The sequence below is a fragment of the Pseudomonas sp. ACM7 genome, from assembly GCF_004136015.1.
Taxonomy (GTDB): Bacteria; Pseudomonadota; Gammaproteobacteria; order Pseudomonadales; family Pseudomonadaceae; genus Aquipseudomonas; species Aquipseudomonas frigoris.
On record NZ_CP024866.1, the window covers coordinates 4438001 to 4522074 of the forward strand.

79 protein-coding genes are annotated in these 84074 nt (G+C 59.2%); 51 read left to right on the top strand and 28 right to left on the bottom strand.

Translation table 11 applies throughout. From position 1 onward, the window contains the following. The 7 genes from CUN63_RS31715 to CUN63_RS21025 all read right to left on the bottom strand — a co-directional run. A partial coding sequence (locus tag CUN63_RS31715; RefSeq protein WP_165353264.1) for a hypothetical protein occupies positions 1-390 on the bottom strand: 390 nt, incomplete at its 3' end. Positions 391-631: 241 nt separating this feature from the next. Then, positions 632-2644, bottom strand: a complete 2013-nt coding sequence (locus CUN63_RS32290) for an Ig-like domain-containing protein (protein ID WP_256657558.1) — start codon at positions 2642-2644, stop codon at positions 632-634. Between the two features lie 12 nt (positions 2645-2656). Next, positions 2657-4585, bottom strand: a complete 1929-nt coding sequence (locus CUN63_RS32295) for a hypothetical protein (protein ID WP_256657559.1) — start codon at positions 4583-4585, stop codon at positions 2657-2659. 131 nt (positions 4586-4716) lie between these two features. Then, a complete protein-coding gene (gene lapD, locus CUN63_RS21010; RefSeq protein ID WP_129442094.1) occupies positions 4717-6657 on the bottom strand; it encodes a cyclic di-GMP receptor LapD in 1941 nt (646 codons plus the stop codon). Positions 6658-6679: 22 nt separating this feature from the next. Beyond that, positions 6680-7396, bottom strand: a complete 717-nt coding sequence (gene lapG, locus CUN63_RS21015) for a cysteine protease LapG (protein WP_129442096.1) — start codon at positions 7394-7396, stop codon at positions 6680-6682. Positions 7397-7627: 231 nt separating this feature from the next. Then, positions 7628-8023: a YbaN family protein gene (locus tag CUN63_RS21020; RefSeq protein WP_129442098.1), complete on the bottom strand. Its 396-nt coding sequence runs from the start codon at positions 8021-8023 to the stop codon at positions 7628-7630. A gap of 10 nt (positions 8024-8033) precedes the next feature. Next, positions 8034-8621, bottom strand: a complete 588-nt coding sequence (locus tag CUN63_RS21025; protein WP_008156162.1) for a YecA family protein — start codon at positions 8619-8621, stop codon at positions 8034-8036. Positions 8622-9034: 413 nt separating this feature from the next. Between CUN63_RS21025 and recQ the strand changes: the two genes are divergently transcribed. From recQ to CUN63_RS21050, 4 genes are all read left to right on the top strand, one after another. Continuing rightward, positions 9035-11161: a DNA helicase RecQ gene (gene recQ, locus CUN63_RS21035; protein WP_129442100.1), complete on the top strand. Its 2127-nt coding sequence runs from the start codon at positions 9035-9037 to the stop codon at positions 11159-11161. 119 nt (positions 11162-11280) lie between these two features. After that, the gene (locus CUN63_RS21040; protein ID WP_129442102.1) at positions 11281-11715 is read left to right on the top strand and encodes a MarR family transcriptional regulator; all 435 of its coding nucleotides are present in this window, start codon (positions 11281-11283) and stop codon (positions 11713-11715) included. Positions 11716-11843: 128 nt separating this feature from the next. Continuing rightward, positions 11844-13634: a FimV/HubP family polar landmark protein gene (locus tag CUN63_RS21045; RefSeq protein WP_129442104.1), complete on the top strand. Its 1791-nt coding sequence runs from the start codon at positions 11844-11846 to the stop codon at positions 13632-13634. Positions 13635-13666: 32 nt separating this feature from the next. Further along, on the top strand, positions 13667-13954 hold the full coding sequence (locus tag CUN63_RS21050) for a SelT/SelW/SelH family protein (protein WP_033055915.1): 288 nt from the start codon (positions 13667-13669) through the stop codon (positions 13952-13954). On the opposite strand, the gene CUN63_RS21055 is transcribed toward CUN63_RS21050, so the two are convergent. Further along, positions 13948-14841: a DMT family transporter gene (locus CUN63_RS21055; RefSeq protein ID WP_129442106.1), complete on the bottom strand. Its 894-nt coding sequence runs from the start codon at positions 14839-14841 to the stop codon at positions 13948-13950. The two genes, CUN63_RS21050 and CUN63_RS21055, sit on opposite strands and share 7 nt — an antisense overlap. 186 nt (positions 14842-15027) lie before the next feature. After that, positions 15028-15792, bottom strand: coding sequence for an AraC family transcriptional regulator (locus tag CUN63_RS21060; protein ID WP_129442108.1), 765 nt, complete (start codon positions 15790-15792; stop codon positions 15028-15030). Positions 15793-15927: 135 nt separating this feature from the next. On the opposite strand from CUN63_RS21060, the gene CUN63_RS21065 reads away from it, so the two are divergent. Further along, positions 15928-16743: a UDP-2,3-diacylglucosamine diphosphatase gene (locus CUN63_RS21065; RefSeq protein ID WP_008156147.1), complete on the top strand. Its 816-nt coding sequence runs from the start codon at positions 15928-15930 to the stop codon at positions 16741-16743. Between the two features lie 105 nt (positions 16744-16848). Here CUN63_RS21065 and CUN63_RS21070 read toward each other — a convergent pair whose 3' ends face one another. Then, entirely contained in the window at positions 16849-17439 is a 591-nt protein-coding gene (locus CUN63_RS21070; RefSeq protein WP_129442110.1) for an HD domain-containing protein, read from the bottom strand. A 27-nt stretch (positions 17440-17466) separates the two neighbouring features. Further along, entirely contained in the window at positions 17467-17778 is a 312-nt protein-coding gene (locus tag CUN63_RS21075; protein WP_129442112.1) for a DUF962 domain-containing protein, read from the bottom strand. 160 nt (positions 17779-17938) lie between these two features. On the opposite strand from CUN63_RS21075, the gene CUN63_RS21080 reads away from it, so the two are divergent. Next, complete coding sequence (locus CUN63_RS21080; RefSeq protein WP_218570135.1) at positions 17939-19000, top strand: AraC family transcriptional regulator; 1062 nt, start codon at positions 17939-17941, stop codon at positions 18998-19000. Here CUN63_RS21080 and CUN63_RS21085 read toward each other — a convergent pair. Further along, positions 18957-20411, bottom strand: coding sequence for a TrkH family potassium uptake protein (locus tag CUN63_RS21085; RefSeq protein WP_129442114.1), 1455 nt, complete (start codon positions 20409-20411; stop codon positions 18957-18959). The genes CUN63_RS21080 and CUN63_RS21085 overlap by 44 nt on opposite strands. A gap of 122 nt (positions 20412-20533) precedes the next feature. Between CUN63_RS21085 and CUN63_RS21090 the strand changes: the two genes are divergently transcribed. Beyond that, a complete protein-coding gene (locus CUN63_RS21090) occupies positions 20534-21100 on the top strand; it encodes an NAD(P)H nitroreductase (RefSeq protein ID WP_129442116.1) in 567 nt (188 codons plus the stop codon). Positions 21101-21213: 113 nt separating this feature from the next. On the opposite strand, the gene CUN63_RS21095 is transcribed toward CUN63_RS21090, so the two are convergent. From CUN63_RS21095 to CUN63_RS21120, 6 genes are all read right to left on the bottom strand, one after another. Beyond that, positions 21214-22554: a cell wall metabolism sensor histidine kinase WalK gene (locus tag CUN63_RS21095; protein WP_129442118.1), complete on the bottom strand. Its 1341-nt coding sequence runs from the start codon at positions 22552-22554 to the stop codon at positions 21214-21216. Between the two features lie 175 nt (positions 22555-22729). Then, complete coding sequence (locus CUN63_RS21100; RefSeq protein WP_129442120.1) at positions 22730-23179, bottom strand: Spy/CpxP family protein refolding chaperone; 450 nt, start codon at positions 23177-23179, stop codon at positions 22730-22732. A 329-nt stretch (positions 23180-23508) separates the two neighbouring features. After that, the gene (locus CUN63_RS21105) at positions 23509-24186 is read right to left on the bottom strand and encodes a response regulator transcription factor (protein ID WP_129442122.1); all 678 of its coding nucleotides are present in this window, start codon (positions 24184-24186) and stop codon (positions 23509-23511) included. A 7-nt stretch (positions 24187-24193) separates the two neighbouring features. Then, positions 24194-24607, bottom strand: coding sequence for a translation initiation factor 2 (locus tag CUN63_RS21110; RefSeq protein ID WP_129442124.1), 414 nt, complete (start codon positions 24605-24607; stop codon positions 24194-24196). A gap of 110 nt (positions 24608-24717) precedes the next feature. Beyond that, positions 24718-25017: a YciI family protein gene (locus CUN63_RS21115; protein ID WP_008156126.1), complete on the bottom strand. Its 300-nt coding sequence runs from the start codon at positions 25015-25017 to the stop codon at positions 24718-24720. A 1-nt stretch (position 25018) separates the two neighbouring features. Next, the gene (locus tag CUN63_RS21120) at positions 25019-25615 is read right to left on the bottom strand and encodes a septation protein A (RefSeq protein ID WP_033053479.1); all 597 of its coding nucleotides are present in this window, start codon (positions 25613-25615) and stop codon (positions 25019-25021) included. Between the two features lie 87 nt (positions 25616-25702). Between CUN63_RS21120 and CUN63_RS21125 the strand changes: the two genes are divergently transcribed. From CUN63_RS21125 to rluB, 6 genes are all read left to right on the top strand, one after another. After that, positions 25703-26566 (top strand): PHP domain-containing protein, encoded by an 864-nt coding sequence (locus CUN63_RS21125; RefSeq protein WP_129442126.1) that lies wholly within the window; start codon positions 25703-25705, stop codon positions 26564-26566. A 13-nt stretch (positions 26567-26579) separates the two neighbouring features. After that, entirely contained in the window at positions 26580-27209 is a 630-nt protein-coding gene (locus CUN63_RS21130) for an L-threonylcarbamoyladenylate synthase (protein ID WP_033056081.1), read from the top strand. After that, positions 27210-28031 carry a ScpA family protein gene (locus CUN63_RS21135; protein WP_129442128.1) on the top strand — a complete coding sequence of 274 codons (822 nt, stop codon included), beginning with the start codon at positions 27210-27212 and terminating at the stop codon, positions 28029-28031. 11 nt (positions 28032-28042) lie between these two features. Then, on the top strand, positions 28043-29029 hold the full coding sequence (scpB, locus tag CUN63_RS21140) for an SMC-Scp complex subunit ScpB (protein WP_129442130.1): 987 nt from the start codon (positions 28043-28045) through the stop codon (positions 29027-29029). 159 nt (positions 29030-29188) lie between these two features. After that, positions 29189-29380 carry a DUF1289 domain-containing protein gene (locus CUN63_RS21150; protein ID WP_129442132.1) on the top strand — a complete coding sequence of 64 codons (192 nt, stop codon included), beginning with the start codon at positions 29189-29191 and terminating at the stop codon, positions 29378-29380. A 155-nt stretch (positions 29381-29535) separates the two neighbouring features. Then, positions 29536-30834 (top strand): 23S rRNA pseudouridine(2605) synthase RluB, encoded by a 1299-nt coding sequence (gene rluB, locus CUN63_RS21155; protein WP_010461925.1) that lies wholly within the window; start codon positions 29536-29538, stop codon positions 30832-30834. 204 nt (positions 30835-31038) lie between these two features. Here rluB and CUN63_RS21160 read toward each other — a convergent pair whose 3' ends face one another. Both CUN63_RS21160 and CUN63_RS31720 read right to left on the bottom strand, forming a co-directional pair. Then, positions 31039-32004, bottom strand: coding sequence for a leucyl aminopeptidase (locus tag CUN63_RS21160; protein ID WP_129442134.1), 966 nt, complete (start codon positions 32002-32004; stop codon positions 31039-31041). Between the two features lie 69 nt (positions 32005-32073). After that, positions 32074-32211, bottom strand: coding sequence for a hypothetical protein (locus tag CUN63_RS31720; protein ID WP_165353265.1), 138 nt, complete (start codon positions 32209-32211; stop codon positions 32074-32076). 895 nt (positions 32212-33106) lie between these two features. Here CUN63_RS31720 and CUN63_RS21165 point away from each other — a divergent pair. Beyond that, positions 33107-34522: an amino acid permease gene (locus CUN63_RS21165; RefSeq protein WP_129442136.1), complete on the top strand. Its 1416-nt coding sequence runs from the start codon at positions 33107-33109 to the stop codon at positions 34520-34522. A gap of 236 nt (positions 34523-34758) precedes the next feature. Next, a complete protein-coding gene (gene arfB, locus CUN63_RS21170; RefSeq protein WP_008010994.1) occupies positions 34759-35172 on the top strand; it encodes an alternative ribosome rescue aminoacyl-tRNA hydrolase ArfB in 414 nt (137 codons plus the stop codon). Here the strand turns inward: arfB and CUN63_RS21175 are convergent. From CUN63_RS21175 to phhA, 6 genes are all read right to left on the bottom strand, one after another. Continuing rightward, positions 35169-36368 (bottom strand): MFS transporter, encoded by a 1200-nt coding sequence (locus tag CUN63_RS21175; protein WP_129442138.1) that lies wholly within the window; start codon positions 36366-36368, stop codon positions 35169-35171. The two genes, arfB and CUN63_RS21175, sit on opposite strands and share 4 nt — an antisense overlap. A gap of 105 nt (positions 36369-36473) precedes the next feature. Further along, positions 36474-36656, bottom strand: coding sequence for a hypothetical protein (locus CUN63_RS21180; protein WP_008030471.1), 183 nt, complete (start codon positions 36654-36656; stop codon positions 36474-36476). 75 nt (positions 36657-36731) lie between these two features. Continuing rightward, positions 36732-36863 carry a hypothetical protein gene (locus tag CUN63_RS32300; RefSeq protein ID WP_008156098.1) on the bottom strand — a complete coding sequence of 44 codons (132 nt, stop codon included), beginning with the start codon at positions 36861-36863 and terminating at the stop codon, positions 36732-36734. A gap of 308 nt (positions 36864-37171) precedes the next feature. Next, positions 37172-38365: an amino acid aminotransferase gene (locus tag CUN63_RS21185; RefSeq protein ID WP_129442140.1), complete on the bottom strand. Its 1194-nt coding sequence runs from the start codon at positions 38363-38365 to the stop codon at positions 37172-37174. Further along, a complete protein-coding gene (locus CUN63_RS21190; protein ID WP_129442142.1) occupies positions 38365-38721 on the bottom strand; it encodes a 4a-hydroxytetrahydrobiopterin dehydratase in 357 nt (118 codons plus the stop codon). Before CUN63_RS21190 ends, CUN63_RS21185 begins: the two co-directional genes overlap by 1 nt. Before the next feature lie 104 nt (positions 38722-38825). Beyond that, positions 38826-39611 carry a phenylalanine 4-monooxygenase gene (gene phhA / locus CUN63_RS21195; RefSeq protein ID WP_129442144.1) on the bottom strand — a complete coding sequence of 262 codons (786 nt, stop codon included), beginning with the start codon at positions 39609-39611 and terminating at the stop codon, positions 38826-38828. A 403-nt stretch (positions 39612-40014) separates the two neighbouring features. Here phhA and CUN63_RS21200 point away from each other — a divergent pair, with 403 nt between their 5' ends. The 36 genes from CUN63_RS21200 to CUN63_RS21380 all read left to right on the top strand — a co-directional run bounded on the left by CUN63_RS21200 (position 40015) and on the right by CUN63_RS21380 (position 76887). Further along, complete coding sequence (locus tag CUN63_RS21200) at positions 40015-41574, top strand: sigma-54-dependent transcriptional regulator (RefSeq protein WP_111451850.1); 1560 nt, start codon at positions 40015-40017, stop codon at positions 41572-41574. Positions 41575-41894: 320 nt separating this feature from the next. Then, a complete protein-coding gene (locus tag CUN63_RS21205; RefSeq protein ID WP_129442146.1) occupies positions 41895-42635 on the top strand; it encodes a flagellar basal body rod protein FlgF in 741 nt (246 codons plus the stop codon). Positions 42636-42680: 45 nt separating this feature from the next. After that, the gene (flgG, locus tag CUN63_RS21210; protein ID WP_033055957.1) at positions 42681-43466 is read left to right on the top strand and encodes a flagellar basal-body rod protein FlgG; all 786 of its coding nucleotides are present in this window, start codon (positions 42681-42683) and stop codon (positions 43464-43466) included. A gap of 52 nt (positions 43467-43518) precedes the next feature. Further along, complete coding sequence (gene flgH, locus CUN63_RS21215) at positions 43519-44214, top strand: flagellar basal body L-ring protein FlgH (protein WP_129442148.1); 696 nt, start codon at positions 43519-43521, stop codon at positions 44212-44214. Between the two features lie 27 nt (positions 44215-44241). Further along, a complete protein-coding gene (locus CUN63_RS21220) occupies positions 44242-45330 on the top strand; it encodes a flagellar basal body P-ring protein FlgI (protein WP_129445128.1) in 1089 nt (362 codons plus the stop codon). A gap of 11 nt (positions 45331-45341) precedes the next feature. Then, positions 45342-46634: a flagellar assembly peptidoglycan hydrolase FlgJ gene (gene flgJ, locus CUN63_RS21225; protein ID WP_129442150.1), complete on the top strand. Its 1293-nt coding sequence runs from the start codon at positions 45342-45344 to the stop codon at positions 46632-46634. Positions 46635-46657: 23 nt separating this feature from the next. Beyond that, positions 46658-48667: a flagellar hook-associated protein FlgK gene (gene flgK / locus CUN63_RS21230; RefSeq protein WP_129442152.1), complete on the top strand. Its 2010-nt coding sequence runs from the start codon at positions 46658-46660 to the stop codon at positions 48665-48667. A gap of 13 nt (positions 48668-48680) precedes the next feature. Further along, on the top strand, positions 48681-50258 hold the full coding sequence (locus tag CUN63_RS21235) for a flagellar hook-associated protein 3 (RefSeq protein ID WP_129442154.1): 1578 nt from the start codon (positions 48681-48683) through the stop codon (positions 50256-50258). Positions 50259-50571: 313 nt separating this feature from the next. Continuing rightward, positions 50572-51501, top strand: coding sequence for a ketoacyl-ACP synthase III (locus tag CUN63_RS21240; RefSeq protein ID WP_129442156.1), 930 nt, complete (start codon positions 50572-50574; stop codon positions 51499-51501). A 254-nt stretch (positions 51502-51755) separates the two neighbouring features. Then, positions 51756-53201: a flagellin gene (locus CUN63_RS21245; protein ID WP_129442158.1), complete on the top strand. Its 1446-nt coding sequence runs from the start codon at positions 51756-51758 to the stop codon at positions 53199-53201. A gap of 74 nt (positions 53202-53275) precedes the next feature. Further along, entirely contained in the window at positions 53276-53626 is a 351-nt protein-coding gene (locus tag CUN63_RS21250; protein ID WP_129442160.1) for a flagellar protein FlaG, read from the top strand. A gap of 81 nt (positions 53627-53707) precedes the next feature. Continuing rightward, positions 53708-55093 (top strand): flagellar filament capping protein FliD, encoded by a 1386-nt coding sequence (gene fliD, locus CUN63_RS21255; RefSeq protein WP_129442162.1) that lies wholly within the window; start codon positions 53708-53710, stop codon positions 55091-55093. A gap of 154 nt (positions 55094-55247) precedes the next feature. Next, positions 55248-55637, top strand: coding sequence for a flagellar export chaperone FliS (gene fliS / locus CUN63_RS21260; RefSeq protein WP_033055968.1), 390 nt, complete (start codon positions 55248-55250; stop codon positions 55635-55637). Between the two features lie 24 nt (positions 55638-55661). Then, complete coding sequence (gene fliT, locus CUN63_RS21265) at positions 55662-55958, top strand: flagellar protein FliT (RefSeq protein ID WP_129442164.1); 297 nt, start codon at positions 55662-55664, stop codon at positions 55956-55958. Between the two features lie 174 nt (positions 55959-56132). Further along, positions 56133-57608 (top strand): sigma-54 dependent transcriptional regulator, encoded by a 1476-nt coding sequence (locus CUN63_RS21270; RefSeq protein WP_129442165.1) that lies wholly within the window; start codon positions 56133-56135, stop codon positions 57606-57608. Between the two features lie 128 nt (positions 57609-57736). Next, positions 57737-58942: a PAS domain-containing sensor histidine kinase gene (locus tag CUN63_RS21275; RefSeq protein ID WP_165353266.1), complete on the top strand. Its 1206-nt coding sequence runs from the start codon at positions 57737-57739 to the stop codon at positions 58940-58942. 5 nt (positions 58943-58947) lie between these two features. After that, the gene (gene fleR / locus CUN63_RS21280; RefSeq protein ID WP_129442169.1) at positions 58948-60333 is read left to right on the top strand and encodes a sigma-54-dependent response regulator transcription factor FleR; all 1386 of its coding nucleotides are present in this window, start codon (positions 58948-58950) and stop codon (positions 60331-60333) included. A 308-nt stretch (positions 60334-60641) separates the two neighbouring features. After that, the gene (gene fliE / locus CUN63_RS21290; protein WP_129442173.1) at positions 60642-60971 is read left to right on the top strand and encodes a flagellar hook-basal body complex protein FliE; all 330 of its coding nucleotides are present in this window, start codon (positions 60642-60644) and stop codon (positions 60969-60971) included. A 14-nt stretch (positions 60972-60985) separates the two neighbouring features. Further along, on the top strand, positions 60986-62773 hold the full coding sequence (gene fliF, locus CUN63_RS21295; RefSeq protein ID WP_129442175.1) for a flagellar basal-body MS-ring/collar protein FliF: 1788 nt from the start codon (positions 60986-60988) through the stop codon (positions 62771-62773). Continuing rightward, positions 62766-63785, top strand: coding sequence for a flagellar motor switch protein FliG (fliG, locus tag CUN63_RS21300; RefSeq protein WP_007894195.1), 1020 nt, complete (start codon positions 62766-62768; stop codon positions 63783-63785). The genes fliF and fliG overlap by 8 nt, the downstream gene beginning before the upstream one ends. A 7-nt stretch (positions 63786-63792) precedes the next feature. After that, positions 63793-64602 carry a flagellar assembly protein FliH gene (gene fliH / locus CUN63_RS21305; RefSeq protein WP_129442177.1) on the top strand — a complete coding sequence of 270 codons (810 nt, stop codon included), beginning with the start codon at positions 63793-63795 and terminating at the stop codon, positions 64600-64602. Continuing rightward, positions 64592-65950: a flagellar protein export ATPase FliI gene (fliI, locus tag CUN63_RS21310; RefSeq protein WP_046046383.1), complete on the top strand. Its 1359-nt coding sequence runs from the start codon at positions 64592-64594 to the stop codon at positions 65948-65950. Before fliH ends, fliI begins: the two co-directional genes overlap by 11 nt. Before the next feature lie 6 nt (positions 65951-65956). Next, entirely contained in the window at positions 65957-66406 is a 450-nt protein-coding gene (gene fliJ, locus CUN63_RS21315; protein WP_033055981.1) for a flagellar export protein FliJ, read from the top strand. 164 nt (positions 66407-66570) lie between these two features. Further along, entirely contained in the window at positions 66571-66876 is a 306-nt protein-coding gene (locus CUN63_RS21320) for an STAS domain-containing protein (protein WP_008151067.1), read from the top strand. 5 nt (positions 66877-66881) lie between these two features. Next, positions 66882-68588 (top strand): fused response regulator/phosphatase, encoded by a 1707-nt coding sequence (locus CUN63_RS21325; protein WP_129442179.1) that lies wholly within the window; start codon positions 66882-66884, stop codon positions 68586-68588. Between the two features lie 30 nt (positions 68589-68618). Continuing rightward, positions 68619-68987 carry an Hpt domain-containing protein gene (locus CUN63_RS21330; protein ID WP_129442181.1) on the top strand — a complete coding sequence of 123 codons (369 nt, stop codon included), beginning with the start codon at positions 68619-68621 and terminating at the stop codon, positions 68985-68987. 83 nt (positions 68988-69070) lie between these two features. After that, positions 69071-70432, top strand: coding sequence for a flagellar hook-length control protein FliK (locus CUN63_RS21335; RefSeq protein ID WP_129442183.1), 1362 nt, complete (start codon positions 69071-69073; stop codon positions 70430-70432). A gap of 208 nt (positions 70433-70640) precedes the next feature. Then, entirely contained in the window at positions 70641-71141 is a 501-nt protein-coding gene (gene fliL, locus CUN63_RS21340; RefSeq protein WP_129442185.1) for a flagellar basal body-associated protein FliL, read from the top strand. Positions 71142-71150: 9 nt separating this feature from the next. Next, a complete protein-coding gene (gene fliM / locus CUN63_RS21345) occupies positions 71151-72119 on the top strand; it encodes a flagellar motor switch protein FliM (RefSeq protein ID WP_008024584.1) in 969 nt (322 codons plus the stop codon). A gap of 72 nt (positions 72120-72191) precedes the next feature. Beyond that, on the top strand, positions 72192-72650 hold the full coding sequence (gene fliN / locus CUN63_RS21350; RefSeq protein WP_129442187.1) for a flagellar motor switch protein FliN: 459 nt from the start codon (positions 72192-72194) through the stop codon (positions 72648-72650). Beyond that, complete coding sequence (fliO, locus tag CUN63_RS21355) at positions 72651-73097, top strand: flagellar biosynthetic protein FliO (protein ID WP_129442189.1); 447 nt, start codon at positions 72651-72653, stop codon at positions 73095-73097. It abuts the gene before it with no gap. Beyond that, a complete protein-coding gene (fliP, locus tag CUN63_RS21360; protein ID WP_129442191.1) occupies positions 73097-73855 on the top strand; it encodes a flagellar type III secretion system pore protein FliP in 759 nt (252 codons plus the stop codon). Before fliO ends, fliP begins: the two co-directional genes overlap by 1 nt. Continuing rightward, on the top strand, positions 73852-74121 hold the full coding sequence (gene fliQ / locus CUN63_RS21365) for a flagellar biosynthesis protein FliQ (RefSeq protein WP_007948918.1): 270 nt from the start codon (positions 73852-73854) through the stop codon (positions 74119-74121). Before fliP ends, fliQ begins: the two co-directional genes overlap by 4 nt. 3 nt (positions 74122-74124) lie before the next feature. Further along, a complete protein-coding gene (gene fliR, locus CUN63_RS21370; protein WP_129442193.1) occupies positions 74125-74907 on the top strand; it encodes a flagellar biosynthetic protein FliR in 783 nt (260 codons plus the stop codon). A 3-nt stretch (positions 74908-74910) separates the two neighbouring features. Continuing rightward, entirely contained in the window at positions 74911-76050 is a 1140-nt protein-coding gene (gene flhB / locus CUN63_RS21375; protein WP_129442195.1) for a flagellar biosynthesis protein FlhB, read from the top strand. A gap of 177 nt (positions 76051-76227) precedes the next feature. Then, on the top strand, positions 76228-76887 hold the full coding sequence (locus tag CUN63_RS21380; RefSeq protein ID WP_129442197.1) for a hypothetical protein: 660 nt from the start codon (positions 76228-76230) through the stop codon (positions 76885-76887). Between the two features lie 226 nt (positions 76888-77113). On the opposite strand, the gene CUN63_RS21385 is transcribed toward CUN63_RS21380, so the two are convergent. Together CUN63_RS21385 and CUN63_RS21390 are read right to left on the bottom strand one after the other, a co-directional pair. After that, positions 77114-77827 carry a transposase gene (locus CUN63_RS21385; RefSeq protein WP_129442199.1) on the bottom strand — a complete coding sequence of 238 codons (714 nt, stop codon included), beginning with the start codon at positions 77825-77827 and terminating at the stop codon, positions 77114-77116. 409 nt (positions 77828-78236) lie between these two features. After that, positions 78237-81173, bottom strand: a complete 2937-nt coding sequence (locus tag CUN63_RS21390; protein WP_129442201.1) for a hypothetical protein — start codon at positions 81171-81173, stop codon at positions 78237-78239. Between the last annotated feature and the right edge of the window lie 2901 nt (positions 81174-84074).

Consider the following 84074-nt stretch of genomic DNA (forward strand, 5'->3'; position numbering starts at 1 on the left):
GTCGTCGAGTTTGACGTAGAGCTTGAGCGGCGGGGTGAAGGGTTCGGGTTGCTGATGCAGCCGCGTCACCCGGTAGGACAGTTCCCATGGCCCTGTCTGCAGGCGGCCCGGGGCGACGAACAGGGTGGCGCGCTCGGTCAGTTCGACGGGGGCGCTGATGGTGTGTTGATCGACCACGTTGTTGTTGAGCAGCAGCTCGACCTTGTCGCCCAGGTTCTTGTTCGACCAGATCGGGATCTGGACCTTCAGGCCCTGGTCCGGAAAGTTGAGCTGGGCGGCGGCGAGGTTGATGCCCCATTCTTCCGCCGGTGGCCGGGGCTCGAGGGCTCCGGGGATTTCCGGGGCGAGCAGGGCTAGCGGGCTGAGGTTTTTCAGGGCTTGGACGAGCATGGCGGCACTCCGGTCGGTGAGAGGCGATGGAGTGATTTAAGGCTGGAGGCGGGAGGGTTGGCTACTGTCAAAAATAACAGGCCAGGAGTAGTTTCCGATGAACGGTAATTCACGACGGGCTGACCCGCGACAAGGAATGCCCGTCCGATCTGTAGCTGATCGGACGGGATTACAGCTAATGAAAAACTGCAAGTCGGCAGCAGTAACCACACGTTTTGCGTCCGTGCTGAAGGTCTTCCTTCTATCGGATAGCTAGCACGTTCGAATAATGGCCAGTTAACTTCCCGGAGCCTTCACCTCCCCAGACCAGATATTTGGTTTTCCTGGCTTGCCACGGCCACCAATAGTTGCTTGGGTCGGTTGACCAGTAATGGTGATTACCCATAGGCCAACGCGCGCCGTAGGCCGCGTGTATTTCGTTGAGCTCGCCCATGCTCGGAATACGCGCCCCGTTGGCGGACGCGGATGCATTCGCAGTTCCCCACGTTGCATTACCCAGGCCTATGCAGTGGATTACCCCCGTCACTGTCACGGTGTAACTCTTGGACTGGCCAGCCGCATCTCTGGCGGTGATAGTGGTTGCCCCCCGGCCACGGACAGTGACAAGACCTGCCCCGTTGACTGCAGCGACACCCGGGTTGCTGGAGGTGTAGATGTAACCCGGCCGCCCACCGGAGGCTTGGTGCTGCACCGAGTTGCCCGCACCGAACGCCGGCAAGAGCTCAGGATAGTCCCGCAGGATGTACGTCCTGCCACTCAATGTGACCGGGTTGGTATTGAAGTTCAGCGGCGGCAGCGGAACGTCCCTCGTGAAGCTCCGTGTAGCGGAGTTCTGCCCAGTGGCCAGTGCTTTGACGTATATCGAGTGCCCGCCAAGGGCTATTGCCAGCGAGGTTGTCCAGATGCCGGTGGTGCCTCCCCGCGCGGTATGTTTGGCACCATTGTTGTCATAGATCTGCACGTCATACAAAGGCGTTACCTTGCCCGTCAGGCTGACAGATGCATCGGTGGTTCGGCCTCCGTTGCTCAGCTCTCCTCCTGAATGCCTGACTGAGTCTAGCGTCACAGTAAGGTGGAGCTTGGCCGTAAAGACGTGTGCTGGAGACTCCAACTGATCACCGTAAAGCGCCTTGGCTTTAATGGAGTAAACCTTCTGGCTCAGACTGGAGAGCTTGGTGGTTCCATTGCCATTGCCGTCAAGGGGGATGGGGGCACCAATGGCCGCAGCGCCATCATAGAGCTGGATACGCTGATTGGGATCCGCCTTGACGGTCACCGTGACTTCGGTGTCGTAGGCCGTTCCGTTATAAGCGACAGGGCCTTTGGAGTCGTTGAGCGCGGTAATTTTGGGTTCGGTGGCGATACCGATTGTGAACGTCCTCGGTTCACTGTTCTTCTCATCGGCGTCGTACTGGGCAATGGCTATGACACGATGCAAGCCCGCGATAAGCTCCACCGGCTGCGTCCATATTCCGCTCTCATTGACGGTAGGCTGGTCTTTAGAGACTTCGTTTATCTGGACGTCGACTGTTTCACCCCGTGTTGCCGTGCCTTGTATTGTCAGACGTTTGTCGTAGGTCAACGCGCCTTCGGGAATGTCGATATTTTGCGCATTTTTCACGGAGGTGATAATGGGTTTCAGATAGTCGTAGCGTGTGTGGATATTCAGTTGCAGGCTCGGGAAGTCGATCGCGGTGGCTTCATCCGTGCTGCCATCGAAGATCACCTTGCACTTCACGGTGATGTCCGAACGATGAACCAGTTTCAATAACTCCGTTCTGAGCAGTGTTTCGTTCAACCCCTGGGTTGCTTGCGGGTCGCTGAGCGAATGGCCCTTGAGCAAATCGATTATGTAAACGCCGGTGCTGGTGCGCCCCTCGACACTCAGCCAGACACGTTGCCTGGCCGCGCTGAATGGCCAAGACTTCACTAGAACCCTGGCGTCGCCGGTAAACTCCATCAGATCCAGCACCCCTGCCAACGCCAGCGGAACCTCTGGCGTTGGCAGGTCTTTCTCAGGGTCCTGGAAGCCCAGTATGTTCAGTGATAGCTCTTCGGAAGGAGTCCACAGGTTATAACGCTGCACTGCGTAACTGACCGACACCTCGCGACGGATGTTGGCACCGACCACTTTCGCAGGCAGGTGAAACGTGACCGTACCGGAGGCTTCGGCGGGTTTTTCGAGATCTTCCGAAGTGCCATCCCCAGGCGTTCCCCGCCATTTCAATCCAAGTGAGTCCAGCGTTTCATCCATGGATGCGTAGCTTCACTCGATATCAACACCGTTGAGCGCATCCATCGGATTGAGTGTTCCGCTGGGAGCCTGGACAACCTTGGGCGGCGGTAACAGCCCCAACGGTATGCCAACCATTACTTCCAGGGGCGCCGAGTAGCTGTACTTCCGAGTGGCGGCATGCAGGAGGGTATACCTGACGGTGACGTTGTAGCCGATATTGGCCGAGACGAACCTGGCGTCTACCCGGAAGCGTACCGGCTGGCCGATAGTCGTCATCGTGATGGGCACGCTGCCTTGGGTAGTCCCGAAGGGATTGATGCCAATCCAGTGATAAGTCAGTGTGTCGCCCTTGACCCAGTTGACAGGTTTGATCAGCACATGGGCCTGGGTGTAAACCTGAGAGGGATCGATCACCCCGTCCTTGGCTTCCTCGACTTCCGGCGCCGGCAGCGTCGCCCGCAGCGATCCGACCTCGACTCTCAGGAAATCGGATTTGCTGACGCCATATTGGTGGGTGGTGTCGTTGGACACCCGGTAATACAGCTTGAGGCTGCCATTGTTCAACGCCTGGATATGCTCACCCCAAACATAAACAATGACGCCGCCTTCTTTTTGCTCGTCGTCGCTGACGGCGTGTTGCTCTTCATGCACATACGGAGTGGCGTCTGAAGTCGTGCCCTCCCAAATCAGGTTGATCCAGTCCCCGTTGGCAATGCTCGGGTAACGGATTACCACCGTTGCCATCATGGCATCGGCCGGTAGCACGGCTCCGATCACCTCATTGATCGTTGGGGCCGGCAGTTGTGCGGGATCGCCGATCACATCGACAAAGGCGCGTTTGGAAGAGAGGATCTCCCCGCCGACCTTTTTGTGTAACTCATAAGAGGCATCGAGCGTTCCCAGGGCAAAGAGACTTACGAATTCAAAGGGTATGAACCTCTCAAGAATGTGGGGAATATTCGAAACAGTGGCCTCGGCTGTAAATGTTCGTGGCGGGCTCCCCGGCAGCGGGGTGCCAATGACCCTGATTTTAATGATGTCGCCCGGATCGAACTCATCGCCACTCTTCATAAGGATTTGCAGCGTGACGGGTTGATGGTCCAGATCCTTGAGATGAATTTGCCCGTTATCCGCTTCCTTGAAAATGGCCGCATCCAGGCGAGCAGCGCCGGCTTCAACTAAAACAGTGGTGTCTTTTGACCATTTTTCACTGTAATTCCACAGCTCATCATGTACCTCGTAATGGACGCGTACTTTATCGGCGTCACCGGCGGTCAGAATGTCGGCTGGTTGGGCTGTAATTACAATTTCGGCAGTGCCGTCCACTTCTGCCTGCGATAACTCGTGCGACAGGAGAAACACACTGCCCCACTGCACCTGGATGACGTCGCGCAGGGTGATCCCCGGATAAGCCTTGATGGTCATCGGTACACCCTTGGCAGCCCACTCTTTAGTGACGCCATTGTCGATGACATCCTGAGGCAACCGAATCATCTCAAGTGCCGAATGCCAGGGCTTATGAGGTTCCTTATCATCACCGGCGGGTTTGTCCAGTTTGACCAAAAGCTTCAATTGGGCCGACGGGTCGTCGGGTACGGTTTCTCCGGCACGGGTCAATTGGTAATAACACTCTGCCAAGCCCGGTACGACATCGTTTGTTGGCAGGAAAAAGAACAGTCGTTTGTTAAGCTCTTCAGGCTTTACTTTCAGCTCATGGATCAGCTTTTTGTTCCAGAAAATTTTCAGGTGATCATCGACTGCCATTTTGTCGTCGTAGCGGTCAATCACGCATAACATCCCGCCGGCATGCTCTTTGACGACCGCAATATTGATACCGCCATCAGCATCCACGACAGGGCGGATCATCCCCGCGATGAACAACGGCCACAATTGTAGTGGTGTTATGACCGTGGAGAGTTCTTCTCGAGGTATAAACAGGAACCGGCTTAATGAGGACATGATCAACTCCGTCTGAAGATGAGGGGCGCAGCGCTTCTGCGGGCTTCTCTTCTTTTAGGTCAATTGATCGTCTGCCGGCTACTGTCAGATCTGACAGGTACACACAGGTTTAAGACGAACGGTCGTTCCCCTCACATCGGCTCCGGCGGCCCAATCAACCGCCCCATCACTCCAAACAATCCCAACTCCCGGATCACCTCCAGCTCTCCTTTGGTTTCCACCATCTCCGCAATCAACGGCAAATCAATACTGTTGGTTGCCCGAAATATCGCTTCGATAAATAGCCGTTTATCACTCTGCTCATCAATGTGACGGATGTAAGCACCATCGATTTTCAAGTAAGCCAGCCCCAGTTGAGTCAGGTTGCCGATCTGGCCGAAGCTGCCGCCAAAATGCTGCAGACCGATGCGGTAACCAGTGTTGAGCAGGCTGTGGCTCAGGCGTTGCAGTTCTTCCTGAGGTGGCAGTTGGCGTTCGTCGATTTCCAGAATCAGCAGGGGCGCGAGTTCAGGCAGCGATTCGAGCATGTCGAGGATGTGTTGCAGTTGCGCTGGATCGCGCAGGGTGCTGCCGGACAGGCTTAACGCCAGGGGCCAACGATTGACGATGAGGTAGTCGAGGGTCGCTTCGAGCATCGCCAGGTCGAACCGCGCCGACCAGCCGAGACGCTCGATCCACGGCAGGAAATGCCCGGCGGCTATCGCCTCGCCCTGAGGGTCGATCAGGCGCGCGAGGACTTTGTGATGCAGCACCTGGCTGGTGTCGGCGCATTGCACCACCGGCTGGAAATACAGTTGCATCTTGCCGTGGGTCAGGGCGTCGTCGATCCAGGTTTGCCAGTCGTTTGGGGACGGGTTCGGCTCGGTGATGGAATCGGCCAAGTGAACCCACGGGCGCTCGGGATGTTGCCGGGCTTCGATCAACGCCTGATCCAGTCGCAGCAGCACGTCACTGGCCGGCTCACCGGGGTGGTAAGGGGCGATCCCCAAATGCGCCACCGGCATGGCGTCGCTGGCGCCGGTCAGGCGCAGGTTTTCCAGGGTGGCGCTGATTTCGCAGGCCAGGCGTGCGGCGTCGGTGCTGTCCAGCCCTGGCGTCAGCAGGCTGAATTCACCGCCACGATTGCGCGCGGCTAGCCAGGTGCGACGTTCCGGTGGCTGGGTCAAGCGCTTGAGTAATTCACCGACGGCGCTGATCAGCGCATCGGTGCGCTGGCCACCCAAGCGTTGGTTGAGACCGACCAGATCGTTGATCCGCAGCATCAGCAAATGGCCGTCGCTGCTCTGCTCGGAGACCAGCAACTCGTCGGCCAACTCTTCATCCAGCAAGCGTCGATTGGCCAGGCCTGTAAGGTTGTCCTGATAGGACTCGACCCGCAGTTTTTCACTGCGTGCGACCTCTTCGGCGAACAGCGTTTTGAGCTTCTCGACCATCTGGTTCATGGCCAATACCACGCGTTTCAACTCCGGTGTGCGCGGCAGTTTCGGCAGGCTGAGGAACTCGCGTTTGCTGATGGCTTCGGCTTGTTTGACCATGGTGTCGAGTGGACGAAATTGCCGGCGCAGCAACCAGCCACCAAACACGGCACTGAGCAGACCACACACCAGTAACCAGATCAGGCTGCCGAGGGTGCTGTCCCATAGTTTGGCCAGGGCGAACTGCGGATTGCTCAACACTTCGACCCGTGCCGCCTGGACCCAGCCGCGCATGATCAGCGCTTCGCCACCGGCTGGGTGCAGGTTGACCAGGCTCACAAACCAGGCGGGAACGCCCTCGATTTGCCCCGGCGCACTGCGCTCCACCAGCACCTGCGCATCCTCGATGTTGATGATTCGAATGCTGTTGAAATAACCGCTGTCGAAAATCGAGCTGACCATTAGTTCGATCATGGCCGGGTCATCGATTTGCGCCGTCAACGACAAACCCAACGCGGTGGCGGCGTCCTGGGCGTGGGAGCGCAACTGGCCGAGCATCTGGTCGCGAGAGCTTTCCAGACTGACAAAAAAACTGCCGCTGAACGCCACCAGCAAGAACAGGCAGATGGCGAGAAACAACTGTTTACGCAGTGACATAAATCGCTCCTTGCTCAGGTGGCTAGCCGTCGCCCACGGCGAACCCTTCGGCCTGCATCTTTTTTAGTACGTCCTGCCAGCGCGACAGTTTTTTCGAGTCGCTGCTGCGTTTGCCGCCATTGGCTCCCGGCAAGTACAGGCCTTCTGCGTTGAAGGCGTACACCGGCAACAAGTCTTTGCGTTGGGAGGCGGGGCGGACCTCGCCGATCAAGTTGTCCAGCACCAGCGGATCGGCCGTGGGGCTGTTGTAGAAAGTCAGCACCATGTGCGCCTGGTTCTGGGTCAGGGCTTTGACGTAGGTGATGCGTAGTTTTTCGCTGGGAATTCCCAGGTAGCGCAGACTGAAATATTTCGCCAGTGCGTAGTCCTCGCAATCAGCGGAACCCTTGATCAGGGATTCGACGGGCGTGGCCCAGTAATCGGTCTGATGCCAGATGCGGGTATCGTCCAGAAAGCTCAGTTGCTGATTGAAGAAGCGATTGACCGCGTTCAGTTGCTCGCGCTCGGGCGCGTTGACTTCGCTTTGCAGCATCTGACTCCAGGCCTCGATCCTTCCCCGTCCCGGGCCGAGGGTGCCGTAGCGATCTTCGGCGGTATGCAGAATCTGCGTAAAACTCCAGTTGGCCCAGACACTGCCCAGCCCGGCCAACAGAAAAGTGATCAGCAACAGCCATCCGCCGAGCCGAAGTCGGAGCGTTGACCATCCGGGACTACGCGGACTACGCGGACTGCGGGACATGTCTGGCCGCTCGGGTGCAGATGCCTGAAGTCTAGGCGGTGTTTTTGGGGAGGCAGGACAAATCGTCGGTTGGTACGCGGACTTGTAGCAGCTGGCGGAGCCTGCGTTCGGCTGCGAAGCAGTCGTAAATCCTGAATCCCGGGTTTAACTGGAAGACCGCGTTGCCTGATTTCACGACTGCTTCGCAGCCGAACGCAGCCTTCGGCAGCTGCTACAGGGAGCGTGGTGAATTCAGGATTTGTGCAGGGTTTTCTGTTTGAGGATGTAGACGGTCACCAGAACGGCGCTGGTCAGCATGAACCCCCGCGCCCACGGCAGGGGCACCAGATAGCAGGAGAGCAGGATGCTCGCCCACATCAGGCCGATGGCGTAGACCTTGCCTTTGAGCGGGATGCCGTTGCCGCTCAGGTAATCGCGAACCCACGGCCCAAGCCGCGGATGTTCAACCAGCCAATGATAGAAACGCGGCGAACTGCGGGCGAAGCAGGCGGCCGCCAGCAGCAGGAAGGGCGTGGTGGGTAACACTGGCAGGAAAATCCCGATTACCCCCAGCGCTACGCTCAGCCAGCCAATGGCCAGCAGCACGTAACGCAACATCAGGGAGCGGTTGCCTATGGGGTTGTCCATAGGCAAAACCTTAGTGGTGACGAGGCTTGAGGATCGCCGGTTTTTCGTCTGGCGCCTGGCATAGCAGGTACAGCGCGGTCAGGGCTTCCGGGATCTGCACGATCATGTCGTCCATCAGGTTGGCGTCTTTGGCGATGTCTTCGAACTCAGGCTGTTCGTCGAACAGACCCGAACCGACCATGATCGGCAGCAGCATTTCGCTGACTTCGTCTTCGGCGGTTTCGAACCAGGCCGCTTCGCGCAGGAACACGCCTTCCATGAAACCGATACACCAGCCGCGCAGGTCGGAGTCATCCGGCTCTTCGCCCAGGTCCAGGTCGCAGGGCAACTCGAACTCTTCATCGGATGCCAGTTGGCGAGCGATGTGAGCCTTGAGGGCCAACAGGGTGGATTCGATCGCTTCACGCTCGGTGTCGTCGGCGTAATGCGGCTCTTCGGCGAAGAGGGCGTCGATCCATTCACGGTCGGGAACGGTTTCGGAACAGATCGACAGCGCAGTGAGGTAGCCGTGGGCGGCCACGTAGTCCAGCGCCTCGTCATGCAGTTCGTCGGCGTCGAGGAAGACTTGCAGGCGGGTTAGTTGCTCAGCGAAGGACATTAAAGGGCTACCTTGGGAATTAAACAGATGCGGGAATTCTAGGCCTTCTTGAGCGCTTGGGCCAGCCGCGCGGCATATTTGCCCCATCGCGGCCCCGCGAAACACCGCAATCCCTGTGGGAGCGGGCTTGCTCGCGAAAGCGGTGTTTCAGTCAACGCAAATGTTGAACGTTAAGCCGCCTTCGCGAGCAAGCCCGCTCCCACAGGGATTGCGCCAGATTGACTTTCGTATGTCTTCTCAGTGGCACCCTTTGCCGGACATCGCTCGGGTATACTCGCGCGTTTTGTGATGCCCTGCCGGCGTCGCGGCTGGAATGTGAAGCGTCATGCAATGCGCACTTACGATTTGTCGGTGCAGCCTTCGTGGTTCTGAACCAGCCTTGCAGGGATGTTTTTGTGATTTTTGGAGTTTCTATGCTCGAACAGGCTCAACGCGTCCTCAAGGACATCTTCGGCTACGACAGTTTCCGTGGCCGTCAGGGTGCAATCATTGAGCGCGTGGCCAGTGGCGGCGACGCCCTGGTGCTGATGCCTACCGGTGGCGGCAAGTCCTTGTGCTTCCAGGTGCCGGCGCTGTTGCGCGAAGGCCTGGCGGTGGTGGTGTCGCCGCTGATCGCACTGATGGATGACCAGGTCGCCACCCTCGAAGAGCTGGGCGTCGCGGCGGCGGCATTGAATTCCACGCTAAGCGCCGAGCAGCAGCGCGATCTGGCGGCACGGATCAAGCGCGGTGAAGTGAAAATGCTTTATCTCGCGCCCGAGCGTCTGGTTCAGCCACGGATGCTGGCTTTCCTGCAAAGTCTTGAAATTGCCCTGTTCGCCATCGATGAAGCCCACTGCGTGTCCCAATGGGGCCACGACTTCCGCCGCGAATACCTGCAATTGGGCCAGTTGGCGGAACTGTTCCCCAACGTCCCGCGTATCGCCCTGACCGCCACCGCCGACAAGCGTACCCGGGAAGAAATCGTCGACCGCCTTCATCTTCAGGATGCCGAGCGCTTTCTGTCGAGTTTCGACCGTCCCAACATTTTCTATCGCATCGTGCCCAAAGAGCAGCCGCGCAAGCAGTTGCTGGCGTTCCTCGCCGAACGGCGCAGCGATGCCGGCATTGTCTATTGCCTGTCGCGCAAGAAAGTCGACGAAGTGGCGGTGTTCCTCAGCGAGCAAGGCTTCCCGGCACTGCCGTACCACGCCGGCCTGCCCAACGATACCCGGGCTCACCACCAGAAGCGCTTCCTTAATGAGGAAGGCCTGATCATGGTCGCCACCGTGGCGTTCGGCATGGGCATCGACAAGCCCAACGTGCGCTTTGTCGCTCACCTCGATTTGCCAAAATCCCTTGAGGCTTACTACCAGGAAACCGGTCGCGGCGGCCGTGACGGTCTGCCGGCAGACGCCTGGATGGCTTACGGCCTGCAAGACGTGGTGATGCTCAAGCAGATGTTGCAGAACTCCGAGGGCGACGAGCGCCACAAACGTCTGGAGCAGCACAAGCTCGACGCCATGCTCTCGCTCTGCGAAGAAACCCGCTGCCGTCGCCAGACGCTGCTGGCCTATTTCGACGAAGACATGCCTGAGCCGTGCGGCCATTGCGACAACTGCGTCGATGGCGTGCAGACCTGGGACGCCACCGAGCCGGCCCGTCAGGCGCTTTCGGCGATCTACCGCACCGGCCAGCGCTACGGTGTCGGGCATTTGGTCGATGTATTGCTGGGCAAGGACAACGAAAAGGTTCGCAGCTTCGGCCATCAACATCTGTCGGTGTATGGCGTTGGCAAAGCAATGGGCGAGAGCGAATGGCGCTCCTTGTTCCGTCAGCTGGTTGCCCGCGGTCTGGCGGACATCGACCTGGAAGGCTACGGCGGCCTGCGTCTGAGTGACACCTGTCGTCCGCTGCTCAAGGGCGAAGTGACCCTGGAGCTGCGTCGCGACCTCAAGCCGCAAACCACGGCCAAAAGCAGCAAGAGCCAGGCGAGCCAGCTGGTTCGCGGCGAAGAGCGCGAACAGTGGGAAGCCTTGCGTGCCCTGCGTCGCAAGCTCGCCGAAGAGCATGGTGTGCCGCCGTACGTCATCTTCCCCGATTCAACGCTGCTGGAAATGCTCCGCAGCCAGCCGACCTCGCTGTCGGAAATGGCCACGGTCAGCGGCGTTGGCGCGCGCAAGCTGGAGCGTTACGGCGAGGCCTTCCTCGAAGTCCTCGGCGGGCAAGTCGAGGCGCCGAAAGTGGTGGCCGACCTGCGCCACGAACTGATCACCCTGGCCCGCGCCGGCATGACACCGTTGCAGATCGCCGGTCAGCTGCAATGCTCGGAAAAGAACGTCTACACCCTGCTCGCCGAAGCGATTGGCAAGCAGCAGTTGTCGCTGGAGCAAGCGCTGGATCTGCCCGAAGAGTTGATGGGCGAAATCCAGGACGCGTTCCTCGACGGCGAGGGCGAATTGCCGCCCGTGTCGGAGATTGCCGCACTGTTCGCCGGGAGAGTGCCGGAAGGGGTTTTGTACTGTGTTCGGGCGGCGCTGCAATCCGAATTCGAGATTTAGGTGACCTGCCACATAGATGTAACGATTCAGTACAGAGCAAGCCTTGCCTCCAGCCAAGGGTCATGCTTAGCTGACTAATAATTAGTTTTTCTTTATTTCAGTCTAATCATGAGTGTTTTATGCCGTTAACCGACCAACACCGTTTTGGCATGCAACTGGCCCAGATGTCGCGCGGCTGGCGTGCCGAACTGGACCGCCGTCTGGCTGGCCTGGGACTGTCCCAGGCGCGCTGGCTGGTGCTGCTGCACCTGGCGCGTTTTGACGATGCCCCGACCCAGCGTGAACTGGCGCAAAGCGTCGGCGTTGAAGGGCCGACCCTGGCTCGTCTGCTCGACAGCCTCGAAAACCAGGGACTGGTGCAACGTCAATCGGTGCTGGAAGACCGCCGGGCGAAGAAAATCGTCCTCTGTGCCCCGGCCCTTCCCTTGATCGAACAAATTGAAACCATTGCCACCCAACTGCGCCACGAATTGTTCGACGGCGTCGATGAGGCGGACTTGAAGGTCTGCATGCGTGTCCACGGGCACATTCTGGCGAACCTGGAAAAGTCTTGAGGCATAAACGCACCCAGGACTTTTGAGATACCCCGTTGGGCAGACTATAAAGAACTACTTGGCAATATCGTGTTCGTACCGGATGTGCGAACGCGTACAAGATGGTTCTGGTTATCTAAGGGATGCTCATGCTCGAGAGTTGGCACATGGTTTTGCGGTGTTGCGCCAGGCTGCTTCTGGTCGGTGGTGCTGTCACTTACTCTGCATTGGCGCCCGCGTTGGGCTTGGGTGATATAACCCTGCATTCGGCGCTGAATCAGCCGTTTCGCGCCGACATCGCACTGGAAGATGCCGCAGGTCTGGAGGAGGGTGAACTCTCGGTCAGCCTCGCGACAGCGGACGAGTTCAGCCGCGCCGGCATCGATCGGGTGTTCTTCCTCAATAATCTGAAATTCACGCCGATCCTGCGCGGCAACCGCAGCCTGATCCGGGTGAGCTCCAGCAAACCGGTCACTGAACCTTTCCTGAATTTCCTGGTGCAGCTCAATCAGCCCAACGGGCGTGTGCTGCGCGAGTACACGGTCCTGATCGATCCGCCGGGTTCGCCGGGGATTGTTCCCGTCACTGACGAACCGTTGACCGACGTTCAGTCCTCTGGATTCCCGACGGTTGAGCCGGCCGTTGCGCAGCCACCTGCGGCGAAGGGCAAAAAGCCCCCGGCTCCTCGCGTCGATCAACCTGCCGCAGCGCCTGTGAGTGATCCCGTTGCCGAACAACTGGCCGCCAGCGTGCTGCAAAACCAGCAGCTGCAAGCAACCATCGATGAATTGACTGCGAAGCTTCAGGCCCAGGAGGAGCAGGTCGCCGGTCAGAAAAAGCAGGTGACTGAACTGCAAACCCAATTGGCGGAAATCAAGACCGCAGCGGCAGAGCCGGTTGCACCCGTCGTTGTGGCTCCCGCGCCGGCCATTGTTGAAGAGCCTGAGGCTACCAACTGGGGGCTGATTGTCGGGTTACTGGCGGTGGTGGCTCTGGTGTTGCTGGGGTTGTTCGTTCGGCGTCAACGACAACAGGTTCAGGCATTGCCCGACGCTTTACCTGTTTTGCCATCACCGCATGAACCGGTGCTCAATCGCACGGCAGAACCGGTTGCCCAATCTTCAGAGTTGCAACCGGCAACTGAATCGGGTGAAGAGACGCCCGCAGGCGATGTACTCGAAGGGGTCGGAATCTATCTGGCCTATGGCCGTTTTTCCGAAGCGGCCGGTTTGTTGCGAGAGGCGCTGATCAAGGCGCCGCAGCGAACGGATCTAGCCGTTCAGCTGTTGGAAGTCTTGGGTAAACAGGGTGACGTACCCGCCTATGAAGCACAGGAAAACAACCTGCGTGACGCCGGATACGACCTGCAAGAACTTAAGAATATTCGCGCCCGACACCCGAAATTGAGCAGTGCGGTAGCGTTGACCGTCGCAGCTTCAATCATTCCCCCCAAGATTTCGATTGCCGAAGCAGCACCCAACGATGAGTTCCAGTTGAACCTGGATGACCTGTCGATGGATTCGAGTTGGGACTTGATCAGCCCTTTTGAGGACTCGCCTTCCGCCGCGAAGCCATCGAGCGAATCCGCGTCGGTCGAGCCGCCGTTTGTCTCGAACCTGCACGTCTTGCCCGAGGTGTTTGAAATGCCCGACGACTCGACGCTGGACGAGCCCCAACTTGAATGGGTCGCCGAGCCTGATTCGCAGTCTCTGGATGACACCTTTCTCAACGAGTTCGGCGACCCCGGCCAGTCGCTGGAACTGGAACCGCTGAACCTGGAACCGGCCGAGCCGAGCAGCGCCGATAAACTGGAACAAGCCCAGACCTGCATTGATGACGGCGATCTGGACTGCGCCATCGAACTGCTTAACGAGTTGCTCAAGGAAGGTAACGAGCCGCTTAAGCAGACCGCCCGGAACCTGCTCGCCGGGCTATCATAGCGGCGCCCTCTGGCTCAGGAGTTTCGCCGATCATGACTGCACGCAAACCGGAAATCATCATCACGTATTGCACGCAATGCCAGTGGCTGTTGCGTGCTGCCTGGCTGGCCCAGGAGCTGCTCAGCACCTTCGGTGACGATCTGGGCAAAGTGTCGCTGGTGCCCGGCACCGGTGGGGTGTTTCACATTTTCTGTGACGATGTGCAGATCTGGGAGCGCAAGGCCGATGGCGGTTTCCCAGAGGCCAAAGTGCTGAAGCAGCGGGTCCGCGATCAAATTGATCCGGACCGCGACCTGGGGCACAACGACCGCACTCAGTGAGAGGCGGCTTCTGCCGCAACGGTCTTCTTGCTTGAACCGCCCGAGAGTCGGCTGGAGACCACGATCGCCACGATGATCAGCGCGCCACCGACCAGCATGCGCAGTGTCGGGTTTTCATCAAACAGCAGCCAGGCCACAGTGATGCCGTAAACCGGCTCCAGGGCGAACACCACAGCCGCGGTCCGCGCCTTGATCACTGCCAGGCTGGCGACAAACAGACTATGAGCGACGCCGGTGCAGAACACCCCGAGCAGACCGATCCACAACCAGTCGATGGCGAGCACTTCGCTCAACTGCGGTGCCGCCACCGGCAACAGGCACAACGCGACCACCACGTTCTGACACAGCGCAGCCTGCACCGCCGGGATTCGCCCGGAGCTGGCGCGGTTGGTCAGCGATAGCAGAGAGAACAGCAAGCCTGAACCCACCGCCCACAGCAGACCAATTGTGGCGCCGCTGGCCAGATCGAAATCAGGGGTGACGAGCACCAGCCCGACACTGACCAGCACCACCAGCAGGATTTCGTTGGCGCGAATTCGCTCGCGGAAAATCAACCCTTCAAGGATCACGGTAAACGCCGGGAAGCTGGCGAAACCCAGGGTCGCGATTGCCACGCCTGCGACCTTCACTGCAATGAAAAAACTCACCCAGTGTCCGGCCAGCAGTAAGCCGCTGAGCAACAGTCGGCGCCAGTCCACAGCCTCGAGTTTCTGCCAGCGAGTAGTACTGGCGAACCGCGCAAAAACGGCTAACGCCAGCACGGCGAACGCGGCACGACCAAAAACGATAATGGCGGGGGAGGCCGCAGCAAGTTTGCCGAACACACCGGTCAAGCCGAACATCAGTGCGCCGATATGCAGGGCGCCAAGGGCGGTACGGGGAGTCATTGCAATCCTTGATATTGAACCGGGCCAACAGACACCGCCGGCCACTGTAGGAGCTGGCGAAGCCTGCGATCTTTTGATCTTGATCTTAAGCGATCCCGAAAAAGATCCAGAATCAAGATCAAAAGATCGCAGCCTTCGGCAGCTCCTACATTGAACCGTGTGAAGCCAGTTGTGTCTGTCGGCAAACTATTGCCTTTTGTCGCAAACCTCGCGCCGCAATTTGCCAGGTGAGGCACCGAACTCCCGCAACACCACCGCCGCGAAGGCGCTCTGCGAACTGTAACCGACCCGACTGGCAATCTCGCCGATCGGCAGTGCCGAATCCCGCAACAAGCCCACGGCCATGTGCAAACGTCGACTGCGGATGTAATCCATCGGCGTCTGCCCGCATTCAGCAACGAACCGTGCATGCAGCCGAGCGCTGGACAGACCGGCGACGCGCGCCAGATCGGCGACTTGAAGTGGATAGGCAGCGTACTGATCGATGTGCGCATTCAGCGCGGCATAAGGCAGGCGCCGACCGCCGACGATCTCGGGTTTGGCGTTGTTGAGGCTGGCCAGCAACAGCACCGCGCCTTGTTGCGCGATCAGTGGATCGCTGACCTGACTGCCTGCCAACCAGCTGACTAATTGGCTTTGCCCGGCATCCAGCGACAGGCGACCGGCGTTGTCGAGTAAACGACGACTGGCTTCGGCGTGATCACCCAGGGACTGAGAAACCCATTGGTCGCTGGGCACATCCAGCACCAGGCAACGGCTACCATTGGCGCTACCGCAGGCGTGATGGAAACCGGATGGCACCACCACGAAACTCTGCTGGACCACCTGGCTGCCACGCCCGTCGACCTCGAAATCCAGCGCACCCGACAGCCCGAACACCAGCTGCGCGTGGTCGTGGCTATGGACGATCAGGTCATGAGCGTATTGGCGTAGCGTGAGGATCGGTCTCATCGCAGGTCTCCAGGGCTTGGCGGCCAGTCTACACCGAGGGCAATCGTGGGCGCTGTCACAGGACTGACTCGCCACTGTCATGGGCAATTAACCCGACCGGCGCAAAGTTGCAAAAACTTTTGCAGAGGGTTGCCCATGACCAGCGCCGAGCTCGCCAAACCCAGTCGTAAACAACGTGTGCGGACCTTGTGGATTTCCGACGTGCATCTGGGTACCCGGGATTGCCAGGCCGAACACCTGTCTCAGTTTCTCAAGGGCTACCACGCGGACAAGATCTACCTGGTCGGCGACATCATCGATGGCTGGAAGCTGCGCGGCGGCATGTACTGGCCTCAGGCGCACACGAATGTGATCCGTCGCCTGCTGACCATGAGCAAGCGCGGCACCGAGGTGATCTACGTCACCGGCAACCACGACGAATTCCTGCGCCGTTATTCGAAGCTGATTCTGGGCAATATCCAGCTAGTGGACGAGGCGGTGCACGTGACCGCCGATGGTCGCCATCTTCTGGTCATTCATGGCGACCAGTTTGACGTGATCACCAGGTATCACCGCTGGCTGGCCTTTCTCGGCGACTCGGCCTACGAATTCACCCTGACCCTCAACCGCTGGCTCAACCATTGGCGCGCCCGTTATGGCTACGGTTACTGGTCGCTGTCGGCGTATCTCAAACACAAGGTCAAAACCGCGGTCAGCTTCATCAGCGATTTCGAAGAAGCCATCGCTCACGAATGCGTCAAGCGCGAGTTGCACGGGGTGGTGTGCGGGCACATTCACCATGCCGAGATTCGCAAGGTCGGCGGGGTGGATTACCTCAATTGCGGGGATTGGGTGGAGTCGTGCACCGCGCTGATCGAGCATTGGGATGGCTCGATCGAGTTGTACCGATTGGCGGATGCCCAGGCGCGGGAGGCAGAGTTGAAGGCCATCAAAATCGCAGAGCCGGCATAGGCCGCAAAAGCAAAGATCGTCCGAACGCGGCCCGAACCTTCGGCAGCTCCTACATGGAAACGCGACCCCTTGTAGGAGCTGCCGAAGGCTGCGATCTTTTGATTTTCAGGCTGGCGAATGTTCTTCCATCGCCGCCTTGTAAATTGAATGCCTGGGCTGCGCAAACAACCGTTCCATCATCGGTTCAAAGAAGCTCAGCGGCAGTGTGTCATACGCCGGATCAAACGCCGCTGCATCATATTTGGCGCAAAACTCAATGGTCGCCTGATACTGCGGATGCCCGCTGAATTGCTCGCGTAGATGCCGGTCCATCCCTAGATGATGGAAGAAGTAATACCCCTGGAAAATCCCGTGCTTCTCGACCATCCACAGGTTCTCGGCGCTGACGAACGGCTTGAGGATTGCCGCAGCGATGTCCGGGTGGTTGTAGGAACCCAAGGTGTCGCCAATGTCGTGAAGCAGCGCGCAGACCACGTATTCTTCATCCCGGCCATCGCGCCAGGCACGGCTGGCGGTTTGCAGGGAATGGGTCAGACGATCCACCGGGAAGCCGCCAAAGTCACCCTCCAGTAATTTCAGATGCGCCACAATCCGTGTCGGCAATTGCCTAGCATAGGCACTGAAATCTGCGGCGATGATCGCCCAGTCTTCCTGCGTGCCGTCCTGCATGTGGGTGAAACGGGCGTTGGCATTCATCGGCTGTCCTCCTGTGGTTCATTGGGCCTAGAACGGCACGCGACCCAGAATCATGTCTCGGTACATAACGAAATCGCCGAGCAGGCTGTAAAACGGATGTTGAAAGGTCGCAGGACGATTCCTCTCGAAGAAGAAATGCCCGGCCCAGGCGAAGCTGTAACCCGCCAGCGGTAGAGCCAACAACAGCATCCAGGCGCCTTTGCCGATGGTCAGGGCCAGGATGAAAATAACCAGCGTCGTGCCGATAAAGTGCAGTCGTCGGCACGTACTGTTGCTGTGTTCGCTGAGGTAATACGGGTAGAACTCAGCGAAGCTGTTGAAACGTTTGATGTTTTCCACGACTGCGATCTCTGTGGTTATTGTTCTGACTGCAAGTTGTTCTGCGGGTAGCTTATTTGAGTCTAGAGTGATCATAGGCATCAGCCAGTGACAATAGGCGCCACTTTAGTATCCTTCGGAAATTGGCCGTAGCATGCGGCTCATCATGTAAGTGGACGACATGAGCGAACGAACGACTTCTGCAAGCTGGGCGATGGGGATTGTCAAAGCACTGGAGATGGACGGCCTGGATTGCCGGGTTCTGTTCAAGCAGTTGGGGCTCGACTACGCGGCACTGGATGATCCGGACGCGCGCTTCCCGCAAGATTCCATGACACGACTGTGGCAGCGCGCGGTTGAGCTGTCCGGCAACCCGGCGATTGGCCTGAACATGGGCAAGGTGGTGCGACCGGCCTCCTTCCATGTGGCGGGCTACGCCTTGATGTCAAGTCAGACCCTGGCTGAAGGCTTTCGACGGCTGGTGCGTTATCAGCGGATCATTGCGGAAAGTGCCGACCTGAGTTTCCGATTGTTGGAAGAAGGCTACGCGCTGATTCTGACGGTCCACGGCGACCACCTGCCACCGACCCGGCAGAGCGCCGAAGCTTCACTGGCTTGTGCCCTGGCGCTGTGCGGCTGGTTGACCGGGCGCACCCTGCAACCGCGCAAGGTGCTGGTGCAGGGCGATCAGCCCGTCGATCTCGAACCCTATAAACAAGCCTTCCATGCACCTTTGGTGTTCAACGCGCCGTATGACGCCTTGATCTTCGAGCGCGCTGACATGGAGGCACCGCTGCCTACCGCCAATGAGGCGATGGCGCTGTTGCATGATCGGTTTGCCGGTGAATACCTGGCGCGGTTTTCCGAGAGTCGCGTGACCCACAAGGCGCGGCAGGTGCTGTGCCGTTTGCTGCCCCAGGGCGAACCCAAGCGCGATACCGTGGCGCAGACGTTGCACCTGTCGCAACGCACCTTGCAGCGACGCTTGCAGGAAGAGGGCACGAGTTTTCAGACGTTGCTGGACGACACGCGACGTGAGCTGGCCGAGCAATACCTGGCGCAGCCGACCATGACCCTGCTGGAAATTGCCTACCTGCTGGGGTTCGCCGATCCGAGCAACTTCTTCCGCGCTTTCCGCCGCTGGTTTGACGCCACCCCCGGCGAGTACCGGACGCGCCTGATGGGCGCACCTGCTCCTGTCAGTGACGCCAGAACGCCGGAATACACAGAACAAACACCGTAATGATCTCGAGTCGGCCCAGTAGCATGCCGAACGAGAGAATCCACTTGGCAGCGTCCGGCAGGGTGGCGAAGTTGCCCGCCGGGCCAATGGTCTCGCCCAGTCCTGGGCCAACGCCGGACACCGTGCTGGCTGCGCCGGTAAGGGCGGTCATCCAGTCCACGCCGAGCAGCGACAACAGCAGCGCGATCACGCAGATGGTGATGGCGAAGAAGAACGAAAAGGTCAGAATCGAACGCACGATCTCTTCGTCGAGGCGGTGACCGTTGTACTTCTGCTTGATTACAGCGCGCGGGTGAATCAACTGGTTAAGGTTGGCCTTGAGCAGGATGTAAGCAACCTGGAAGCGGAAAATCTTGATCCCGCCAGCGGTCGAGCCCGAGCACCCGCCGACAAAACCCAGATAGAAGAACAGCATCAGCGAGAAGTTACCCCACAGGCTGTAGTCCCCGAGTGCGAAACCGGTGGTCGTCACCACCGAGGTCACGTTCAGCGCCACATGCCGCAGCGCCTCCAGCCAATGCAGCTGGGTGGTCCACCAGTACCAGGTGCCAAGTACCAGCCAGGTCACCAGTAACATGCCGAGCAAGCCTTGAACCTGCTGATCCTTGATCAGTGCTTTGCGGTTACCGCGCAAGGTCGCTACATACAGGGTGAACGGCAGGCTGCCGAGGATCATGATGACGATCGCCACCCAGTGCACCGCGGGTTGCGTCCACTTGGCCAGAGACTGGTCGGACGTTGAGAAACCGCCGGTGGAAATCGCCGACATCGCGTGGTTGATCGCATCGAACGGGCTCATACCGGCCCACCAGAACGCCAGGCTGCCGACAATGGTGATGCCGACGTAGGCCGCAACGATCAAACGCGCCACCATGTGCGAACGGGGCATGACTTTTTCGGAACGGTCCGACGACTCGGTCTGAAACAGCCGCATGCCACCGATGCGCAGTAGTGGAAGAATCGCTACCGCCATGCCGATAAAGCCAATGCCGCCGAGCCAGTGCAGCAACGAGCGCCACATCAGGATGCCGGGGGACATGGTGTCCAGGCCGCTGAGCACCGTCGAGCCGGTGGCGGTGATGCCGGACATGCTTTCGAAGAACGAATCGGTGTAGCTGATGCGCTGGGTCAGCAGGAACGGCAGCGCGGCGAAGATGCACACCACCACCCAGCTGCTGACTGTCAGCAGGTACATGTCTCGCGGACGCAGGTGTACGTGTTCGGGGCGACCGGGGATGATCAGCGCGAGGCCGGCGACAAAGGTAATCATGCTGGCCCAGAGGAACGACGGCAGGTCGCTGGTGCGGTCGAAAATCACCAGCGTGGCCATGGGCACGACCATGGAGATGGCCAGTGTGATCAGGAAGATGCCGATGATGAAACCAATAGTCCGTAAGGTCGGCAACGCCATGAAGTCCGCTCGGGCTGGAATAGGGAAGGGCGCCATTCTACCTGCGGGGCAGGGCATGTAAACCGGCGCCGCCTGCGCAGTTGCAGCTAGAATAGCCAAACATTTTTTTCAGGAGGTGGCCGATGCAGGCTCTCGACGCTTTGCTCAACCGTGTTTCCGTTCCACGACTGCTCGAACCGGCACCGACCGCAGAACAACGCGAAGTGCTGTTTGGCGCCGCGATGCGAGCGCCAGACCACGGCCACTTACAGCCTTGGCGCTTTCTGACAGTCGAAGGCGCGGCGCGCGAGCAAATGGGCGAGTTGCTGGCCGAAGCAGCGAAGCTGCAGGACAGTGAAGTGTCCGAGGCGGCGCTGGACAAGGCGCGTAACGGTCCACTGCGCGCGCCACTGGTGGTTGTGGTGATCGCGCGGTTGCAGGATCACGTCAAATATCCGAAGTCCGAACAACTGCTGGCGGCGGGCTGTGCGGCTCACGGGATTTTGCTGGCGGCTTATGCGCAAGGGATTGGCGCGGTGTGGCGCACGGGTGAACTGGCGTATTCGGCGCATGTGGCCAAGGGATTGGGTTTGGCGGAAGGGGAAGAGGTGATTGCGTTTCTTTATCTGGGGACGCCGCAGAAAGAGCCGCGCGTGGCGGAGAAAGTCGATCTGGCTGAATTCGTCAGCGCCTGGCCTGGCGAGATCTGAACATCAAGAGATCGCAGCCTCGTTTCACTCGACAGCTCCTACAGGTGTACGCATAACCCTTGTAGGAGCTGTCGAGTGAAACGAGGCTGCGATCTTTTCGCATCACCACTGCGCTACGGCTGAACAACAGCCCCCGGCACCAGAGGCAATTCCAGGCTGGCGATAAACCCGCCATCGGGATGATTGGCCAGCACCAGACTCCCGCCATGCCGCTCCGCCGCACGGCGCGCAATGGCCAATCCCAAACCATGTCCAGCCGCCGTCTGCCCCGGCGCCCGATAGAACGGCTCACCCAACTGGCTCAAATGCGTGGCCTCTACGCCTGGCCCGTGGTCACGCACACTGACCACAATCCGCTCACCCTGGCGCACCGCCTGCATTTCAATCGCTTGCCCCACCGGGTTGAACCGCTGAGCGTTGCGCAGCAGGTTGTCGACGGCGCGCTCGATCATCGTCGGCCAACCTTTAAGGTTCAGCTGTGGCTCGGCCTCAAGGTGGACGTTCTGCTCCGGCGAACCCAATTGAGCATCCTTTTGCAGGGTGTTGAGCAGCGCATTGAGATCAACCTCTTCAGCGCTGGCGTTGTCGGCATCGACCCGGGCCAGTACCAGGATTTCGCTGATCAGCGCTTCCAGCCGGTCGCACTCCCGAGTGAGGCGCGGCCAGAGTTTTTCCCGTTCTTCAGGGTTGGCTCGCTCGGCCAGTGCCAGCGCAATGCGCAGCCGGGCAAGCGGTGAACGCAGCTCATGGGACACATCCCGCAGCAACTGCCGTTGGCTGCCGATCAAACTTTGCAGGCGCGCGCCCATGCGGTTGAAGTCGTTGGCCAGCACGCCAAACTCGTCGCGGCGGTTAGCCAGTTTAACCAGGCTGTTCTGCTGATAAGTGGTTTGCCCCAGATCATGCACCGCGCCGCGTAAACGGCTGAGCGGGCGGGTGATCGACAGCGTGACGAACAGACTGAACAAGGTCAGCACCACCAGCGCAATGCCCAGCGCACTCAACGGCCAGAGCAGGCTTTCGCGGTGCCAGGCGTCCAGTTCCGGGTGCGGAATGCGATAAATCAGCAGGTAGGTGTCTCCGGTTTTTTCGCTGGTGTACTCCGCCGTCAAACGACGCCATGGCAGGCGGCGATCATCGTTGTTCTGCCGCGCTTCGAAGGCAGCCGCCCTGCGTGGGAAGGTGCCGCGCACCACCGGATCGCCGCTCTCGTTGAGCACTTGAACGTCAATGTGATATTGGCGTTTGCGCTGTTCCAGAATGTCCTGGGCCGCGTCTTCACCCTGTGACTCGTAGGTTTGCGTCCACTGTTCGGCCAAGGTATTGAGGCCCGGATGGCGGCTGAGAATCCACGCGTCCTGGTTGAGCATGTGCCCCAGCAGAATGGAGAGCCCTGCAACCAGAGCGATGGCCAACCAGAAGCTGGCCAGAATACGCCAGAACAATGAGCGCACAGAAAATCCTCAAACAAACACAAATCCAATGTGGGAGCGGGCTTGCTCGCGAAGGCGGTGTATCAGTAAACATCTCTGTATCTGACACACCGCCTTCGCGAGCAAGCCCGCTCCCACATTAAACTGAGTGGCAACAGACCCAACGGTGTTAGCCGTTGGGTCCGGGGTTAACGCATTATTGCGCCTTTTGCTGCTGTTGCGCTTTCCAGGCCTTGAACTCGGCCCATTCGGCGCGACGCTCAGCCTGTTTTTTCTGGATCTCGTCGAATTGCTTCTGTTGATCTGGTTTCAGCAAGGCACGCACATCGGCTTCAGCTTTCTTGTGGTTGGCCGCCATTTCATCTTTCATGGCCTTCTGGTCGGCTGGCGAAAGTTTTTCCAGGTACTTGTCGACCACTTGCTGACGCTCATGCATCTGCTCGCCCATGATTTTGCGGATCTGTTCGCGCTGTTCGCGGCTCAGGTCCAGCTGGCTGTACGGGCCTTTGCCGTGCATGCCGTGCATCTGACCGTCATGGCGTGAGCCGTCCATCGGGCCACCCATCGGGCCGGCACCTTCAGGCATGGCCATGGCAACGGTTGGCAGGGCGGCAGCGAACATCAGAGCGATAAGAGTCTTGCGCATGGTGAATCTCCTTGTCTCGTTCCCGGTACGTTCCGGATGAGTACAGATTACGGAGATCAAGGTCAGCGGCGGTCAGCGGAGCGTAAAGCTTGAGTAAAGACGATTTCAGATTGACCTGACAAATCCAACACTTTGCCTACTTCTCTCTGAAAGAACTGACCTATGTAGCAGCTGCCGAGCCTGCGAGGCTGCGTTCGGCTGCGCAGCAGTCGTAAATCCTGCGCGCTCGGTTCACCTGAAAGTCCGCGGCGTCTGAATTCACGACTGCTTCGCAGCCGAACGCAGCCTCGCGGGCTCGGCAGCTGCTACAAAAAACGGATCGCATGGTTTCAGAGGCTGTAGTAATAGCCGCGGCTGCGCAGGGCCACGATGCGTGGGCGGCCGTCGGGGTGCGGGCCGATCTTTTTGCGCAGGTTGCTGACGTGCATGTCCAGGCTACGGTCGTACAGCGTCAGCTTGCGGCCGAGGGCGATTTGCGCCAGTTCCTGTTTATCCAGCGGCTCGCCGGGTTGCTTGAGCAGGGCTTCGAGCAAACGGCTTTCGGAGACGGTGAGGGTGAATTCCTGTTCATCGATGCTGACCACGCCGCGCACCGGACTGAAACACAGATCGCCCAGTTCCAGCTGGCTGGACACCGCCGCCGGATGACTGCGGCGCAACACGGCGCGCAGGCGGGCTGTCAGTTCCCGTGGGTCGCACGGTTTGGCCAGGTAGTCGTCGGCGCCGAGTTCCAGGCCGAGGATGCGGTCCAGCGGCTCGCCGCGGGCCGAGAGCATCAGCACCGGCAAGTCCGGGTGATCGTTGCGCAATTGCTTGAGCAGCTCCAGGCCACTGCCGTCCGGCAGCATCACGTCCAGTACCACGGCTGCCGGCGACGTTTCGGCCAGTGCGCGACGGGCGCTCTGACCATCGTGGCAGGCGCGGACTTGAAAGCCTTCCTGGCTCAACCAACTGCTCAGGAGCTCACACAGCTCCTGGTCATCATCAATTAATAACAGCTCGCTCATGACTCACTCAATTTAGCCATTGCCTACGTTTTCTGGTGGCACCACTGGCGAAGATACCGCAGAGCAGCGCCAATAGCGCTACTGCGGCGCCGATGACGAACCACTGTTGCTGATCGGTCAATAGACGCGGCAGCGGGCTGCTGGCCTGGACTTCCTTGAGTTGCAGCTTGAGGCGCTGATTCTCTTGGCGCAACCGGCTCAGCTGGGCGCTTTCGCGTTCGGCATCGGTATTTTGCAGTTGTTTGCTCAGTACTTCTCGTTGCTGTTCGCTTACCTTCAAGCGCTGTTGCAACTCGGTGATCTGGCTGCCGGCGCTCAGGGACAGCGGTGTGGAATTACCGCCCTCGGCGCTTTCTTCACCGTGGGCGGGGGCCACAATCGACAACGTCACCAACATCAGACACAACGGACCTTTGCGCATCGCCACTCCTGATTCCAATACGAGTATTGGGCAGGTTGTCGGCCGGTAAACGAGAATAATGAGCGTTGAGCGCGCGATGAACCGATAAGGTTCATCGCGCTGGAGGGATATTACGGCAGGACTTGCTTGAACGGCTTGACCGAAACGTTGGCGTAGACGCCTGCGGCGATATACGGATCAGCGTCGGCCCAAGCCTGGGCGGCGCTCAGGGAATCGAATTCGGCGACGATCAGGCTGCCGGTGAAACCCGCAGCGCCCGGATCATTGCTGTCGACCGCCGGGTGTGGACCGGCCAAAACGATGCGACCTTCACCTTTGAGCACTTGCAGGCGCTCAAGGTGTGCAGGCCGTGCGGCCAGGCGGGCTTCCAGGGAGTTGGCGACGTCTGTGGCAATGATTGCGTAAAGCATGTCAGTCCTCGGTTTTTGGCGTTGTGGTATCGGCGTCGTGCAGGTGGCGGGACAGGTAAATGCCCTGGCCGACCAGGAACAGCAGCGTCATGCCCAGGCTGCCGAAGACTTTGAAGTCAACCCAGTAGTCCTGAAAGGTGAACGCGACGAACAGGTTGGCGGCACCGCAAAACAGGAAAAACCCGATCCAGGCGATGTTCAGACGGGTCCAGACCGGCTCCGGCAGGGTCAGCGCGTGGCCCATGATGCGTTTGATCAGCAGTTGCTCACCGACGAAGTGGCTGCCAATGAACGCCAGGGCGAACAGCCAGTTCACCACCGGGGCTTTCCATTTCAGGAAGGTTTCGCTGTGGAACGCCAGGGTCAGGCTGCCGAAGACCAGGCAGGCGATGAGGGTCAGCCACTGGCTCTTCTCGAGCTTGCGCTGCTTGATGAACAGCGTGCCGTAAACCACCAGGGAGCTGATGATCAGCATGGCGGTGGCGCTGTAAATACCGCCTACAGTCAACTCATGACCGGCGATGTCGACGACCCGTGGATCGAGTTTGAAGACGATGAAAAACAGCAGAAGCGGGATGAAATCGATGAATTGTTTCACAGTGGCAGCCAGAAGCAGGATGTGGCGGCATAATAACAAACATATGGGCGCGCGATAGCGCCAGCTGATTTGAGGTAAAAAAGCCCCGTGAACGTTGATTTGCACTGCCATAGCACGGCCTCCGATGGCGCTCTCGCGCCTGCAGTACTGGTTGCGCGTGCGTTCGAGAAAGGCGTGCGAGTCCTGGCCTTGACCGATCACGACACTCTCGAGGGCCTCGACGAGGCCCGCAGCACGGCGATTGCGCTGGGGATGCAACTGGTCAATGGCGTCGAATTGTCCTGCACCTGGGGCGGCGCGACCATTCACGTGCTGGGCTATGGTTTCGACGTCAACGCCGCACCCTTGGTCGAGGCCATCGCAAAATTGCACGATGGCCGCTGGTTACGGTCCGAAGAAATAAGCCGAAAACTGGCATTGAAAGGCATGCCGGGCGCGCTGGAAGGAGCCCGGGCCATCCAGCAGGAACTGGGCGACAGCGGCAATGCGCCGGCCCGCCCGCATTTCGCCGACTGGATGGTGCGTGAAGGTTTCGTCAAGGACCGCGCCGAAGCGTTCCGTAAATGGCTGGGCGCCGGCAAGCTGGGGGACGTCAAGCAACACTGGCCGACCCTGGAAGACACGGTCGAAACCCTCCGCGCCGCCAAGGCCTGGGTCAGCCTGGCGCATCCGTGGCACTACGATTTCACTCGCAGCAAACGTCGCCGGCTGATTGCCGACTATATTCAAGCAGGGGGCCACGCAATCGAAGTGGTCAATGGCCATCAGCCCGCCGAGCAAGTGGGCAGCCTGGCGATTCTCGCCCGTGAGTTCGGTCTGCTGGTCAGCGCCGGCAGTGATTTTCATGGCCCTGGAGGCTGGTCCGAGATCGGTGAGTACCGCCCGCTCCCGGAGGATCTGCCACCACTGTGGTGTCGATTCAAACATGACCCAATTATTGCCGCCGTCTGAACAGGTAGAGAATGTGAGTCAATTTTTCCAGATTCATCCGGAAAACCCGCAAGCGCGCCTGATCAAACAGGCTGTCGAGATCATCCGCAGCGGCGGGGTGGTGATTTATCCCACAGACTCGTCCTACGCCATTGGTTGCCAGATCGGCGACAAGAATGCCGTGGAGCGCGTGCGCCGGTTGAGACAGCTGGACGAAAAGCATAACTTCGCGCTGATTTGCAGCGACCTGTCGCAACTGGGGCTGTTTGCCAAGATCGATACCGGCACCTTCCGCCTGCTTAAAGCTCATCTTCCGGGACCTTACACCTTCATTCTCAACGCCACCCGCGAAGTCCCGCGGCTGTTGTTGCATCCGAAAAAACGCACCATCGGCCTGCGCGTACCGAGCCATCCGATTGCCCTGGCACTGCTGGAAGAACTCGGCGAACCGCTGATGAGCGTGACGCTGATCATGCCCGGCGACACCGACCCGATGACCGATCCTTACGAAATGCGCCAGTTGCTCGAGCATCAGGTCGACCTGATCATCGACGGCGGTTTTGGCGGGATCAAGGCGTCCACCGTGATCAACCTCGCCGACGGCGAGCCGGAAGTGATCCGCGTTGGTTGCGGCGACCCGACGCCGTTCATGGCCGAGGCGTAGATGTCTGCAGTAGAACCCGTTGTCGACAGTCAGGCCGGAGCCCAGCAAGAGCTGCCCTTCGCGATGGTCTATGGCCAGGCGGTCATGGAAATACCGCTGGACCTGTACATTCCACCGGATGCACTTGAAGTCTTTCTCGAAGCCTTCGAAGGCCCCCTTGACCTGCTGCTGTACCTGATCCGCAAACAGAACATCAACATCCTCGACATCCCGGTGGCGGAAATCACCCGTCAGTACATGGGCTATGTCGAGTTGATGCAGTCGGTGCGCCTGGAGTTGGCCGCCGAGTACCTGGTCATGGCCGCGATGCTGGCCGAGATCAAGTCGCGGATGCTGCTACCGCGTGCCGAAACGATCGAGGCCGAAGAAGACGATCCTCGCGCTGAACTGATCCGCCGCTTGCAAGAGTACGAACGCTTCAAGGCTGCAGCTGAAGGCATCGATGGCCTGAGCCGTGTGGGGCGTGACGTGGTAGTCCCCAAGCTCGACGCCCCGGAAGCCCGGGCACGCAAGCTGTTGCCGGATGTGCGCTTGTCAGAGCTGCTGTTGTCCATGGCCGAGGTCCTGCGCCGTGGCGACATGTTCGAAAGTCACCAGGTCAGCCGCGAGGCACTGTCCACCCGCGAACGCATGAGCGATGTGCTGGAGCGCCTCAAGGGCGGCGGTTTCGTGCCCTTTGCCGAGCTGTTCACCGCTGAGGAAGGACGTCTGGGGGTGGTGGTAACCTTTATGGCGATTCTCGAACTGGTCAAGGAATCCTTGGTCGAGCTGGTGCAGAATGAGCCGTTCGCAGCGATCCACGTGCGGGCCCGAGCCGAATAACGAGTTGAATCATGAACCTGACTGAACCCCGCGAGCTGGCGCCACTGCTTGAAGCCTTTCTGTTGGCCTCGGGAAAACCGCAATCGCTTGAACGCCTGTTCGAACTCTTCGAAGAGGGCGAGCGGCCGGAGCCGCCGGTCTTCAAGAAAGCCCTGACGATTCTCGCCAAGTCCTGCGACGGCCGGGCCTTCGAGCTGAAGGAAGTGGCCTCCGGGTATCGCTTGCAGATCCGCGAAAAGTTCTCGCCGTGGGTAGGACGTTTGTGGGAAGAGCGGCCGCAGCGCTATTCCCGCGCCATGCTCGAAACCATAGCGCTGATCGCCTATCGTCAGCCGATCACCCGGGGCGAGATCGAAGACGTGCGGGGCGTGGCGGTCAACAGTCACATCGTCAAAACCTTGCTGGAGCGCGAGTGGATCCGCATCGTCGGCTACCGCGACGTGCCGGGTAAGCCGGCGATGTTTGCGACCACCAAGGCGTTTCTCGATCACTTCAATTTGAAAAACCTCGACGATTTGCCACCGCTGGCCGAATTGCGCGAGCTTGAGCCTGATCCGGTGCTCGATTTCGACGACGCGCCGGTGCCTGCCGGGTTGCAGGAACTGGCCGACGCCAGCGCCGAGCCGGAAGAGCCGAAGGAAGAAACCAGTTTCCACACGTTGTTGCTGGAGCTGGACACCATGGAGGAAGGGCTCAAGACCGACTTCGACGATCTGTTGCGTGATGGCGAGGTGACCGAGACCGAAGAGATCCTGGATCAGCCCGAGCCCGAGCCCGAGCCTGAGACCGAAGTTGAACTTCAGGTCGAGTCCGAAGCCACAGTCGAAGAAGAGCAGGAAGATGATGTGCTTGGCGTTGCCGAGGCTCGCGAGAAACTCCTGGCCGCTGTCGCCGCTCTTGAACAACACAAGCCCGAGCCCGAGTTGAGCGACGAAGAAGCCGAAGCCCGAGCCCTGGCCGAAGCGATCGAAGCCGAACGCCGCGAGTTCGATGACTGACCCAAATCCTGTGGGCAATGAAGATCCCTGTGGGAGCGGCGGTGCGACGATTCGATTTGCTCGCGAAGGCGTCGTGTCAATCAATGATGATGTCGACTGACACTCCCTCTTCGCGAGCAAGCCCGCTCCCACATTGAAATGTGTTCGCAGGAGTAACTGATGAGTTCAACAAAAGACCCCTGCATCAGCGTCTGCAAGTTCACCGACGACATCTGCCTCGGCTGCGGCCGCAGCAAACGCGAGATCAAGGCCTGGAAGAAACTCGACAAGGTCGATAAACGCACCGTCCTCGCCGAAGCCTCGCTGCGATTGATCAAACTCGGCGCCACCGGTCGGCGGAAATCCAGGTAAGTCGCCATTGATCAGCTAGTCTCTGATGCGCGAACGCTCCCATGAGCGTATGATTCGCGACCCTTCGGCGATCCCTTCGCCCTAGACCCAGCTTTCAACTCTTCAGGTCCCTCACTTCAGAGCTGCCTGAACAGACCACACCGGGAGGTGCCCAGATGAGTATCAACGACCAGAAAGACGACCAGGAAATCGGCCCAGCAGGCGAAAAACTGCAGAAAGTCCTCGCCCGTATCGGCGTCGGCTCGCGCCGTGACGTAGAAGCCTGGATCAGCCACGGCCGCATCAAGGTCAATGGCAAAGACGCCACCCTCGGGCAGCGCGTCGACATGCACGACGCCATCACCATTGATGGCAAGGTGATCAAGCGCGAAGAAGCCGCCGAGTCGGTACGCCGCGTGATCATGTACAACAAGCCGGACGGCGAAATCTGCACCCGCCTTGATCCGGAAGGCCGTCCGACCGTTTTCGACAAGATGCCGCGCCCGAAAGAAGGTCGCTGGATCAACATCGGTCGTCTGGACATCAACACCACCGGCCTGCTGATGTTCACCACCGACGGTGAGCTGGCCAACCGCCTGATGCACCCTTCCTACGAAATGGACCGTGAATACGCGGTACGTGTGCGTGGCGAAGTCGATGACGAGATGATCGAGCGTCTGAAAGCAGGCGTCGTCCTCGAAGACGGCCCGGCCAAGTTCACCGACATCAAGCAGGCGCCAGGCGGAGAAGGTTTCAACCATTGGTATCACTGCGTGGTGATGGAAGGTCGCAACCGCGAAGTCCGTCGTCTGTGGGAATCCCAAGGCCTGGTGGTCAGCCGTCTGAAGCGCGTGCGTTTCGGCCCGGTGTTCCTCAACTCCGACCTGCCGATGGGCCGCTGGCGCGAAATGAGCCAGTACGAAGTCGACATTCTGAGTGCCGAAGTTGGCCTGACGCCTGTGGCCATGCCGCAGATGAACGCCAAGAGCAAAGACAAGCTCGACCGCATGCAGCGTAAATCGTCGCGTCCAATGGGCAAGACCGAGCGCGTGCGTTCGTTGCGTCCAGCCATCGGTAACCAGACCGCTGCTACACCGCGTGACTCCCGTGAACCGCAAATCGAAGGCGAGCGCCCCGCCCGCAAGCCAGCAGCACCTCGTGCTGACGGCGAGCGCGGTCCACGCACTCCGCGTCCGGCCAACGGTCGCACTGAGCGTGGCGAAGGTCGTGGTGCGCCAAGCGGCGGTCGTAGCGATCGCGGTGCTCCAGCCGGTCGTGGCGAGTCTCGTGGTGAGTCGGGTCGCGGTACGCCGGTGGCAGACCGTCCTTCCGACACCAAGCGCCCGGCCAAGGCACCGGCGAAGAAGCGTCCAGGCATCGTTCTCGTCGACAAGGACGCTCCATCGGGCAAACGCCGTGGTGCGCCAGCCGGTTCGGGTCAGCGCCCGGGCTTCGGTCGTCGCAAGCCTGAGTAATCGGTAAGCGCAACATGAAAAACGCCAACCTTCGGGTTGGCGTTTTTTTTTTGGGGTGCAGTGTTTGTGAGTCAGCCATCGCGAGCAAGCTCGCTCCCACAGGTGACCGAGTTGGTCCAGAGAAATGCGGTTAAATGTGGGAGCGAGCTTGCTCCGGGCGGCGTTCCGACGATGGCGTCAGCCTGATCACCGCAGAGTTTTGAGTTAAAAGACAAACCGCCCATCAAACACCGGCTCATCATCCAGCGCCAACACGCCGCTGGAGAAGATCAGGTCCAGATGATGGCTACCCTTCGCGCCACCGCCCAACCCGAGATGCAGCCCGCAATGGCGCTCCTCGAACCCGGCATTGCGCGCATACAACGCTTTAACGCCTTCATTGGTGCCAATCCCCAGCTCCTCGATGCGCCGGTTGGATGGATTGGCCTCCAGGTACTTGTTGAAGTCATGTTCCAGCCCCGGCACCTCGGTGGCGATTTTGCTGATGGTCGAGTTTTCGATCCACAACTCTAGCGGCGACTCCAGCACCCCGTATTTGCGGGCAAATGGAATGGTGCTGAGAAAAGTCCCCATGAACTTGACCCGGCCGTTAATGGCTTCGCTGTGCGTGGCAATTTCACCGGGCGCCAGATCGAAGTTGCCGACACCGTTGATGTCGGTCCACTTCTTGATACTGCTCAACGGTGTTTCGAACCACGAGCCGTGATCATCTTTGAAACTTAACGTAGTGGCATGGGACATGCGCTGGATCAAGTGGCTGTTCAACCCGGCAATGCGCTGCGGGGTGACACTGAACGTGTCGTAGAAGTAATCGCCGTAATCCTTGAACAGCAGCGACTTCTTCCAGTTCTCGGCCATGACGCCTTGCAGCGCGCGGACAAATACCGGGCCGTCGGGGCGTGGGTTGGGCAGGGTGGAAGAGTCGTAGAAAAAAATGTACAGATTGCTGTCGGCAATCGCCTGGGCCAGCAACTCCGTGGGTTCCAGATCCAGTCGCATTGCGCTGAAACTGAAGCGTGGGCTGGCACCGGCCTGTTCGGCGATGGCGCCCGTCAGTGCCTGGTAATCAGCCGTGTGGCCGAGCAAGACCTTCGCCGGGTTGATGCCGGCAAGGGCAGGGTGATGTTCGAGGTAATAAAGGAAATGCGAAATGGCGCGTTGCTTATCCATGTAGTCCTCCCTGACAAACCGAGAAAAAGTGGCAGGCACAACCGGCCGGATCGTGCCTGCCGGGATGTCTTACAGAGGCCACATCGCCGTGCCGAACGGAACAATCGCGTCGGCTTGCATCATTTCAACGGCGGCTTCATGGGTCGGTGCTTCAAACCAATCGTCCAGTTGCAGTTCAGTTTCCAAGTCTTTTTCCATAGCTTGCATGGTGAATCTCCTAGATGACTTTTGAGTAAGAACAACTTGCCTGTCGATGCGTCTCGGCAAGTCGCTGAAACGTAGTTCAGAGGTTTTTAAATTGCAAAAAAATAATCAAATAAGATTTGTTTGAACTTTTTATTCTGTTTTTCATTAAGCAATTTGTTAATAAAAAACAAAAAACTAAACCGACCTTTCTCTGAGGAAACGTCCTACCGTCAATTTGCAGTCAGCCCACAGTCAAATCTGATTCGGCAAATTTACGTTACGCCATGTAAAGAAATGCTGACGAAATAAAGCCTCAAAGCCCTTGGTTTGACGCTTGCGAAAGGGATGTAAGGAAAACCTTCCGCCTAATGGCCAATTAACCTTTCCGCAGGGCTCTGGCCCGCTTGTTTCAGGCTCGGTTGAAGGGTGAGATGCGCCCCATGCCTGTCGTGCAGGTGCATAACAAGAAGGAGGCGCAATGTACGCCATGACTCATATCCATCTCTCCCCGTGGAGCGATTTTTCCGTCGCTCTCGTCAATGACCGGCAAAGGTCTGACTCTATTTTTGCAGCCGCTCGAGACCCTCGAGGCGGACACAGGCAATCCCGGCAAACGACACGCTGATCCAGTGGTGTCTGGCAGCAGGGGGTTACAGGTGTACAATGCGCCGCGTTTTAACTGTGACCTCCTGCGCATCTGCGCAAACCTCAAGGCTATCCGCCTTGTTCACTCCGCTGCGCCACAAGCGTGTCGGGTTCGATTTCGTCACAGATAAAAACAAACAGGTGACGCATGACCGTTGTAAAAACGCTGAACTCCTTTTGCCTTCGCTGGGGTTTGATCGGCGCTGCTTGAAGTCGCAACCGAGCAGCAACGTCTAACGAACATCATCAAACCTTGCGTGAGACCCTTTTCATGAGTGGACAAAACTCGCATTCAGGCGAGCTGAAACGCGGCCTGAAAAATCGCCATATTCAACTGATTGCCCTCGGTGGCGCGATTGGTACCGGGCTGTTCCTCGGCTCGGCCGGCGTACTAAAATCCGCCGGCCCGTCGATGATCCTCGGCTACGCCATCTGCGGCTTCATTGCTTTCATGATCATGCGCCAACTCGGCGAAATGATCGTCGAAGAGCCAGTCGCCGGTTCTTTCAGCCACTTCGCCCATAAATACTGGGGCGGTTTCGCCGGCTTCCTGTCGGGCTGGAACTGCTGGATTCTGTACATTCTGGTGGGCATGTCGGAGCTGACTGCGGTCGGCAAGTACATCCACTACTGGGCGCCGGACATCCCGACCTGGGTTTCGGCAGCCGGGTTCTTCGTCCTGATCAATCTGATCAACCTGGCCAACGTTAAAGTGTTCGGTGAGGCCGAGTTCTGGTTCGCGATCATCAAGGTCGTGGCCATCGTCGGCATGATTGCGCTCGGTAGCTACCTGCTGGTCAGCGGCAACGGCGGCCCGCAAGCGTCGGTGACCAACCTGTGGGCCCACGGCGGCTTCTTCCCGAACGGCGTCAGCGGCCTGGTGATGGCCATGGCGATCATCATGTTCTCCTTCGGCGGCCTGGAAATGCTCGGTTTCACCGCAGCGGAAGCCGACAAGCCGAAAACCGTGATCCCGAAAGCCATCAACCAGGTGATCTACCGGATCTTGATTTTCTACATCGGTGCGTTGGTTATCCTGCTTTCGCTGACACCATGGGACAGCCTGTTGGCAACCCTGAATGCGTCGGGTGATTCCTACAGTGGCAGCCCGTTCGTGCAAGTATTTTCAATGCTCGGCAGTAACACCGCTGCGCACATCCTCAACTTTGTGGTCCTGACCGCGGCATTGTCGGTGTACAACAGCGGCACCTACTGCAACAGCCGCATGCTGCTGGGCATGGCCGAGCAGGGCGATGCGCCGAAAGCCTTGTCGAAAATCGACAAGCGCGGCGTGCCGGTGCGTTCGATCCTTGCGTCGGCGGCGGTGACGTTGATCGCCGTGTTGCTGAACTACCTGATCCCGCAAAACGCGCTGGAACTGTTGATGTCGCTGGTGGTTGCCACCCTGGTGATCAACTGGGCGATGATCAGCTTCTCGCACTTCAAGTTCCGCCAGCACATGAACAAAACCAAGCAGACGCCGCTGTTCAAGGCCTTGTGGTACCCGTACGGGAACTACATCTGCCTGGCGTTCGTGGTGTTCATTCTGGGCGTAATGCTGCTGATTCCGGGGATTCAGATCTCGGTGTATGCGATTCCAGTGTGGGTCGCGTTCATGTGGATTTGCTACGGCATCAAGAATAAGCGTCGTGACCGGCATGCGTTGCACGCGGCAAACGCGAAGTAAGCGCAGCACGCAGAAACAACAAACCCGGCCAATGTGCCGGGTTTTTTGTGCGCGCTGCAAAACCTGTGAACTTGCGCTGATCCCTGTGGGAGCGGGCTTGCTCGCGAAAGCGGTGGATCAGTCAGCATAAATATTGCCTGTCCCACCGCTTTCGCGAGCAAGCCCGCTCCCACAAGGGACGCGTTACGCCGATCCAATCGCGGTATCCTGCGTGTTCTGAATACGGACGCTTTTCCATGCTGGTGATTTCCAACAACGTGCATCTGCCGGATGCCGAGATCGAGTTGACCGCCATCCGTGCCCAGGGCGCTGGTGGGCAGAACGTCAACAAGGTCTCCAGCGCGGTGCACCTGCGTTTCGACATTCCGGCCTCGTCCTTGCCCGAGTTCTACAAGGAACGGCTGCTGGCGCTGCGCGACAGTCGCATCACCAGCGAAGGGGTGTTGATCATCAAGGCCCAGCAATACCGCACGCAGGAAGCCAATCGTGCGGATGCGCTGGAACGGCTGACCGAGTTGATCCTCAGTGCCACCAAGGTCGAAAAGAAACGTCGTCCGACCAAGCCGACCCTCGGTTCGAAGAAGCGTCGGCTCGAATCCAAGACCAAGCGCGGCAGCATCAAGGCTGGACGCGGTAAGGTCGACTTTTAACGCGCGTCTCTTTCTTCGCGATACTTTGGCGCTTGCCGGTACAGATAAACGCTAAGCATCAACCCGCTTAAAGCGGCGAGGGCGGCGAACAGGAAGATCGAGGCAAAGCCAAAGCCTGCTGCAACGGCACCCGCCACTGGCCCGGTGATCCCCAGCGACAAATCGATAAACAACGAATAAGCCCCGACTGCCGCACCACGGCTGGACGCCGGCACCAGGTTGACCGCTTCCACCCCCAGCGCGGGGAACACCAGCGAGAAGCCGAACCCGCTCAGCGCCGCACCGGCCAATGCCCAATGAGCGTCCGGCGCCAGCCATAGCAGCAGCAACCCAAGCGTTTCCACCGACAGGCAGGCAATCGCTACGCGAAAGCCGCCGAGGCGGTTGATCAGGTTGCCGAACAGCAGCCGCGCACCAATAAAACTGGCACCGAACAAGCTCAAGCACAGCACCGCATTGGACCAATGCTGAGTCGCGTAATAGAGGGTGATGAAGGTGGCGATGGTGCCAAAGCCGATGGAACCCAGCGCCAGACCGCACCCATGTGGCAGCACTCGCCCCAGCACATGCATGAACGGCAAGCGTTCACCGACAACGATTGGCGCGGCGGTTTTCGGCCAGGCCAGCACGAGGCCGAGGACGGCCAGCAGCACGATGCTCACGCCCATGCTCCACAAACCCAATTCACCGACCAGCCACACCCCCAGCGGGGCGCCAATGGCGATGGCGCCATAGCTGGCGATGCCGTTCCAAGAGATGACTTTGGCGGTGTTGGCCGCACCGACCCGGCCAATGCCCCAGCCGATCGAACCCGAACCCACCAGGCTTTCCGCGCTGCCAAGCACTAATCGGCCGATCAACAGGCTGATCAGGCTGAGCATCGGCAGGCTCTGGGTCCAGGCCGAAATCAGCATGAACACTCCACTCAAACCGCAGCCGGCGAGGCCGTACATTACGGCGAGTTTGCTGCCCTTGTTGTCGATGATTTTCCCGGCATAAGGACGGCTGAGCAGGGTGGCCAGGTATTGCACGCTGATCACCAGGCCGGCGATTACGGCGCCGAAGCCCAGATCGCTGTGGACGTAGCCCGGCAACACGGCCAGGGGAATGCCGATATTCAGGTAGCCGATGAAGGTGAACAGGACGATGGAAACGACTTGCAGCGTGACCGCCAGGGGGCGCTGGTTTTCAGACATGGGTAAAGATCCACGGGGAAGCAGGATAGATAGGCTGCTTATGATAGCGGCGCGAGCGGCTACTGGTCGTGAAAAAAGTAAAACTATTTGCCGGGCGGGGATGAATCAGGGCTTTGCGGGGGCAACCAGTTGTGTCGTGACCAGGGCGGCCAGGGCGTTTTCTTCGCTACCGAAACGGGCGAGCAGCGCGGCTTGTTTCTCGGGGGAAAGGCGATTCCAGATCTCGATCATCTTCTCGGCGGTGCCGATCAGGACGCTGGCTTGGGTTTCGCTAAAGTCATCGGTCATGGTGGGGCTCAAGGGTTCAGGCGGTGTGGAAAGCGCATGTTAGCGCTTTCCACACGGTCTGGCATTGCAGGTGAATCAGTCTTCGCTGTCGGCCTTGCGGCGTTCAGTGGCTTCTTTTGGCTCGGGCTGTTGGGCACCGGCTTGTTGCGTGGGCGTCTGCTCAGTTTCGTGCAGGCTTGGGAAGGGGAGATTAGGGATCTCGTGCATATCGCGCTCCTCGCAAAGTCTGTTGATAGATCTGGTAGATCCGCGCTTTAAAAAAAAAGCCTGGGAAGGATACAGCAGGAGAAATGACAAATAGACTTTTATATCCAATTGTTGCGACGGATGGGATTGTCTAGACAGGTCTGGAAGAGGGAGCGACACAAAACAAATGTGGGAGCGGGCTTGCTCCGGGCGGCGTTCCGACGAAAGCGGTGTGTCAGGCAACGATGATGTCGACTGACACTCCGCCTTCGTCGGAACGCCGCCCGGAGCAAGCCCGCTCCCACAGGGTGACTTGCAGTGCTTGATGGTTACTTGCAGACGTCGGCGATGGCCTCGGCCAGCAGATCCAGACGCGTCGCATCAATACCGGCCACGTTGGCCCGGCCTGAGTTGACCATGTAAACGCTGTGGTGATCACGCAGTTGTTTGACTTGGTCCGGCGTCAAACCGGTGTAGGAAAACATCCCGCGCTGCACGCCGATGTGCGCAAAGCGTTCGCGCAAACCATGAGGTTCAAGCGCTTCAACCAAACCGCTACGCAGTTGGGCGATACGAAAACGCATGGCTTCCACTTCGTCGGCCCAGAGGCTTTTCAGCTCTGGATCACTGAGGATGGTCGCTACCACAGCAGCGCCATGATCCGGTGGTGTCGACCACAGATTGCGAGCGATGTTGGCCAGTTGGCTGCGGATATCCATCAGCTTGTCAGCGGTTTTCGCGCAGACAATCAGCGCGCCGGTGCGGTCGCGGTACAGGCCGAAGTTCTTCGAGCAGGAACTGGTGATCAGCACTTCCGGCAACGCGGCAGCGAACAACCGCGTCGACCAGGCATCCTGTTCCAGGCCATCGCCGAAGCCCTGGTAGGCGAAGTCGATCAGTGGCACCAAATCGCGACTGCGCACCACGTCCAGCACCCGGCGCCAATCGTCATGGGACAGATCGAACCCGGTCGGGTTGTGGCAGCAGGCGTGCAGCAGTACCACATCGCCCTTCGGCGCTTCATTGAGTACCGCGAGCATCGCCTCGACGTCGAGGCGGTTATCGCTGCCGACGTACGGGTAATGACTGACCTTGACCCCGGCTGCCGCGAAGATGGTTTCGTGAATCGGCCAGGTCGGGTTGCTCAGCCACACGCCACGGCCCGGCAGGCACTGGGCAATGAAGTCGGCACTCAAGCGCAGCGCGCCGGTGCCGCCCGGCGTTTGCGTTGCGCCGGCCCGTTGTTCGGCGATTAGCGGGGAATCGGCACCCAGCACCAATTCAACGATGGCCTTGCCGAACGCCGGTTCACCGTGGCCACCGATGTAGGTTTTGGTGGTCTGACGATCCACCAGGCGTTGCTCGGCGAGCTTCACGGACTGGGGAATCGGTGTCAGGCCCTGGGCGTCTTTATAGACACCCACGCCGAGGTCGAATTTGCGCGGGTTGGGGTCCTGCGCATAGGCCTCCATCAGGCCGAGAATCGGGTCGCCGGGTACTCGACCGATGGCGTCGAAATGCATTATTTGCGGCCCTCGGCGTCCTTGGCCACTTCGTCAGTGCGCGCGGCCATGATGAAATCGTTGCGATGCAGGCCCTTGATGGAGTGGCTCCACCAGGTCACGGTGACTTTGCCCCACTCGGTCAGCAGGCCCGGGTGGTGACCTTCAGCCTCGGAGATTTCACCGACGGCGTTAGTGAACGCCAGTGCGTGCTTGAAGTTCTTGAACAGGAAAACTTTTTCCAGCTGCATCACGCTGTCGCGCACTTCAATGTTCCAGTCAGGAATCTGCTTGATCAGTACCGGCAGTTCTTCGTCGCTGACCTGAGGAGCGCCGGCTTGGCAGGCTTCGCAGTGGGCTTGGTTCAATGTGGACATGATGGGTTCCTGAAATCGAATTATTGGAAATCGGCCGTCAGTGTCACCACGCTAAACCAAAGCGTCGGTTCCTGACAGGCTCACTTGATTCTAAAAGCAGCGGATCACGCAGCCTTTGGCGGAAATTTTGGTGTGTGCAAGCCCAGCTGCATGCCTTGCTTGACCATGCCCATGATGTCTTCGTGGGCCAAGTCGAACAGGCGCTTGAGGTTCGGCAGGGCAAAGTACAGCGGTTGCAGGATGTCGATGCGGTACGGCGTGCGCATGCATTCCAGCGGATCGAAGGCCTGATGCTCAGGTTCGTTCGACAGGCAGTAAACGGTCTCTTTTGGCGAGGAGAGAATGCCGCCGCCGTAAATGCGCAGGCCCTCTGGCGTATCGACCAGGCCAAACTCGATGGTCATCCAGTACAAACGCGCCAGGTACACGCGTTCTTCCTTGGAAGCCTGCAGGCCAAGTTTGCCGTAGGTGTGGGTGAATTCGGCGAACCAAGGGTTGGTCAGCAGCGGGCAGTGGCCAAAAATCTCGTGGAAAATGTCCGGCTCTTGCAGGTAATCCAGTTCTTCGCGGGTACGAATAAACGTCGCTACCGGGAACTGCTTGTTGGCGAGCAATTCGAAAAAGGTCTGGAAGGGGATCAGTGCGGGAACCCGGGCAACCTGCCACCCGGTGGTTTCACCGAGGACCTTGTTGATCTCACCGAGTTGCGGAATGCGGTCGTGGGGCAGACCGAGTTTTTCGATACCGTCCAGGTATTCCTGGCACGCACGACCCTCGATCACTTTCAGTTGGCGAGTAATCAGCGTGTTCCACACCGCGTGTTCTTCGGCGGGGTAGTCGATAAAACCTTGCGCATCGGGCTCGCGAGCCACGTATTGCGTCTGCTTCATGCTGCTCTCCTGCTAGGGGATTTCGTTCTTGTTATGTCCTGCTATGGACCTAGAAATACCTCAAGAAATGCAGCGTTGCAGCACGTGAGTCGCGCTGTGCGTAGGAAAATTCGTCGATTTTTGTAAAGTATTCGTTACGGATCGGCCGCTATGGCGCAGGGATTGAGATTTGCGGGTTTGAAATGGCGTGCAGGTGTCACATAATCTTGACGACTAATTGAGCCACTCAGTAAAAAAAATATGTCCGAGGCACTGCGAATACCCCTGTGGGAGCGGGCTTGCTCGCGAAAGCGTCGGCACATCCGACATTGATGTATCAGACAGTCCGCTTTCGCGAGCAAGCCCGCTCCCACAGGTTATGCGCTCGGCATTAACCTCACTCACCGCTTTTTCGGGCCTTTATATGCGTATCAAAGTCCATTGCCAGAACCGTATCGGCATTCTGCGCGACATTCTCAACCTGTTGGTGGAGTACGGGATCAACGTCGCTCGCGGCGAGGTCGGCGGTGAGCATGGCAATGCGATCTACCTGCATTGCCCGAACCTGATCAACATTCAGTTTCAGGCGTTGCGTCCCAAGTTCGAATCGATAGCCGGGGTTTTTGGCGTCAAGCGTGTAGGGCTGATGCCCAGCGAACGTCGGCACATGGAGCTCAATGCGTTGCTCGGCGCCCTGGAGTTTCCGGTGCTGTCGATCGACATGGGCGGTTCGATCGTCGCGGCCAACCGCGCGGCGGCGCAGTTGCTCGGCGTGCGGGTGGATGAGGTGCCGGGGATTCCGCTGTCGCGTTACGCCGAGGATTTCGACTTGCCAGAACTGGTGCGCGCCAACAAATCGCGGATCAACGGCTTGCGGGTGAAGGTGAAGGGTGACGTGTTTCTCGCCGACATTGCGCCACTGCAATCGGAACATGACGACAGCGAAGCCATGGCCGGCGCGGTACTCACGCTGCACCGCGCCGACCGGGTCGGTGAACGCATCTATAACGTGCGCAAGCAGGAGCTGCGCGGTTTCGACAGCATTTTCCAAAGCTCGAAGGTGATGGCTGCGGTGGTGCGCGAAGCTCGACGCATGGCCCCGCTGGATGCGCCGCTATTAATAGAAGGTGAAACCGGTACGGGTAAAGAGTTGTTGGCGCGAGCCTGCCACCTGGCGAGTCCGCGGGGGCAGTCACCGTTGATGGCGCTCAACTGCGCCGGTCTGCCGGAATCCATGGCTGAGACGGAGCTGTTCGGCTACGGCCCCGGCGCTTTCGAAGGGGCGCGGGCCGAAGGCAAGCTCGGACTGCTGGAACTGACGGCGGGCGGTACGCTGTTTCTCGATGGCGTCGGGGAAATGAGCCCGCGTTTACAGGTGAAATTGCTGCGTTTCCTACAGGACGGTTGCTTCCGTCGTGTGGGCAGCGATGAAGAGGTTTATCTGGATGTGCGGGTGATCTGCGCGACGCAGGTCGACCTGTCCGAGTTGTGTGCACGCGGCGAGTTTCGCCAGGATTTGTATCACCGCTTGAACGTGCTTTCACTGCACATCCCGCCACTGCGCGAATGCCTCGATGGTTTGACGCCGCTGGTGGAACACTTCCTCGATCAGGCCAGTCGGCAGATCGGTTGCCCACTGCCGAAACTGGCGCCGGCGGCGATGGAGCGGCTCAGTCACTATCATTGGCCGGGCAATGTTCGGCAATTGGAGAACGTGTTGTTCCAGGCGGTTTCCTTGTGCGAGGGCGGGACCGTCAAGGCCGAACATATTCGCCTGCCGGACTACGGCGTGCGTCAGCCACTTGGCGATTTCTCGCTCGAGGGCGGGTTGGACGAGATTGTCGGGCGTTTCGAGAAAGCGGTGCTTGAGCGCTTGTACTCCGAGCACCCGAGCAGTCGCCAACTGGGTAAGCGGCTCGGTGTTTCGCATACGACCATTGCCAATAAGTTGCGTGAGTATGAGGTCGGCAAGACTGAGTCATAGCGGGCACTTGCTTTGTTTGTACTGGCCCCATCGCGAGCAAGCTCGCTCCCACAGGGATCTTCAGCGCGACTCAGATTCCATGTGGGAGCGAGCTTGCTCGCGATAGCGGTGGCGGCCGTTGCCTAAGGTCAAGCGTTGCCACTAAACGGCATAACACCGCCGGTTTTTCGTCTTCGACACAATCCTCCAATTCCCTCTGAACCCCTCAAGTCCTTTGTTTGCCGGGCCCTGCGCCGCCAGAAAAAAGTTGGTCTGCAAATTGCTTATGGCTCAGCAGTACAGCAGTGGGCGGCAAACGTCCGGCATGCAGAGGAAAGAGTGTGGACAAGTACCTTTATGTGGCAATGACCGGCGCCAGCCAGAATGCACTGGCGCAGAAGGCTCATGCCAACAACCTGGCGAACATCTCCACCAACGGCTTCCAGAAAGACCTGGAGCAGGCTCGTTCGATGCCGGTGTTTGGTGACAGCTTTCCGGCGCGTGCGTTTGCCTTGTCCGAACGTCCGGCCACCGATTTTTCCCCTGGCGCATTGGTGGAAACCGGTCGCGACCTCGATGTCGCCGTGCAAGGCAATGGCTGGATCGCCGTGCAAAACCCTGACGGCGGCGAAAGCTACGTGCGCACCGGCAGCCTGAACGTCGACGCCCTGGGCGTGCTGCGGGCCGGCAACGGTATGCCGGTGATGGGCAATGGCGGGCCGATTGCCGTGCCGCCCGAGCAGCAAATCGAAGTGGGCGAGGACGGCACCATCAGCATTCGTGCGATGGGCGAAGGTCCTCGCGTGATGGCGGAAGTCGACCGCATCAAGCTGGTTAATCCTGACTTCAAGAACATGACCAAAGGCCTGGACGGTTCGATCCACACCAAGGACGGCAAGCCGGCGCAAGCCGATGCTGGCGTCAAACTGGTGTCCGGTTTCCTTGAGTCGAGCAACGTCAACGCCGTGGAAGAGATGACTTCGGTGCTGGCCCTGGCCAAGCAGTTCGAGCTGCACATCAAGATGATGAACACCGCCAAAGAAGACGACCAGGCCATGGCTCGGGTCTTGCAGATCAGCTAATTATCAGAACGTCGCGCCGTAAAACAGGCGCACGAGGAGAATCGAATGCTTCCGGCTCTATGGGTTGCCAAAACAGGTCTGTCCGCCCAGGACACCAACCTGACGACCATTTCCAACAACCTGGCCAACGTGTCGACCACGGGTTTCAAACGTGACCGCGCCGAGTTCCAGGACTTGCTCTACCAGATCAAACGCCAGCCAGGCGCCCAGTCGACCCAGGACAGTGAACTGCCGTCGGGTCTGCAATTGGGTACCGGTGTGCGCATTGTCGGCACCCAGAAAAACTTCACCGCCGGCAGCCTGCAAACCACTGAGCAGCCGTTGGACATGGCCATCGACGGTCGCGGTTTCTTCCAGATTCTTCAGCCGGACGGCACGACTTCCTACACCCGTGACGGTACGTTTCACCTGGACTCCAACGGTCAGATCGTGAACTCCAGCGGCTTTGCCCTGGAACCGGCCATTGTCATTCCGAACGATGCCCAGACCTTCACAGTCGGTCGCGACGGTACCGTGTCCATCACCGTTGCCGGCAACCCGGCCTCCCAGGTAATCGGCAACCTGCAAACCGCCGACTTCATCAACCCGGCTGGTCTGCAAGCCGTGGGCAACAACCTGTTCCTGGAAACCGCGGCCAGTGGCGCGCCGCAAGTCGGCACCCCGGGCCTGGCCGGTTTCGGCACCACGCTGCAGAACACCCTGGAAACCTCGAACGTCAGCACCGTTGAAGAGATGGTCAACATGATCACCACTCAGCGCGCTTACGAGATGAACTCCAAGGTGATCTCGACCGCCGACCAGATGCTCTCGTTCGTAACGCAGAATCTGTAATCAAGTCTATGAGGCGGCCATCAGGTCGCCGGCAACACCGTGAGGTAGGGTCATGAATCGCTTCGTATCTGTTCTGGCACTGAGTGGGATCGCCGCGCTTTCGGGCTGCGTCGGTCCGACGCCCAAACCCAATGACCCTTACTACGCCCCGGTGTTACCGCGCACGCCGCTGCCGGCGGCGGCCAATAACGGCTCGATCTACCAGGCCGGTTTCGAACAGAACCTGTACAGCGACCGCAAGGCGTTCCGGGTCGGCGACATCATCACCATCACCCTGAACGAGAAGACCCAGGCCAGCAAAAACGCCAATTCCCAGGTTGGCAAGACCAGCAAGGCCAGCATTGGCCTGTCCTCATTGTTCGGCAGTACGCCCAACACGAATAACCCGCTGGGCAGCGGTGACTTGAGTCTGGATGCCGCTTACAGTGGCGACCGCGCGACCAAGGGTGACAGCAAGGCCGGGCAGGGCAACAGCCTCACTGGCTCGATCACGGTGACCGTCGCCGACGTGTTGCCCAACGGCATCATCGCCGTGCGCGGCGAGAAGTGGATGACCCTCAATACGGGTGATGAGCTGGTGCGGATTGCCGGTCTGGTTCGGGCCGATGACATCTCGACTGACAACACCGTCTCGTCGACCCGTATCGCCGATGCACGCATCACCTATTCGGGCACCGGTTCGTTTGCCGATGCGAGTCAGCCAGGCTGGTTCGACCGTTTCTTCCTCAGCCCGCTGTTCCCTTTCTAGGTGGCCACGTTGAATTTCAAAAGCCTCATGGTGGCTGCCCTGTTGATGTCCTCGGCGTTTGGCGTACACGCGGAACGGCTGAAGGACATCGCCAGTATTTCCGGCGTGCGTTCCAACCAATTGATCGGCTACGGCCTGGTGGTCGGGCTTAACGGTACCGGCGACCAGACGACCCAGACCCCGTTCACCCTGCAGACCTTCAACAACATGCTCTCGCAGTTCGGCATCAAGGTGCCGCCGGGTTCGGGCAACGTGCAGTTGAAGAACGTCGCGGCAGTGTCGATCAGTGCTGATTTGCCAGCGTTCGCCAAACCCGGTCAGCAGGTCGACATTACCGTAGCGTCGATCGGTAACTCCAAGAGCCTGCGCGGCGGCACCTTGCTGCTGACGCCGCTCAAGGGTATCGACGGCAACGTCTACGCGATCGCTCAGGGCAATCTGGTGGTCGGCGGTTTTGATGCCGAAGGTCGCGATGGTTCGAAGATCACTGTCAACGTTCCGTCGGCCGGTCGTATCCCGGGCGGTGCGTCGGTTGAGCGTTCGGTGCCGAGCGGTTTCAACCAGGGCAACAGCCTGACGCTGAACCTCAACCGTTCGGACTTCACTACCGCCAAGCGCATCGTCGACAAGATCAACAACATGCTCGGCCCTGGCGTTGCCCAAGCCATCGACGGCGGCTCGATTCGTGTCAGTGCGCCACTCGATCCAAGTCAGCGCGTCGATTATTTGTCGATCATCGAGAACCTTGAAGTCGACCCGGGTCAGGCGGTGGCGAAAGTCATCATCAACTCGCGGACCGGCACCATCGTGATCGGCCAGAACGTCAAGGTTTCCCCGGCCGCCGTGACCCACGGCAGCCTGACCGTGACCATCACCGAAGACCCGATCGTCAGCCAGCCTGGCCCTCTGTCCAATGGGCAGACGGCGGTCGTGCCGCGCTCGCGGGTCAACGCCCAGCAGGAAGCCAAGCCGATGTTCAAGTTCGGCCCGGGCACCACCCTCGACGAAATCGTGCGTGCGGTGAACCAGGTCGGCGCGGCACCGGGCGACTTGATGGCGATCCTCGAAGCACTGAAACAGGCCGGCGCGTTGCAAGCCGACCTGATCGTGATCTGAGGACGGCGACTATGGATATGCGCAAGGGCGGATTGGGGGTCAGCAGCAACGATTCGGGTTCCTATTCGGACCTGAATCGCTTGAACCAGCTCAAGGTCGGCGACAAGGACAGTGACGCGAACATGCGCAAGGTTGCGCAGGAATTCGAGTCGCTGTTTCTCGGTGAAATGCTCAAGTCCATGCGCTCGGCCACTGAAACGCTGGGCCAGGACAATCCGCTCAACACGCCGGCAGCCAAGCAATACCAGGAAATGTACGACCAGCAGTTGGCCGTTTCCATGTCCCGCGAGGGGGGTGGTATTGGTCTGGCTGACGTGCTGATGCGTCAGATGTCGAAGAACAAGCCGCTGGCCCCGGGCGAGGCTGCTGCAGCGTCAGCCGCCAAGCAAGCTGCCGCGAAAGCCGCCGTGGAAACCCCGATTGGCGCCGGTACGGTCGCCACCAACGGGCCGTTGTCGCGCCTCAATGGCGAGCGTCCGTTGTGGGCTTCGCGCTCGGTGAAGTCGGCAAGTGCGGGCGAGGGCACTCATCGCAATGACATGGCGCTGATCAATCAGCGACGTCTGGCGCTGCCGCCGAAACTGGCCGACCGCTTGCTCGCAGGGCTGGTGCCGTCGGCATCGACCAATGCCCCGACCGCCATGAGGGCGCAGAACAAAATGCCGCAGAGCACCAAGACCGGTGCCGGGCCCCTGTACAACGGCGATTGGCTGGCTTCGCAAGCGGATACGACATCCAGCGGGCGCCTGCAGGTTTATGGTCGTGCCATGGCGCAAATACCGCTGGCACCGGCGAAGAAAGCGTTCAGTTCCGCCGACGAATTCGTCAGCACCATGCTGCCGATGGCCAAAGAGGCGGCCGAACGCATTGGTGTCGATCCGCGTTACCTGGTGGCGCAGGCTGCCCTGGAAACCGGTTGGGGCAAATCGGTCATGCGCGCACAGGATGGCAGCAGCAGTCACAACCTGTTCGGCATCAAGGCTGGCAGCAGTTGGAAAGGCGATTCGGCGCGCGCGATCACCAGCGAATTCAGGAATGGCGAGATGGTCAAGGAGACGGCTCAGTTCCGTTCCTATGACTCTTACAAGGACAGCTTCCATGACCTTGTGACGCTGCTGCAAACCAACAATCGCTATCAAGATGTTGTGAAGTCGGCCGATAACCCAGAACAGTTTGTGCGCGAGTTGCAAAAGGCCGGTTACGCAACCGACCCGGACTACGCAAGCAAGATTTCGCAGATAGCCAAGCAGATGACGAGTTACCAGAACTACGCTGCGGCGGGCGCTACCACCACGCCTCTATAGGCATAAGCTATAAGGTCTGAACCATGAGTTTGCTCAACATCGGGATGTCGGGGCTGGCCGCTGGCCATTCCTCGTTGCTGACTACCGGCAATAACATTGCCAACGTCGACACCGCCGGGTACTCGCGCCAGCAAACCGTGCAGGGCACCAAAGCTTCCAATCAATACGGCAATGTGTTCATTGGCACTGGTACGACACTGGCCGATGTACGTCGGGTGTACAACAGTTACCTCGATGCGCAATTGCAGACCACCACTTCGCTCAACAGCGATGCGCAGGCTTACCTGGGGCAGGCCACGCAAGTGGACAAGCTGTTGTCCGACAGCGGCACCGGTGTGACCAAAACGCTGCAGTCGTTCTTCTCGTCGTTGCAAACGTTGTCCGCCAACTCCAACGACACCGCTGCACGTCAAGCGTTGTTGACCAATGCCCAGGGTTTGACCAGTCGCTTCAATGCCATCTCCCAGCAGCTGCAGCAGCAGGGTACGTACATCAACGATCAATTGAGCTCGATGGCCGATCAGGTCAACAAGCTGGCGGCGACCGTTGCGGCCTACAACCAGAAAATCAGTGAGGTCAGTGGTTCGGGTAGCGCGCCCAACGACCTCCTGGACCAGCGCAACGAGACCGTTCGCCAGCTTTCCCAGTTGGTGGGGACGCAGGTCACCGAAAACAATGGCAGCCTGGATATTTACCTGGGCAGCGGCCAGCCGCTGGTCATGGGTAATACCGTTAATACGCTGCGCGTGTCGACTGACAAATCCGACCCTACTCATTCCTCGATCATCATGGATCGTGGCAGCTCGACAATCGATATCACGAACGTGATGAGCGGTGGTGAGATGGGCGGCCTGATGCGTTACCGTGAGGACGTTCTGACGCCGGCGGTCAACGGGCTTGGTCGCATCTCCATGGTGGTGGCCGATCAGGTCAACAAGCAGTTAGGGCAGGGCCTGGACCAGAACGGCAATTTCGGCTCGGCGTTGTTTAATAACATCAACAGTGCAGCGGCCATCAGCCAGCGCAGCATTGCCAATGGCAGCAACAATCCGTCGTCCGGGAACCTGAACGTCACCATCAATGACACCAGCAAATTGGCGGCCAGTGATTACCGTGTGACGTTCACCAGTGCCACGGGTTACAGCGTGCGTCGTCTGTCGGATAATACCGACATGGGCAGCTTCACCCTGGGCGCGACCCCTGCACCGGTCATCGACGGTTTCAGCCTGAGCCTCAACGCTGGCCCGCTGAATGCCGGCGACACCTTCAAAATCACCCCGACGCGCAGTTCTGCGGCGGACATGACCACCGTCATGACCGACAGTAAAACCTTGGCCACGGCCGCTCCGCTGACGTCTACCAAGGCCTCGGGCAATGACGGCACCGGTGCTGTCAGTCAGCCGGTTCTGAGTACGGTCCTGGACATCTACGATCCGGTCCAGCGCCTGGAAGTACAGACGGCGGTCAAGGCATCGATGCCGGTTCGCCTGCTCATGACCAGCAGCACCGCCTACCAAGTGTTCGACGCCAAGGGCACCAGCATCGGCACTGGCAGCATCGTGCCTGGCCAGAACAACAATCTGAATATTTCCGTGCCTTACACAGACGTCGGGGGCGTTGCCAAAACGTTCAGCGTGGCAATGACCGTCAGTGGCAGCCCTGCCAAGGACGACAGTTTCAATATTTCGATGACGGCTGCCAGCAGCACCGACAACCGCAACGCCCAGGCGTTGCTCGGTCTGCAAACCAAGGCCACGGTCGGCGCGAATGTCACCAGTCCTGGCGTGAGTTTTACCGATGCCTATGGTGGTCTGGTATCGTCGGTCGGCTCCATGACCAAGCAGGGTCAACTGGATGCCACTGCCACCGGAACCATCCTGACCCAGGCCCGGGATTCTCGCGACTCGCTGTCGGGTGTCGACCTCGATGAAGAGACTGGCAACCTGATCAAATACCAGCAGTACTACTCGGCTTCTTCGCAGATCATCAAGACTGCGCAGGAAATTTTCAGCACTCTGATCAACGCCCTTTAAGGAGCCGTAAAACATGCGTATTTCTACTGCACAGTACTATGCGACGACGGCTGCCAACTATCAGCGTAACTTCAACAACGCCATCAAGACGGCCGAACAGGCCAGTAGCGGTGTGAAGCTTGAGACAGCGGCGGATGATCCGGTCGGTGCGGCCCGCCTGCTGCAACTCGATCAGCAAAAGGCAATGCTGGGTCAGTACACAACCAACATCAGCGCGTTGAACACTGCTCAGGCCCAGGAAGAAAGCGTGCTGGACAGCATCAACAACGTGCTGCAGAAAGTCAGTGAGTTGTCGGTGCGTGCCGGTGGCGGTTCGTTGAACGACGACGACCGTAAATCCATTGCTTCTGAACTCAGCGCGGCCGAAGATCAATTGCTGAGCCTGATGAACAGCAAGGATGCCAACGGCAAGTACATCTTTTCCGGCGCCAGCAACAACACTCAGCCCTTCGCGCGCAATAGCGACGGCACCTACAGCTATCAGGGTGACCAGACCCAGCTGCAACTGAAGATCGGTGACTCGATGTCGCTGGGACTCAATGACACCGGTTGGGACGTGTTCCAGCAGGCCATCAACGCCGCTCGAAGCTCGACCACCATGACCGCGCCGGCAGTCAATGACGGGCGTGTGGCCCTGTCGCCGGGCCTGGTGAGTTCCGGCCCGGCTTTCGATGCGAATTTCCGCAGCGGTCAGCCGTATACCCTGGCGTTCACCAGCAGCACCCAGTTTTCGATCACGGATGCATTGGGCAATGACGTGACCGCCGAGGCGAGTCAGGGCGGTGTGTTTGATCCGAATGCCAAGGGCGGCTCCGACGTCAACTTCCGTGGCGTGACCTTTAAACTGGATATCACTTTCCAGGCCGGTGACAACGCCACCAACGCCGATGCGGTGATCGCCGGTCACAGTTTCCAGTTGGCGGCCAAGCCGGACAGCTTCGTCAGCAACCGTGCGCCGAGTAACGGATCGACGGCTGTGGTGAGCCAGACTTCGGTGACCAATGCTGCGGATTATCAGAGTTTTTTCCCTGAAGGCGGGGCGGTTCTGAAATTCACCAGCCCTACAACCTTTGACCTGTTCGCTCGTCCGTTGACCAGCAGCAGCACGCCGGTCACCTCCGGGACTGTGGCGGCGGGTGTGGCAACGGCGGCCGGTGTCAGCTTTACCCTCAGTGGGGGTGCACCCGCTGCGGGCGATCAATTCGATATCGCGGTCAATACTCACCAGACCCAGAACGTGCTGGATACCATCAGCCAGCTGCGTCAGGCGCTTAACTCACCGGCCCAGGGCAACCCGACCGCGCAGCGCTTTCTGGAAGACACCGTGGCTTCGGCCATTGCCAACCTGGGCAACGCCAAGAACCAGGTCGACCTGGCCCGTGGCGCCATCGGTGCCCGGGGTAACGTGATGGACATGCAGGCCGATCAGAACCAGAGCACTGGCCTGATCAACGAAGCAACGGGTAACTCAATCAAGAACACTGATCCTGCGGAAGTGCTGACGCGTCTGACCTTGCAGCAGACCATGCTGCAAGCGGCGCAACTGGCGTTCTCGAAGATTTCCCAGCTGGGCCTGTTCAACAAGCTTTGAGTCGGTCTTGACCGCTCGCGGCCAGTCCCTGTCATAAGGGGCTGGCTTTTTTTTTCATTTTTTTTGATGGGAGTGGGGTGGGTCGGGACTGCGCCAGGGGCACAAAATCAAATAAAGCACTGATCTCTGAGTGACCCGCCAGTCAAAACGCGCATCTTCACTGTATCCTGTCTGCGGGCGGTGAAGGTGGTGACCCTGTTCAAGGTGATCCTTGAATCCCGACGTTGCCCTCCTTTGGGGGCCAAGCCCTGACTGTAGACGCCCTCGATTCAGCGAGCGGCGATATTCAGCTGTTTATTATTGGGAAGCCATAATGATTGGCATAAAAAATATAGCGAGTTACGTGCCGACAGCCGGGGTTGACAACTACGCCCAGGGTGCAAAGTTCGACAAGGACGAAACTTTTATCCTTGGCAAGATCGGTTCGGCGTTTTTGCCGCGCATGAATGCCGATCAGGAAACTTCCGATCTGTGTGTCGAAGCAGCGAATGCCCTGTTCGCCGCCAGCCCCGAACTCAAGCGTGAATCCATCGATTGCTTGATCGTCGTCACCCAGAACGGTGACGAAGAAGGCCTGCCGCATACCGCTGCGATCGTTCAGGACAAATTGGGTCTGCCAACCCATGTCGCCGCGTTCGATATCTCCCTGGGCTGTTCCGGTTACGTGTACGGCCTCTACGCGATCAAAGGGTTCATGGAAGCGGCGGGGCTGAAAAACGGCTTGCTGATCACCGCCGATCCTTATTCGAAGATCGTCGACCCGGAAGACCGCAACACCACCATGTTGTTTGGCGATGCTGCTACGGCAACCTGGATGGGCGAGGACGCGGCCTGGCAGCTGGGCAAGGCGAAGTTCGGGACTGACGGTTCCGGCGCACCGCACCTGAAAGTCAGCGACGGGATGTTCTTCATGAACGGTCGTCAGGTGTTCAACTTTGCACTGCTGAAAGTCCCTGCTCACTTGCATGAGTTGATTGATGAGTCCGGCCTGCAGGCTGGCGATATCGATGCCTTCTGCATTCACCAGGGCAGCGCGGCCATCGTCGATGCCGTTGCACGTCGCTTCGAAGAAGGCGAGCCTGAGAAGTTCATCAAGGACATGCTCGAAACCGGTAACACGGTGTCGTCGAGTATTCCGCTGCTGTTGCAGAACCACGTGTTCGATTCCAAGTGGACCCGTGTAGCCCTTAGTGGTTTCGGTGTAGGCCTGTCGTGGGGCTCGGCGATTATCTATCGCGGTTGATGGGTTACACGTTTTCGTCGACACAAAAAAACGCCCGGTGCCGAAAGTTGCCGGGCGTTTTGCGTTTTACTGGCGCCGATTTTCAGGCTCTAAAGCCTTGAAACTAAAGGGCTGGCAAGCTGCCACTAAAAATTTCAAAAAAACCCCTCAAGCAAAGCCTCTTCACGACGATAACTATTACGTAGGTTCTCTAGGCCACACCCGGCGGTTGCCAGGGCCGGAAGCCGCAGTATCCATCCAACGAGGATTTCGTCATGGCTTTAACCGTAAACACCAACCTTGCTTCGCTGAACGTTCAGAAGAACCTGACTAACGCTTCCAACGCTCTGCAGAATTCGATGCAACGCCTGTCTTCCGGCCTGCGTATCAACAGTGCAAAAGACGACGCAGCTGGCCTGCAGATTTCCAACCGTCTGACCAGCCAAATCAACGGCCTGGGCACTGCCATCAAGAACGCCGGTGACGGTATCTCCATCGCGCAAACAGCTGAAGGCGCGATGCAGGAATCCACCAACATCCTGCAGAAAATGCGTACCCTGGCCCTGGCCTCCGCGAACGGTTCGCCAAGCGCCGATGACCGTAAGTCGAACAACGCCGAGTACTCGGCTCTGACTTCCGAGCTGTCGCGTATCGCTAGCACCACTACCTTCGGTGGTCGTAACCTGCTGGACGGTTCTTTCGGTACTACCGCTTTCCAGGTCGGCGCTAACGCCAACCAGACCATCAACATGACTCTGGGTGACGTATCGGCTAACAACATCGGCTCCCAGCAGCTGAAAAGCGTGGCCATCGCGCCAAGCCTGGCCGGTGTGACCGGTGGTGCCATCGCTGTTACCGGTGGCGGCCAAACCGCTAACATCACTACCGTTAATGGCCAGTCTGCAAAAACTACCGCTTCCCAGCTGAACGGTATTATTGGCGGTCTGTCGGCTACTGCCAGCACTGAAGCCAAGTTCACTGTAAACACTGCAGCGATCACTGGTGCTGCGCCAGGCACTGCGAACTTCACCATCAAGGTAGGCGCTGGTGCCGCAGTCAACATGGTCGGCGTAACCGACAGTGCTGGCCTGGCTGACCAACTGAAGTCCAACGCCGCCAAACTGGGCATCAGCGTTAACTTCAACGCCACTACCAACAGTCTGGAAGTAAAATCCGACTCTGGCGAAAACATCACCCTGAACGCTGGTGACGCCAGTGCCATCGCCGGTATCTCGGTTCAGGCCAAAGACGGTTCCGGTGCCTACGGCGCTGGCGTTGCTGCCGCTGCCACAGCAGTTCAAGTAACTGGCGCAGTTTCCCTGAACTCCACCAGCAGCTACTCGATGAACGGCGCTGGTGCAACTGGCCTGTTCGTTGCTGCCGGTACTACCGTTAGCTCGGCCAAAACCGTGGTCAGCAACACTGACGTGACCACCGCTGCCAACGCACAAAACGCTGTTGACGTGATCTCGCAAGCGATCGCCAACATCGACTCCCAGCGTGCTGACCTCGGTGCCGTACAAAACCGTTTCGACAGCACCGTGTCGAACCTGCGCAGCATCTCGGACAACTCCACTGCTGCTCGTGGCGTGATCCAGGATGTCGACTTCGCGTCGGAAACTGCTCAGCTGACCAAGCAACAAACCCTGCAACAGGCTTCCACCGCGATCCTGTCCCAGGCTAACCAGCTGCCTTCCGCTGTACTGAAGCTGCTTCAGTAATATCAGCGCTTGGTGACTGACGGAAGGGCGCGTTTACGTGCCCTTTCGTCTTTTCCGTGATGAGGAGATTTAGCATGGACATGAGCGTCAAGTTGAACCTGTCGTATCCAGCCGCTGCCCCTCAAGGTGCAACGCCGACCGTCACTGTCAAACAGGAACAGCCCAAGGCTGAGCCCGTCGCGCAATCGGGCTCCGAGCCCAAGCGTGACGATCTCGAAAAGGCCGTGACCGATATTCGGGAATTCGTCCAGGCTGCCCAGCGCAAGCTGGATTTCACCATTGATGATTCCACCGGCCGAGTCGTGGTCAAGGTCATCGCCACCGAAACCGGTGACGTGATTCGCCAGATCCCTTCGGAAACCGCTTTGAAGCTTGCACAGAGCCTGACGGATGCCAGCAGCTTGCTGTTTGACGCCAAGGCTTGAGCTGGCATGAATTTTGTTGTTGTCGCTGGTTAAGGCGCTCTTAGTCAAGAAAACGGCAGCCACTGGATAAGGAGAGAGATGATGGCGGGTTCAACGGTTAGCGGTATTGGTTCGAACATCGATACCCAGGCGATCGTGAAGTCTTTGGTCGATTCCGAAAGGGCGCCGAAGCAGACACAGATCAACAGCCAGACGCTGAAAGCGACTACCTCGCTGTCGTCTATCGGCAAAATCCAGGCGGCGCTGGACGCGTTTCGTGGTGCATTGGACAACATGAAGACGACCGCCAGCTTCAATGGACTGACCGGTTCGTCCTCCGATGAAAAAGTAGCCACTGTCACCACCGGCAATGGCGCGGCGGCCGGCAGTTTCTCGCTGTTGGTCACTCAGTTGGCGACGGCATCGAAGATTTCGAGCAAGGTTTATGCTGGCGGCGCTTCGACAGTAATCAACGGAGGCGCGACGCCGACCACCCTGAGCATCAAGCAGGGCAGCAACACTTTCGACGTGAGTATCCCAGCCGGCTCGACACTGCAGCAGGTTCGTGACTCGATCAACTCGCAGTATGCCAACCAGGGCTTGAGTGCCAACATTCTGACCGACGCCAGCGGCTCTCGACTGGTGCTGACGTCGACCACCACCGGTATCGGTACGGACCTGACCTTGTCGGGCAGCTCGGGCCTGGAAACTGGTACTTCGGTCCTCGCCCCGCCGCAGAACGCCAAGTACACCCTTGACGGTTTGGTGATGCAATCCAAGACCAACACCATCGCCGATGCCGTGAGTGGGGTTACCGTCAAGCTGACGGGTGTTTCTCCGACCGCAGCCGGTGCTTCTGCGCCGACAGCGAGCACCATTACCGTAGCCGCCAGCAGCGCGACGCTGAAGTCTTCGGTCAAAGGCTTTGTCGATACCTACAACGCATTGATCAAGGCGGCCAACGCCGAAACCCAGGTCACTACCAACGCCGATGGTTCGGTGACGTCCGGCGCCCTGACCGGCGATGCATCGCTGCGTTCGCTGGTGTCTGCGGTACGCACCGAGCTGAACGCAATGTCGGGCACGGGCCAGATGAAAGCGTTATCCCAGTTTGGCGTGCAGACTGACCAGAAAACCGGCACCCTGACGATCGACGACAAGCGGTGGGATGCTGCGGTTTTGACCAATGCCGCCGACATCAACGCTATCTTCACCGGCGACACCGGTTTGCTGGCACGCATGAAATCTGCGACCGACAGCTTCGCCCTGAGCAAGACCGGGGTGTTCGCCGCGCGCTCGGCGAGCCTGACCGACAGTCTGAACGACTTGAAAAAGCAACAGGACAGCCTCAATTCGCGTATGACCAGCCTGCAAGCGAGTCTGGCGGCCAAGTACAACGCCATGGACTCCCTGGTAGCCAAGCTGCGGGCGCAGAGCACCAGCATCATGACCACGCTCAATGCACTGAACAATCCGAAATCCAACTGATCCGGATCGCATAAAAAAACCCAGGCCTGCTGTCATTACAGCGCCTGGGTTTTTTTCTTGGATAGCGGGGCCGGGTTAAAGTTTTGTGGCGACCAGTCGACATATTGGTCAGAGAAAACCCATTTTCAGTTATTGTCTGTCACGAGGTAGAAACATGAATCCCATGAGAGCCCTTCGCCAGTACCAGAAGGTCAATTCCCATGCTCAGATCTCTGAAGCCAATCCTCATCGCCTGGTTCAGTTGCTGATGGAGGGTGGGCTGGACCGCATGGCTCAAGCCAAGGGCGCAATGGAGCGGGGTGACATCGCACTCAAGGGATTGATGCTCGGCAAGGCCGTTGACATCATCATCGGTCTGCGTGACGGTCTGAACCCGGAGAAGACCGAAGACCCGGCTTCGCTCCAGCAGCTCGACAACTTGTACGCCTACATGATGACGCGTCTGATGGAAGCCAACCGCAACAACGATGCAGCGATCATCGACGAAGTATCGGGTCTGCTCGATACCCTGAAAAGCGGCTGGGATGCAATTGCAAACCAATAGGCCTGCGGGTCTGAGGATAGTGCCATGAGTCAAGCACTGCAGCGGATTGAAGAAACGCGCGAAGCCCTGGTTGACGCCTTGGCGGCGCGTAATTGGGATGCGATCGGCGAACTGGATGTGGCTTGTCGCGAATGCGTTGATGAGGTGCTAAGCGAAGCGCCGATCGACGAAGAAGCGTTGCGGACCAATTTGGAGAGCCTGTTGTCGGTGTACAAGGATTTATTGACGGCGACGATGGGAGAGCGCCAAGCGATAGTTGATGAGATGTCGCAGATCCATCAAGCACAGAACGCGGCAAAGGTTTACCATCTGTTTGGTTAATTAATCCCCGGTTAATCCAAACTTAGTGCGCCATAAATTTGACTGTGCACGGTTTTTTGACTTAACTAGTGGCTGGTTGAACATTTCAGGCGTCTACAGGCATCAACGTGTCTGCAAGCGTCTAGCTTGCCCCCTCATTTCGGGCATTGAGTTGACTAGGGAAGTTGCTATTGCATGTGGCGTGAAACCAAAATCCTGCTGATTGATGACGATAGCGTCCGCCGCCGCGACTTGGCGGTGATATTAAATTTTCTTGGCGAAGAAAATTTACCCTGCGGTAGCCATGACTGGCAGCAGGCTGTCGGCTCATTGTCGTCAAGTCGTGAAGTGATCTGTGTCCTCATCGGGACAGTCAATGCTCCTGGCGCACTTACGGGCTTGTTAAAGACACTCTCCACCTGGGATGAGTTCCTTCCGGTTTTGTTAATGGGCGATAATTCTTCCGTTGACTTGCCAGAAGACCAGCGTCGCCGAGTGCTTTCGACCCTCGAAATGCCACCCAGCTACAGCAAGTTGCTCGACTCCCTGCACCGTGCCCAGGTCTATCGCGAGATGTACGACCAGGCCCGCGAGCGCGGTCGTCATCGCGAACCCAATCTTTTCCGCAGTCTTGTCGGCACCAGTCGGGCGATTCAACACGTCCGTCAGATGATGCAGCAAGTCGCCGACACCGATGCCAGTGTGCTGATCCTCGGTGAATCCGGGACCGGCAAGGAAGTGGTCGCGCGCAACCTGCACTATCACTCCAAGCGTCGTGACGCGCCGTTCGTACCGGTCAACTGCGGGGCGATCCCTGCCGAGTTGCTGGAAAGCGAACTGTTTGGCCACGAGAAGGGTGCCTTCACCGGGGCAATCACCAGCCGAGCCGGGCGTTTCGAACTGGCCAATGGCGGCACGCTGTTCCTCGATGAAATCGGTGACATGCCGTTGCCGATGCAGGTCAAGTTGCTGCGCGTATTGCAGGAACGCACCTTCGAGCGCGTGGGCAGCAACAAGACCCAGAGCGTCGATGTGCGGATCATCGCGGCGACCCACAAGAACCTCGAAAGCATGATCGAGGTCGGCACCTTCCGCGAAGACTTGTACTACCGCCTGAACGTATTCCCGATCGAGATGGCGCCGCTGCGCGAACGTGTCGAAGACATCCCGTTGCTGATGAACGAGTTGATCTCGCGCATGGAGCACGAGAAGCGTGGTTCGATCCGTTTCAACTCGGCGGCGATCATGTCGCTGTGCCGCCACGGCTGGCCGGGCAACGTCCGCGAGCTCGCCAACCTGGTGGAACGCATGGCGATCATGCATCCGTACGGGGTGATCGGCGTGGTCGAGCTGCCGAAGAAATTCCGTTACGTCGACGATGAGGACGAGCAACTGGTCGACAGCCTGCGCAGCGATCTTGAAGAGCGGGTGGCCATCAACGGTCATACTCCGGACTTCTCGGCCGGCGCCATGCTGCCACCGGAAGGTCTGGACCTGAAGGACTACCTCGGTGGTCTGGAACAAGGGCTGATTCAGCAGGCGCTGGATGATGCCAATGGCATCGTTGCGCGCGCCGCCGAACGCCTGCGCATTCGTCGCACCACGCTGGTGGAAAAGATGCGCAAGTACGGCATGAGCCGTCGTGACGGTGATGAACAGGCGGATGATTGACGCCTGTTTTTCAAGTCCTTCATTTGTAGGCGGTTTTTTTTAGGCACGGGTATTGCTACATCCCTCGCAACGTTCCGTTTAACTGACGGTCAGCCAAGCGAGAGAGCACAATGCCCCAAGCCGCCCAGATGTCTCCTGTCCCTGACGCTTCGGGACAACCGTCGTCCGTAGAGCAGGCGAGCCGGCTTGGCCTTGAGCAGGCGTTTGCACTGTTCAACCAGATGTCGAGCCAATTGACCGATTCCTACAGCATGCTCGAAGCCCGAGTCACCGAGCTCAAGGGTGAGCTGGCGGTGGTCAGCGCTCAGCGCATGCAGGAGCTGGCGGAAAAAGAACGCCTGGCCAACCGGCTGCAAAACCTCCTCGATCTGTTGCCCGGCGGCGTCATCGTCATCGACGCCCAAGGCATCGTGCGCGAAGCCAACCCCGCTGCCTGCGAGCTGCTCGGTCTGCCCCTTGAAGGCGAGCTGTGGCGTCATGTCATTGCCCGCTGCTTTGCGCCCCGTGAAGACGACGGTCACGAAATCTCGCTCAAGGACGGTCGGCGTTTGTCGATCTCTACTCGCTCGCTGGATGCCGAGCCCGGTCAGTTGGTGTTGCTCAACGACCTGACTGAAACCCGTCATCTGCAAGATCAGTTGGCCCGCCACGAACGTCTGTCGTCCCTCGGTCGGATGGTCGCTTCGCTGGCTCATCAGATTCGTACCCCCTTGTCCGCCGCCTTGCTCTACGCCAGTCATTTGACTGAGCAAGCGTTGCCGGTCGAGACCCAGCAACGTTTTGCCGGGCGCCTGAAAGAGCGTCTGCATGAGTTGGAGCATCAGGTTCGCGACATGCTGGTGTTTGCGCGCGGCGAGCTGCCGCTGACCGATCGCGTCACGCCCAAAATGCTGATGCAGTCGCTGCAGGCAGCAGCACTGACCCATGTGCAGGACCTGCCGATTCGCTGGCAGTGCGACAGTCACGCAGGTGAATTGCTGTGCAATCGCGACACGCTGGTCGGGGCGATCCTGAACCTGATCGAGAACGCCATCCAGGCCGGCGCCGGCGATGTGCGTTTGAAAGTTCATTTCTATACCCGTGACAACAACCTGCGTGTAGCGGTCAGCGACAGCGGTAGCGGCATCGATACGAAAGTACTGGCGCGTCTGGGTGAACCCTTCTTTACCACTAAAACCACCGGAACCGGCCTCGGCCTGACCGTGGTCAAGGCGGTGACGCGTGCTCATCAAGGAGAATTGCAGCTGCGCTCGCGGCTCGGTCGCGGCACGTGTGCGCAGGTGATCCTGCCACTTTTTTCTGGTGAAAAACCCAGCGCTCAGGGAGCGGAGTGAAGGACATGGCAATCAAGGTTTTACTGGTCGAGGACGACCGCGCGCTACGCGAGGCACTGGCGGATACACTGCTGCTCGCGGGGCACGACTACACGGCGGTAGGCTCGGCAGAAGAAGCGCTGGCGGCGGTCGGTAATGAGGCGTTCAACCTGGTGCTGAGTGACGTCAACATGCCGGGCATGGACGGTCATCAACTGCTCGGATTGCTGCGCACTCGTCAGCCGCAGCTGCCGGTGTTGCTGATGACGGCTCACGGCGCCGTGGAGCGGGCAGTCGATGCGATGCGCCAGGGCGCGGCGGATTATCTGGTCAAACCATTCGAGCCCAAGGCATTGCTCGATCTGGTGGCGCGTCATGCGCTGGGCAACCTCGGCGCGACCGAGGGCGAGGGGCCTGTAGCGTTCGAGCCGGCCAGTGCGCAATTGCTGGAATTGGCCGCACGGGTGGCGCGCAGTGATTCCACGGTGTTGATCTCCGGTGAGTCCGGGACCGGCAAAGAAGTACTGGCTCGGTACATTCATCAGCACTCCCATCGTGCCAGTCAGCCGTTCATTGCGATCAACTGCGCAGCCATCCCCGACAACATGCTCGAAGCCACGCTGTTCGGACACGAAAAGGGTTCGTTCACTGGCGCCATCGCAGCGCAGGCCGGCAAGTTCGAGCAAGCTGATGGCGGCACGATCCTGCTCGATGAAATCTCCGAAATGCCCCTGGGCCTTCAGGCCAAGTTGCTGCGGGTATTGCAGGAGCGCGAAGTCGAGCGAGTCGGCGCTCGCAAGCCGATCACGCTGGACATTCGAGTGGTCGCCACCACCAACCGTGACCTGGCCGGTGAAGTGGCGGCGGGGCGTTTTCGCGAAGACCTTTACTATCGCCTGTCGGTGTTTCCGCTGGCCTGGCGTCCGTTGCGCGAACGTACCGCCGACATCCTGCCGTTGGCCGAGCGTCTGCTGGCCAAGCACGTCAATAAAATGAAGCATGCCGCAGCGAGGCTGTCGCCCGAGGCGCAGGCGTGCCTGATTGGTTATCCGTGGCCGGGCAACGTGCGTGAGCTGGATAATGCGATCCAGCGTGCGCTGATTCTGCAGCAGGGTGGTTTGATTCAGCCGCAGGATTTCTGCCTGTCCGGGCCGGTCGCCTGTGCGCCGTTGCCGGCACTGGCTGCGACGCCAGTGCGGGCGGTTGAGATCGAATCCGAGTCGGCCGGGGCGCTGGGCGATGACCTGCGTCGCCGTGAGTTCCAGATGATCATCGACACCTTGCGCTCCGAACGCGGCCGTCGCAAAGAGGCCGCCGAGCGTTTGGGCATCAGTCCGCGCACCCTGCGTTACAAGCTGGCGCAGATGCGTGATGCCGGAATGGACGTGGAAGCTTATTTGTTCGCCACCTGAAAGTTGACGCAAGCAACACCGATCTAAATGTGGGAGCGGCGGTGCGACGATTCGACTTGCTCGCAAAAGCTGTAGACCAGCCAGCATCTCTGTTGAATGGAAAACCGTATTCGCGAGCAAGTCGAATCGTCGCACCGCCGCTCCCACATATGTTTTGCGGTGGTTCATGGTTGAGCAAAGCCCGGAATTGGCTTTTGTTTAGAGCGGCCACGGAGCTGGCACCCTTGTTGCTAACACCTCACTACCCGCCGAGTGAGTGTCAAAAAATTGCGGGTCGCCAAAGACGTAGCTCGTCAAAGAGAGAGACCATGAGCCAAGGTATTGAATTCAATCGATTGATGCTGGACATGCGTTCCATGCAAATGGATGCCATGTCTGCGTCGAAATCGACTGCCGCTGTTCCTGAAATGGGTGGCAGCAGCTTTTCCGACATGCTCGGTCAGGCCGTCAATAAAGTGAACGAGACGCAGCAGGCGTCCAGTCAGTTGGCCAGTGCCTTCGAGATCGGCAAGAGTGGCGTCGACCTGACGGACGTGATGATTTCCTCGCAGAAGGCCAGCGTGTCTTTTCAAGCGTTGACCCAAGTACGCAACAAGCTGGTTCAGGCATACCAAGACATCATGCAGATGCCGGTTTAAGGACGAATTGAGTCATGGCAGAAGCAGTCGCCGATAATGTTCCGGCCAAGGCCACTCCAATAGACGGCAAGCCGCCGCTGTTCGGGTTGTCCTTCCTGGAAAACCTCTCCGAGATGACCATGTTGCGTCAGGTAGGCCTGTTGGTCGGCCTGGCTGCGAGCGTGGCGATTGGCTTTGCCGTGGTGTTGTGGTCCCAGCAGCCGGACTACCGGCCTCTGTACGGCAGCCTTGCCGGTATGGACGCCAAACAGGTCATGGATACCCTGGCCGCAGCCGACATTCCCTATACCGTTGAACCGAACTCCGGTGCCTTGCTGGTCAAGGCCGATGACCTGTCCCGTGCGCGAATCAAACTCGCGGGCGCTGGTGTCACTCCCAGCGATGGCAACATCGGTTTTGAAATTCTCGACAAGGACCAGGGCCTGGGCACCAGCCAGTTCATGGAAGCGACCCGTTATCGTCGCGGTCTCGAAGGCGAACTGGCCCGCACCATTTCCAGCCTGAACAACGTCAAGGGTGCCCGCGTGCACCTGGCGATTCCGAAAAGTTCGGTGTTCGTGCGCGACGAGCGCAAGCCGAGCGCTTCGATTCTGGTGGAGCTGTACTCCGGCCGCTCGCTGGAGCCAGGCCAAGTGCTGGCGATCATTAACCTGGTGGCCACCAGCGTTCCCGAACTCAGCAAATCCCAGATCACTGTCGTCGACCAGAAGGGCAACCTGCTGTCGGATCAGGCGGAAAATTCCGAACTGACCATGGCCGGCAAGCAATTCGATTACAGCCGTCGCATGGAAAGCATGCTGACTCAGCGCGTGCACAACATTCTGCAACCGGTGCTGGGCAACGATCGCTACAAAGCCGAAGTCTCGGCCGATGTGGATTTCAGTGCCGTCGAGTCGACCTCCGAGCAATTCAACCCGGACCAGCCGGCGTTGCGCAGCGAGCAGTCGGTCAACGAACAACGTACCGCCAGCAATGGTCCGCAAGGTGTGCCGGGTGCTTTGAGCAACCAGCCGCCGTCGCCTGCCTCCGCACCGCAAACCACCGGTGGCGCTACCGCGTCGGCCGGCATGGTGCAGCCAGGCCAGCCACTGCTGGATGCCAACGGTCAGCAAATCATGGACCCGGCCACCGGCCAGCCTATGCTTGCACCGTACCCGGCGGACAAGCGTCAACAGTCCACCAAGAACTTTGAACTCGACCGTTCCATCAGCCACACCAAACAACAGCAGGGCCGTTTGAATCGCCTCTCGGTGTCGGTGGTGGTGGATGACCAGGTCAAGATCAACGCGGCCAACGGTGAAACCACCCGTGCGCCGTGGACCGCCGATGAATTGGCGCGCTTCACTCGCCTGGTACAGGACGCCGTCGGCTTCGACGCCAGCCGAGGCGACAGTGTCAGTGTGATCAACATGCCGTTCTCCGCCGAGCGCGGGGAAGTGATTGCCGAAATTCCGTTCTACTCCCAGCCGTGGTTCTGGGACATCGTCAAGCAAGTGCTGGGTGTCTTGTTCATCCTGGTGCTGGTGTTCGGTGTGCTGCGTCCGGTGCTCAACAACATCACCGGCGGCGGCAAAGACAAACAGCTGGCTGGTCTGGGCAGTGACGTCGAGTTGGGTGGCATGGGCGGACTGGACGGCGAACTGCGCAACGACCGCGTCAGTCTCGGTGGCCCGACCAGTATTCTGTTGCCGAGCCCGAGCGAAGGCTATGACGCACAATTGAACGCAATCAAGAGTCTGGTGGCAGAAGATCCGGGTCGCGTGGCCCAGGTCGTGAAAGAGTGGATTAACGCAGATGAGTGATAACCGAGCCGTTGCCGCCAAACTGACCAAGGTCGACAAAGCCGCGATTCTGCTGCTGTCCTTGGGTTCTACCGACGCCGCCCAAGTGCTGCGCCACATGGGGCCCAAAGAGGTCCAGCGTGTGGGTGTGGCCATGGCCCAAATGGGTAACGTGCACCGCGAGCAGGTCGAGCAGGTGATGAGTGAGTTCGTCGACATCGTCGGCGACCAGACCAGCCTCGGCGTCGGCTCCGATGACTACGTGCGCAAAATGCTCACGCAGGCCCTGGGCGAAGACAAGGCCAACGGCCTGATCGACCGCATCCTGCTGGGCGGCAACACCAGTGGCCTCGACAGCCTGAAGTGGATGGAGCCGCGCGCCGTCGCCGACGTGATCCGTTACGAGCACCCGCAGATCCAGGCGATCGTGGTGGCGTATCTCGATCCGGACCAGGCGGGTGAAGTGCTCGGCAACTTCGACCACAAGGTGCGTCTGGACATTATTCTGCGGGTCTCCTCGCTGAATACCGTGCAGCCTGCGGCCCTGAAAGAACTCAACCAGATTCTCGAGAAGCAGTTCTCCGGCAACTCGAATGCCTCGCGCACCACCCTGGGTGGCATCAAGCGTGCGGCGGATATCATGAACTTCCTCGACAGCTCGATCGAAGGTCAGCTGATGGACTCGATCCGCGAAGTCGACGAAGACCTGTCCGGTCAGATCGAAGACCTCATGTTCGTGTTCAACAACCTGTCCGATGTCGACGATCGCGGTATTCAAGCGCTGCTGCGCGAAGTGTCCTCCGACGTGCTGGTGCTGGCCCTCAAGGGTTCGGACGAGGGCGTCAAAGAGAAGATCTTCAAGAACATGTCCAAACGGGCGGCCGAACTGTTGCGCGACGACCTCGAGGCCAAAGGCCCGGTGCGCGTCAGCGACGTGGAAACCGCGCAGAAAGAAATCCTCACCATTGCCCGCCGTATGGCCGAAGCCGGAGAAATCGTTCTCGGCGGGAAGGGCGGCGAAGAGATGATCTAAGGTCACTATGTCGTCCAAACATGATGAGTCCAACACCGACCTGATCCGTGGCAAGGACGTCAGTGGTTTCGACGTCTGGTCGCTGCCCAGTTTCGATCCGTTCGTGCCGGAACCCGAGCCTGAGCCGGAACCCGAGCCGCCGGAAATGGAAGAAGTGCCGCTGGATGAAGTCCAGCCACTGACCCTCGAAGAACTCGAAAGCATTCGCCAGGAGGCCTACAACGAAGGCTTCGCCACGGGCGAAAAAGAAGGTTTCCACAGCACCACGCTCAAGGTCCGTCAGGAAGCCGAGGTGGCCCTGGCCGCCAAGATTGCCGCTCTGGAGCAACTGATGGGCCATCTGTTCGAGCCTATCGCCGAGCAGGACACCTTGATCGAAAAGTCCCTGGTCGACCTGGTGCAGCACATTACCAAACAGGTGATTCAGCGCGAACTCGCCATCGACTCGACGCAGATCGAACACGTCATGCGCGAGGCCCTCAAGCTCTTGCCGCTGGGTGTGGGCAATGTGCGGCTGTACATCAATCCGCAAGATTTCGAACAGGTCAAAGCCCTGCGCGAACGCCATGAAGAAACCTGGCGCATCGTCGAGGACGAGGCGTTGTTGCCCGGCGGTTGCCGGGTCGAGACTGAACACAGTCGTATCGACGCCACGGTCGAAACCCGCGTTGGGCGGGTCATGGACAAGCTGTTCGATCAGTTGCACGAACAGGCCTTGCACCCGGCCAAACCGGATCTGAGCCTGGAACTGCCGATCAGCGACAAGCCAGCGGTCTCGCCGGTCGAACCTGAACTGGACGTTACCGATGCGCCTTGATCGCACCAGCTTCGCCAAGCGCCTCGGCAGCTACGCCGAGGCCACGGAACTGGAAGGCGCGCCGATCCTTGAAGGCCGCTTGCTGCGCATGGTCGGCCTGACCCTCGAAGCCGAGGGTTTGCGAGCCGCCATGGGCAGCCGCTGCATGGTCATCAACGACGACAGTTATCACCCGGTGCAGGTCGAAGCCGAAGTCATGGGCTTCTCCGGCAGCAAGGTGTTTCTGATGCCGGTCGGCAGCGTTGCCGGCATCGCTCCCGGTGCCCGTGTGGTTCCTCTGGCTGATACCGGCCGCTTGCCGATGGGCATGAGCATGCTCGGGCGGGTACTTGATGGCGCCGGTCGCGCGCTGGACGGCAAGGGTGGGATGAAGGCCGAAGATTGGGTGCCGATGGACGGCCCGACCATCAACCCGCTCAAGCGCGAACCAATAAGCGAGCCGCTGGACGTTGGCATTCGCAGCATCAACGGTTTGTTGACGGTCGGTCGCGGTCAGCGTTTGGGTCTGTTCGCCGGTACTGGCGTGGGCAAGAGTGTGCTGCTGGGCATGATGACCCGCTTCACCGAGGCCGACATCATCGTCGTCGGGCTGATCGGTGAGCGGGGTCGTGAAGTTAAAGAATTCATCGAGCACATCCTCGGTGAAGAAGGCCTCAAGCGTTCGGTCGTGGTGGCGTCCCCGGCGGACGATGCGCCGCTGATGCGTCTGCGCGCGGCGATGTACTGCACGCGAATTGCCGAGTATTTCCGCGACAAGGGCAAGAACGTCCTGTTGCTCATGGACTCCCTGACCCGTTTCGCCCAGGCTCAGCGGGAAATCGCTCTGGCGATCGGCGAGCCGCCAGCGACCAAGGGCTATCCGCCATCGGTGTTCGCCAAACTGCCGAAACTGGTGGAGCGGGCCGGTAATGCGGAGAAGGGCGGCGGTTCGATCACCGCGTTCTACACCGTACTCTCCGAAGGCGATGATCAGCAGGATCCGATTGCCGACGCCGCACGAGGCGTGCTCGACGGGCACATCGTGCTGTCCCGGCGCCTCGCCGAGGAAGGTCATTACCCGGCCATCGATATCGAAGCGTCCATCAGCCGGGTCATGCCGTCGGTGGTTACGCCGGAACACATGATGCGCGCCCAGTATTTCAAGCAACTGTGGTCGCGGTATCAGCAGAGTCGCGACTTGATTAGCGTCGGCGCCTATGTGGCCGGTGGTGATCGGGAAACCGACCTGGCGATCTCCCTGCAGCCGCAGCTGGTGAAATACCTGCGCCAGGGCCTGAACGACAGCATCAGCCTGGGCGAAAGCGAAGCCTATCTCGGCACGATTTTCGCTCCTGCGGCCGGCGGCTAACCGGCCATGGCCCAGAGCCGAGCCTCGCGTCTGGCCCCCGTGGTCGAAATGGCCGAAAAGGCCGAGAAAACCGCGGTCCTGCGTCTGGGGCACTTTCAGGGGCAAGTCCGTCTGGCCGAAAGCAAGCTCGCCGACCTCGAAGCCTTTCGTCTCGATTATCAAGAGCAATGGATCGTGCGCGGCAGCAGTGGCGTGTCTGGCCAATGGCTGCTGGGTTATCAAGGCTTCCTGGCGCAACTGGGGACCGCCATCGACCAGCAGCGACAAAGCCTGGTATGGCATCAAAACAACCTGAACAAGGCGCGGGAATCCTGGCAACAGGCGTTTGCACGGGTCGAAGGCTTGCGCAAACTGGTGTTGCGCTACATGGATGAGGCGCGGCGGCTGGAAGACCGGCGTGAGCAAAAGCTGCTGGATGAGTTGTCCCAGCGGTTGCCGCGTCAGGATCCTTATTGAGTGGTGCCTTCGAAAAGATCGCAGCCTGCGGCAGCTCCATTGACTGCGTGCAAACCCGGTTCTGTAGGAGCTGCCGCAGGCTGCGATCTTTTGATCTTGCTCCAGCCCCAGCCAAGTGCTAAACCTTGTACACGTACGTTCACCAATGACAAGGAAGCCGTTAAATGCCAGTTGTTACAGAAGTCTCCCAAGATGGGCAAAAGCTGACGATATCGGTCAAGGGACGATTCGATTTCGCCAAGCATCAGGAATTTCGCGAGTCCTACGAAAATCTTCAGCCAAAACCCGAGTCCTTCGAAGTAGATCTGAAAGACGCCACCTACCTCGACAGTTCAGCGCTCGGCATGCTGTTGCTACTGCGTGATCACGCTGGCGGCGAGAATGCCGAGATCACGTTGACCAACGCTAATGCAGATGTGCGCAAGATCCTCGCCATCTCCAACTTCGAACAAATCTTCGACGTGGCGTGACCGCCATGCAGTCCTTGTTCGAACCGCTGACGATCCTGATCGCCGAAGACAGCGCGGCCGATCGCATGCTGCTGTCGACCATCGTTCGTCGTCAGGGGCATGAGGTGCTGACGGCCGCCAACGGTGCCGAAGCCGTTGACGCGTTTCGCCAGCAGCGACCGCAACTGGTGCTCATGGACGCGATGATGCCGGTGATGGACGGTTTCGAGGCGGCGCGGCAAATCAAGGTGTTGGCAGGGGAAACCCTGGTGCCGATCATCTTCCTCACCTCGCTGACCGAAAGCGAAGCGCTGGCCCGCTGTCTGGAGGCCGGGGGCGACGACTTTCTGGCAAAACCCTACAACCAGGTGATCCTCGCCGCCAAGATCAAGGCGATGGACCGCTTGCGGCGGTTGCAGGCCACGGTGTTGCAGCAGCGCGACCAGATCGCCAGGCACCACGAGTACCTGCTCAACGAGCAGCGGGTGGCCAAAGCCGTGTTCGACAAGGTGGCCCACTCCGGCTGCCTGAGTGCACCGAATATTCGCTACCTGCAATCGCCCTATGCGTTGTTTAACGGCGATCTGCTGCTGGCCGCGTTTACCCCGGCCGGCGACATGCACGTGCTGCTCGGCGATTTTACCGGTCATGGTTTGCCGGCCGCGGTCGGTGCCATGCCCCTGGCCGAAGTTTTCTATGGGATGACCGCCAAGGGTTACGGCCTGGCCGAAACCCTGCGCGAGATGAATGCCAAGCTCAAGCGCATCCTGCCGGTGGACATGTTCTGTTGTGCAACGCTGCTGTGCCTGAGTTTTCAGCGACGCTCGGTGGAGGTCTGGAACGGCGGAATGCCGGACGGTTACCTGCACAGCATCGCCAGCGGTGAGCGCACGCCGCTGACGGCTCGGCATTTGCCGCTCGGCGTGCTGAGCCCGCAATCCTTTGATGACCGCACCGAGGTGTTTCCGATGGCGGTCGGGGATCGGGTCTTCCTGTTGTCCGACGGGGTGATCGATACCTGCGATGCCAACGAACAGTTATTTGGTGTGGAGCGATTGCAGCAGGTGTTTTCGGCCAATCGTCAGCCTGATGAGTTGTTCGAAGAGATCGAGCAGGCGTTGCGGGACTTTCGCGGCGAGGCCCGTGATGACGTGAGCATGGTCGAGGTCAGTCTGCTGGAGGCCGCACAACTGAGCCCGCCGGCGCTGGTGTATTCCGACAGTGGTCAGTCCTGCCCGCTGGACTGGTCAGTGAGTTTCGAATTTCGCGCCGCCACGCTCAAACGCTTCAATCCGCTGCCGTATCTTCTGCAATTGCTGCTTGAGGTCCACGGTCTGCGGGCCCAGAGCGGGGCGCTCTACAGTGTTTTGGCCGAACTGTATTCCAATGCCCTGGAGCATGGAGTGCTGGGGCTGGATTCGAGTCTCAAGCGCGATGCCTCGGGTTTCACCCGCTATTATCAACAGCGCAATACACGCCTGGACGCGTTGCAGGACGGCTTCGTGCGGGTGCATTTGCAGGTGACACCCAAGGGCGAGGGCGGGTGCCTGACTGTTCGGGTTGAAGACAGCGGCAAGGGTTTCGATGTAGCGCGGGTGATGGAGCTGCCCGTCGATGGTGTCCGTCTGTCGGGACGTGGCGTCAGTCTGATCCGTCAGCTGGGCCACAATGCGAGTTGGTCCGACAATGGTCGAATTGCCCGCGTGGAGTTTTTCTGGGAGGCTCTGGCATAATCCACGCATTCTTGATCAAGGAGTGAGCAAGTGGCTGACACACACCTGGACCGCGACGTGCTGAACGCGTTGCAAGAGGTCATGGAGGATGAGTATCCGACGTTGCTGGATACCTTTCTCGCCGATTCCGAAGAGCGTTTACGCATCTTGCGAGAGGCTGAAGATGCTGCGCAACTCATGAATGCAGCCCATAGTTTCAAGGGCAGCAGCAGCAACATGGGCGCCATTCGCCTGGCTGAGTTGTGCCATGAGTTGGAGCAGCGCGCCAAGCAAAAAAACCTCGCTGGCATCGAAAAGCTGATCGGGGAAATTGATGACGAATTTGCCATTGTCCGACCTCTCTATGAGGCGGAGCGTCAGCGTTCTCTCTCTGCCAATGAGACCGTCCGGCGCTTTTAGCGCCTGTCACTCAAACCTGGCGCGACCTTTGCAATAATCTCCGTCAACTGTACCTACGATCCCAGTGCAGCGGAGACCGTTCCATGCCCGTTACCCCCAATATGCTTCTTCAGGCCGCCGCGCAGGCCAAGACTCAAGCCGCTTGCGCCAATACACCGGCGCTGGCCGCTGAGCCTGGGGACAAGGCATCCAGCTTCGCTCAGGTCTACGCCGATCAAGCCCGGAACAAACCCTCTGCGGTGGGTGATGGATCGGCCAAGCCGATACGAGATAAAGCGTCGGACAGCCCCGACAAAAAGGACGTCAGCAACGACACGTCTGCCGCCCCGGAACCTGCGGTTGCCGATAGCGGCAAATCCTTGCCCGCCGATAAGCCGGCGCAGGTTGAGGACGAGGCTGCCAGCGATGACGGCTCGGATACTGCGCAGACGCCGGTTGCCGATGCCGCGCCCGTTGACCCGACGCTGGATCCTGCGTTGATGCAGGCAGTACAACCTGCGGTGCCAGCGCCGGTACCGGCAGCTCCGCCCGTTGTAGTCGCCCCACAACCGCAGGTCGAGGTGGCTGTGACGGCGGCAACGACTCCGGTTGTTGCAAGCACTGACACCGATTTCGATCCCGAAGCCGATCCCCTCGACGCACTGCCTGCCGTGCGCATGGCCATGGAGCAGAGCGGGCACGTTTCCGCTTCCAGTCAGGCCCAGCCCAAAGCGGCACCGACCTCGGCCCAGGCCCAGGCCGACGGCGAGTCAACCTCGGCGCAGACCTTCGCCGCCGGCATGGCGAGCATGCTCGATGTGCAAGCCGACAAGGACAGCGCCGGCCAGGGCGGCGACAAGGCCTTTGGTGGTCTTATCGATGACGGTCTCAAGGACCTGAAGTCCGCGAGTAGCGATACTCGGGTCGACGATTTCGCCAACCGTCTGGCGGCACTGACCCAGGCGGCCACGCCGAAAACCGCGAACGCATTGCCGGTGAATCAACCGATCGCCATGCATCAGAGCGGCTGGACCGAAGAAGTCGTGAACCGGGTCATGTACCTGTCCAGTACCAATCTCAAGGCCGCCGACATCCAGTTGCAACCGGCCGAACTGGGGCGCCTGGACATTCGGGTGAACATGGTTCCGGATCAGCAGACCCAAGTGACGTTCATGAGCGCCCATCCAAGTGTTCGCGAAGCGCTGGACGGGCAGATGCATCGCTTGCGTGACATGTTTGCGCAGCAGGGGATGGGCCAGGTCGACGTCAATGTGTCCGACCAGTCCCGTGGCTGGCAGGGCCAGGGGCAGGAACAGGCTCAACAGGGTCAAGGGCAGGGTGGACGCACCAACGCCAGCGGTGGTCGCCTCGATTCGATGGACGAAGAGCTTCCGGCCAGCATTGCCGAAGTAGCGACCAGCGCGACCAGCGTGATTGGCTCCAGCGCCGTCGATTATTACGCCTGATAATTCGCGGCGCTCCCTAAAAGATCGCAGCCTTTGGCAGCTCCTACAGGATGTACACATTCCAATGTAGGAGCTGCCGAAGGCTGCGATCTTTTGATTTTCGGCCTCAACCAGCCACAGCCCATTTTCCTTCAGACACTTCTGGCATAACACTTGCTCTTGCCTTGCCGTGCGACTGTGAAAACCCGAATAGTGACGGATTATTGGCATGGCGAAGAGCGAAGCAGCAGTAAAAGACCCCGCAACCAAAGGCAAACTCAAGCTGATCATTGTGATCGTGGTGGCCCTGCTGCTGGCGATCGGTTTGTCCGTGGGAGCGACCTGGTTCTTCATGCACAGCGCCCAGAGCAAGCCTGCCGCCGCGGCTGAAACCGCCCCGGTCGGCAAGCAGCCAGCGATTTTCGAGCCCATGGCTCCAGCCTTCGTGGCCAATTACAACCAGAACGGCCGTCAGCGCTACATGCAGGTGAGCATCACCATGCAGGGTCGCGATCAGGCCGATCTGGAAGCGCTCAAAGTCCACATGCCTGTCATCCGCAATAACCTGGTCATGCTGTTCTCCGGGCAGGACTTCGCCACCCTGGCGTCGCCGGTCGGCCAGGAAATGTTGCGTCAGAAAGCCACGGCCAGCGTCCAGGAAGTGGCGCAGAAAGAACTCGGCAAAGTGGTCATCGAACAGTTGCTTTTCACTAATTTCGTACTGCAGTAGGAACACGACATGGCCGTGCAGGACCTGCTGTCCCAGGATGAGATCGATGCGCTGTTGCATGGCGTCGACGATGGTCTGGTACAGACCGATACCGCTGCTGAACCCGGCAGTGTCAAAAGCTACGACCTGACCAGTCAGGATCGCATCGTCCGTGGACGCATGCCGACCCTGGAGATGATCAACGAACGTTTCGCCCGTTACACCCGCATCAGCATGTTCAACATGCTGCGCCGCTCGGCAGACGTTGCCGTCGGTGGCGTGCAGGTGATGAAGTTCGGCGAATACGTGCACTCGCTGTACGTGCCGACCAGCCTCAACCTGGTCAAGATCAAGCCGTTGCGCGGCACCGCGTTGTTCATCCTCGACGCCAAACTGGTGTTCAAACTGGTGGACAACTTCTTCGGCGGCGACGGCCGTCACGCGAAGATCGAAGGGCGTGAATTCACCCCCACCGAATTGCGTGTAGTGCGCATGGTGCTGGAGCAGGCCTTCGTCGATTTGAAGGAAGCCTGGCAGGCGATCATGGAAGTGAACTTCGAGTACATCAACTCGGAAGTGAACCCGGCCATGGCCAATATCGTCGGCCCGAGCGAAGCGATTGTGGTGTCGACCTTCCACATCGAACTCGATGGCGGTGGCGGCGACCTGCACGTGACCATGCCGTACTCGATGATCGAACCTGTACGCGAAATGCTCGACGCCGGCTTCCAGTCGGACCTCGACGATCAGGACGAACGCTGGGTCAACGCCTTGCGCCAGGACGTGCTGGACGTTGACGTACCGATCGGTGCGACGGTTGCCCGTCGCCAGTTGCGCCTGCGGGACATTCTGCACATGCAGCCGGGGGACATTATCCCGGTCGAGATGCCTGAAGAGATGATCATGCGCGCCAACGGCGTGCCTGCGTTCAAGGTCAAGATGGGGTCGCACAAAGGCAACCTCGCGTTGCAAGTGATCGAGCCGATCGAGCGCCGCTGACCGGCGCTCCAAACCCCCTGTGCTTTTAACTGACGGCTCCTGATTGAATGGATGCCCGCCGAGGACAAATTGATGGCTAACGATATGAACACCCAGGACGACCAGGCGCTGGCCGATGAATGGGCTGCGGCCCTGGAAGAAACCGGCGACGCCGGGCAGGACGACATCGACGCCTTGCTGGCCGCCGACGCCGCCAGTTCGCCGTCCAACCGTCTGCCGATGGAAGAGTTCGGCAGCGTGCCGAAAAATAACGAACCGGTCACCCTGGACGGTCCTAACCTGGACGTGATTCTCGATATCCCGGTGTCGATTTCCATGGAAGTCGGCAGCACTGATATCAACATCCGTAACCTGCTGCAGCTTAACCAGGGTTCGGTGATCGAGCTCGATCGTCTGGCCGGTGAACCGCTGGACGTGTTGGTCAACGGCACGCTCATCGCTCACGGTGAAGTGGTAGTGGTCAACGAGAAGTTCGGCATCCGCCTGACTGACGTGATCAGCCCAAGCGAACGCATCAAGAAGTTGCGCTGAGTGAAAAAGGTTCTCGGGGTTTTGCTCGCCTTGCCGTTCAGCGTTCTGGCTGCCGAGCCGGTAGCGACCGCTACTGCGGCCGCTGCACCCGCGGTCAGCAGCGGTGTGGCGGGGCAATTAACGCAGTTGGTGTTCGGTTTGCTGCTGGTGCTGGGGTTGATCTTCTTCCTCGCCTGGTTACTGCGTCGGGTGCAACAGGCCGGACCAGCCGGCAAGGGGCAGGTGATCGAGCTGATCGGTTCCCGCGCGCTTGGCCCTCGCGACCGATTGATGCTGGTGCAGGTCGGCAACGAGCAGATTCTGCTTGGCTTGAGCCCCGGCACCATCACCGCGTTGCACGTGCTCAAGGAGCCGGTGCAAGTGCCCAGCGGTACTGAAAAATCGACCCCCGAGTTTGCCCAGCGCCTGATGGAGCTGATGGGCAAGGATCAGAAGGATAAGAAGTAATGGGTGCGCTACGCATCATCTTGACGCTGGCCCTGATGCTGGTCGCGCCACTGGCGTTCGCCGCCGATCCGTTATCGATCCCGGCAATCACCCTGGGCACCAATGCCGCCGGCGCTCAGGAATACTCAGTCAGTCTGCAAATCCTGCTGATCATGACGGCGCTGAGTTTTATCCCGGCGTTCGTCATGCTGATGACCAGTTTTACCCGGATCATCATCGTCTTTTCGATCCTGCGTCAGGCCCTCGGCCTGCAGCAGACACCGTCGAACCAGATCCTCACGGGCATGGCGCTGTTCCTGACCCTGTTCATCATGGCGCCAGTATTCGACCGCGTTAATCAGGATGCCTTGCAGCCGTATCTGGCGGAGAAACTCACCGCTCAAGACGCCGTGGCCAAGGCGCAGGTGCCGATCAAGGATTTCATGCTCGCCCAGACTCGCAGCAGCGATCTGGAGTTGTTCATGCGCTTGTCCAAACGCACTGATATCGCGTCGCCGGATCAGGCGCCGCTGACGATTCTTGTTCCCGCGTTCGTCACCTCCGAGCTGAAAACCGCGTTCCAGATTGGCTTCATGATCTTCATTCCGTTCCTGATCATCGACCTGGTCGTGGCCAGTGTGCTGATGGCCATGGGTATGATGATGCTCTCGCCACTGATTATTTCCCTGCCATTCAAGATCATGCTGTTCGTGCTGGTGGATGGCTGGGCGTTGATCATCGGTACGCTGGCGAGCAGCTTCGGCGGTGTATCGCCATGACGCCAGAAGTTGCGGTAGACATCTTCCGGGAAGCGCTGTGGCTGACCACCATGATGGTTGCCGTGCTGGTGATTCCGAGTTTGCTTGTGGGCCTGTTGGTGGCGATGTTCCAGGCCGCTACGCAGATCAACGAACAGACCCTGAGCTTCCTGCCGCGCTTGCTGGTGATGCTGGTGACATTGATCGTCGCTGGTCCGTGGCTGGTGCAGACCTTTATGGAATACATCCTGCAGTTGTACGGCAGTATTCCTCAGGTCATCGGCTAAACCATGTCGCTGCTCCAGCTGACCGATACCCAGATCAGTACCTGGGTGGCGACGTTCATGCTGCCGCTGTTTCGCGTCGGTTCGATGCTGATGGTCATGCCGGTTTTCGGTACGACGCTGGTGCCCAAGCGAGTGCGCCTTTATTTCGCTCTCGCGATCACGGTAGTGATTGCCCCCGGGTTGCCGCCGATGCCGCCGGTCAACGCGCTGGACTTGAGCGGGCTGCTGCTGATCGCCGAGCAGATCCTCGTCGGTGCAGTGCTGGGTTTCTCTTTGCAGCTATTCTTCCAGGCCTTCGTGGTCGCCGGGCAGATCGTCTCCATTCAGATGGGCATGGGCTTCGCTTCGATGGTCGACCCCACCAACGGCGTTTCGGTGGCGGTGATCGGGCAGTTCTTCACCATGCTGGTGACACTGTTGTTCCTGTCCATGAACGGCCATCTGGTGGTGTTCGAAATCCTCACCGAAAGCTTCACTACGCTGCCGGTCGGTAGCGGGTTGATGGTCAATCATTTCTGGGAGCTGGCCGGCAAGCTCGGCTGGGTCCTTGGTGCCGCGCTGTTGCTGGTGTTGCCGGCGATCACTGCGTTGCTGGTGGTCAACATTGCGTTTGGCATCATGACCCGGGCGGCGCCACAGCTGAACATCTTCTCCATCGGCTTCCCGCTGACCCTGGTGCTCGGGCTGTTCATCGTCTGGGTCGGGCTGGCGGACATCATCAATCAGTATCAACCGCTGGCCTCCGAGGCCTTGCAGTTGTTACGCGAACTGGCACGGGCGCGCTGAGTCATGGCTGAGAGCGAAAGCGGTCAGGACAAAACAGAAGACCCCACGGAGAAGCGCAAAAGGGAATCTCGCGAGAAAGGCGAAATTGCGCGCTCCAAAGAGCTCAACACGCTGGCGATCATGTTGGCGGGTTCCGGTGCGCTGTTGATTTTCGGCGGGGCGCTGGCGCAAGACTTGATGGAATTGATGCGGCAGAATTTCTCCCTGTCGCGTGAAGTCATTCTCGATCAGCGCTCCATGAGCACTTACCTGTTGAGTTCAGGGTTGACAGCCTTGCTGGCGATTCAGCCGATCATGATTACCCTGGTGCTGGCAGCGTTGATCGGGCCGATCTCCCTGGGTGGATGGCTATTCGCGGCGGGTTCCCTGGCACCGAAATTCAGTCGGATGAACCCTGCCGCCGGCCTCAAGCGAATGTTTTCGTTCAAGGCGGTGGCGGAGCTGCTTAAGGCGTTCGCGAAGTTTTTGATCATCCTGGCCGTGGCCCTGCAGGTGTTATCGTCAGACATCGATGACCTGATACGCATCGCCCACGAACCGTTGGAGCTGGCAGTCATTCACTGCCTGCAGGTTGTGGGCTGGAGTACGTTATGGATGTCCTGTGGGTTAATCATCATCGCCGCGGTGGACGTGCCGGTGCAGCTTTGGGAAAGCCACAAGAAACTGCTGATGACCAAGCAGGAAATTCGTGACGAGCATAAGGATCAGGAAGGGCGCCCGGAGGTCAAGCAACGGATTCGCCAGCTGCAGCGCGAAATGTCCCAGCGCCGGATGATGGCGGCGATTCCCGACGCCGATGTGGTGATCACCAACCCGACTCACTACGCCGTAGCGCTCAAGTACGATCCGGAAAAGGGTGGGGCGCCGATGCTGATCGCCAAGGGCAGCGACTTCCTGGCCTTGAAGATCCGTGAAATCGCTGTGGCCAACGAAGTGCTGCTGCTTGAGTCGCCGGCACTGGCGCGTTCGATCTACTACTCCACCGAACTTGACCAGGAAATCCCCGGCGGGCTCTACCTTGCCGTCGCCCAGGTGCTCGCTTACGTCTACCAGATCCGCCAGCACCGCGCCGGCAAGGGCAAGCGCCCGGATCCGCTCAAGGACGATTTGCCGATTCCGCCGGATTTGCGGCGCGATTCCTGAGAGCCACCGTCCGTCCGAAAGCGCTGTGTACCTGTTATTTCTGACAGTAGACACACTTCCTCTTAAACGTTGTCATGGCCTTGGGAATTCTCCCGTTCGATGTCCTTGCTGTGGTCGTTCAATGAGTGGATTGAGCACTATGGATGGACGTTCATTCAGGCATCAGAGGTTACGGTCATGGCAGAGCGTGAATACAGAAAGCTTCAGGGGATGGCGTTGGAATTTGTTTCGGGAGTCCTGGAAGAGGATCGGCTCGAGCGCACGATCAGCTACTCGGCTACGTTCGACATGGCGCTGGACTTTACGCATTTTGTGCAGATGGCCAATGCATATATTCCGGGGTACCTGAACAGCCCTATCAATGCGATTCGACCCGAGCTGGACGGGTTCGGCTACCACTATGCTTACAATTACTTCTTCGATGCTGCTGGTAATGTTGGTGATAACCGCGCGTTGTTCGATGTCTTCACGTCCCCCCGTTTTTACATGGATCAATGGTCAAGTGGAGGGCTGGAGGAGCGTTATCACAAACCCCAATTCAACGTGGCCGATGGCCGTTTGCAGGTTGTCTCGCGCAAGGACTTTCGTTGGGAGAACACGCGTGAGATCAGCGTCGAGGACCTGCCGGTCATTCGCTTTCAATGGGCGCTTAATCTCATGCTGGGGCACAACCTTTCTGGTCAGAAAGCGCCTTCATCCGTCGTGGTGCTCGGTTATGCAGAGGAGGATTTTGTAGAGGTGGAAGGTCTTCAAATGCACAGAGGTACGCGGTACATGGTCGGCAAGGCGCTTCATTTCGGTCCGATCCACAAAGAGCAGATTCTGACGGCGCGTTGATCCATATTTGCAATCCATTGCGTTTGTAGCAGCTGCCGAGCCTGCGAGGCTGCGTCCGAGAACGAAGTTCTCGCAAAGGTTTACGACTGCTTCGCAGCCGGACGCAGCCTCGCGGGCTCGGCAGCTGCTACAAAAGCTCAATGAAACCCTCTATTTCTTGTCTCTGCAAAAGTTGGAAGGCTTCTTGCGGTAGCGGCTCTGGAAATCCAGGGACAGACCACGTTCTCTAAAGCAAAGACTCAACGTCGAAATCAGTCGCTTTCTTCGGCCGTCCTGACTTGCCTCTTCTAACCCGTCGCCCCACCGCACCTTCAACCTCCGACTCAAATCTGGATCCACCAAGTATGTAATTACCGTTAGTAGACGATCGGATCTGATCCACCAAACCTGGGTCGAGTTGACTTTTGAAAAGCTCTCGATACGACGCCGTCCGCGGTAACCCCGTCTCACCCAGCGCGTTGTATTGCGCATGAGGCGTGATAAACCTTGACTCTTCTCCCTGCGCAGTGGCTCGATAACTCGTCCAACGATACTCGGCTGGATGCTCCACGATCCCCGCCCTGACCGGGTTCATTTCGATATAGCGATAGCAGGCTAATACGTAACTGTCCTCCTGCACCAGGCAGGAACTGAAACGGCCTTCCCACAGGGTTCCGGTTCTCTGATATGTGCGATTGACGTATTGGACATAGCGTTGACCAAGCCCCTTCATCAGCAAGCTTGCTCCTGCAGGATGACTTGGCGTCAATAGCAGATGGACATGGTTGGTCATCAGGCACCACGCATGGGTCTCACAGGCCTGCTTTCTCGCCTGCTCGGCCAAGTGCTCCAGGTAAAAGAGGTAATCCTCTTGTGAGTAGAAACAGGCCGAGCGGTTATTCCCTCGCTGAATCAGATGCAGAGGGATTCCTGGCATCACTAAACGAGCTCTACGCGGCATATGGAAATTCCTTTTTCCAGTTCATGGCACTTGAAGCCTAGCCAAAATCGGAGAAAACGTGTCCCTGGATTTTCCTCGATCTGATGGACGTGACTGGGCGGCGGTTGCGGGCGCAGATGGTGTCATAAACCAAAACGGGCGACCTCAGGGGACGCCCGTTTTTTGGGTTGATACCTGCTGCGCCTTCCGCGCATGAAGCGACAGACCACGATTAATATCGTGGTCTGTCCCCAGATTTTCCTAGAACTGCAGGGTAAGTGGACTTTTAGTCTTGGCTTGAGACCGGCTAATGGGGGGGCCCGGATTTCGCGAAAGCTGCCTTATCTGCTTCATTGCCAGCCTCAGCGGACGCTATGACTTCAGCGCTGCGTCCGACGGGTTGGGTTGTCCAGCACCAGGTTCACCTCGATCAGTTTTTGGCGACAAATCTGAGGCGGATATTGTCGAGTTTTACAATACCTTCGAAGATAAGCTTCAACTCGGACATACCTTTTTCGTCCATCAGCATAGGACGAGTGTAAACTCCCCAGCCGCTCGTGGGAGGCAGCTCCTCCCATCCTCCCCAACCGTCCCGCTGGACCGCCACTATCGTGATCGGGGCAGACTCATAGCTAAAGCTGAGTTCATAGAGTTCGCCCGGTTTTATACCCTCGTATGTTTTCTGCATCGTTAAAAAAATCGAGGGGGACGCATGTTCGAGAAAATACCCCCCGCCCTCAAAAACAATCTTTGATTGATCCTCGGGGCTGAGTAACGTCCATCCTCCCCAATCGTAATTATCAAACGTCGTCAGATCATCCAGTACTGTCTGGACGGTATAAACCCTTGGTTGACATTCCACGGCGTCGGCCAGTGTCGCGCCCTGGTATAAACCCACCTTCAGCACCACCGTTAGCCTCGAATCCGCCTCACAGGCTCTTAACCATTCAACCTCAGCGGTATAGGTGAGACCTGAAGCCTGGTCATGCGTCGTCCCCACTAATTGGTCCTGCGTGCGTGTGGTGCCATTTTTCAATGTTTCTATATAGCTCAACCAGACAGGCAGGGCCGAACGCTGGAATGGCCAGCGCGCGCATAGTACTTTTGTCGTGTCTTTCAGCGCGCGGGTATACAGCGTTTTTCCGCTAAAATTTTCGATCAGCGGCATTGGCATGTCTTGTCGCTGCAGTGTGCCTATGGTCAATGGCAGCTCCTCGGATGGTTTCGGTTCGGCATTGCCGACGATCACCCCGTAACTGACCGCTACTGACTTTCCGAGGTCGTGACCCACCATACTGTTGGGCACGGGAATCGATTTCTCCCCCACGATACCGACTTCAATCGGCTCGGTGGTGTGTGTACCCCCGCCCGCCGTACCTTGCCAGGTCACGATCAGCTTTTGCTCCGATGTCATGCCGTCGTACTGGGGCACGACCACGGTCAGGGTGTCTTTGGCTGCGATCGGGTTCAGGTTGCTGCCATTGGCCTCTTTCACGCTCGGCGGGCCCAGCACCAACGCCGCCCCCACACTGAACTCCAACGCATTCGAATAACTGGTCCCACCGCCCACCGCCCGCTTGATCGAGTACGACGCCGCGACCGTCCCCCCTTCGTTGCCCTTGATCAGCTCCGCCTTGATGCTGAACGGCACTGGTTGGCCGGCAGTGAACGAGCTCAGCTTGACCCAATCGCTGGCCGGGCCGGTCTTGGAACCGACCCACTCATAGGTCACCACATCGTCCTTGACCGTATTCAGGTACTTGACGGTCAGCGTGGTGCCCGGCCGGTCCGGCGGGAGCACACCGTCGACGACGCCGTCCACTTCCGGCTCCGGCAGTTCCAGGCGCGGTTCGCCGACCTGCAGCGGCGCCAGGTGCAGGGATTCGCGGATGGCGTGGGTGGCATTGACCTGGTTCAGCGTGCCCAGCACGGCGTCCTCGATCAGCAACTGGTAATAGAGTTCCAGGGTGCCACCCTTGATGGGCGTGAGGTGCTCGCCCGCGACCGTGATGAACAGCGATTCACCGGCCTCGATCTCGCCATTGCTGATCGGACGCAGCCCCAGGTCGGGCAGGTAGGTGCCGAAGTCTGGCCGGGTGCCGAGCCAGAACAGCTTGATCGCCTGGCCGGCGGCGAACGATTTGTCGAACGGGATTTCGATACGCGTGCGCGGCAGCTCCGGGTCGATGGCGCCTTGCTGGGCGTCCTCGGCGATCGGCGCCTTGAGGCGCTGGATTTCGCCGATGACGCGGACGAATTGGCCCTTGGACTGCAGGTCGGGAGTGCCATCGGTTTTTTTCAGGCGATAGGAAAACACCACCTGGGTCTTGGCCAGTTGCTTGAGCACCGCGTTGGGCACTTTCAGCTCGGGGATGCTCGGGACATTGGTCAGTGGTTCGCCCTGGATCTCGAGGTCGACCGGTGCGCCCTCCACCGGGGTGCCCCTGACCCGAACGAAGATGATGTCGCCCAGCTTGAAGTTGTTGTCCACGGCCAGGATCTGCGCGGTCGCATCCTTGTCGCCCAGTTTGTCGACGTCGAGTACGTTGTTCTGGGCGTCCTTGACGATGGGCGCGGTGAGGCGCGTCTGGTCGACGCCGACCACCACCCGCTGCTCGGCGCACCAGTCTTCGGAGCGGTTTTCGACCACGTCGTAGACTTCGAAGGCCACGGCCAGGCCGCTGCTGTCCGAATCGCCCGCGGCACGAATGGTGGCTTCGTCGACCAGCACGACAATGGGATTGTTCGCAGGGTCCTTAACCTGAGCCTCGGTCAGCGGCTCGCTGAGGACAAACTTGCCACCCCAGGTCACCTGGATCACATCGCCCAGCGCCATGTTTGGGTAAGGCTGAATGGTGATCGGCACCCCGGCGGTGACGTTGTCCTTGTCGATGCCGCCGTCGAGGATCTCCTTCGGGATGGTCATGTGCAGTTCGGAATGGCCGGGCGTGTCGCCATTCTGGTCCTGGCCACCGGGCCGGGTGAGCTTGACGTACACCTTCATGACCTCGGAAGGCTCCGGCGTGCTGCCCAGGCGGGTGACACTGTACGACACGTGATGGACACCGTCGGCGATTCGCGCCGCCGGGATGAACAGCGTCAGCTCCGTGTCCTTCTCCTGCTGATCAACGGTCTCCTGCAACACCTGGTTGCTGGCGCCCCAGAAAATCACCAGCTTGTCGCCGACGGCCATGTTACCCCAGGGCCCGGCCTGGCATTGCAGGCCCTGGCGCGGGAAGTTGTCGAGCGCGGCGGCGATGTTGATGCCCCATTCGCCGGTGGGTAGGGGGCCGGTGCGGCCGGGGATTTTCAGTTCGCGCAGGACCAGCACGCTGCTGTCCGGGGAGAGGGGGGGTTGGCTGGTCATGGGGAGACTCCTGTCGGGGATAGGGATGACGGCGTTATTCAATGCCTGATGAGGTGGAGTTGGCTACTGTCAGAAATAACAGGTGAGCAGTGTTTCCAGACGAACGGTATTGCGCATTACCACCCGTCGGAATAAACCTCCGACCTGTTATTTCTGACAGTAGGCAGCTTTGTGGGAGTGCGCCTTAAATAAGGCCGTCAACCCTCTCAAGAGCTTCCACCATGAGCATTTTCAGCCCCCTCCTGTTTCCTCTGATCGAGCCCGGCACCGGTATCGGGTTGTTCGCGCTCAGGCCTTTGTTTATCGCAGGCATGACCCAGCCCGTGGTGGACGGCGACGGCGGTATCAACATTGCCGTGGTGAGCGACTATCCCGACGGCGTGCTGTGTGTCATCGATCCGTACATGGGCATGCAAGTCGGGGATCAGCACGATATTTTTTGGGGGCCAGAGAAGATCTGGCACAAGGAAGTCTTGCTGGAAGAACTCGATAAGCGTTTATTTTTTTACCTGCCGACGAAGGACATCATCCCCGGTTGGGTCGAAACCGTGCATTACCAATTGACCCGCAAGGGCTCGACCACACCCGATGACCCGTCGGTGCCGTTGCGGCTACTGGTCAAGCTCGACGAACCGGGTGGGGACGATAAATTTCCTCATCTGCCCGGCCATTCGGAGCTCAAGCCAGTCGGGATACCGGAGGATGTGAGGATAAACGGCGTCACCGCCGAATGGGCGGAAAAAGGTGTGCCGTTAACCGTACCGAAATATACGGGCATAAGGGTGCGCGACGTCATTTTTGTGTACTGGGGCAGCGTGCGTCTGCCACCTCACGTCGTTACCCAGGCCCAGGCCGATGGCATTGACCCCGTCATCGTTGTCGCGGATCAGGAGGCGATTCTCGCCGGGGGGGACAGCGCCGCACTACTGGTGGAGTACGAGGTGCGCGATGAGGTCTGGAACTGGTCGCAAAAGCGCTCTCTGAGCACCACGGTGCTGGTCGACGCCGGCGCCTGGCGGCTGGAACCGCCGATTATCAAGGAGTCGATCAATGGCGTGGTCGACCTGATCAAGCTGGGCAAAGCCAACGTCACGGTACAGATTCATGTCCGTACGGACGATTTCGATATCGGCGATACCGTGGTGATGACCTGGATCGGCACGCCGGCTCATGGCGAGCAACTGGTTCACCGTAGCAAGCCCACGCCAATCGACAATATTCCGAGCGTCCTCGAGCTTGAGGTGCCGAACGCCGCTGTTCGCGCCATTGCCATGGGCAAGGCGGATGCTTCCTATGTGTTGACCAAAGCCGATGGCAGCCCGCCGTTGTCATCCAAGCGCACCTTTGCCAATGTGGTCGGTGAAATCTCACAGTTGCCGGCCCCGACCATTCGCGAAGTCATCGGCGATACGCTGGAACCCACGCAAGGCATGGCGACGGTGGACATCGGGCCTTCTCCGCTCATCAAAGGAGGGGACCTGATCAACCTGGTCTGGCTGGGAACCAAATCCAACAGCCAGCCGTACCTGCATGAAATACCGCACCTTGTCAGCGATGGCGAGGCCGGAAAAACCATCACGCTGTACGTGGAAGCGGAGCACATCAAGGTGCTCGAAAACGGCAAGCTCAACCTGTTTTACCGGGTCTCCAATGATAAGTCGGCGCTCTATGGCGTCAGTGAGTCCGAGCATGCGTTCTACAACGTCGAGCGCATTCGCGCCGAGTTGCCGGCGCCTAAGGTGGTAGAAGCCCCGGACGACTTTCTTGACCCGGCGTGGGTGCCTGACAGCGCTACCTTGCGCATTGGTTACCTGGGGACAGCGGCAGGCGATGTGTTGACATATTACTGGAACGGGCCAACTGCCGCCGGCAGCACCAGCGACTGGATACCGATCACCACCATCATCGCTGGTAAACCGGTGGATTTTCGCATCGACGAGCAATTCATTACGCGGAATTTGAATCAGCAGGTCGAAGTGCGCTACACCCTCTTGCGTGCGGCTACGGGTAAGCACAGCTATTCGGCGGTGTTGGAGTTGTATGTGGGTAAGGAGGTTAAGCCGAGCATCGACAAGGTCACCGACTCGCAGTTGCGGGATATCGCCAACCGCGGCACGACCGTCGATACCACGGTGATCCTGACGGGCAAGGCGACACCTAACCTGAAGGTCATCATTACCGATAACGACGCTCTGCCGCAGACGGTCGAGGTCGGGCCCGACGGGATCTGGACCTCGACCCGTACGGGGTTGACCCTGACCGCGCACAACTTTGTTGCCAAAGCAGCCTATGGCTCCGGGGTGGAGTCGCCTGCCTGGGGCGTGAATGTAGTGGCAGAGGTGCAGCCGACCATCGACAAGGTCACCGACTCGCAGTTGCGGGATATCGCCAACCGCGGCACGACCGTCGACACNACGGTGATCCTGACGGGCAAGGCGACACCGAACCTGAAGGTCGTCATTACCGATAACGGCGCTCTGCCGCAGACGGTCGATGTCAAGCCCGATGGGAGCTGGACCTCGACCCGCACCGGGCTGAGCCGGACCGCGCACAGCTTCGTCGCGAAATCGGAATCGCTGGCGTCGGCGGCCTGGGTTGTAAATGTGGTGGCAGAGGTGCAGCCGACCATCGACAAGGTCACCGACTCGCAGTTGCGGGATATCGCCAACCGCGGCACGACCGTCGACACCACGGTGATCCTGACGGGCAAGGCGACACCGAACCTGAAGGTCGTCATTACCGATAACGGCGCTCTGCCGCAGACGGTCGATGTCAAGCCCGATGGGAGCTGGACCTCGACCCGCACCGGGCTGAGCCGGACCGCGCACAGCTTCGTCGCGAAATCGGAATCGCTGGCGTCGGCGGCCTGGGTTGTAAATGTGGTGGCAGAGGTGCAGCCGA

Bases quoted from the DNA above. Each gene is read 5' to 3' on its own strand.
- CUN63_RS32290 (WP_256657558.1), bottom strand. From the start codon at position 2,644: ATGGATGAAACGCTGGACTCACTTGGATTGAAATGGCGGGGAACGCCT.
- CUN63_RS32295 (WP_256657559.1), bottom strand. From the start codon at position 4,585: ATGTCCTCATTAAGCCGGTTCCTGTTTATACCTCGAGAAGAACTCTCC.
- lapD (WP_129442094.1), bottom strand. From the start codon at position 6,657: ATGTCACTGCGTAAACAGTTGTTTCTCGCCATCTGCCTGTTCTTGCTG.
- lapG (WP_129442096.1), bottom strand. From the start codon at position 7,396: ATGTCCCGCAGTCCGCGTAGTCCGCGTAGTCCCGGATGGTCAACGCTC.
- CUN63_RS21020 (WP_129442098.1), bottom strand. From the start codon at position 8,023: ATGGACAACCCCATAGGCAACCGCTCCCTGATGTTGCGTTACGTGCTG.
- CUN63_RS21025 (WP_008156162.1), bottom strand. From the start codon at position 8,621: ATGTCCTTCGCTGAGCAACTAACCCGCCTGCAAGTCTTCCTCGACGCC.
- recQ (WP_129442100.1), top strand. From the start codon at position 9,035: ATGCTCGAACAGGCTCAACGCGTCCTCAAGGACATCTTCGGCTACGAC.
- CUN63_RS21040 (WP_129442102.1), top strand. From the start codon at position 11,281: ATGCCGTTAACCGACCAACACCGTTTTGGCATGCAACTGGCCCAGATG.
- CUN63_RS21045 (WP_129442104.1), top strand. From the start codon at position 11,844: ATGCTCGAGAGTTGGCACATGGTTTTGCGGTGTTGCGCCAGGCTGCTT.
- CUN63_RS21050 (WP_033055915.1), top strand. From the start codon at position 13,667: ATGACTGCACGCAAACCGGAAATCATCATCACGTATTGCACGCAATGC.
- CUN63_RS21055 (WP_129442106.1), bottom strand. From the start codon at position 14,841: ATGACTCCCCGTACCGCCCTTGGCGCCCTGCATATCGGCGCACTGATG.
- CUN63_RS21060 (WP_129442108.1), bottom strand. From the start codon at position 15,792: ATGAGACCGATCCTCACGCTACGCCAATACGCTCATGACCTGATCGTC.
- CUN63_RS21065 (WP_008156147.1), top strand. From the start codon at position 15,928: ATGACCAGCGCCGAGCTCGCCAAACCCAGTCGTAAACAACGTGTGCGG.
- CUN63_RS21070 (WP_129442110.1), bottom strand. From the start codon at position 17,439: ATGAATGCCAACGCCCGTTTCACCCACATGCAGGACGGCACGCAGGAA.
- CUN63_RS21080 (WP_218570135.1), top strand. From the start codon at position 17,939: ATGAGCGAACGAACGACTTCTGCAAGCTGGGCGATGGGGATTGTCAAA.
- CUN63_RS21085 (WP_129442114.1), bottom strand. From the start codon at position 20,411: ATGGCGTTGCCGACCTTACGGACTATTGGTTTCATCATCGGCATCTTC.
- CUN63_RS21090 (WP_129442116.1), top strand. From the start codon at position 20,534: ATGCAGGCTCTCGACGCTTTGCTCAACCGTGTTTCCGTTCCACGACTG.
- CUN63_RS21100 (WP_129442120.1), bottom strand. From the start codon at position 23,179: ATGCGCAAGACTCTTATCGCTCTGATGTTCGCTGCCGCCCTGCCAACC.
- CUN63_RS21105 (WP_129442122.1), bottom strand. From the start codon at position 24,186: ATGAGCGAGCTGTTATTAATTGATGATGACCAGGAGCTGTGTGAGCTC.
- CUN63_RS21110 (WP_129442124.1), bottom strand. From the start codon at position 24,607: ATGCGCAAAGGTCCGTTGTGTCTGATGTTGGTGACGTTGTCGATTGTG.
- CUN63_RS21115 (WP_008156126.1), bottom strand. From the start codon at position 25,017: ATGCTTTACGCAATCATTGCCACAGACGTCGCCAACTCCCTGGAAGCC.
- CUN63_RS21135 (WP_129442128.1), top strand. From the start codon at position 27,210: ATGTCTGCAGTAGAACCCGTTGTCGACAGTCAGGCCGGAGCCCAGCAA.
- scpB (WP_129442130.1), top strand. From the start codon at position 28,043: ATGAACCTGACTGAACCCCGCGAGCTGGCGCCACTGCTTGAAGCCTTT.
- CUN63_RS21150 (WP_129442132.1), top strand. From the start codon at position 29,189: ATGAGTTCAACAAAAGACCCCTGCATCAGCGTCTGCAAGTTCACCGAC.
- rluB (WP_010461925.1), top strand. From the start codon at position 29,536: ATGAGTATCAACGACCAGAAAGACGACCAGGAAATCGGCCCAGCAGGC.
- CUN63_RS21160 (WP_129442134.1), bottom strand. From the start codon at position 32,004: ATGGATAAGCAACGCGCCATTTCGCATTTCCTTTATTACCTCGAACAT.
- CUN63_RS31720 (WP_165353265.1), bottom strand. From the start codon at position 32,211: ATGCAAGCTATGGAAAAAGACTTGGAAACTGAACTGCAACTGGACGAT.
- CUN63_RS21165 (WP_129442136.1), top strand. From the start codon at position 33,107: ATGAGTGGACAAAACTCGCATTCAGGCGAGCTGAAACGCGGCCTGAAA.
- arfB (WP_008010994.1), top strand. From the start codon at position 34,759: ATGCTGGTGATTTCCAACAACGTGCATCTGCCGGATGCCGAGATCGAG.
- CUN63_RS21175 (WP_129442138.1), bottom strand. From the start codon at position 36,368: ATGTCTGAAAACCAGCGCCCCCTGGCGGTCACGCTGCAAGTCGTTTCC.
- CUN63_RS21180 (WP_008030471.1), bottom strand. From the start codon at position 36,656: ATGACCGATGACTTTAGCGAAACCCAAGCCAGCGTCCTGATCGGCACC.
- CUN63_RS32300 (WP_008156098.1), bottom strand. From the start codon at position 36,863: ATGCACGAGATCCCTAATCTCCCCTTCCCAAGCCTGCACGAAACTGAG.
- CUN63_RS21185 (WP_129442140.1), bottom strand. From the start codon at position 38,365: ATGCATTTCGACGCCATCGGTCGAGTACCCGGCGACCCGATTCTCGGC.
- CUN63_RS21190 (WP_129442142.1), bottom strand. From the start codon at position 38,721: ATGTCCACATTGAACCAAGCCCACTGCGAAGCCTGCCAAGCCGGCGCT.
- phhA (WP_129442144.1), bottom strand. From the start codon at position 39,611: ATGAAGCAGACGCAATACGTGGCTCGCGAGCCCGATGCGCAAGGTTTT.
- CUN63_RS21200 (WP_111451850.1), top strand. From the start codon at position 40,015: ATGCGTATCAAAGTCCATTGCCAGAACCGTATCGGCATTCTGCGCGAC.
- flgG (WP_033055957.1), top strand. From the start codon at position 42,681: ATGCTTCCGGCTCTATGGGTTGCCAAAACAGGTCTGTCCGCCCAGGAC.
- flgH (WP_129442148.1), top strand. From the start codon at position 43,519: ATGAATCGCTTCGTATCTGTTCTGGCACTGAGTGGGATCGCCGCGCTT.
- CUN63_RS21220 (WP_129445128.1), top strand. From the start codon at position 44,242: ATGGTGGCTGCCCTGTTGATGTCCTCGGCGTTTGGCGTACACGCGGAA.
- flgJ (WP_129442150.1), top strand. From the start codon at position 45,342: ATGGATATGCGCAAGGGCGGATTGGGGGTCAGCAGCAACGATTCGGGT.
- flgK (WP_129442152.1), top strand. From the start codon at position 46,658: ATGAGTTTGCTCAACATCGGGATGTCGGGGCTGGCCGCTGGCCATTCC.
- CUN63_RS21235 (WP_129442154.1), top strand. From the start codon at position 48,681: ATGCGTATTTCTACTGCACAGTACTATGCGACGACGGCTGCCAACTAT.
- CUN63_RS21240 (WP_129442156.1), top strand. From the start codon at position 50,572: ATGATTGGCATAAAAAATATAGCGAGTTACGTGCCGACAGCCGGGGTT.
- CUN63_RS21245 (WP_129442158.1), top strand. From the start codon at position 51,756: ATGGCTTTAACCGTAAACACCAACCTTGCTTCGCTGAACGTTCAGAAG.
- CUN63_RS21250 (WP_129442160.1), top strand. From the start codon at position 53,276: ATGGACATGAGCGTCAAGTTGAACCTGTCGTATCCAGCCGCTGCCCCT.
- fliD (WP_129442162.1), top strand. From the start codon at position 53,708: ATGGCGGGTTCAACGGTTAGCGGTATTGGTTCGAACATCGATACCCAG.
- fliS (WP_033055968.1), top strand. From the start codon at position 55,248: ATGAATCCCATGAGAGCCCTTCGCCAGTACCAGAAGGTCAATTCCCAT.
- fliT (WP_129442164.1), top strand. From the start codon at position 55,662: ATGAGTCAAGCACTGCAGCGGATTGAAGAAACGCGCGAAGCCCTGGTT.
- CUN63_RS21270 (WP_129442165.1), top strand. From the start codon at position 56,133: ATGTGGCGTGAAACCAAAATCCTGCTGATTGATGACGATAGCGTCCGC.
- CUN63_RS21275 (WP_165353266.1), top strand. From the start codon at position 57,737: ATGTCTCCTGTCCCTGACGCTTCGGGACAACCGTCGTCCGTAGAGCAG.
- fleR (WP_129442169.1), top strand. From the start codon at position 58,948: ATGGCAATCAAGGTTTTACTGGTCGAGGACGACCGCGCGCTACGCGAG.
- fliE (WP_129442173.1), top strand. From the start codon at position 60,642: ATGAGCCAAGGTATTGAATTCAATCGATTGATGCTGGACATGCGTTCC.
- fliF (WP_129442175.1), top strand. From the start codon at position 60,986: ATGGCAGAAGCAGTCGCCGATAATGTTCCGGCCAAGGCCACTCCAATA.
- fliG (WP_007894195.1), top strand. From the start codon at position 62,766: ATGAGTGATAACCGAGCCGTTGCCGCCAAACTGACCAAGGTCGACAAA.
- fliH (WP_129442177.1), top strand. From the start codon at position 63,793: ATGTCGTCCAAACATGATGAGTCCAACACCGACCTGATCCGTGGCAAG.
- fliI (WP_046046383.1), top strand. From the start codon at position 64,592: ATGCGCCTTGATCGCACCAGCTTCGCCAAGCGCCTCGGCAGCTACGCC.
- fliJ (WP_033055981.1), top strand. From the start codon at position 65,957: ATGGCCCAGAGCCGAGCCTCGCGTCTGGCCCCCGTGGTCGAAATGGCC.
- CUN63_RS21320 (WP_008151067.1), top strand. From the start codon at position 66,571: ATGCCAGTTGTTACAGAAGTCTCCCAAGATGGGCAAAAGCTGACGATA.
- CUN63_RS21325 (WP_129442179.1), top strand. From the start codon at position 66,882: ATGCAGTCCTTGTTCGAACCGCTGACGATCCTGATCGCCGAAGACAGC.
- CUN63_RS21335 (WP_129442183.1), top strand. From the start codon at position 69,071: ATGCCCGTTACCCCCAATATGCTTCTTCAGGCCGCCGCGCAGGCCAAG.
- fliL (WP_129442185.1), top strand. From the start codon at position 70,641: ATGGCGAAGAGCGAAGCAGCAGTAAAAGACCCCGCAACCAAAGGCAAA.
- fliM (WP_008024584.1), top strand. From the start codon at position 71,151: ATGGCCGTGCAGGACCTGCTGTCCCAGGATGAGATCGATGCGCTGTTG.
- fliN (WP_129442187.1), top strand. From the start codon at position 72,192: ATGGCTAACGATATGAACACCCAGGACGACCAGGCGCTGGCCGATGAA.
- fliP (WP_129442191.1), top strand. From the start codon at position 73,097: ATGGGTGCGCTACGCATCATCTTGACGCTGGCCCTGATGCTGGTCGCG.
- fliQ (WP_007948918.1), top strand. From the start codon at position 73,852: ATGACGCCAGAAGTTGCGGTAGACATCTTCCGGGAAGCGCTGTGGCTG.
- fliR (WP_129442193.1), top strand. From the start codon at position 74,125: ATGTCGCTGCTCCAGCTGACCGATACCCAGATCAGTACCTGGGTGGCG.
- flhB (WP_129442195.1), top strand. From the start codon at position 74,911: ATGGCTGAGAGCGAAAGCGGTCAGGACAAAACAGAAGACCCCACGGAG.
- CUN63_RS21380 (WP_129442197.1), top strand. From the start codon at position 76,228: ATGGCAGAGCGTGAATACAGAAAGCTTCAGGGGATGGCGTTGGAATTT.
- CUN63_RS21385 (WP_129442199.1), bottom strand. From the start codon at position 77,827: ATGCCGCGTAGAGCTCGTTTAGTGATGCCAGGAATCCCTCTGCATCTG.
- CUN63_RS21390 (WP_129442201.1), bottom strand. From the start codon at position 81,173: ATGACCAGCCAACCCCCCCTCTCCCCGGACAGCAGCGTGCTGGTCCTG.